Origin of the sequence: Paenibacillus hubeiensis (genome assembly GCF_032334105.1) — a bacterium.
GTDB classification, from domain to species: Bacteria; Bacillota; Bacilli; order Paenibacillales; family Paenibacillaceae; genus Paenibacillus; species Paenibacillus hubeiensis.
The window spans coordinates 1-92434 of record NZ_JAVYAE020000019.1; the positions used below are offsets into that span (position 1 = coordinate 1).

The 92434-nt window shown below is 43.4% G+C and carries 94 protein-coding genes; 87 read left to right on the top strand and 7 right to left on the bottom strand.

Annotation, left to right across the window (positions count from 1 at the left end; all coding sequences use genetic code 11):
- Window positions 1-150 precede the first annotated feature (150 nt).
- The 7 genes from RSX24_RS28795 to RSX24_RS28825 all read left to right on the top strand — a co-directional run bounded on the left by RSX24_RS28795 (window position 151) and on the right by RSX24_RS28825 (window position 3805).
- Window positions 151-843 carry an LPD29 domain-containing protein gene (locus tag RSX24_RS28795; RefSeq protein WP_343262507.1) on the top strand — a complete coding sequence of 231 codons (693 nt, stop codon included), beginning with the start codon at window positions 151-153 and terminating at the stop codon, window positions 841-843.
- 39 nt (window positions 844-882) lie between these two features.
- Entirely contained in the window at window positions 883-1095 is a 213-nt protein-coding gene (locus tag RSX24_RS28800; protein ID WP_343262508.1) for an aspartyl-phosphate phosphatase Spo0E family protein, read from the top strand.
- A gap of 73 nt (window positions 1096-1168) precedes the next feature.
- Window positions 1169-1363 (top strand): hypothetical protein, encoded by a 195-nt coding sequence (locus tag RSX24_RS28805; RefSeq protein ID WP_343262509.1) that lies wholly within the window; start codon window positions 1169-1171, stop codon window positions 1361-1363.
- Window positions 1364-1498: 135 nt separating this feature from the next.
- A complete protein-coding gene (locus RSX24_RS28810) occupies window positions 1499-1714 on the top strand; it encodes a hypothetical protein (protein ID WP_343262510.1) in 216 nt (71 codons plus the stop codon).
- A 93-nt stretch (window positions 1715-1807) separates the two neighbouring features.
- Window positions 1808-1939: a hypothetical protein gene (locus RSX24_RS28815; RefSeq protein ID WP_343262511.1), complete on the top strand. Its 132-nt coding sequence runs from the start codon at window positions 1808-1810 to the stop codon at window positions 1937-1939.
- Between the two features lie 324 nt (window positions 1940-2263).
- Window positions 2264-3118, top strand: coding sequence for an ATP-dependent DNA ligase (locus tag RSX24_RS28820; RefSeq protein WP_343262512.1), 855 nt, complete (start codon window positions 2264-2266; stop codon window positions 3116-3118).
- A gap of 15 nt (window positions 3119-3133) precedes the next feature.
- Window positions 3134-3805, top strand: coding sequence for an SOS response-associated peptidase (locus tag RSX24_RS28825; RefSeq protein WP_343262513.1), 672 nt, complete (start codon window positions 3134-3136; stop codon window positions 3803-3805).
- Window positions 3806-3918: 113 nt separating this feature from the next.
- On the opposite strand, the gene RSX24_RS28830 is transcribed toward RSX24_RS28825, so the two are convergent.
- Both RSX24_RS28830 and RSX24_RS28835 read right to left on the bottom strand, forming a co-directional pair.
- Window positions 3919-4458 (bottom strand): hypothetical protein, encoded by a 540-nt coding sequence (locus RSX24_RS28830; RefSeq protein ID WP_343262514.1) that lies wholly within the window; start codon window positions 4456-4458, stop codon window positions 3919-3921.
- Window positions 4459-4911: 453 nt separating this feature from the next.
- Window positions 4912-5118, bottom strand: coding sequence for a helix-turn-helix domain-containing protein (locus RSX24_RS28835; RefSeq protein WP_343262515.1), 207 nt, complete (start codon window positions 5116-5118; stop codon window positions 4912-4914).
- 163 nt (window positions 5119-5281) lie between these two features.
- On the opposite strand from RSX24_RS28835, the gene RSX24_RS28840 reads away from it, so the two are divergent.
- The 7 genes from RSX24_RS28840 (at window position 5282) to RSX24_RS28870 (ending at window position 12245) form a co-directional block, all read left to right on the top strand.
- The gene (locus tag RSX24_RS28840; protein ID WP_343262516.1) at window positions 5282-5662 is read left to right on the top strand and encodes a hypothetical protein; all 381 of its coding nucleotides are present in this window, start codon (window positions 5282-5284) and stop codon (window positions 5660-5662) included.
- Between the two features lie 144 nt (window positions 5663-5806).
- Window positions 5807-6172 (top strand): hypothetical protein, encoded by a 366-nt coding sequence (locus RSX24_RS28845; RefSeq protein ID WP_343262517.1) that lies wholly within the window; start codon window positions 5807-5809, stop codon window positions 6170-6172.
- A gap of 68 nt (window positions 6173-6240) precedes the next feature.
- Window positions 6241-6789 (top strand): hypothetical protein, encoded by a 549-nt coding sequence (locus RSX24_RS28850; protein ID WP_343262518.1) that lies wholly within the window; start codon window positions 6241-6243, stop codon window positions 6787-6789.
- Between the two features lie 62 nt (window positions 6790-6851).
- Window positions 6852-7316 carry a hypothetical protein gene (locus RSX24_RS28855; RefSeq protein ID WP_343262519.1) on the top strand — a complete coding sequence of 155 codons (465 nt, stop codon included), beginning with the start codon at window positions 6852-6854 and terminating at the stop codon, window positions 7314-7316.
- Window positions 7317-7443: 127 nt separating this feature from the next.
- Window positions 7444-7698, top strand: a complete 255-nt coding sequence (locus tag RSX24_RS28860; RefSeq protein ID WP_343262520.1) for a hypothetical protein — start codon at window positions 7444-7446, stop codon at window positions 7696-7698.
- Between the two features lie 626 nt (window positions 7699-8324).
- Window positions 8325-8615 (top strand): hypothetical protein, encoded by a 291-nt coding sequence (locus RSX24_RS28865; protein ID WP_343262521.1) that lies wholly within the window; start codon window positions 8325-8327, stop codon window positions 8613-8615.
- A 2253-nt stretch (window positions 8616-10868) separates the two neighbouring features.
- On the top strand, window positions 10869-12245 hold the full coding sequence (locus RSX24_RS28870) for a transcriptional regulator (RefSeq protein WP_343262522.1): 1377 nt from the start codon (window positions 10869-10871) through the stop codon (window positions 12243-12245).
- A gap of 271 nt (window positions 12246-12516) precedes the next feature.
- Here RSX24_RS28870 and RSX24_RS28875 read toward each other — a convergent pair whose 3' ends face one another.
- Together RSX24_RS28875 and RSX24_RS28880 are read right to left on the bottom strand one after the other, a co-directional pair.
- The gene (locus RSX24_RS28875) at window positions 12517-13389 is read right to left on the bottom strand and encodes a hypothetical protein (protein ID WP_343262523.1); all 873 of its coding nucleotides are present in this window, start codon (window positions 13387-13389) and stop codon (window positions 12517-12519) included.
- Between the two features lie 155 nt (window positions 13390-13544).
- Window positions 13545-14219, bottom strand: a complete 675-nt coding sequence (locus tag RSX24_RS28880) for a hypothetical protein (protein ID WP_343262524.1) — start codon at window positions 14217-14219, stop codon at window positions 13545-13547.
- 377 nt (window positions 14220-14596) lie between these two features.
- On the opposite strand from RSX24_RS28880, the gene RSX24_RS28885 reads away from it, so the two are divergent.
- The 48 genes from RSX24_RS28885 to RSX24_RS29120 all read left to right on the top strand — a co-directional run bounded on the left by RSX24_RS28885 (window position 14597) and on the right by RSX24_RS29120 (window position 66777).
- On the top strand, window positions 14597-15025 hold the full coding sequence (locus RSX24_RS28885) for a hypothetical protein (RefSeq protein ID WP_343262525.1): 429 nt from the start codon (window positions 14597-14599) through the stop codon (window positions 15023-15025).
- A gap of 31 nt (window positions 15026-15056) precedes the next feature.
- On the top strand, window positions 15057-16406 hold the full coding sequence (locus tag RSX24_RS28890) for a tubulin-like doman-containing protein (protein WP_343262526.1): 1350 nt from the start codon (window positions 15057-15059) through the stop codon (window positions 16404-16406).
- Between the two features lie 2074 nt (window positions 16407-18480).
- Complete coding sequence (locus tag RSX24_RS28895; protein ID WP_343262527.1) at window positions 18481-18888, top strand: hypothetical protein; 408 nt, start codon at window positions 18481-18483, stop codon at window positions 18886-18888.
- A 1-nt stretch (window position 18889) separates the two neighbouring features.
- Entirely contained in the window at window positions 18890-21568 is a 2679-nt protein-coding gene (gene mobP3, locus RSX24_RS28900; RefSeq protein WP_343262528.1) for a MobP3 family relaxase, read from the top strand.
- Between the two features lie 492 nt (window positions 21569-22060).
- Complete coding sequence (locus tag RSX24_RS28905) at window positions 22061-23998, top strand: VirD4-like conjugal transfer protein, CD1115 family (protein WP_343262529.1); 1938 nt, start codon at window positions 22061-22063, stop codon at window positions 23996-23998.
- 38 nt (window positions 23999-24036) lie between these two features.
- Window positions 24037-24429 (top strand): hypothetical protein, encoded by a 393-nt coding sequence (locus tag RSX24_RS28910; RefSeq protein ID WP_343262530.1) that lies wholly within the window; start codon window positions 24037-24039, stop codon window positions 24427-24429.
- Window positions 24430-24525: 96 nt separating this feature from the next.
- Window positions 24526-24861 carry a hypothetical protein gene (locus tag RSX24_RS28915; protein WP_343262531.1) on the top strand — a complete coding sequence of 112 codons (336 nt, stop codon included), beginning with the start codon at window positions 24526-24528 and terminating at the stop codon, window positions 24859-24861.
- Window positions 24862-24871: 10 nt separating this feature from the next.
- Window positions 24872-25765, top strand: coding sequence for a conjugal transfer protein TrbL family protein (locus RSX24_RS28920; RefSeq protein ID WP_343262532.1), 894 nt, complete (start codon window positions 24872-24874; stop codon window positions 25763-25765).
- 2 nt (window positions 25766-25767) lie between these two features.
- Complete coding sequence (locus RSX24_RS28925) at window positions 25768-26073, top strand: PrgI family protein (RefSeq protein ID WP_343262533.1); 306 nt, start codon at window positions 25768-25770, stop codon at window positions 26071-26073.
- A gap of 23 nt (window positions 26074-26096) precedes the next feature.
- Window positions 26097-26795 (top strand): TraC-like domain-containing protein, encoded by a 699-nt coding sequence (locus RSX24_RS28930; RefSeq protein ID WP_343262534.1) that lies wholly within the window; start codon window positions 26097-26099, stop codon window positions 26793-26795.
- Complete coding sequence (locus RSX24_RS28935; protein ID WP_343262535.1) at window positions 26788-28644, top strand: VirB4 family type IV secretion system protein; 1857 nt, start codon at window positions 26788-26790, stop codon at window positions 28642-28644. Before RSX24_RS28930 ends, RSX24_RS28935 begins: the two co-directional genes overlap by 8 nt.
- Entirely contained in the window at window positions 28644-29639 is a 996-nt protein-coding gene (locus RSX24_RS28940; RefSeq protein ID WP_343262536.1) for a M23 family metallopeptidase, read from the top strand. Before RSX24_RS28935 ends, RSX24_RS28940 begins: the two co-directional genes overlap by 1 nt.
- A 106-nt stretch (window positions 29640-29745) precedes the next feature.
- Complete coding sequence (locus RSX24_RS28945; protein ID WP_343262537.1) at window positions 29746-31113, top strand: hypothetical protein; 1368 nt, start codon at window positions 29746-29748, stop codon at window positions 31111-31113.
- Between the two features lie 29 nt (window positions 31114-31142).
- Window positions 31143-32129: an SAF domain-containing protein gene (locus RSX24_RS28950; RefSeq protein WP_343262538.1), complete on the top strand. Its 987-nt coding sequence runs from the start codon at window positions 31143-31145 to the stop codon at window positions 32127-32129.
- Complete coding sequence (locus RSX24_RS28955) at window positions 32126-32800, top strand: hypothetical protein (RefSeq protein WP_343262539.1); 675 nt, start codon at window positions 32126-32128, stop codon at window positions 32798-32800. Before RSX24_RS28950 ends, RSX24_RS28955 begins: the two co-directional genes overlap by 4 nt.
- Before the next feature lie 3 nt (window positions 32801-32803).
- Complete coding sequence (locus tag RSX24_RS28960; protein ID WP_343262540.1) at window positions 32804-33643, top strand: CpaE/TadZ family protein; 840 nt, start codon at window positions 32804-32806, stop codon at window positions 33641-33643.
- Between the two features lie 4 nt (window positions 33644-33647).
- Window positions 33648-35504 (top strand): ATPase, T2SS/T4P/T4SS family, encoded by a 1857-nt coding sequence (locus tag RSX24_RS28965; RefSeq protein WP_343262541.1) that lies wholly within the window; start codon window positions 33648-33650, stop codon window positions 35502-35504.
- Between the two features lie 3 nt (window positions 35505-35507).
- Entirely contained in the window at window positions 35508-37580 is a 2073-nt protein-coding gene (locus tag RSX24_RS28970) for a hypothetical protein (protein ID WP_343262542.1), read from the top strand.
- Window positions 37581-37599: 19 nt separating this feature from the next.
- Window positions 37600-38061, top strand: coding sequence for an ABC transporter permease (locus RSX24_RS28975; RefSeq protein ID WP_343262543.1), 462 nt, complete (start codon window positions 37600-37602; stop codon window positions 38059-38061).
- Between the two features lie 65 nt (window positions 38062-38126).
- Window positions 38127-38504, top strand: a complete 378-nt coding sequence (locus tag RSX24_RS28980) for a hypothetical protein (protein ID WP_343262544.1) — start codon at window positions 38127-38129, stop codon at window positions 38502-38504.
- Between the two features lie 14 nt (window positions 38505-38518).
- Window positions 38519-39076, top strand: coding sequence for a hypothetical protein (locus tag RSX24_RS28985; protein WP_343262545.1), 558 nt, complete (start codon window positions 38519-38521; stop codon window positions 39074-39076).
- Complete coding sequence (locus tag RSX24_RS28990) at window positions 39063-40049, top strand: hypothetical protein (protein ID WP_343262546.1); 987 nt, start codon at window positions 39063-39065, stop codon at window positions 40047-40049. The genes RSX24_RS28985 and RSX24_RS28990 overlap by 14 nt, the downstream gene beginning before the upstream one ends.
- A gap of 47 nt (window positions 40050-40096) precedes the next feature.
- On the top strand, window positions 40097-40243 hold the full coding sequence (locus RSX24_RS28995) for a hypothetical protein (RefSeq protein ID WP_343262547.1): 147 nt from the start codon (window positions 40097-40099) through the stop codon (window positions 40241-40243).
- Window positions 40244-40577: 334 nt separating this feature from the next.
- The gene (locus RSX24_RS29000) at window positions 40578-40814 is read left to right on the top strand and encodes a hypothetical protein (RefSeq protein ID WP_343262548.1); all 237 of its coding nucleotides are present in this window, start codon (window positions 40578-40580) and stop codon (window positions 40812-40814) included.
- Between the two features lie 63 nt (window positions 40815-40877).
- The gene (locus RSX24_RS29005; protein WP_343262549.1) at window positions 40878-41828 is read left to right on the top strand and encodes a copper amine oxidase N-terminal domain-containing protein; all 951 of its coding nucleotides are present in this window, start codon (window positions 40878-40880) and stop codon (window positions 41826-41828) included.
- 15 nt (window positions 41829-41843) lie between these two features.
- Window positions 41844-45164: a DUF5704 domain-containing protein gene (locus tag RSX24_RS29010; RefSeq protein ID WP_343262550.1), complete on the top strand. Its 3321-nt coding sequence runs from the start codon at window positions 41844-41846 to the stop codon at window positions 45162-45164.
- A gap of 50 nt (window positions 45165-45214) precedes the next feature.
- The gene (locus tag RSX24_RS29015) at window positions 45215-46345 is read left to right on the top strand and encodes a WxL protein peptidoglycan domain-containing protein (RefSeq protein ID WP_343262551.1); all 1131 of its coding nucleotides are present in this window, start codon (window positions 45215-45217) and stop codon (window positions 46343-46345) included.
- An 87-nt stretch (window positions 46346-46432) separates the two neighbouring features.
- Entirely contained in the window at window positions 46433-47005 is a 573-nt protein-coding gene (locus RSX24_RS29020) for a WxL domain-containing protein (RefSeq protein WP_343262552.1), read from the top strand.
- Between the two features lie 12 nt (window positions 47006-47017).
- Window positions 47018-50185, top strand: coding sequence for an OmpL47-type beta-barrel domain-containing protein (locus RSX24_RS29025; RefSeq protein ID WP_343262553.1), 3168 nt, complete (start codon window positions 47018-47020; stop codon window positions 50183-50185).
- Between the two features lie 147 nt (window positions 50186-50332).
- Entirely contained in the window at window positions 50333-50629 is a 297-nt protein-coding gene (locus RSX24_RS29030; RefSeq protein ID WP_343262554.1) for a helix-turn-helix domain-containing protein, read from the top strand.
- A gap of 6 nt (window positions 50630-50635) precedes the next feature.
- Complete coding sequence (locus RSX24_RS29035; RefSeq protein WP_343262555.1) at window positions 50636-51757, top strand: toprim domain-containing protein; 1122 nt, start codon at window positions 50636-50638, stop codon at window positions 51755-51757.
- Window positions 51758-51834: 77 nt separating this feature from the next.
- Complete coding sequence (locus tag RSX24_RS29040; protein WP_343262556.1) at window positions 51835-52047, top strand: hypothetical protein; 213 nt, start codon at window positions 51835-51837, stop codon at window positions 52045-52047.
- 30 nt (window positions 52048-52077) lie between these two features.
- Entirely contained in the window at window positions 52078-52389 is a 312-nt protein-coding gene (locus RSX24_RS29045) for a hypothetical protein (protein ID WP_343262557.1), read from the top strand.
- A gap of 4 nt (window positions 52390-52393) precedes the next feature.
- The gene (locus tag RSX24_RS29050) at window positions 52394-52765 is read left to right on the top strand and encodes a YhjD family protein (protein WP_343262558.1); all 372 of its coding nucleotides are present in this window, start codon (window positions 52394-52396) and stop codon (window positions 52763-52765) included.
- A 34-nt stretch (window positions 52766-52799) separates the two neighbouring features.
- A complete protein-coding gene (locus RSX24_RS29055) occupies window positions 52800-53354 on the top strand; it encodes a hypothetical protein (protein ID WP_343262559.1) in 555 nt (184 codons plus the stop codon).
- Between the two features lie 85 nt (window positions 53355-53439).
- On the top strand, window positions 53440-53961 hold the full coding sequence (locus tag RSX24_RS29060) for a hypothetical protein (RefSeq protein ID WP_343262560.1): 522 nt from the start codon (window positions 53440-53442) through the stop codon (window positions 53959-53961).
- A gap of 16 nt (window positions 53962-53977) precedes the next feature.
- Window positions 53978-55426: a GGDEF domain-containing protein gene (locus RSX24_RS29065; RefSeq protein WP_343262561.1), complete on the top strand. Its 1449-nt coding sequence runs from the start codon at window positions 53978-53980 to the stop codon at window positions 55424-55426.
- Window positions 55427-55465: 39 nt separating this feature from the next.
- Window positions 55466-55969: a hypothetical protein gene (locus tag RSX24_RS29070; protein ID WP_343262562.1), complete on the top strand. Its 504-nt coding sequence runs from the start codon at window positions 55466-55468 to the stop codon at window positions 55967-55969.
- Between the two features lie 128 nt (window positions 55970-56097).
- A complete protein-coding gene (locus RSX24_RS29075; RefSeq protein WP_343262563.1) occupies window positions 56098-56385 on the top strand; it encodes a hypothetical protein in 288 nt (95 codons plus the stop codon).
- 44 nt (window positions 56386-56429) lie between these two features.
- A complete protein-coding gene (locus RSX24_RS29080) occupies window positions 56430-56831 on the top strand; it encodes a hypothetical protein (protein WP_343262564.1) in 402 nt (133 codons plus the stop codon).
- Window positions 56831-59476 carry a type IA DNA topoisomerase gene (locus tag RSX24_RS29085; protein WP_343262565.1) on the top strand — a complete coding sequence of 882 codons (2646 nt, stop codon included), beginning with the start codon at window positions 56831-56833 and terminating at the stop codon, window positions 59474-59476. Before RSX24_RS29080 ends, RSX24_RS29085 begins: the two co-directional genes overlap by 1 nt.
- Before the next feature lie 27 nt (window positions 59477-59503).
- The gene (locus tag RSX24_RS29090; RefSeq protein WP_343262566.1) at window positions 59504-61834 is read left to right on the top strand and encodes an ATP-binding protein; all 2331 of its coding nucleotides are present in this window, start codon (window positions 59504-59506) and stop codon (window positions 61832-61834) included.
- A 96-nt stretch (window positions 61835-61930) separates the two neighbouring features.
- Window positions 61931-62644 carry a hypothetical protein gene (locus RSX24_RS29095; protein ID WP_343262567.1) on the top strand — a complete coding sequence of 238 codons (714 nt, stop codon included), beginning with the start codon at window positions 61931-61933 and terminating at the stop codon, window positions 62642-62644.
- A 268-nt stretch (window positions 62645-62912) separates the two neighbouring features.
- A complete protein-coding gene (locus tag RSX24_RS29100; RefSeq protein ID WP_343262568.1) occupies window positions 62913-63365 on the top strand; it encodes a hypothetical protein in 453 nt (150 codons plus the stop codon).
- Window positions 63366-63378: 13 nt separating this feature from the next.
- Entirely contained in the window at window positions 63379-64275 is an 897-nt protein-coding gene (locus RSX24_RS29105; RefSeq protein ID WP_343262569.1) for a sigma-70 RNA polymerase sigma factor region 4 domain-containing protein, read from the top strand.
- 547 nt (window positions 64276-64822) lie between these two features.
- Window positions 64823-65083, top strand: a complete 261-nt coding sequence (locus RSX24_RS29110; protein WP_343262570.1) for a colicin E3/pyocin S6 family cytotoxin — start codon at window positions 64823-64825, stop codon at window positions 65081-65083.
- A gap of 442 nt (window positions 65084-65525) precedes the next feature.
- Window positions 65526-65789, top strand: a complete 264-nt coding sequence (locus RSX24_RS29115; RefSeq protein ID WP_343262571.1) for a colicin E3/pyocin S6 family cytotoxin — start codon at window positions 65526-65528, stop codon at window positions 65787-65789.
- 376 nt (window positions 65790-66165) lie between these two features.
- Window positions 66166-66777 (top strand): hypothetical protein, encoded by a 612-nt coding sequence (locus RSX24_RS29120; RefSeq protein WP_343262572.1) that lies wholly within the window; start codon window positions 66166-66168, stop codon window positions 66775-66777.
- A gap of 31 nt (window positions 66778-66808) precedes the next feature.
- Here RSX24_RS29120 and RSX24_RS29125 read toward each other — a convergent pair whose 3' ends face one another.
- Window positions 66809-66994 (bottom strand): ABC transporter permease subunit, encoded by a 186-nt coding sequence (locus RSX24_RS29125; protein ID WP_343262573.1) that lies wholly within the window; start codon window positions 66992-66994, stop codon window positions 66809-66811.
- Between RSX24_RS29125 and RSX24_RS29130 the strand changes: the two genes are divergently transcribed.
- The 3 genes from RSX24_RS29130 to RSX24_RS29140 all read left to right on the top strand — a co-directional run bounded on the left by RSX24_RS29130 (window position 66989) and on the right by RSX24_RS29140 (window position 69311).
- Entirely contained in the window at window positions 66989-67621 is a 633-nt protein-coding gene (locus RSX24_RS29130) for a nucleoside deaminase (protein ID WP_343262574.1), read from the top strand. The two genes, RSX24_RS29125 and RSX24_RS29130, sit on opposite strands and share 6 nt — an antisense overlap.
- A 258-nt stretch (window positions 67622-67879) precedes the next feature.
- Entirely contained in the window at window positions 67880-68758 is an 879-nt protein-coding gene (locus RSX24_RS29135; RefSeq protein WP_343262575.1) for an SMODS domain-containing nucleotidyltransferase, read from the top strand.
- On the top strand, window positions 68736-69311 hold the full coding sequence (locus RSX24_RS29140) for an SLATT domain-containing protein (RefSeq protein WP_343262576.1): 576 nt from the start codon (window positions 68736-68738) through the stop codon (window positions 69309-69311). Before RSX24_RS29135 ends, RSX24_RS29140 begins: the two co-directional genes overlap by 23 nt.
- Window positions 69312-69426: 115 nt before the next feature.
- On the opposite strand, the gene RSX24_RS29145 is transcribed toward RSX24_RS29140, so the two are convergent.
- Window positions 69427-69594 (bottom strand): hypothetical protein, encoded by a 168-nt coding sequence (locus RSX24_RS29145; protein ID WP_343262577.1) that lies wholly within the window; start codon window positions 69592-69594, stop codon window positions 69427-69429.
- 577 nt (window positions 69595-70171) lie between these two features.
- On the opposite strand from RSX24_RS29145, the gene RSX24_RS29150 reads away from it, so the two are divergent.
- The 21 genes from RSX24_RS29150 (at window position 70172) to RSX24_RS29250 (ending at window position 89016) form a co-directional block, all read left to right on the top strand.
- Window positions 70172-71791, top strand: a complete 1620-nt coding sequence (locus tag RSX24_RS29150) for an S-layer homology domain-containing protein (RefSeq protein WP_343262578.1) — start codon at window positions 70172-70174, stop codon at window positions 71789-71791.
- 255 nt (window positions 71792-72046) lie between these two features.
- Window positions 72047-72946 carry a tyrosine-type recombinase/integrase gene (locus tag RSX24_RS29155; RefSeq protein WP_343262579.1) on the top strand — a complete coding sequence of 300 codons (900 nt, stop codon included), beginning with the start codon at window positions 72047-72049 and terminating at the stop codon, window positions 72944-72946.
- 22 nt (window positions 72947-72968) lie between these two features.
- Window positions 72969-73316: a hypothetical protein gene (locus tag RSX24_RS29160; protein ID WP_343262580.1), complete on the top strand. Its 348-nt coding sequence runs from the start codon at window positions 72969-72971 to the stop codon at window positions 73314-73316.
- A 136-nt stretch (window positions 73317-73452) separates the two neighbouring features.
- Window positions 73453-73800 (top strand): hypothetical protein, encoded by a 348-nt coding sequence (locus RSX24_RS29165; protein WP_343262581.1) that lies wholly within the window; start codon window positions 73453-73455, stop codon window positions 73798-73800.
- Between the two features lie 43 nt (window positions 73801-73843).
- The gene (locus tag RSX24_RS29170; RefSeq protein ID WP_343262582.1) at window positions 73844-74095 is read left to right on the top strand and encodes a hypothetical protein; all 252 of its coding nucleotides are present in this window, start codon (window positions 73844-73846) and stop codon (window positions 74093-74095) included.
- 108 nt (window positions 74096-74203) lie between these two features.
- Complete coding sequence (locus RSX24_RS29175; protein WP_343262583.1) at window positions 74204-74695, top strand: hypothetical protein; 492 nt, start codon at window positions 74204-74206, stop codon at window positions 74693-74695.
- Window positions 74696-74781: 86 nt separating this feature from the next.
- A complete protein-coding gene (locus tag RSX24_RS29180) occupies window positions 74782-76050 on the top strand; it encodes a competence protein CoiA family protein (RefSeq protein ID WP_343262584.1) in 1269 nt (422 codons plus the stop codon).
- 268 nt (window positions 76051-76318) lie between these two features.
- Window positions 76319-76870, top strand: coding sequence for a hypothetical protein (locus RSX24_RS29185; RefSeq protein WP_343262585.1), 552 nt, complete (start codon window positions 76319-76321; stop codon window positions 76868-76870).
- Between the two features lie 13 nt (window positions 76871-76883).
- Window positions 76884-77381 carry a helix-turn-helix domain-containing protein gene (locus RSX24_RS29190; protein ID WP_343262586.1) on the top strand — a complete coding sequence of 166 codons (498 nt, stop codon included), beginning with the start codon at window positions 76884-76886 and terminating at the stop codon, window positions 77379-77381.
- 12 nt (window positions 77382-77393) lie between these two features.
- On the top strand, window positions 77394-77528 hold the full coding sequence (locus RSX24_RS29195; RefSeq protein WP_343262587.1) for a hypothetical protein: 135 nt from the start codon (window positions 77394-77396) through the stop codon (window positions 77526-77528).
- A gap of 36 nt (window positions 77529-77564) precedes the next feature.
- Window positions 77565-77909, top strand: coding sequence for a hypothetical protein (locus tag RSX24_RS29200; protein WP_343262588.1), 345 nt, complete (start codon window positions 77565-77567; stop codon window positions 77907-77909).
- Between the two features lie 291 nt (window positions 77910-78200).
- Window positions 78201-78920, top strand: coding sequence for a hypothetical protein (locus RSX24_RS29205; protein ID WP_343262589.1), 720 nt, complete (start codon window positions 78201-78203; stop codon window positions 78918-78920).
- 1267 nt (window positions 78921-80187) lie between these two features.
- Window positions 80188-81021 carry an ArdC-like ssDNA-binding domain-containing protein gene (locus RSX24_RS29210; RefSeq protein WP_343262590.1) on the top strand — a complete coding sequence of 278 codons (834 nt, stop codon included), beginning with the start codon at window positions 80188-80190 and terminating at the stop codon, window positions 81019-81021.
- Between the two features lie 57 nt (window positions 81022-81078).
- On the top strand, window positions 81079-81465 hold the full coding sequence (locus RSX24_RS29215) for a hypothetical protein (RefSeq protein ID WP_343262591.1): 387 nt from the start codon (window positions 81079-81081) through the stop codon (window positions 81463-81465).
- A gap of 59 nt (window positions 81466-81524) precedes the next feature.
- On the top strand, window positions 81525-81707 hold the full coding sequence (locus RSX24_RS29220) for a hypothetical protein (protein WP_343262592.1): 183 nt from the start codon (window positions 81525-81527) through the stop codon (window positions 81705-81707).
- Window positions 81707-83305 carry a DNA cytosine methyltransferase gene (locus tag RSX24_RS29225; RefSeq protein WP_343262593.1) on the top strand — a complete coding sequence of 533 codons (1599 nt, stop codon included), beginning with the start codon at window positions 81707-81709 and terminating at the stop codon, window positions 83303-83305. The genes RSX24_RS29220 and RSX24_RS29225 overlap by 1 nt, the downstream gene beginning before the upstream one ends.
- Before the next feature lie 101 nt (window positions 83306-83406).
- Window positions 83407-84876 (top strand): hypothetical protein, encoded by a 1470-nt coding sequence (locus RSX24_RS29230; protein WP_343262594.1) that lies wholly within the window; start codon window positions 83407-83409, stop codon window positions 84874-84876.
- Between the two features lie 187 nt (window positions 84877-85063).
- Window positions 85064-85777: an NPCBM/NEW2 domain-containing protein gene (locus RSX24_RS29235; protein ID WP_343262595.1), complete on the top strand. Its 714-nt coding sequence runs from the start codon at window positions 85064-85066 to the stop codon at window positions 85775-85777.
- 1001 nt (window positions 85778-86778) lie between these two features.
- The gene (locus tag RSX24_RS29240; protein ID WP_343262596.1) at window positions 86779-87702 is read left to right on the top strand and encodes a hypothetical protein; all 924 of its coding nucleotides are present in this window, start codon (window positions 86779-86781) and stop codon (window positions 87700-87702) included.
- 64 nt (window positions 87703-87766) lie between these two features.
- Window positions 87767-88291, top strand: coding sequence for a DUF5983 family protein (locus RSX24_RS29245; RefSeq protein WP_343262597.1), 525 nt, complete (start codon window positions 87767-87769; stop codon window positions 88289-88291).
- Window positions 88292-88338: 47 nt separating this feature from the next.
- Entirely contained in the window at window positions 88339-89016 is a 678-nt protein-coding gene (locus RSX24_RS29250; RefSeq protein ID WP_343262598.1) for a hypothetical protein, read from the top strand.
- Between the two features lie 613 nt (window positions 89017-89629).
- On the opposite strand, the gene RSX24_RS29255 is transcribed toward RSX24_RS29250, so the two are convergent.
- Window positions 89630-90949: a PIN-like domain-containing protein gene (locus tag RSX24_RS29255; protein ID WP_343262599.1), complete on the bottom strand. Its 1320-nt coding sequence runs from the start codon at window positions 90947-90949 to the stop codon at window positions 89630-89632.
- A 701-nt stretch (window positions 90950-91650) separates the two neighbouring features.
- Here RSX24_RS29255 and RSX24_RS29260 point away from each other — a divergent pair.
- Entirely contained in the window at window positions 91651-92262 is a 612-nt protein-coding gene (locus RSX24_RS29260; protein WP_343262600.1) for a nucleoside/nucleotide kinase family protein, read from the top strand.
- The last annotated feature ends 172 nt before the right edge of the window (window positions 92263-92434 follow it).

Here is a 92434-nt window from a genome sequence, read left to right on the forward strand (position 1 = left end):
AACCGCCTATGCCCCTGTTTCCAAGCTCCGCGTCAAAAGGCGAAAAAACGCCCTTCCGGGACCCGATCCCATGCGGCCGTCAAAAGGGTTAGCGCGGAATCATCCCAGCTGCTTCCACCACACTTTTTTAAACCAAAGGAGACGATCCATATGAAAAACATTCCTGGCAAAGAAACGAAAAAACATATCCAAGAAGCACTGAAACTGGTGTTTCCCGGCTTCAAATTTTCGATGCGATCCGATTATGACAGTGTGCATGTGAGCTGGGTAGATGGTCCGGTCGTTCAGGATGTGGAATTGGTACTGAATCGCTTCGAGAGCTACACACGCGTGCTCTGGAAGACGGATTACGAAGAATGCACCGGTTATGAATGGCGTGGAGACGTTTTTGCAGGACCGCGCTATCTGAACGCTTCACGGCAATTATCTGAAGAGCGGCGGGCCGCTTTGGTGGAAGCGGCTGGATCGGAAAAAGCTTGGCTGGATATGAACAAACCTGAGCGCCTTGAACTCGAGCGGGATCTAATCCGGACGGGTGCCCTGGCTGGATTGGAGCCACGGCCATGCAAAGACTTACTGGTAGCTGAAAAGCCCGTTATCGATAAACGTGAAAAGCCAAAGCTCGCACCGCTCCTTCCGGACAACGTGGTGCCATTCCCGGTAAAACAGGAATCACCTGAAGCCGCCGTGCAGGATGCCCTGTTAAATTCCCTTAGTCCCGAACAACGGTTGAAGGCGGACGCTCTCTATATGCTGGCAGGTGAGGCGCTTACGAATCACATGTTAGACAGCCTGAATGTTGATGATGCATTCGCCCTAATGGCCCACGAAATGTACTCCTAAATTTGTGGCGGCTCTCAGCCGCCAGAAAGGATAATCCATATGGAAGATACGGAAGAGCTGTATGGCCAACTGAAGGCAGTAGAGGTAGAGATGGAGCAGCTGCGGACCAAGATGGAGGAAATCGGACTCAAGATGGGGCTGCTTCATACAGAAGTCATTGAGATGTCACAGCAGCTAGATAAAAAGATCGTGGCGTTTATGATCATAAAAAAACAGATTGAAGAACAACTAAAAAACCGACTACAAAAGTAATCGGCTTTGTCGAGGCGTAACACTTCGCAGGTCCTACGCCTCTCCATTCTAACAAAAACGGAGGGAATCAACAATGAGTATGGTAACTTGGTATTGGATTGGATTTATTCTATTGACGATCGTAGCGGGTGCGCAGCTGTATGCGCACTATGGAGCAAAGCGCGTTATCCATAAAAAGAAGCAGGCAGCGCGTCCTGATCGCCGTCAGGCTGTTCAAGTCAAGCAAGCAGCTTTCATTTATCCAAATGTAAATAAATCTGAAGCATAAGAATCTATCCGCAAAGGTGTTCAATGAAAGTGTCGGATTATGAAATATTTATAAATGCGGGCCCGCCCTTCAGCGGGCCTTTTCTAATTCAATAAGGTATAATTTGGTAGTAGAATCATCCACAGGAGGGATCATATGTATTTGAATGAAGTGCAGTTGGATCAAACCATTTTGAAGGTAGCTAAACGGTATGACACGGGAAATCTCAGTGACCAAAGCACTTTAATGCTTGCTCGCACGAATTCTATCAATACAGATGTAATGAAAGCCCTGGGACATGAAGAACAAGAGAATGTGGAGGGCTGGATTCATCAATTTTTCTTGGGGCGTTTCCCCCTGAAAAAACTTTAATCTAGTAAAACAATCATGGTATAATCTGTTAAGGATTAAGAGATGTGGTGGGGATGATCACGGCGTAGCCTTCTTTGTAAGGAGGTGATAGCCATGATCACGCTCTTGTCTTTTTTGGATGTACTCAAGGGTCTGGCTGCGTTACTGAGCATTCTGCTCAGCGCACATAAGCTGTACCGTTGGTTCAGACGAAAATTTAGACAAAAGAAAAAACCCACCGCGTAAGGTTGGCAGACCACCGGTGAGTTTTTCTTAAACTATGCAATATTTTTTGCACGCCGTGGGGTAACCCGCCAGCTTTTGATCCAAAGCTTTGCCGTTCCAGCGGCAAGGCTTTTTTAATGTTGCTACACTAATTATACTCATTATATCACCGTAAAATACGGTTGTTCAATCCAAAAGATCCAAAAACTTCGATATGATATACGTGAGTAAGATACATACATTTTACGGCCATACCTCAGATGCTATTTTTTGATCACGATGCTCCATAACTTACCGGATTATTCTATCGTGGCCAAGAGCTATAATGGGGTTGAGGTGTTATTTATGTTGAGCCCAATGTTACTAGAAACAGCAGCGGGGCCATTCAGCCATTCGGGTTATATCTTCGAGCCTAAAGTCGATGGCCACCGTCTTATATATTCGCAACAATCCGGAAGTATCCGGCTTTACACGCGTCATAACAACGATTGTACTCGCCAATATCCGGAGCTGCAGCTTCCTTTTCGTGAAGATGTTATCCTGGATGGAGAGGTTGCCTGTGTAGACCCGGATACGGGTGTTTCGGACTTCGAAGCAGTCATGAGCAGGTTTTCTGCCAAACGATCCGATAAGATCAGACGTTTGGCAGCCAGCACGCCGGTCACCTTTGTCATTTTCGATATTCTTCAGTACAAAAGGCAGGATCTTCGATCATTGCCACTCCTGGAGCGCAAAGCAATTCTGGCCAGTTTAGATCTATCATCCAGTCATGTTGGTATCATGCCTTACGTGGAAGGAGCGGGCGAGGAGCTGTATGCTCAGATAGAGTCCTGGGGCATGGAAGGGATGGTCTGTAAGCGGAAAGACAGTAAATACGAAAACAGAAGATCCTCGGCATGGTTAAAGGTAATTAACTGGTCCTATGTGGACGTGTACATTATTGGATATCGCCGGGATAAGTTCGGTTGGCTGGCAGCTGTCCCGGATCCATCCGGAAGACTCCGGCCTGCTGGGATCATTGAACATGGTCCAGGCCCTAAGCAGAAGCAGGCATTTCGTGGCGTCTGCAGCCAGCTTGTTACGGGAGAGGACAAGGATAATATATATCTTGAGCCGCGGATACAAGCCCGTGTAAAGATCCGGAATTGGACCAAATCGGGCATGCTGCGCAGCCCGGTATTTGATCGATTTATCGTATGAATGGAGGCGTTATGGATGTGTGGAAGGTTTACCATCACGGATCCGCTCGATGCAATTATGGATCGATACTATGCATCGATTGGAGAAGGGTTTGCGTACAAACCAAACTATAATGCAGCGCCTATGCAATATATCCCGACGATAATAGGAAGCAGTAGCGGCAACCGGTTAGGATCGCTTCGATGGGGACTCGTGCCATCCTGGGCGAGTGATGACAAGATCGGGAACAAAATGATCAATGCGAGGGCGGAAACCCTGGCTGAAAAGCCAGCTTTCAAACGATTGGTTGGCTCTAAACGTTGTATCGTACCATGTTCGGGTTTTCTAGAGTGGAAAAAGCTCAGCTCAGGGAAGCAGCCGATGCGGATCCTCATGAAAGATGACTCCATTTTTTCGCTTGCTGGCTTATATGACACCTGGATTGATCCGGACGGAAACAAGTTGTCAACGTGCACGATCATTACGACCGAGCCAAATAGCCTCATGGCAGAAATTCATAACCGCATGCCGGTTATCTTGCGGCCAGAGAACGAAGAAGAATGGCTTGCGAAGGATTCGGACAAAGACTCCGTGTTGGGGCTACTGCAGCCATATCCGTCTGAAGCAATGAGAGCCTATAAGGTTAGTTCAGATATCGGCAATGTGAGAAACAACAATCCGGAGCTGATCCAGGAAGTCTGTTCCTAAAGCTTAGAGATTACATTACAAAAAACGAGCAGAACGAAAAACGTTCTGTTCGTTTTTTTGTGTTAGCTATTCGACGAAAGTAAAAATAGTAGACTGATAGTGATGAAACAAATTCAAAATTTCATGCCATGTTTCATCACTATTTGCGGTATCAGAGCATCCTGCTTTTCCTTTAATATTTTTGGAGTTTCGTAATCATTAATTAACTCAGTTTTGCTAACATAATGTGCACTTTCTGATTTGCAAAGTCGCACATACTCATGAACTATTGGACAGTTTATCAATGCATGATACTTTTCTCCAATTCTATACTTTCCAAGCTTAACTGAATCGTCTGATACAAAAACTATTCTATTCGCAGAAGCAGGTTGTGGTGTAATATCTATTTTCTCACCAGTCTCCGAAATCCATATAGCATGATGGACTGCTTCTATCATGAATTTAGGGAAAGGGTCAGGCATAACCTGAATCCTCCATCCCAACTGTCTCTTGCCACCGCATTCCTTAACCTTCTGCTCCACATTATTATAGCATTCGTTTTCTTTACACCACGATTCAGGGCGTAAGTCTACATATTCAGGTACTGATTTTCGTGTAATTGATTTACAGAAGTCCAATACGGATTTGTCTATTTCTTTGGGTGTATTAGTCATTTTATATCCCTCCATCTTTAAACCTTTTAAGAAACTCTAAATTCTACAAATTTAACTTGGCCAGTTTTGTTTGGCCTTTAACTATCTGACAACAATTAGGTTAATGAAATATTGACACTCTAAAATTTTTTGTCCTGAAGACGCTTTTTCGATATGTAAAATGAAAGATTCATACATCTCCCTTCTGATCTCCGTTCTGCGTGTAGCTATCTTTATATCGGTAATCCCGCCACAGACGATGATAACAATCTGGCTCGTTTTAATGCCGACAATGAGTGGAGGAATCCGTTTATAAATAAACTGTTGTTCTAAGCTGCGCGGGCCTGTCCACTAACCGTGGCAGTGCCCGCGCCAGACATGGATGCTCTTTGCTCCGCTTGATCGTTTGGTACTGGCAGGACTGGCCAGGCGATGAGTACGAAGTTTTCCCCAAGTCTTGCGGTGTCGTGGTGATCATTCCTTATCTTTTCTACGAATGATTTCATGAAGCTCCACATCTAAGGCAATACAAACCTTTTCTAAAACATCCAAGTTCACTGGGTGATCCTTCATTAATTTTGAAAGCGTAGGCGGTGAAATGCCAGCTGCAGCAGCAAACTCTAATTTCTGCATGTTTCGCTTTACGATTAATATGCGCAATGGTTCATATGTAAATATCATTTAATATCAACTCCTCTCATTTAGTATATACGAATGCTGAATAAACAACAACAATCGCTAAATAATTTCAGTGTTTATTATTGACAAATATTTAGCGATCGCTTATATTATATATATAAACGCTTAATAAATTTAACTTTTAATTACTTCGAAGAGGTGGTTAATGATGGAGATCAATATCATGGCCAAGGCATGGAACGCCGCAAAAAGAGCGCAACAAAGATTCGGTGGATCCTCCAGAGATTATTTTGCTTTAGCTCTTCGTGAAGCTTGGGCAGAAACTCGCCGGCCAAAGCCTGCGATATTACGGACGCTTACGGGAAGCCGTAAACATAAAACTTGGGTTGCTAGAATCACTTCTGTCGGGGGGAAATACAAATATCAACGTGAATTTATCAAAGACTACCGGCATTTGGGCAATGCGTTAGAATTCAGATTGATTGATGGGATCTATGATGTGTGTGACGGAGGCCAACGGCAGTATATCCAGGTTATCTCCGGAGAAATAGCTGAGATAGAAGAATCGGAAATAGCGGTAGGGTAGAGGTGGAACCCGTATTCATGAAAAAAGTAGTAGTGGGCTTTGTATTGAAAGCCGCCTGGATAAGAGCATATCCGGGCGGCTCTGGCGGGGAAACTTTGGTCGGTCCTCCCCGCCTCCATTATACCAAAATTGGAGGGATGAACAATGATCATAGTAATGATAAATGGTGCAAAGACAATGCGCACATTGAGTTTAATCGACCCAAGCACTGGTGTTGATTGGGTGAAAGACTTTATCGGTAATTACGATGGATTCAATGACGGTCAGTTTGTATGGGAAGAGACTCAAGGTGTATATCTGGCAACGCAAGATACATATGATTGGTGGGCTAAGGTGATCGGGGATCAAGCCGTCCTCGCCGAACGCATTCAAAATATCAAGACTCAGATTTTGGATGTTGATGAAGTTGACCGGATCGTTTCGGAATCTTCCGATTGTGATCTGGAAGACATGGCGCTGCGGGTGAATGCCGCCCTGGACGAAGCGTATGGGGTTTCCGAAGGGAATTAATTATAGGGGCCACGGCCCCTTATCATACAGCCGCAGATGCAACAAGGCATCGGGCATTGGAGGGAACAATGCACGAGAATATGAAAAAATTAGATATACCGTCAATAGTAGATGGATTCTTGCTCTATCTGTTCCATGCGTTGGAATCAGGTGCAATACCTTCAGATAAAATACTAACACTAGGAAATCGACAACGAGAATTCCGAGGATTCTCAGGAGATTTTGACCCTGAGAACTACGTGAAAGTCATGCATTTAGATGATCGTATTTTCAATGGTTACGATCACCGAGTAACCATAACCGTGGCAGCAGACCTAATGTATCGCGAAAAGTATACGCGGGAGAACGTATACGTTGAGTCTAAGAAGATGCTACTAGATGCTATTTATGCTGCGCTAGAGCTAGGTTTACCCAATTTTCACCTCACATTTGAGCCTGATAATAGCTGGCTTGGATTTGAGGCGGCGGCAAAAAGAAGGAAGAGAAAGGAAATGAAAGAACAAACAGATGTGTTGGCTTATCACGAATATGCCAGAAAACACCTGTCTTCGCCTCATTTTAATTATGTACTTAGTCGCTACAAGTACAGAAACACGGAAGGCAGTGTTCTTGGGTGAACATACAAGCTGTATATACAGTCGCAGGCTCAATAAGGAGCCGGGCATAAGGAGAATTGGCAATGGAATACACAGTATTGTCCAAAAAAGTTGATACACTCAAAGACGCGTTGCTTCTGATTTGTAATATTTCCTCTTCGGCGGAGGATAGTCTGACATTTAATATTCGGGATGCGTGGTGTTCTAATCCCGAATGCGAATGCGAATGTCCTTACAAGGGCAGTGTAGACACACTACTTGAGCAGTATCCGGGAGCAGTGCATGAAATGGTTCGAACCGTTGTCTCTCACGAGTATAACAGGAGAGATGAAGACCCTCGCTACACCAAGCAGTTTCTTCGGGATGTCTGCCACGCTTACAAAAAGATGATCTATATCACTGGAGGAAGCGCGTATCACCCCCTCGAAGGCGATCCACAGGGAGTACTTTACGGGTGGGAACAGGTAGATGAAGGCTATCTCGCCTACATAGGTTACTGGCGAGATGGTAGCGTACTTTCCGCTGCAAGGGCAGCAGGGATGGTGTAAACTAAACCAAGTTAATCCATAGGCCGGATTCTTGCCGCGAGTCTGCATAGGGCTGGCGGCTTTTTTGGGGTATACCCATCTGATATAATGAGAGACGCATCAAACAAATTAATTAGGAGGTACTTTGATGGGCAGATTGTCGATTAGTCAAAAACTGAGAAAAGCCAGCTCAGACGAACGCCGAGCGGAATTGGCAAAAATTTGGGCGGACGAATGGAAGGCGGAATATGAAAAAAATGTTCGTTTGCTGGAACAAGCAATCATAAATAAGGATTATGACCTTCTCGCGCGCACGACCGGATGGATCAAAGCGGACGGAAATAAGCGGTTTGAAGCTTTGCCCAAAATAATGTCAACACTGGCACAAAGGGAAAACCAGTGATTGGGCGCTACATAAGAACCTGTCCATATTGTAAGGAAGAATTTAAGACGGACGAATTCAATCAAAAATACTGCCGTCCAGCGCATAAGTATTATGCCTACCGGCAGCGTAGACAGGATCGATCCCCAGTGACACTATGCAACTATTGCGGGCAAGAATGGAAACCCGGAAGGGCGATTTTCAAAGGCTCACCGCCAAAGTATTGCGCAAAATGCCAAGAGTATTTTGCGAACCATTACAAAGAAAAAAGCCAGTGAGTGTGCACCTCACTGACTTCGGTTTGTTAAGTTTATTTCAATCCACATCCTCCATGAAGAGGACGACTTATGTAGATCATAATACAACAAGAGATACCACCTTGTAAAGGCTCTGTCTGATCGATCCTGACAGGGCCTTTACAGCTTACCTTTATAATAAGAGGTGTACATATGAAACTTTGCCCTATATGCAAAACAAACCCTCTAGGCCGGAATAAAAACTGTTGTTCCCGCGCCTGCTACTCCATATACAGATCGCATACAAAAACCTGCGTGGTATGCGGTAAAGAGTTTCCGTCACCGCCCAGCTCAGACACTGTTACGTGCGGATCGGTCTGCTCATCAGAAAACAGACGGCGAAAAGGTGATGTGCTGCTGTCATCGCTGGAAAAGGCGCACATTGCTGCCGCTACAAACCCCCTCACTGGTCGCTTTGAAACTCATGTCAACGCCAAAGAGTGGGTTATACAATCTCCTGATGGGCAAGTGTTCCGTTGCCGTAACCTTATGCTGTGGTTGCGGGATCATGAGGATATGCTGGATGGAACCGTTCGCCAAGCTTGGGATGGGATTACCAAAATAAAATACTCCATGCAGGGCAAACGCAAGCATATTGTGAATCAGTGGAAAGGTTGGCGACTGCTTGAATGGGGGGAGTAAGAAAGAGAGACCCGATCGGGCAATGGGGGGGAAATCAACGATTCCGTCATCTGCGCTCAGCAGGCTACCTGTAAAATAGGGACAAGCTCAAGCACACCATGTGTGCTTTTTTGTGTTCCAGGCGTTCTTACTGTTCGTCTGTATTGTAGATATATTGTTTCTATTATTCGAAAGATAAAGATACGTCCAAAAGGAATTTAGTAGCTTCTTATCTGTAAGCAAGTCAGAATTCTTTTGAAATAGACATTTTCTCAAATCAAATTCTGTTGTTTATACGTTGTTACCTGACTTATCCACAAATACGGTGTTGGAAACAGAGTTATCCACTGGCATATTTCGACTTCCATTCATTTCATCAGTATGATATAGTATTTTTCATAAGCAGCAAATAGAAAAGCCATCAGTTCAGGCGGAACCAAGAAGCTACCAACTTCTTGATCTGCTCATCCGATTCGTAGATCGGGAACAGGCCGTTACCAATGACTTTTCCAAAACGTTATATGCGTTTATTGTACCAAATGGATCTGATTGAATCAATATAAATCAATCAAATTTTCAATGGTACTGATGGAAAATCATGCGTATAAAAGACGATTCGTAAAGTGGATCTTCAAGCCCTGTTTCTTTCCCCGATCTGGAGGAGGAGACAGGGCTTTTATAGTTAGCTTTGAACCTTTCCTACCAAGAAAGGAACAAATAAAAAAACTCAGCCTACCAAGCCGAGTTGAGATTTAACCGAAAACCTAATTTTGACCGACAACTTGGATCACCACAATCCATGATGTCATTAGGAGAAGTAAGTTACCAGCTTACCATCCAAAAAATATTTCAAAAGCTTTTATTTACAGGCTCTCAACCCATTTTTCAAAAAATGGAGATATGAGGGTCCGGCTTTGTATTGTCAAAATCAAGTTATGGTCTGATTATAACAGCCGTTCATAAACAGTTCAAGGGTTCGATTGGCTTATATGGCTAAAAACCACCTGTTTTTAGCTTGATTTCGACAAAATCGCATTAAATCAGTGCTTAATGATTAGGTCTTTAGACTCATAGCCTTTATTAAAACGGGGCTATTGAATCATATACAAGCAAGATCAAAAATTACATACGCATGCGCTTGTTTCCATTTTTTGAAAATGGATTAACAAGGGCTTGATTTCCTATTGTCTTTTTTAGGAATTGGCCGGATGAGCTGCGCAGCTTTGTGGAACAGGAGACCACATTAAAAGACCTGCTCGGTCCATGAGGCATGCCCGGAGCTAGTGGATCGGTGTAACGAGGGTTGCCACGATTAGACGTGGCCATTCGCACCTTAACCAGGTGCGCGTGAAGCTTCACTCTCGACGTCTGTCCATTGACAGACCCGGGCAGAAAACGAAGCGCAATCCGATACCATGTGACTCCATGGTGGATCGCGACCGTTCCGAATAGTACGAGGTCAATCGCCGGCAGAACCTTGCTGGAAACCGTTCAAGGGAGGCGAGACCCCGGTTTGAGAAGTGATTACAAAAGCCGTGGTGGCGGAGAGGTCCATAGGAACCGTAACCGATCCGGGCGAAAGCCCATAAGTAATCAGCGTCCTTCAGGGGCGCGTGGTAGAAACAACTCCGGCTGCCAGCCGCCGAAATAGTGCTGGCCCCGTTGTTTTGACGCACCTTATCCCGCCTGATGGCCACCGATGTCATCAAAAGCCCAGGTTTGATACCCTGGCCGGGATAAGGTGAATTGTGTCCACTTACCCCAAAACCATTCACGAAAAAGATGTTCTCTCTTATCGACCTCCAATTCACCGTTAATGTAGGGGCGGGCGTGGGGAGGATGATTTCAATCTTTAGAAAACGCATTAGCGTTTTAACCTTTTATTGGGCCTGTGGATAGTTTGGAGCTTAGATTGACTTATGCACAGTGCTATAGAAGATTGTTTTTCTTAGAGCCGATTGGATGAATGAACCGTATATATATGCAGATGATGAAGGTTTTTACGGTGGTTGATGTAGCCCAAGCGAAGGCGCGGGAGCCCCCTTTTTTCATGAGTATGATGAATAACCAGCCGAAAGGATCGCGGAATAGTCTACTCTATTTCGAATTTATCACCCTATGAAAAATTCACAATAGGAGTGCTTAAATAACTGTGAAAAAGGATTGAAGCTAAAACTTATAATGGTATTGACCACTGCTTAATTTTTAAATATGATTATTTCTGCATACCAAAATAATTCCAGAAATGAAAATTGGTTGAAAGGCGGTGTTCTCATGGGGTCGGTGCTCACGATACGGGAACATTTGGAGAAGTATTTGCAGAGTGAACAGATCACGCTTAACAGTTTTGCTGCTGTGAGTGGGATCAATTCCGGGACTTTGAGTAACATTTTGAATAAGCATAAACCGATTTCTGTAGGGCAATTAGATCGCATTACGGGTGGTATGGCACTGCCTGAAGGTCATTTCTACGAATTGTACATAGACGAGTGTTTTAGTCTTGCGGATCCGGATTGGAGACGTTTGGGGCCATTCCTGCAGCGTTGTGCGGATCTGAATAAGATTGAGATTATCGAAGAAGTTATTCAGCTGATGATGGACAATTTGGGGTATATCCCATTGCTCTTCACACTGGCTGAAGAATTTTTCGCAGCAGGAAAAAGTAAGGCAGCCGAACTGATCTATGAGTGCGTTGCGGAAAGTGAGAAACTGCAGCATTCGGAGCGCCTGGCACTTTGCCAGTACCGGTTGTTTACGCTTCGATTGTGCAATAACCAGCGGGACAATTTACTGCTGGCGGCGCAGTTTGAATATTTTGTAGACCGGTTAGAGGAATGCTACCAATTGGATGCCTTAAAGGAGCTCATTAATGCCTTCGGGGCGCTGAAGAAATGGGATAAGGTCTTAGTTCTTGCAGACAAGCTGAAGGTAAAATCAACGATTCATTATGAACTTTATCGATCGAAGAAGGATCCGAGCACGAAGAAAGAAATCGTGTATTACATACAGTACGCATATCTCTCTTTGGGTACTGCACACTTCTATCTCGGGAACTATGATAAAGCGTTGGAATTTGTGGCCATGTATAATGACGATAGTTGGGTTATCAATCCCAATGAGTCCGAAATCGAGATCCTGCAGCAGTTCCAGGAATGGGCTGAAGGGAATCGATACATGTACAAGCTTAGAGCCGGTCAAATTGATGTTCTTCCGGAATACCTCAAGTATATCGATACCCGGGAGCGGGAAGTTTTCGCCGCGCTTTGCGAAATCGTGGATGTGGCCAACCTCTACAGTATCAATATTGACCACATTTTAGAGAAATATACGCACCATGTAGAATTAAAACCGATATACAGCAAGTTTGGCCAAGTGAACAAACAATTTGTGAACGATCGTTACGTGCATTTGTTATCGAGCTTGGCAATCTATCATTTTAATGATCGTCCGGACGAAGCCTTTCAATATCTGTTGCACAGCTTAAAGCTGGCTATTGATATTGGGGATGGAAAAGGTATGCTTAAATGTATCAGACTGTTTGAGAATCACCGCGATTTAGCGTCTGATGAAGCAGTTGAACGATACAAAATACTTTTGAATGAGGTGTCCGATGATGAAGAAACGATTAGCTTTGCTCGTAGCAGCGTGTAGTATTGCTTTGGTGATGGTATCCCCTGATGCCAGGATCGATGCGACTCCAATATCCAATTCCAACATGTATACCACCAATAGCCACGGTTTTGGTAACTAAATAAACGATTCAGCGCCCTTTTGACCGGGGCGCTTTTATTTTGGTTTCCATAGATGACGGATTGACATAGGGACCAAGCTGAAATAGCGTCAGCCGAGAACAAGAATATAAAGTCCCTGACTGTCGCTATTTTTTAGTTATGTCTTCCGTTTTGAGCAAAATGGCCGTAGTTTACCATGCTGTTTTATTAAACTCAGAGTACAATTCAGCCGTAAAGATTTGAATGATGTTTTGTGGCGGCACAAAAGCGTCTCCATTTAAATATGTAATATTCTCACTCACCATACCCTGTGCCATGCACTTGTGTAATGTTCGAAGCGCGGTCGTCAGCAAGCCATGCAGTTTCATCTCTTCGATCTCTTCAGGAGATTTTTCTGCCAAAAGTTCTCGTTGAATCGAAAACGTGTCTGCATTGTAGTCCGATAACGGAGCGATAAATTTCAGTACATACGATCGCCGCTCCTGATCTCTCTCCCAATCCGTTTCAAGTCTTTGATCCTTAAATAGCTGCCCCACATTCATTAAAAACTCGGGCCGCCGGTCCACATATCCACCATATCTAAGCACATCGTCCGAGCAAAGGAATCCATTGATTTGGTGATCTTCGTAAAGTTTAAACGCAACATGGTCCTTGGCTCTGTCTGGTGAATCTCGTACCCCAACATAGTTTTTTCTTAGATCAAAGACGGTGCCGTGACGGCTGACGGTTATGTTTTCTAAATCAAAAATAACGCCATGCTCTTGTATGTATTTTGCAAGCGGCGTATCTTGCGTTAGGGCTTCCCTTAAATTTAATAAACCAAGCTTTTGTATGGAGGCGCATTGATCCATATTGGTCGTACTGTGATAGGAAGCTATGTAAAGATCCGTCCTTTTCAACTGTTCTTCCATAATGTCATTGGTTTCGCAAAACAATTCCAAGGAAACATCGTCGTTTATGAGAACAAGATCCTTGATTTGTTCTTCTGAGAGTCCAAAATAGTTACACAAGGACTGCATCAAAGCATCTCTGTTGGTCATATCAAAAATAAAGGGCGAACTCATTGTGTCATCATCTCCTATTGTTCTCAGTATACGGTATTAAGTGCCAGTTGTAAGTGGGTTCAGGAGCTGCCGGCCCCAGCCATACATAGTGAAAACACCAAAAGAGAGAAATCCTTAAAATCGGGTTTCTCTCTTTTGGTGGCATGAAGTAAAAATTAATCCTCATTTTCATTATTGAGTTCAAGTTCTGTCCGCAATTTTTCATCGATCTTCTCAGCTACGAATTTCTTCACGAACAAATCTCGCTTTGAAATATCTTCAACTTTGCGGAACAAGCCAGCTTTAATCATTCGCTCGCTTGGATCCAGTTTGGACCATTCCTCCAAAGCCTCTATTTCAAGAGCCAATCGGACTCGATTTGCTGTGATCCGATCGGTGATGTCTTGTTGCCGGGCTGCAGCCCGATCTGCAGATGAACGTTCTTCGAGCAACAAGCGTTCCTGGTCACGTTCTTTCCGAATCAATTCAGCCTGCTGTTCAAGCAAGACTTCAATCTCCTTTTTAAAACTTGTCTTCAACTCTGCCAGGATAATTTCATTGCTTACTTCTTCGGTTGAGCTAAAATCCTCTGGAAAGGGTCTCATCTCAAATGGCGGATTATCTTTAAACAAAGCATAAATACCTTTTATCTTCCAATTCTGCTCTTTGAGTTCAAGGATCTTCAATCCAACTTGGAGATCCAGGTTGTCATAAATCTTATGCCCGCTCTCAGAACGGTTCACGTAATGAGCACCGATCTTTTCGAGATTCTTAAAATATGTGTTTGCAGTTGTAAAATGAATGCCCAACTTATCAGCAAAGTCAGATAATTGCCAAAAGTCTTCAGCCACGCAGATCCCCGCCCTTCTCTACAAGCCTATTAATAGCGTAAAGGCTAGTCATAGTCAAGTACGATAGTCTATCACTAGTGAATAGCTTATCAGTAGAAAACTAGTAATCAAGTATCTATTAAATCCATACATAGCAACTATTTTATAAAGATGATTGAAAGAAGGGCTTTATTATGTGGAATAATAGTCTATGACTAGTGAATAGTCTAGTGATAGTTGATAATTTATTGATTATCTATCTAGTTGTATTGATAAAAAAGCTAGTAGGTGGTATAATTTGAGAAAAAGTTGTGAGACATAACAACACGTAATTATACTTAATGACTGATAATGACACGTTGCGTGTTTTAATGACACAAAAGGAGGTAGGATTATACGTGACCGATCATGATTATGAATTCGAGTTAATCGAGTTAAATGAAGATCCGCACTATGTAGAACCCAAGAAGAAAAACGTAGATGCAATCCCCGTTATTGAGATTGCTGAAGCCATTCTGTTTGGTCCAACATTGGATATTCTGTATTTGTTCGCAGAAAACGATGAGCATCAGTTGTATAAGGCAGCCATTGTACAAGCTTTCGTAGATGCGGATCAAAGAGAAGGGACAAAATCGACTACATATCGTGCCACAGTTGACATTGCTGTTGCAAAATTAGAAGGGGCGCGCTTTTTGTCGAGCTATAAAGCAGGACAAAAAGAAATGTACTTTCTTACAGACTATGGGAAAAAGGCATGTAGCCTTTTGGAATCAATCTTTATAAAAAATCCGGATATAAAACGCGGAACTATGCTAATCAACTTTTGATTAATATGAACTCATAAGGAGGTTGAAGAATTTGAAAATCGATAACAAGTGGCTTTTGGAAGGGTTTCTCGAACAGAAAGGAGCTTCTGCAGGTCTGTACGCCGGCTTTGTTGGTGTGGGACAAGGTGGTGGCAAAATGGTTGATGCACTTGCTTCAATTAAAAATCTGAATGGTACCCAAGCTTACCCATGCATCGTTGCGAATAGCAACCTGGGAGATATGCAGAACCTTAAAAATATCCCTAGCCAATATAAGTTTGGGATGAAAGGTTACGAAAACGGAGTTGGTAAAGATCCGGAACTTGGCAGAACTGCTTTTCTTGAGAATGGCGAAAAGATATTCGATGCCATTGGTAGTCTTATGTCAAAATGTCAAGTGATTGTTGTTGTTGTTTCGTTAGGAGGCGGTACAGGCACAGGCGCAGTTAATGACCTAGTCGCAGCTATTCGTGAATATCTGGGTATCCCTGTCATTGTAATCGCCAGCTTACCTCGTCCTAACGAAGTTGAGAGCCGCAATGCATATAATGCTCTAGCGGAGCTGACTGAAAAATTCACGGTAAATCAGTACGAAGATGGAGAGTATCGGCTGTTAGAATCTCTCATTATCCTGGATAACGAGAAAATCTTCAACGAACACATCCAGGATCCAGAGATGCCTAAATTGGGGCTGACTTGGGATTATTACAGTAACTACAAACTTGCCTCCATCTGGCATGAATGGAGCGTCTTAACGACCCTTGGAAGTGACTACACTGTAGACGTAGCGGATCTTCTTAATCATATTCTCCTGGGTGGAGGAGTGATCACGTTCGCCAAAAAGAAAATCAACTTGGACGAAGTGACCACAACGGAAGATCGAATTAAGGAAATCGTTAGTACATATCGTGGCCGAAACGTTCTTGCCAATGGCTTTGACTACGAAAATGATATGAGAAGTCTGGCTCTTGTAGTCGTCATGCCGAAGGCTAGAGAAAACGAACTCAATCAGGATACACTTGAGATGATCCGGTCCGAAGTAAAAGCTCAACTACCTAATGTCAACTTCTATCCAGGATCGGTCACCAATAACAGCGACCGTCATGCTATCGTGTATACCATGGCCAACATGGGTGGTTTGCCTGAGCGGGCAAGGAATCTCAGACATGAAGCCGAAGAGTTACTGCAGCAAAGATTGGCCAGCGAACGAGCTGCTTCTGGATTCCAAATGGGTGATAAACTCGATGCAGGCGCCAAGAAAAATCCATTTGCCGGTGGTGGCGTGAAAAAGGGGAACCCGTTTGCAGCTAAGAAGGAAGCTTCAGCTGGGCAAGAAGATGCAACTGTACCGAAAACTCAGACCAAGAATCCTTTCAATAAGTTCTCCAACAAATTCAATTAATAGTTTTATAACAAAAGGAGCAATCGTTAATCGATTGCTCCTTTTGTTATTTCAAGATCAGGTTGAGCCAGTACATTCAGTACAAGAGCTATAAGAGGGACATTGTTAGATAAAGTGGCCAAAAACATGTCGCAAAGCTTGAGATACAAAACCCTAAATTCGTATTTACAGAATTTATTTGCTTATGGAGCTGTAACAGCTGGTTACAGGACCGTTTGAACACTAGGTCAGACAGACATGTGTTATGAATGCGGCTCCTGGTGCTTATGATGAATGATCCAGACGCAAAGGCGAGGGACTTACAAGGAACATGTTAAAAAACCTTCAGGCTACTCTTATGCTTCCAACAGGGACGTGTTAGAGGATACGGATCTCGATGAAGCTTGTAACGGTTCGTCACAGGTGATCCTGGGAACTCAGATCGTTCCCATTAGGATCAAAGAACGGTCATCATTTTCGTGAAGCAAAGGTGGTTAATGTGACTTAACGCCTCGTTAGAATGCTTAATGTCTCGTAATGTGACGATACAGTCAAATCCTTGATATACAAGGGATTTCACCTATCGCGCCTCATAACGTCACATAATGTCTCGTTTGAATATCCGACTATTCATGTGACATTATGCCTCTTATTGACTCCTATTGTCTGGTTTGATTTCTCCATGCTTAGGTTGGTGCCCGTGTATTCCACCGACCGATCCGTTTGAGTAAAGAATGCAATTATCGGTTCACTTTTGGGTCGGTTTGCTTGGAAAACAAAACCCTGAATTTGAGGTGGAGATCGTTATGAATCTTTGGACAAGGAGAAGAGCCCTCTAACAGAAGCAGTCTGGGAAGTGAATCAGCTTTTCACTGGTTTGTTAGAAACCCGTAGGTGCTCTCCTATAATGTCTGCAGAACAAAATTGAAAGGGGTGATGCAAAATGAAGGTAGCGCTGAAAAAGCTGTGGTCTGCGGCGAAGTGGGTCGGTGTGAAGTTATGGAACTTCATTACCTCAAAGCGATGTGCTCAGTTGCTCATTAACATCGGCGTGTTTATCAAGTTCATACTTCCTCTATTCGGCTTAGGCTTATAAGCAGAGCGAGAAGGTGAACGGTGACGGCGGACAAGCCTGGTGTAAACCAGGCCCCCAATGTCGCCTATTTTTTTCATGAAAGTGGCGGTATATTTGGCCGTGTGCTGCATTATGCATCCTAGTGAGTTGTTATGTCTCTTAATTGCGGAACCCCTTGCTATCGCTGGGGTTTTCTTTTGTGTCTCATATTACCTCGTAATGTCTTTTTATGTCTTGTATTGTGACATATAAGTGTAGTACAGCTTAAATGAGCTAATTCTTTTTCGTAAACCATGACTCAAGTGTGTACCTTCGTGAGACTTTTGCCTATGGCCCCGGAATTGCCTTTTGGTCCTGTCCTAAAGCACTGACCGATCACTTCCAGGTTTAATCCTAATCGTCGCTTGTTGAGCAGCCGGTGCTTCTGTTACTTATGTCTTGTTATGTCTCATTAACCGGGTTCACAGCTTTAGGTCTAAGATTCAATATTCTGATGGAGAAGTTATAGCCTATCACAAGTCAATAAGTCATCGACGCAGCTCTAGCACTAATCAAGTTTATATAACAACAGGCTTAATGATCGATATCCTATCCCTAGCAGCTTGGATCTGTGTGAAGAGTTGATTCCCCTAATCTCAATTGCTGAAGCAGCTCATGGCCAGGCTGATGCAGTGCTTGATAGCCGGTGATTTGAGTGAGCCTGGTTTAAAGCTTGCGAGTATGAACAGGCTGCATAATAGATCGCTTGTGTGAGAAACGGTCCGAAGGCCGGCAAGTGCCAAAGGCGCTTGATCGAGGTAGAGGCATTGCGGCACACCGGGCGGAGTGAGGGAAGTCAGTAATGCAGGATAAGGCGCGTGTCCGCGCGAGACCACATATATCCGGCAAAGCCGGTTAATTTTCATTTTATTTAGACCACAAGTTAGACCACAGATACTATGAATCTTTCTTTTTTTGGACACAAATGCTAGAATTCGTTGATATATAAGGATTTTTGAGGACCACGGAGGAGGATTATTCATGATAAACGAGTCAATTCCAAACTTAGGAGAGCCGTACAAGCTTCGAATGGAACTTGATGTAGAAGCCAAGTTGAATGCTGTAATGGCTTTAACAGGTGAGAAAAAACCTGATGCATTGAGGAGACTACTTCGTGATGCAGTGGAAAGAGAACTTGCTGAACAAACTCTTGGATACGTGCTCCCGCAGATTCGCAGGGCTGTATCGGAATCTATTAGACCTACAGAAGACAGAATGGCGAAAATTGCTTCCAAAGCCGCGATAGCATCTGGAACGGCTATGTATACCAATCTCGAACTATTGGGTCAGATGGGCAAAAAGGACATCAGGGAAATACATAAAACTGCTCGGGTAAAAGCGGTATCTTTTTTGAGAAACAAAGAAGACGCGGTAGATACGGAGAATTGATATGGCTGATAAGTTTTCCTTTGCAGAAGAACACGCAAGGTTCTCGGCTCCTTTTATTTGCAAAGTATCTTTTTATGCTCCTCAGAAGGGAAGCAATGTTAACCAATCAAAGAATGCGAAGCATATTGAATATATAGGGACACGCCCAGGTGTTGATGTTGGAGAAGAAGAGAAGCCGTTTGATCCAGAGGAAGTCACGTTAAAAGATCGAGTAGCTGCGTGGGCCAAAGGAGAGAGTGTTGTTCCGGATACAGCTGCCTGGCATGTAAAGTATGCAGATGAAAGACCTGGATCTCATGGATTGTTCTCGTCTTCTGATCAGCATCCGAATCTAAAGGATGTTCAGAATGAACTTTTGGAGCATAAAGGAATTGTTTGGCGAGCAGTGCTCAGTTTGAAGGAAGAAGATGCGCTGAGGCTTGGATATACCGATCGGGCAAAATGGGAAGATGCTTTGCGTGCTACTGTACCAGATGCAGCAGCGAAGATGGGGATACCTGAAACAAATTTGAAGTGGGTAGCTGCATTCCACCAAGAACAAGGACATCCTCATGTCCATTTGGTTCTATGGGAAAAGAATCCGATCAAACGGAAAGGCCAGCTTAATGCGAAGCAGATGGAAAATATCAAACAAACCTTTGCTAAAGAAATTTACGCTGATGAACGAATGCTTCTAAATCAGGAAAAAACTGCGGCTCGTGAGATGATCCGAACCATGAGTAAGGATGAGTTGACGAATGTGGTTCAGTTCATGAGGGAGATCAAAGATGTTGGCGATGAGATCGATCTTGAGTTGAAGAGCATGGGTAACAGTAAAACCGGCATCGCGCCGAGATTGTATTCTGAAGACCAGAAAGCAATTATGAATCGAATCAAATCGATTGGCGAGATCCTTCCGGACAAGGGTCGCATTGCTTATCAGTATATGCCAGATTCAGTAAAGGCTGAGGTAGATGACACTACAAAATGGTTCCTTCAGCAACCCGCATTTCATGGAACGCTAACCCGTTACTATGGTGCTGTTGAAAATATGACCAGACAGTATTCGTTCAAAGATAGTGATATCCAGAGGGCTAAGGACAAAGCGGCTGCAGACTTGGAAAAACGTGTTTCTCAGCTGATTTTACGAGCTGCCGCTGAATCTAAGAAAGAAGTGTACCTTCGGGTAGATCCAGCAAAGGCACAGGCTGTCATTCAGGAGTTTTCTCAAGCCATGGGCCGGCCGGAAGATCATTTCGCTGAGAATGTAATGAGTAGTGTAGTGGATGCCCTCCGACAAGTTGGAATTGGCCAATCTGAACAATTATCACTTGTCCAGGATTGGTTAAAGAAAGCAGACTTGGGGCTGAGCTCCGAGCAAGCACAGCAGCTGGTTCGGTCGGTTAATCGTTCGGAACCGGCGGAAATTCAAAACAGAGAACAGGTGGCTGTTACAGTTCTCCGTCTTAGTGGCGCCAGTGAAGAGAAAATTAAGGAATTACTTCAGGATCGGGAAATGGATATCCCGGACATCGATAAGCTCATTAAACAGACCGAGAAGGTAGTCAAGGAATCGTCTAACTCGATGTCTGAAGCAGAGTGGGCTAAATTCAAAACGTTACTGCAGATTGATGCTGAATATCCTTGGCAAATGGAAAGAGTCCAGAGCTTAGAGGGAAGTAAGGACGAGATCACGAGTGCATTCAAATCAGGAGTGCTTTCTGCAGAAGCAACTGATAACGGGGGATACATTGCCTTTTGTATGACTGTAGCACTGAAGCAAATGGGTGTGGATGATGCCGAGCGCCGTACTATTATGAGAGAGTTTGCCGCTGAAAATGAAGTTGCAGATATTAGCCAAATCTTAAAATCAGTTGCCGAGAAGGATACAAGCTATCTGAGGGAAACGACCTGGGAGAAAATCAAGGATGGACTCAAGATCGATATCGATTATCCCTGGCGATCTTCAGAAGTCCTTCAGCTGGATGATAGCAAAGTGGCCAAGGCACTGTCCGATATTCAAAAATCCAGTATATCCCTTTCGCCAGAAGATGCCAAATGGGTAGCTCAAAAATATGCATCTCTTCTGCAGAATACCGATTCTGACGAAGGAATTATTCTTAGGAAGATACGTGAGTGGTCAGAACGGTCAGGGAATCTGTCTCCAGAACAGATCCGGCCCGCGGAGATTTTCGAAAAAAGAACCAATGACACTGCTCTATTAGGCCGGCAGCTTGGAATCCGGGATGAGGTCAACCATACCGTTACCAATTTTGCGAAAGTCATGGTAGCTGCAGGAGTTCCGTTTGATCAAGTCAAACAAATGGTACATGACTGGAATACCCGTAGTGGATTAAATTTGCCGAAGGAACGTCTTGATCCGATCCTTGAACGTGTTAAAAAATCAGCAGACGAAACGATTCCTTGGGGTAGGCCACCGGTCGTAAGCCGCAAGGATTTTGAACAACTCAAAAAAGTGTTAAAGATCGAAAATGCTCCATATCCTTGGCAGAGTAAAAATCAATCTAGGGGTCGAAGCGGTCCTGGTAACAATCCTGGGATGAACCTTGCTAAATCCCTTTGGAAAAGCGTTTGGAACTCGATGGAGCAGGAGCGTATACGCACTCAATCTCAAGGTGAAATCATGAAACGACAAAATGAAAGACGCCTTCAGCGAGAGGCTGAACGTGAACGGGATTGATTGTCTGACAAATTGTTGGCAAAATCAATAAAAACCCTTTTCTGCACAAGGTTTATCCTGTCTTCAAAAATGTTCGACAAATCCCTTAAAATAACTAGTTCATATGAACTAGTTATTTTGTTTTTTTAGTCATATATGACTATTGAGTGTAAGGGTCGAAAGTCCTTTAATATGTAAAGGGAGGTGATTCCATGGGAGTGCGATTTTCCCATTCTCAAGGAAGTATGAATGCCGGAAATGAGGTGATGAAGTGGCGGCGTCTGTACGAGTCAGTGGACGACTGAACCTGTCTAAAAAGGCGCAAGAGCACTACTTCAGAGCCTGTAAGATTAGAGGTGGACAAACCCGTCTTCTTGAAAATGCATTAGAATATTACACGGATCAAGGAGCGTTGGACATCAAACAAGAGCTAAGTGAAATGCGTTTTATGCTTTTTCAATTGGCAGTAAAGCAAGGTGTTGACCTAGGTCTTTTGAACCAAGAAATGTTTGCTTGTCAACCAAGTCTCTCGAGGGAGGGAATAACCTGAAATTTCTCTCACCGAGATGGATTTTACTCTATGTTTTGTTACTCATTGATATTCTTGTATTGCCCAGTATTGCTCAAATACCCATGTACGTATTGGGTAAGGACGCGATTGGATTTTCAGTCTGGGTCGATCAGCTCAACCCTTTGAAGGCCATTGCTGAACTGTTTAATACAGAAAAATTATTGCTTACATGGTTGGTACTTCAGTTATTAGTACTCTTGTTGATCATCAAAATCTTCTGGCGGGATGCTCCAAGAAAAAACAAAGTCAGTGATGGGATCGGTGGACCAGAGGCTGCGGGATCCGGGCAGTTCGGAACAAGTCGCTGGATGACTGAGAAAGAAGTGGCGAAAGCATCATTGAAATGGTTTCTGAAGCAATCTGTACTCGCTGGCGGCATCGTTCTTGGTGCATATTTGAACGGCTCACGACCTTATGCTTATGTAGACACTGAAGATGGAAACACGATTATCATCGGTGCAACGCGCTCAGGGAAAACGAGAAGACTCGTGTTTCCAACAATATGGATGCTGGCTCACGCTGGAGAGTCCATGATTGTCACGGACCCCAAAGGAGAGTTGTACGATCGTTCTTCAGGATTCTTGGAAAGTATGGGGTACAAGGTCCATTACCTGGATTATCGAAAACCTGGCCGTGGGAGTAGAGATAACTATTTGGAGCCAGTAATTCAAGCTCTGAAGGCTGGAGACGTGGCCATGGCTACAAAGCATGCATGGACCATTGCACACATGTTCGTATATCAAAAGCCAGGTAACGATAAAGGCGAATCCATATGGAAAGACGGTCCTGAGTCTGTGATCGCTGCGTTGATCTTAGCCGTGGCCATTGAAGCTCCGCGAGACGATCAAAAACATATGTACTCGGTTTACAAAATTCTTATCGAGCTTGGTAAAGTGAAAAAAGTCAGAATGGGCAATCAAATCATTGATTTCGTTCCGCTATCAGATTACTTTGATAGGCTTCCATTGGATCATCCAGCAAGAGAAGCTTATGGTATTGCAAGCTTGGCACCAGAACGAACCAGAGCAAGTTTTTTCAGTTCGGCAGCTGCATTACTTCGATTGTTTGCAGATCCTTCTATCGCGTATCTCACTTCGAAAAAGGAGTTTGATGTTACACGGGCAGGAAATGAGAAGACCGCGATCTTCCTAATCATTCCAGATGAAGATACAACCCGGCATGCATATGCAGCATTGAACGTTGCACAATCATATGATGCTTTGGTTGATGAGGCTAATAATCATGTTGGGGGACGGTTACCGATCCGTGTGAATGTTCTGCTAGAGGAATTCGGAAATATGCCGCCATTCCCGGACATGGATACCAAACTCACGGTATCACTGGGACGGGGAGTTAGATGGTTTATGATCATCCAGGCATACTCACAGCTGGATAGTAAATACGGACCTCAGGTGGCTAAAACGCTAAAAGGAAATGTTCAGAGCACAATCTATCTCCGGACTACGGATATTTCTACGATGGAGGAGCTCAGTAAGCGAACTGGAACATACACTGTGGAAACATCAGGTAATAGCTACAATGTCAATCAAACAAACGTAAGTCATGGGGCTTCTGTCAGTCATACTGGACGAGCTTTGCTCACACCAGATGAGATCGGACGTTGGCCGCGTGACATGTCACTGGTGCTTCGCGGAGGAATGAATCCAGCCAAATTACCTTTACCAGATCTAAGCCTTTGGCCTGCAGATCAAGAGTTGAAAGGCAAGGAGGTTCAGGAAGAGCGTAAAGTGGAAAAGGTTCCATTCTTCATCCCAGCCGGATATATGGATGACGGATCTTATATTCCTGAAGATGAAAACGAACAACCAGATACAGAAGAAGTGGAAGATGAGGCTCCCACTTTCATGGATGTAGACTAAAAATATAATTAGTCTAAATATTGAAAGGAGGTGATAGCGTGAATATGTCCTTTATTATATCCCTTGCGGTTATAGCGACCTTGATATTTGTTTCCGTTATTTTCGGAGGGCTTACATACAAAAGAACAAATCAACTGCTCAAATATAAACAAAGACAAACTACGATGCTGCTCTCAGACGTTCAAGGACTTTTGGACATATATCCCCATGACCTATCTTTGAACCAGCGAGATCGGATCGCTACGGCTTTGTTTGTTTTGCAGGAGGAAACGTTCCAACACGGTAAAGGACATCATCAGACTATGAGTTTGTGGGACCTGGCGCTAAAGCTCGTTAATAACCAAATTAATGAGATAACGGAACATGATTTTCAAGAACTAGAGGCACATATTCACTTTCAACTGACTTACTTGTCTCACCGCTTATTGTGAGCATGTTGTTCGGAAATATCGTTAACAAGTTGAAGATTTCAAACTTTTGGGCGGCTTGATTAGCGGGATTTCCTCAATGAAGGAGGAAGAGGATTCGTGTCAAAAAAATGGTTTAACTCTCGCGTGTTTTATACATCACTTTGGGCGCTATTTATCATGATGATGTGTGCATTCCCAGCTTTTGCAGATGATCCTAAAATTGTATCGGGGTCAAAAAAACTTGGTGAAGACGGGCTGAAATGGGTTCTCGTATTAATCCCTGTAGGAGCAGCAGCGTTTATGGGTTACCACGCATTAGCAAAATTGGCTGCTGAAAACGATAGTGCTGAAATTGCTTCACGAAACAAAAGTATGAAACGCATTCTGATCGCAGCAATAATTGGTGAGTCTGTTTCTGGTATTGTCACACTGGTACTAGGTTACTACAAATGAGGAGGCTCCTATGAGAACTTTCCTCCCTGCGTGGAATCCAATATCGAATCTGATTGAGGAAGCCATTGAAAATTGGCTCACAAACTTGGCTAACTCAGCCATCAATTTTTATCTTGAGTTATTGCAACAAATCAATAGCGCATCACTTGGCGTATTGGATATGCCCGTTGTAGTACAGGGAATTTTACTTGCTCAAGCGATTGCGGGATCACTCCTCGCGGCGAAGTGGGCATTTGAAATTTGGTATAACAACATTCTCCGTAATTCAGGGGACTCAGAAGCTGATCTGCAGAACGTTCTCATTAACGGAGCTCAAGCCGCTGCCATCATTATGTCCGTCCCCTGGATTGTCAGGCAAGTATATGCCTGGGGCACGTATGTAGCATCGGACGTGGTGGCCTTACCAGGGGTTGACTTATCCAATATGAGTAGCCCAGTAAGTACCCTGTTAACCGGATCGATGCTCCAGAACGGTTTTCCAATGGCTACAGCCATTGCCGTATTGTTCGCCCTCGTCATGTTAGTCGTTGTATTGATTCAAACATTTATCCGAGCCGGCGAACTAGCCGTAGCTGCAGTTGTTGGATCTTTCCTGGCTCTGGGCCTTACCAACTCAAACAGTCAGGCATTCCAAGGCTGGTGGCGAGAGCTTCTGAACATATCCCTAGCACAGGCTATTCAGATGTTTTTGATCAAATGTAGTTTCTTTGCACTTTTGAATTTTGCAGCGCCTGCATGGGTTAACGTTTTTCTCTTCTGTGGATTTGTATGGGTTACGTACAAGAGCCCTGCGATCCTTAAACAATACGTATACTCGACAGGTGCAGGAAAAGCACTTGGCGGAGCTGCACAACAGGCAGGTTCCATGGTCATGATGCGTAAGCTGATGACGAAAGGGGTGTAGGTATGAATTATTACATTCCTAAAAACGTGAAGACGAGATTTCAAATCATGCCAGGGATCGGTTGGGCGGAATTACTCCTTGTGCTAATTGGTGCAGGTATCGGTTTTGGAATCGGATATGGACTTTTTTTATTAACCGCGTCTGTATTCTCATATGTAATTACCGCTTTCTTTGCGGCTTTAGGATTTATGATCGCTAAACCGCATCCGGTAACCGGGAAAAATGCAGTTGCACTGATTAAAGACTTTCAAAATTTTAAAAGCAAGCAGAAGCGTTACTACTATCGATACGGAAGTGGAAGACGCTAATTATTTTCAATGGGGGAATTCAATTGGGCCTTGGCAAAAAAGAACGGTCCAAAGGGAAGCAGCAGGCAACATCTGCTTCCCCAACCCAGACCGCAGCTGCTGGTGAGCCTAAAAAAGGCCAAATGACGGCGCAAGAATGGCTACCAGTGAAGGACATCCATAGCAATTTGCTGTGGAGAAAAGACAATGTTGTTGTATGTGTAATCCGAGTACAACCTGTAAATATCGCACTCCTTAGTAAAAATGAAAAGAATCGTAAGATCAACAAACTAGCTGAAGCACTCAATGGTATCGACTACCCTTACCAGATCCTTTCCATCGCAAAGCCCGTAGATCTCGATGCCTTCATCATGACTTTGGAACGTGCAAAAAAAGATACCGAAGATGTTATACGCAAACGGCTCTTGAATGGGTATGCCCAGCAAGCAGCGGGAAAAGCAATGAGTGGTGAAGCGCTTGAACGGCACTTTTACATCCTGATTCCCAAAGAGTTAGGTAAAAAAGAAAAGGTGGATGAAGCAGTCGTTTCGGATCGGGCTTTACAATTTGCAGGATCCCTTACACATGCAGAATTGACAGCAGATATTTGTAACGACCAAGCAAATCGGGACTTACAATTTATCTTCAATCATCCAAATCAAGCAGCATATGAACGATCGCCTGTTTCCATCGTGAATTTGCCTCCGATGGTGTTTGCAGAGGAGGTATACGAAAATGAGTAATGCCGTTGCAAAAAAATTAAGGCGGAAAAAATCTGAAAATCAAATGCAGCCAAAGATAACCGGTTTATTGGATATCATTAGCCCCACGGCAATTGAATTCCAAAACAAAAACATTATTTCTGGAGAACTACATCAACGAACGTTGGTTATTGTGGATTACCCTGAAAAGGTCACGCAGGCATGGATTTCGCGAATGGCCACGATGCCTGGGGTCGTGCTGAGTATTCACTGTGAACCTACCGATCCAAATGAGCTCCTAAGAGAAATTAAGATTTCAATGGGTGAGCTTGAGGCTAAGATCATAGCCGGCGGTAACCCGATTCTGATCCAACGTGCCAGAAGCCAGCTCAAAGGTGCGCATCAATTGATCAAAAAGATCGATACGGAATCCCAAAAGGTCTTTTTCATTACAGTTGTAATGCTAGTGCATGCGAATGATCCGGATACGCTAAACGATCGTGTCAAACGTGTGGAATCGGCACTGGCCGCAACAGGTATGCGTGGACGTACGCCGATGTTCCGCCAAGAGGAAGGGTACAAATCGGTCGGGCCATATGGGATGCTGGCTCCCGAGATTCGTCAACTCGGAGCTCGTAATATGCCAACGGAAACCGTGGCTGCAATGTATCCCTTCGTTTATTCCGGCATCAATGATGGTGACGGAATTCTCCTTGGTTCGGACAAGTCCGGCGGTATTGTATTGTTCGATCTATGGAAGAGGGAAGGAAGTCGAACCAACTCCAACATCACTGTACTGGGACGTCCAGGGGTTGGTAAATCAACAGTCATCAAGAAGATTCTGATGTACGAGTGGGCGCGTGGAACCAAAATTATCGTGCTAGATCCAGAGAGCGAGTACAAGGATCTGTGCCACAATTTAAATGGGGACTGGATTAACTGTGCTGGTGATCCAAGAGGGCGTATCAATCCACTGCAAGCTAGATCTGTTCCTATGGATGATGAAGATGATAAAGATCCACTTTTCACTGAAGCAGATAAGAGCCGCGGAGAACTTGGACTACACTTCCAATTCCTGCGCACATTCTACCGACTAAACTTAAGGGCAGCCACAGAAAAGCAACTGGTATTGCTGGAGATTGCTCTTGAAGAAGTCTACAAGCAGTTCGGCATCGATTGGAGCACGAAAATCGAGACCGTTCCCAATGACAAATGGCCTCATCAAGTTCATCTTTTTGAATACTGCGAGCAGCGTGGCCAAACGGCTGGAGAACAGTTCCAACAGGAGTGGGCAGAGCTTGCGCTTTACCTTCGATCTTTAGCCATCGGAGCAGACCAAGCTTTATGGGCGGGTCATACTACGTTACAGCCAGAGTCCAATTTCATTTGTTTGGATATCAACGGTCTTTTGGAGGCCGATGAAAATATCCTGAAGGCGCAGACCTTTAATATTTTGTCTTGGGCATGGAACTACATTTCTCGGGATCGGACGGAACGTGTCATCTTTGCTTCAGATGAAACATATCTGATTGTCGATCCAGAATACCCGCAGCCCCTGAAGTTCATTCGGAATACATCCAAACGGATCCGGAAGTATGAGGGCGGTCTGATGGTTATCACCCATAACATGGTCGATTTCATGGATCCGGCGGTCCGGCGTTACGGACAAGCTTTGCTTGATAATCCGGTCTATAAAATCATCATGGGACAAGGTGAAAATGATATCCAAGCCCTGCAGAAACTGATGCAGTTATCGGAGATGGAAGTCGAAACACTTCTTGCGGGGAACCGTGGTGAAGGGCTATTCGTAGCCGGGAACCGAAGGATACACGCCTCTATAGAGGTTGCGCCTTTCGAACTTGAAATGTTCGGACGAGGCGGGGGCCGATAATGTGGGGATGGCTTGCGCGAATAGCACTTGCTGATCCGGAAAAGACCATCAAAATAGCGCTTGGCCTTGTAGGAGGAGCCCTTTTGATCATCATGCTCCTCTTTGCAGCTCCGATCGCGTTCATGACACATCTTCCCCTGGGTAACTCAGAGGAGGAATATGACTACTACGTCCAAGGTGCAGCACAGATCCAAGCGGAGACGGGTGTACAGGTATCCTGGCAGTACATTATGGCCGTGGATGCAGTTGTCCTTAACCAAAACTTCAAGAACTCCAGCGCACAAAGAGCCTATGGGTACAAGCCTTATTTCGTTCGTGAAGAACAGGTTCGAGTGGAAAAAACCTGTACCAATGATAAAGGTAAATCCTATGACTGCTCGTATTACGAAACGCATTACTATCCAAGGGATTTTGACGAGACGCTTCAGATGTTGGTCAGAGATGGGCTAATCGATTCAGATCAGATCCAGGATGTGATGGATAAAGTGGAATACGTCTTTGAGGTGGTAGATGGCAAAATTGTATTTGAAGGCACGGAAGGCGGGAACGCTGGCGACTGGGACGATACTGGTGGAACACCAATCATTAAACCGGTAGAAGGCGGTATGGGTTGGCCGCTGGACGACAACCTGACCCGTATCACATCGCCCTTTGGTTGGAGGACTCACCCGATTACCGGTAAGAAGAAGCTTCATAAAGGCACCGATATTGGCGTGCCGATCGGGACCAACGTATATGCAGCTAGAGCGGGAAAAGTTATTCGAGCAGGTTGGGATAGCGGCGGTGGAGGAAATATCATCGGCATTGATCATGGGGACGGTATGGTAACCATGTACATGCATCTTGACAGCTTCGTTGCTCGGTTAGGGCAGCAAGTGGAAGCGGGGGAGCTAATCGCAAAATCAGGTAACACAGGAGGAAGTACAGGTCCTCACCTTCACTTCCAAGTCAATCTGAATGGAGAACCGGTTAATCCGATGCAGTATTATCGATGATTAGACGAAGCCTTGAGAAGAGTTGAGAGAGCGGAAAGGCAGCATCTTGATGATTTTCAAGGCAGCTAATCAGCGAAACAATCCCATTTAAAGGAGGTGAAAAATTGTGTACGGGATCATATCCAGTCCAGAACATATGGACGAAATCAAACGGGCTTTAGTAGATGAGCAAATATGGTTTGAGGTTGCTGGCGAGTTCGGAACAGAAGCTTTCTTGCAGCAATGTCAGAGTGTATCAGGAACTGCTATACATACGCTCATCATTGACATGGAGGCGGCGGAAGACATCGCCCTAGTCAAAGGGGTAAGGCAATATCGATTGAATCGTGACAGCCGGATCGTAATGGTCGCAGTCGGACGGGTACCTGGCGATCAGACCATCAATGAGCTGCTAAAATACAACGTTTATGATTTTGTCGCACCAAGTTATGCGAGCCTGGAAGGATATGAGGACGATTACGATGACGATCAGGAGGAAGAGGAGCAACAACAGGAAGTTATAAGCCCAATACGAAAGCCTCTCTCGTCGTACATTCGGGAACAGCTCGATGCGAAATCCTCATACTCCGCGGCCGCGCGTTGGGATATTGGCAGTGAAGAAATGGTTATACAGCAACAGCTGCAGAATGGCGGGTCTTCGAAAGATTCACCAACAAAGGGAACCAAGGGAGACACCAAGCAAATCAAGCACGTTCCCATTGGAATTGAGAGTATCGAGCAGATCGAGGAACTGGAGATTCAACCCCAGGTAGTGCGTGAGCAGCAAACTCTTGTGGAAACAATCATCGGGACGCTAATTATTGCGGTTATTGGTGTAGAGCCGGGGAGCGGGGCAACTCACACGGCTATCCTAATCACGGAGTTTTTGGCGCGTAAGGGAAGAAAAGTTGCCTTGATTGAGGGAAATGACTCTCAAGACTTCTATCGGATTGCCAATGCCTATGATGGTTTGGCAAACGTGCCCAATAACGAGCAAATGTTTACTATCGATGGCGTGGACTATTACAAATCAAATTATCGATATGATGTCCCAGAGCTGCTGGAAATGGAATATGACTACATCGTGCTTGATCTCGGTGCCTATCATGAAACGAGGTATATCGAGGAGTTCTATCGGGCTCATGTCCAAGTTGTCACCGGACATGGCATTGAATGGCGGCAACAGAAAATCTATGACTTTTCCAGGGAGCATGCCCATCGCGACCAATCCAAATGGATTTATTGTGTACCACATGCCAATAAATTGATTACTTCCGATGTTGAGAAGGGTTTGGGAACAGGAGTGGTTCGCATGATTCCACTGCACGCGGATCCGTATAAAGCACAAAAGGATACGGATGCGGTCCTGGAAGCGGTGTTGAAAGAATACATGGGCCAAAAGCGTAAAAAGGGCGGTACCGCCATTTACTTGATTGCTATCATCTTGCTGAGTGTCATCGTCGTAATGCTTATCATTGGACTTTATTTAAAGTAGATACTTCATGAAGAAGGGAACAAGAACTCATGTCAAAAATTAGGCTTCGTCAGAAGCAGCTGCTTATCGCCGGAGGGATCGGTGGGCTTTCCGTATTGCTGATCTGCATTCTTGCCGGAATCTTGTACGTTAACCACTTAACGGGGAAGTTGAACGGTCAACGGCAGGCTGTAGAGCTTGAATTAGAGCAGACCCAACAAGTAATGAAAGATGAATATATAGCGGTTGAAGTTGTGACCCGCGATATCGAGTCTGGGGAAACGATTCGGGCTAACGACTTAGAAACAAAAATGATCCAAAAAAGTGTTATTGCCGATGATGAAGTTCTCAGTAAGGAACTCATCAGCGGGAAAGTAGCGAAGATAAAACTTCCCCACAAGTCACCTGTCACCGCTTCAGTAATCTATGAAGATGAGGTGACAACCCGAGACATCCGGAACCAAGAGTTCAGCCTAATTGAACTACCAATCAAGCTGAAAAAAAACGATTATGTCGATGTTCGTATCAAACTTCCGTCTGGCCAAGACTACATCGTTCTCAGTAAAAAGCGGGTTGAAGACCTGCAGAACGGAACGGTTTGGTATCAGATGTCTGAAAAAGAAATTTTGAATATGTCGTCAGCCATCGTAGACGCGTACATTAACGACGCAAGCATCTATGCCTTGACGTATGTTGAGCCAGGCATACAGGAGAAAGCATACACAACCTATCCGGCTAACAAGTCAGTGTTGGATCTAATCGATTCCGATCCAAATATTATTCAGAAAGCAACCACTGAACTCGAGCGCAGGAATCGTGTGAAGCTGGAAGAAGCTCTCAATGCAATGACTCCACAGCAGCGGCAGGATTACAAAAGCAACCGTAACACGCAGCAGACAGCTGAAGAGCAAGCTGCTAAAGAGCAAACAACATACCAGCAGCAGTCCAATGATCTGATGAATGAAACGAGTACAACACAACCTGAAAATACAGAAACGATTTTTAACGATCAAAACAGTGTAGGTGGTACACCATGAAGCAGATCCTATTCATTGGCGCTTATGAAAAGTCGGATGTTCTCTTTTATGTAGCCAAGCTTCTATCCGTGGATTATAACGTGTTGATCCTGGATGTCACGGCCAATGCGGATTACGAATACGCTTATCCGAAAGTCGAAGGGCAAGACGGGGTACGGCAGCATGATCGCTTCGATGTGATTGAAAATGCCACACTGGAGACGTATCAGGAGCTGCAAAACGAGAGCAAATATGATTTCGTCCTAATTGATATCAGTCGTAAGGATGAGCTGCAGCGGTGGCCATCTGCCGATCAATATTTTCTTGTTACATCTCATGACAACGCAGTAATGCAACGCAATGGTGTCCTGATGAATGCATTCTTCCAAGATAAGAGCCATTCCGATCTGATCCCGGTTCACAAGTTGATTCAGGAATCAGCTGTTTTTCCGGAAGAAGTTATTGAGGAAACGTTTATCAAGCACCCGATTGACTGGAAGGAGTCTTTTATCTTTTATCCAGACGAAAGGGACCTGGGAAGCAAGTACATGAATCAGCATCTTTCTATGCTGCATACCAAAAAGCTCTCAGGGGACCTCAAATCAGCTTTACAGGGCGTTACAGCGCAAATATTAGGAATGACAACGAAAGAAGCAAAAAGGCTCTGGAAGCAAGCAGAAAGGGGAAAATAACGCATGGCAATCATATCTTTTTGGGGTCCACAACATGGCTTGGGGATAACAAGCAGCACAGCTGCTACCGCTGCACTCATCGGCATGGAATACCAGGTACGCACTTTGGTTTCACAACCGCAGTGGTCCGATACTACACTTCAGCGTATTTTCCAAAAAACAATCCAAAATCAAAACCCACAGGGATTCCAAACGAGTGGAGGGTTGGATGCCCTGGAAAGAGCTGTTCGGTCAGGGAGGTTTGAACGTGAATCCGTGAAAAACAATTCGCTGATTCTGGTTCCAGATCGGCTGGATATTCTCAAAGGAACAACAAAGGCCGACCGCGACCAGTTCGACGATGCCAGTGAAGTCATCAACCTCATCTATCAGAAAGCAACTGAATATTACGACTTGGTTCTGCTCGACTTACACAGTGGCCCAAACAGCCCGGTAGTCCTGGATGCATTAAGTCAATCGGATCTAATTGTCGTGTGCCTATCCCAAAATATCAACGTCCTGGAACGATTCTTTTTACAGCGGGAACAGCAACCGGAAGCCTTTCAGAAAAAGCCCTTTGTGATCCTGCTCAGTCAGTATGATGAGGATTCCAAATTCAAAGTCAAAAATATCTGTAACAAATTTCGTTATAAAGGACCAGTGTTCACCATGCCGTACAACACCAGCTTTAAAGATCACAGCAATGACGGCGATATCCAGTCCTTTTTCCGGAGAAACCAGCAGCTGACCAAGTTCCATCCGAATCGATTCTTTATTGAAGAATCCCGCAAGCTTGCGGTTCATATCTTGAACGAATCGGGGATCAACACCCAGGTTAAGCAAATCTCAGGAAAAGGAGCATGAGCAGATGGCAGCATCAATGATTTTCAATATTCTGTTCATTGCTCTTATCCTATCCGGATTAATTGGGTTGCTCCTGTACTTTCTTTTGAAAAAGCCGAAAAGCCCCAAGGCCGATTCGGCCCAGGCACAAGCAGAAAAATACTCCATTCCGATACTCGTTGAGTATGTCAAAGTCATGATTAACGAGTTCGTGAACACAAACTTAATGGATATGGGGTTGTCCGGAGAGGAATATGATCGCCGGCAAGCTGTGGTCAATGAGCTCAGGAACGCAATGCGAAACGCAGTATCCGGTGAAATTCGGGACAAGCTTTATCTGAAGGAGCACATTGAGGCTATTTTGGAACATGATTATGGACTTGATGAGAAAAATATCGACTGGGTAATTCCGTTTTCTCAGCCAGACCGGTTAACTTCTCAGGATCGTTTCGACATCCTCATGAATCATTTTAAAAAGAAGCATGGCTATAAGGCCCTTTCCTTCATGATTGAGAAGTATAATCTGGCCCGGCCCAAACATGTAATCGAGGGCGGAAAATCGGAGTCCTACGTGATTACTGAAGAGGAGATCCAAGCGATTTATCGTAAAGAGATCCGCGGACTCGACTTTAAGGATAAGCTCAATGTCATCGTTCAACGGGTGTACCAGTTGTACAAAGGTTTCGGTGTTGCAGATGAGATCCGGGACATGAACATCGATGGTTTGTCTGGTGGGGTCTCAGGGGCCCCAAGCAAGATGACCACGGTGGAACATGTCGCTGAGTTGGTGGGGCAAATGCGCAGCAGTAAGCGTGGAAACAACTCACTTTGGATTTTCTATAAAGGGAAGACGATCCACCTTTCATTTTTGGAATTTGAAACAGACCTTGAGCTCAAACGCGTAGCTCAAAATATTTACAAGCACAACAGTCCCGGACCGTTAACCGAGACATCCGGTTTTGTGGTAAACGATATGGCAGACGGATCCCGGGTCGTGGTTGTCCGGCCACCATTTGCTGAAAGCTGGGCTTTCTGGGTTCGGAAGTTCGATATTCCCAATCTATCGATTGAAAACCTGATTCCGGATACTCATAGTAATGCTGATTTAGCAAGAGACATGATCAAAAATCTGATGAAAGGTGCCCAAACCACTGCATACACCGGGAAAACGGGTGCCGGTAAAACATCTCTCATGATGACGAGTATCGGCTTCATGTACGCCTTTCTCAATTTGAGAACCGTGGAATTGATCTTTGAGCTTAACTTGCGGCAGCTGTACCCAGAACGAAATTCGATCGCGTTTCGAGAGCTTCCGACCATCCCTGGTCAAGAAGCGCTCAACTTGAATAAGAAGACGGATACGGATGTCAGTATCTTGGGTGAGGTAGCCAGCCAATCGGTAGCTACCTGGATGATCCAGATGACACAAGTAGGTAGTTTGTTCACGATCTTCTCGCATCACGCGGTGACCACACGGCAGCTGATCAAATGGTTCCGAGATGCACTTCTGGCCATGCAAATCATGCAAGATGAGCGCTTGGCTGAAGAGCAAGTGGCTGAAGCCATCAAGTGGGATATCCATGTGACACGGGATCCACAAGGGAATCGGTATATTGAGCGTATCACGGAAATCACCCTGGTCCAATACGATGATTCTTTCTTCGAGAACACCAATGATTATGAACAATTGATGAAAGAAAGCATCCGCAGAAAACACGGACCACTTTGGAAAGAGAGAAACATTCTGGAGTACAGGGACGGTGGCTACGTAGCGGTCAATCCAATCTCTCCGGAGCGAATTCAAGAAATGAGAGAAAACATGTTGCCGGAAGACCAAATCGCCTTTGATGCATTCATCAGTGAGCATTGGGGAGGGAACTAATTCATGAAAATTCTTTTTATCATTCTCCTCTCCATCTTGGTAGTTTCGGCAATTCCATTGATCTTCTATTTCGTGAAGTCCAGGAAAGACCAGAAAAAAACTGTTGATCTGTTTCACGCAAACCGTGTGCGAAAACGAACCAACGCTAAAATGATGGTATTTTATCAAAAATCGTATGACCGATTTTCAAATATACCCATTCTCCGAAATCAACTTGCCAGCATTCGGAAAAGGCTGTCGTTGATCAATACGTATGACGAATTCACTATTCGTAAAGAAACCATGCGGATTACATTTTGGATTCTCGGTTCCATCTTTGTCGGAATCACCGTCATCGCCATTGTGAGCTGGAACCTGATTGCCATCATGATTGCGATCGCTGTAGCTATTGTGGCGAACGGCATGCTGATTACGGTATTTGTGAACAAGGTGGAGGATCGATTACTCAAACAGTTTGCGGACTTCTTGGAAGAAAATCGTCATGAGTATCAGGAGTCACGGCGGGTAGATGACGCCATGTATGACGCAGCTCAAATTGCGCCTCATACCATCAAGCTGCAGGCAGAAAAGATTCATGAGGTCATTTCCTCGGAGGATCCACAACGCAAACTGAGTGAATATTATGCGGTTGCGCCAAATCGATATTTGAAAATTTTTGCGGGCGTTGCCCACATGGTCATGGAGTATGGTGACAAACCCTTGGCCAAGGGATCAATGTACCTGGCGACCATCACTAAATTCGTACAACAAATTAGATATGATCTGCTTCGCAGAAGGCTATTGAGTTACAAATTGCAAGGACTGACCATGATTGCTTTATCACCGATCTTGTTATCCTTTCCGGTACGAAAATGGTCGGAAACCTATTTTCCGATAACCGCAGATTTTTACAGTAGTCGAATCGGATACATCATCTTAATTCTCATTTTTGCCTCATCCATTATCAGTTACATGTTCATCCGAAAAGTCGGTGAGCTGGATGAGGACAAAATGAAAGGTTCTTCTCCGGAAAAACAATGGGAAAAGAAAGTATATTCCTGGCCGTGGGCCAAGGCGATCATTGATCGGGTCGTTCCCGAACGCCACACCAGAGCCCATTACAGACTGACCAGGCTTCTGAAAGAATCAAACTCGCCACTAACAAAAGAGTGGTTTTATATACAACGATTGACGGTGGGTTTGGCCAGTTTTATCACCGTTGTCATCCTGTGCGTTTTCTTACACTACAATGCCATACATCAAATTATGACGAGCCCCACGGCAGGACAACAAAACGTGATGGGGACGTTATCAGGCGATGAACTTCAAGAAGCGAATCAACGAACAGCAGCTGACAACGAAATAATGAACTATTTTAAGGAGGTGAACGTAAATTTCAGGGATCTGAAGGATCGTTCCAGGGAGGACTTGATTCAGATTATTCAGTCCAGGACCGGCATTAACATGAACGCAGCTGAGCTTGAACAGGCAGCAGAGCGAATCCTTACGAAAATGGAATCGATTCAAAGCGAGTATTTCAAATGGTGGGAATTATTGATAGCTATTGGAGTCGCGATTATCGCCTATTACATACCGCTATGGATTCTCCTATTCAAGCGGCGCATGCGGGCGATGGAGATGCAAAATGAGGTTGATCAGTTCCACACGTTAATTTCAATCCTCATGCAGTTCGATCGGATGTCGGTAGATACCGTCCTGGAATGGATGGAACGCTTTAGCGTCATCTTTAAGACACCTTTACGTCGAGCTGTTCTGAACTATGAAAGTGGCGCTGAGCAAGCATTGCAGGCTTTACGGGAAGAAGCACCTTTTGAATCCTTTGATCGTATTGTCAAACGCTTAATCCGTGCTAGTGAAAAAGTTTCGGTCGCGGAATCATTTGCTGACTTGGAAATGGAGCAGGAATACTACGCGAAGGATAAAGAGGATAAGCTTACCCGATTGATTTCGCAAAAAGCCATCTTGGGACAAGCCATCGGCTTTGTTCCAACGACATTACTGATCTTTTTGTACTTAGTTTTCCCAATGCTCTACATGACATTACAGAGTATGTCATCCGTTAACCAACTTTTTTAGAAAAAGGAGAATCTTATCGATGCTTGAGAACGTACCAACGTGGCTAAAGGTCACCGGGGGAATCTTTTTAACTGTACTGTTAATCACCTTTGTTGTCGGTTTTGTCATGTTCGCTATGGACAAGAGTCAAGAGGGGAGAGAAGAAGTTACAGGTGTCTTCAATAACCTGACAGATGCAAAATACACCATGTATTCCGGAGGATACAACTCCGGCAGCGAAGTGATTAATGCGATTCGTCAATATTCAAATAAACCTCAATTCGGAATCAAAGTCATCACAGGTAAAGGTGACACTTCCTTCTACGGGAACACATTCCAAGAGGACGGAACCGTATCATCGACGGACAAAATTACGGATTATAGCAAAGCGGAAGATCCATCTTCTCCCGCATACATTAACCTTTCTGGAAACTTCGAACCGAAAATCGTTCGAGATGCTAACTCAGTAGTCAGAGGAATCATCTTCACACAACGGAAGTAAGGAACTTCAGGAGTTTCCCTTCTCAGCAGAATGAGAAGGGAAACTCAAGAAAGGAGCGATACCCTTTGAATGAAAGTACAAGTGATTATTTCTATTACGCTGCCTGGATCATGCTTTTCTTAATTGCCCTGGGAACAGCATCAACGGATATCAGCATCCAGCAGCGAGCTCAACAGTCCATGCAAGAAGCGGCCGCCGTCGATCACCGGTTATTTACCACATTCGGATCGGTCGAAGAAGAGACTTACAGCGGTGCAGAGGTACTGCAAAGCATCCAGCGTATACAGGACATTGGGGCGAACATCCAGGTCGAGGGAGTCACTTTTCCGAAATACCTGGATATCGATGATGCAGATGTCTCGATGATTAATCTACGAAAGTCGTATAAGGTGCAGTATGTGCGAGACGCGAAAGGAACAGTTACTACTATCATTTTTACATAAGGAGGAGGGCATGATTGAATGGTTCCGCATTGTCAAAGATCTTTGCATCAATTCTAGCCATCATACTTTTGTTTATTTATCCCCTGTATCAGAGCATGGAACGGCAGGATGATCGATCGCAAATGGTTGTCCAAAAGTCAGTCACCCGGTTTGTGGATGCGGTCCGTACCAAAGGATACGTGACACCGACCATGTACAAGCAATTTAATGAAGAGATAGCGGCTACCGGCAATGTGTTTGATATTGAAATGGTTCACGAACACAAACTTTACATCCCTGTATATCGGGATCCAGCAGATCCAAGTACGTTCGAAGGTAAATATGTCACAGATTATAGTAATTTCTACACAAACGACATCATGAAGGTCATGTTTCCAGATTCGACGGAGCCCGATCAAAGTGAAACTAGACGATATCACTTGGAAGTTGGCGATTTCTTTACGGTAACCATTAAAAACAAAAATCGAACCCCGGCAACCCATCTGCAAGATATGTTGCTGGCCGGAAGCACGGGCGATAACACCAAAATTTTTGTTCCGTACGGTGGGATGGTAATTAATGAAGACGACTAACCTGGCAATCATATTTCTTCTCATTGTCGTTCCGTTTTATATCATTTTGGATATGCGAACTTCAGATCAGAAACTGGTTAACCGGCTAGAGGCACAGTATTCCGCAGCGTTACATACGGCTGTCCAAGATGCAGCCTTTGCCTTGAATCAAAATGAGTATCAGGAGAATGAAGCTTCCTATCAATCCAGCAAGTATTTCGCTGCAAATAAGGAAGCAGCCATTGAAACGTTTTGGAAAACCATGAACCTTAATTTCGGGGCAGGGGAGGATCCTGTAGCCCAGGGAGCTCTGGCCGCATACGTTCCGGTTGTAGCCGTTACAGACTATAACGGATTCCATATCTACGCATTTACGGAGTACACGGACGCGGTAGGGAACAAAGTCTATAAACACGAATGGAAGCCAGAGAAGCCTTATGCCTATAGCGATCAGGCCGGGAATAGCATTAATTTTACCCTGGACAGCTATGTAACCGTGTATGAGGCAAGCACAGGCACCTGGCTGAAGGGTTACCGTCAGGAGCTGGAAGGACTTACGGATATCGCATTACTGAATGATGCGGAGCAGTTTGATGAGATGCGGCGCAGAACCATTGTGAATGCCGTTCAGAAAGATGTGGCCTATTTCATCAATCAACATAACAAGTTCGCGCTGCGGCTTGGCAGTTACTATGACTTTAAAATCCCGCTGATTCCCAATGAGGAGTGGACAAACAGTGTAGATGACATTGGAATTATGGCTTTCATCCAAGGCTTGCCGGTGGGGCACCAGTTCTATAATAACTACGCATTTGGTAGTGGCCGAATCGTAAAAAAGAATGTCATTTATGGAGCAGTCGAAGAACGTACGGGCTTGAAATACTATTATCGCAGTAATTATCCGCTGAACATGCGCGTTGAGGAGACGTTCGCTTCAGAAAAGGACGCTGCAGCTGCAGGATACATGCCCGCAAAAGGACTCAACGCCAGATAGCTGCTAGTGGGATCTGTGCCGATTAAGCAAAAGGAGCTGATGATTTAATGAAATATGAATCTAATCCAGCCAATCAAACCAGAGCAGGAAAAACAAAAAGCATACTACGAATGCAGGATCTTCTAAAGGTCAGGGCGCAAGATTCAAAAATCATTAAGGCTGCCTGGCAACTACAGTTGAAAGAAAAACCATAAAAAATCGGCACAGATCCGAAAAGCAACGAATCAAAGCAATGTTGCCTTCCGACCCTGCCGGAAGCCTGCGACCTTCTATGTCACTTGCCGCGACTTGGACCAGCGTATCATGGCCCTTGAAATCGTCAAGGATTTGCCGCTGTGCGTTCCTCCTTGACGATTAAGTTCAACTACTCCGGCAGCGTCTTCGCCGCTTGGCGGAGCCTCCAGTTGAACTACGGGCGAAGCCTGTTATGAATGGTTATTCGGCATGATAAGCTTGTGCCAAGCGGCAAGCATAACGGTCGCCACCGATCATATTTGATACCACACACCGAAGAAAGGACGAAAACCAATGGAAGCAGAAATTATTGTTCGTATTACTAAAGAAGGTTGGACCGAAACACTGAAAGTGGACGGCAAGGAGTTTAACAAATCCTACGTCAAAACGAGTACCGGATCGGAAGGGGAACAGATCTGTTGGGAGGATGATCCCCAAGTTCCGGAGATGGCCTATCCAGCGTTTGATGAGTTAACGATAGGCTGTCAGGAAGCGATGCACGTCCTCCGATCGTTCGATGAAGATTGTTAACTGCAGGTATTGGAATTACCGATAAATATAGGGACTATTAATTTTTGAGGGGAGACATTTCTAATGAAGATGAAACAAGTATTGTTGACAGTTGTAGCAGGGGCGATGATGTTCACGGCGGTAGGGTTTGGTGGATCTGCGGCAAATGCTGCAGCGACACCAAAGCAAGTCGAAGTTTTGCTGAACACGGTGAAAATGAAGTTTCCGGATGCGAAACCATTCCAGGATGGCCAAGGCAGTGTTATGGTCCCGATCCGTTTTGTTTCAGAAGCCCTGGGAGCGAAGGTGACGTATTCCAAGACCGGCAAAGTGTCCAAGGTAGGCATCAAGTCGAAGGATCATACCGTGGATATGACGATCGGCCAGACGACAGCGATCGTTGATGGTCAGAAGAAGGACTATGGCACGCAAATTATCTTGAAACAGAACAGGACATTCGTTCCGCTGCGACTGGTCAGTGAAGGACTCGGCCAGAAAGTAGAATGGGACAAAATCGATCGTTGGGTTTGGATCGGAAACAAGGATTTCCGAAGCACAGATGACAAGGCATTCAAGCTTACAAAGCTGAGTGATTTTAAAGCATATACACAAACAGTAACGCAATTTAATAACCCTACAGGAGAAAAATTTTCGGCAGTAAAAATTATCAAACAAAGTGATTTGCCGTTGCAATTAGGGGATGGGCAAATTCTGTATAGCTTAAATGTAGGTGAAAGCAAAGGGCAAGCTGTTTTAGAGATTCGTAGTAGTGAAAGAGGAAATCCAATTGCTTTCCTTGTGAAAAATAGCTTTGCAAGAGGTCGTCAAGCTTCGGATATTTTGTTTGAAAATAACGGTGATAAAACAGGAATGAATCGTTACCCTGTTCAAAGTGGAGTTGATGTTTTCCAAAATGGAGATTTTGTTGATAACTACGACTACACAAAATTTCAAATCAAACAAGCAGACTATATTCTGCTGAAAGATGACAAGTTAAGAGAATATGCAGTAGCCATTGAAAATCCATTTAAGTAAGGTAAATGACCTCATATGAAAAAGAAAAAAGGGATCAGCGCTATTCTCAGCGCAATAATCATATTGTCGTCGGTATTAACTATTTTCACATTTCGAACGGGACAGGCAGAAGCGATCGGTTTCAATCGACTCTTCCAAGATCCAGATAAACCCAATGTCTATTATTTTGTGGGCATGGTCTACTACGAAGTCTGGCGGAATGCATCAGGAACTTGGACTGGAGATGGATTTAAGCCGAAACAAACAGTTCCCAGGGTTGACGGAGGACCTTATGAATTTGAGTTTGGCAGTAGTCGGAAAATAAAAAGCATTGATGTATCGGTGTACAAATTTGATTGGAAATATGCAGATGAGACCTTCGACACTTCAAGAACAGGAGAGCTGGCATCCAACAGAAAACCTTATTATCAAGAAGCAACCTCGCTTAGGAGTTATTCTTTAGATAAAAGTAATGTTACTGGGATAGGCACTAACAAAGGTAGTTTGAATGTCTACGTTGTGAACGGTTATCTTGATGCTTCGAATCCGGTAGACAGGAAATTTGAAGAAGAACAAAAGGGGCAAGTATTTGCTCCTGGAGTTCTTGGTTTTCGCTACTTCTTTCCAACCTTGTTTACCATTGAACTTGAACCCGACGAAGGTAAAGCCATCATTCAGCACTGGACAACAACAGGCCAAAGGTTAAATGGAGTCGAACATTTCGTTGATTGGGAAGAAAAACTGGAAAAGGACAACGATTATAACTTCATTCATACTGATCCAGGAAACAACTACACGTATGCAGGATATAAAAAAAGCACGGTGGCGCCGCCTTCGGGCGGTAGACCAAGTGGGGGAGACCCAGGTAATTTCAAATACAACGGGACTTATCCTGTATATTACTTGAATTTCTATTATGAACCGAAAGGCGGTACAACCATCCCAGAAACACCGAGGCCGGGTCTGGTATGTACCAAACCAGAACCTGGTCGTACTTTGGAAGGCAAGTACATGGATCCGGCTGCAACGGGAGTCATCAAGGCTGACGCACGAGGAAATGAACCCTTTGATGTGTTGAAGGGCATACCAACTTCAGAAAGCTTATATGGCAATGTCTTCAGTAAAGATTATTTGGTGCAGAACAAGTTCGTGGAGATGTCGGGCACATGCACCTACACCGTTGTTGTCGAACAGAACTGGACATTGACTTGGATGGATGGCAGATCGGTTCCTTTGCCAAATGGTGGTTCGACTACCGTCTATGATATACCACGATCCGAGCCGGACGTGAGACGGCCATCATACCAAGTGGTTCGGCCTTACTCATACTGGACGATCGACGAATTGAGTGTCTACAACATCAAGAAAGCAACGTTGATGCAGTATGCCTTTTCCGGAAATCAGATCACCATTGAACCTACCGGATATGAACCACCAGAGTTTCAAGCTGAAACGACCGGAAATTTCTACCCAGCCGACAACCCGAGTCCAGTTCCTGGTCCTTCACGGACCAAAGATGGAGGTACAAGTCGACCATCCATGGATGAAGAGAATTTACAAAGCGTGGCTGAAGCAGCTATTCCAGATGTACAGGTTGAAAATGACTCGTTGATCTTTAAAGGGCAGACGATCATGAATAAACAGCGTGTGGCCAAACGTGGACCGCAGCCTGGGAACATCCCGGCACCAGGAGAGATCGGAAAAGATGTGTTATACAGCCCGTATAATTACATTCCATCTAACAAGGTCAACAAGAAAGATGAGGTCAGCACGGGTAAAATCGAATTTATTATGGCTCCAGGCAGCATTAATACTGAAGAAGAGGAGCTAGAGTATGATATCAATGGTCTTAACACCGTAACCGTTCATACACCGGTGGTTAACTATTCGTCGGTGTCAGACGATCAGCCGCACAATCAGAAGACCAAGCCCAATATGAGTCGGTCAGCGCTGATCTTGAATAGACCATTCATCGTCCGGATCCCAACGTCCGGTCAGCACTTAGATGTGGCGCAGTATCCAGGGTATGGTAACAGGGATTATGCGAAGTATTTCCGGACCAAACAAGTGAGGTTCCCGTTCGACGTATACAATGAGTCAAAAAGCCAACTGATCCCCAAAGATACCTGGATTGATATTCCGGTGAACCAATTGGATACGACATTCCAGTTGCCAGTTTGGGTCGATGAAGGTGACTACCAGGTATATTTCCGGAACATTGCTGAAAATGCACCAGAAGGATACAGCTATGAACAAGATGCTAACCTGGATCTGGCGAACCATGCTGCAGTCGATCAGGTGAGTGTTGAAGTTATTGGAAGGTTGTATGATTTCCACATCACGGACATTGCTGATTACAACTGGGAACGAGTCTTCCGGACATACAGCGGAAGCAAGGACTCTACGGGCCTAAGCTACTGGGTTGGACAAAACGGCATCGATGGAGATCCGCGGGGAAATACCGAACCATATACGCTGCCAATTCGGGCAGGAAGTAACCCATTGACAGGAATGAAAAATGTAGCTGTTAAGCAAGGCTATCATTTTAAATTTGACTTCAAGACCATGGGGAACATGTTTGGTACCAAAGATGGAATTCGTATAACACCGACATTCACATACGTTAGCAAAAATGGTGGGACTCCTATTCCGGTGGATCTGTACTACAAAACCAATGATCAGCCATTCGTAAAAATCGGATCTACGGAAGATAAGGTTAAGCGTTATGTCATCTTGAATGAGCGCTTACGTAACGTACCGCAAGGAGATATCAAAAACGCGGGATACTGGCGGTATGATCAATACCTAACCGCAAACCAGCAAGCTGGTACCGATCGAGATCTCTATATGCGAGATTACGTGCTCAAGTACACGAAGAAACCAACTCCGGTTGGTGGATACTCTCAGCTGCTGCTTCCGGAACAGCTCAAGACACTGATCGGACCGAAGGAGATCCCTTCCAACGCAACGGTCACTCCGGAGCGAGCGAATGCATCCATACAGCAGTGGTATGGGGAGTACAGCATTCCTGCAGACAGCTATGTGGTAGCAAAGGGAACGGACTTGGCCGAGTATGGTCGGCTCCATGGAGGCTTGACGGACAAATCACCGATCTTCCTGAAAGACGGGTATATCGTGGTCAACTTCGATATTGAGTCGATCCAGAACGGAAACCTGCAGGAGCCGCACCTTCAGTACATCAACGCACCTTTGATGAATCAATGGAGACTGGAAGGCTACCGGCCGAACATCCTGGATTCGTTCATGCATGTGTTCAATCTTCGTGATGGGGACATCGTGTTCTATAATGCAGACCAGTCCAGCCGCGATGATTTCAGCGCACAAGCTCCACACTAAAAATTCGGGGCAGGATGTCTGCCCCGCCCCTTTACAGGAAGGAGAACGGAATGAATTTTTTCGGAAAATATAGCTTACTCTTATTTTTTTTCGCTCTTTTTTCGATTTTCACGCTGCAGACGCAGGCAAATGCAGAATCCAATGTGGATTTTCTGCTCTCGCCAGTCAAAGAAGTGGAGCAATCCAGTGGATATTATCGGGACCAGGTTAACGGTGGGGAAACGAAACAATACACGTTCTACGTTGAAAATCTCATCAAGAAACCGATTGACCTATGGATTTATCCTGCTGATGCAGCGCCTATGGTCAACGGCGGAAAGAGCTACACGCTGAAGGGCGAGAAAAACACTTCGGTAGGATCTTGGATATCGCCTTCCAAAGAACAGAAGATCCATCTCAAGCCCAACGAAAAGAAGAAATACGTGTATTCAGTAAAGGTGCCCAAGGACCTGAAGCCTGGCGAATATGTCGGAGGGATTGTAGCTGAACAAATTCCGGATGAAGAGGCAAGTCCATCGCAAGCTCAAAATAAAGCCGTTCTGTTAATTGAACGGATCCCGCGCATCGGGGTTCAGATCGTGATGGAAAAGCAGAAAGAACTTGCCGTTCAGGACATGAGCATCGATGACTTCAAACACAGTTACATCAGTAACGGGTATTCACAGCTAACGATCAAACTAACCAACACAGGAACGGTTTTGCAACGGCCAAGCGGACTGATTATGATCCGCGATGCTAACGGTAAAGGGATATTTAGCGAATCGTATGACGCTGCAGCGAACGAAAAGTCGATCTATGCCGGCAAGACCGCTGATATGGTCTATTACGTCAAGGACCAGATCCTTTGGCCAGGCGAGTATTCGGCCTACTTCGAGGCCAACTTTAACGGCAAAAAGGTGTCCAGGACGTTCAATTTCACCGTCACCGAAGCGGATGTGAAAAAAGCCCAGGAAAGCTTGAGTAACGCCGGACTATTGCAGGTAAGGGGTCGACTTCTCGATTGGCTCAAGGAACATCCATGGGCCATTGTAATCGGCGCTGTAATGGTGATCCTCATCTTGGCAACATTGTTCTTATTCCTAATCTTGTTGCTCAAACGAAAAAAGAAAGAGGATGAGGAAGAACAGGCACGTCAGCGCGCAGCACGCCAAGTCGTTCACACAACACCTCAAGACTCATGATCCTTTTTCATGAAGGGGGTGGTTCCCATGTGATCTTTATCAGCAGCTTATTCGTTCAAGTCAAAATCATAAAAGGGATGTGAACACATGAAACGCTTATGGGTTTCTGCAGTGCTGGCTCTTGCCCTGGCACTGCCGGCCGCGGCCTCCGCAGAGGACATGGAAAAAGAGGTTCAGGTTAACGGAGGGAACCTGATCGTCACGCAGTCAAAACTGGATTTTTCGGACATTACGCTTTCTGTCCGGCAGCAGCAAAAATCCCAGGCTGTGGCGACTACCCGGGTCATTGATGATCGCGGGAATGGCAATGGGTGGACCATCAGCCAGTCGGCGACTGATTTCGTGACAACTCTGGATGGACAAGAATTCTATATTCCAATTGACGCGGTGAGGGTAACCGCTACCTTGAAGAATACGATCTCGGGAATTCCGCTTGATTTTAGTCAGGGTGGCCATATTGCTCAAGATCAAGTGTTGTCCCATCAACCAACACCACTTTTTTCAGCAGATGTGAGCACAGGGCAGGGGGCATACGATTTTGATCTCCAATACACCTTGTCATTGCCCCAGATCATTAAGACCAAAGATGGTAAAGAAATTGGTGTTGTTGCCGGCACGTACCGATCTACATTTACAACTACTGCGACATCAGGAATTTAAGGGGTGAGAATTTTGGAAAACCAGAAAAAAGAGAAGAAGAAATACTCTATTCGAATAGGGTGGAAAAGAAGTTTGATTGTCACACTGGTGATCGCGCTCATCGCGGGAGGATATTCCTTTACGAGATTTGGCCCCAAAGCTCAAGCCGCAGAGTTTGTTAATTTAACCAAGTGGAACACCTATTATTCTCCAGCGGCCAAAGAGGTTACAATAACCGCGGAACTTTCTGATGGGACTTCTGTATATATCCCTCCTAGTTATTACGTGATGGGTTATTTTCCTCCCTACTCCGTATCTCCGGTAGGGGCAAAAAAATATAGACAATATTCTGGAACTTATGGAGGAAAATATACTCCCGAAGGAGCTTCCTATATAACGGATTCAGGAGATCTTTATATGGGTGACACTGTATTTGCTTCGGGGGTCAAAGACTATGTTTCTGTGATGGATAGGCATTTTATTTTATACACCAATGGTACAGTTAAAGCGTTCGGTAAAGGTTCTTCTGGAGAACTTGGAGTAGGTTCTGCACAAGATAGAACTGCACCTACGTATGTGGTTGATCCTATTACGGGGGAACCATTGCAAGGGATTAAGAAAATTTTCATATGGAACCAAAATGAAAATACCCCAGGGGTTTTGCTGGTAGGAGACGGAAAAGTGTATGCTATCGGTTATATCTTTAAACAGAATAGTTTCACCAATGCTAAACCGATAGATGTTACTTCAAGTTTTCCATCTTTTAGTTCGGCGGAGGACTTCGAGTTAAAGTATCTCGAAGGTGTCGATTATACACGAGATGGGGTCTATCTTAATTCATCCACGTTAACTACGGTTTCTCAGGCCAGAAGAATTTTCATTATAAACGGAAGTAAATATTCATTGACGAATTTCTTCGCTGCGGATCAAACAAATATTGAAGAACAGAATGCTGCGACTTCGTTAATTAAACTTCCTGACTCTTTTAATCCTGAGAATGTCAAAAGACTGGCTACAACGTATAAGTATTTGAACACATCAACAGGAGCGTACACTTATTACAAGGACTCTCGCAGTACACTGTACTATAGTTTAGATAATGGGGTGCTTACTTACTGGGGTACTCCGTTTAACTCATATGGGAAAATGCCTACAACCTTCGATGCAAAAGTCCAAACGGCATCTACAGGCGTCAGTGCTGTTACGGGGCATAATAGTGGGACTCTTTGGTTCATTAAAAACAAGTATCTCTATGCATTGGGGTCCAACCAAAATGACATTTCCGGAGTCGCGGGAGGGACGCTCTCAACGCCGACATTGATTACAGGACCCGCTAATGAGATTGATGGTAATGTAGTGGCTTTCGAAACATCAGCATCGGGAAGATGGGTCCTTACTGAAAACGGAGAATTAATTGGTTTCCAATCGGGAAATCAAGGTTGGAAAAAGATGGACAAGAAATATCTTTCTATTTTCTCACATAGCACTTCGGCCTATGGGGAACAAAAAGTATTTGGAATAACAGAAGATTTTGAGCTTTACAATCTAACGGACATTTCATCTCCACCTAACCTGGTAGGCCCTATACCAAAGATTGCTCCAGCTGAGTATGTGGCACCGATTACTGCTCCGAATAAACCTGTTATAAGTGTTACTGGACAAGATAAGTTTAATCAGAACATTGTGTCTGTAGACTTTGGTACAGCTGGAAACATCGCCACTAAGCAATACCAAATCAATGGCGGCAGATGGATCGATTACACCGGAGATATTGTGGTAACGCAGAGTGGTTCGGTTACTGTTCAGGCACGATCTGCAGACCATAAAGGTAACATCAGTGAAGTTGGCGAACTGGCCTTTACCAGTGATCCGATTGTGATAACAAGCGGACATCCAACGATCGACAAAGTTACGGCTGATGAGTTTAAAATCAGCGCGGAAGCTACCGGGAACATTAAAGTCCAAGTCAAAGTGGACGGTGATTCGTGGCAAGACTTTAACGTGGCAAATCACCTGCTTCTGACACCTGGTGATCATAAAATCGAAGTGAGATTGCTCAATGATCGGGATCAAGAGCTGATCAACAAAACGTTTAATGTGACAGCAGATAATCCGGCACCAGTAGTGGTCGGAAAACCGATCGTCACGCAGAAAGGACTCAATAACCAATACGGCCTGGATATTGAGATTTCCTACGATGCTTCTCAAGGGGAAGCGCTATATTCTATTGATGGTGGCGAATGGATTACAACCACAGGATCGTTCAGCGTGTCCAACGCAGCTCATACTATTCGAGCAAAAGTGGTCACAACTGACGGTAAAGAGAGCGAAGTTACCGAGTTTGTAACTACACCATCTCAACCTAAAATTACAGTCAATGCAGACCAGGTTTCCATTGATCTGGGCATCAACACGAGTGAGGTCACTGTGCATTACAAAGACAGCAATAATCAATGGGTAGAGTATACTGGACCGGTTAGCTACGGGCCTGGTACCTATAATATCGAGATCGAGGTAAGAGATCGCAATACTGGCACGCCAGTCTTTACGGGAGGTCCATACACAGTAACCGTAATGGATCCAAACGCCGGCAATCCAGGTAATGGGGGTACAACACCTACTCCGGATCCGGGAACTGGTACGCCTATTGGCCAAGAGGATGTTGATTTTACTGTATTCAGTGGAGGACTCAGCTCACGCTTTGAGGGAGCGGATCTCTCGACAATCATCATCGACAACACAAACCCTTACCAATCCATTAATTCGGTCAGCCGCGCTTTGATCGAGGACAGCCGAGGGAACGGGAAAGGATATCAATACAGCTTGGATGTGACCGATTTCGTATCCGACCCAATGCAGGACAACTCCACCAATTCGCAAAGCCTGGTTGTCAGCATTCCGGCAAATTCCTTGTCAGTGGATGTACTCAGCACAAAGACAATCACCGGCCCAGCAGCAGAGCTTTCAAACGTGGGTAAGCATGTCTTCACGGGAACAGGTCCTGAAATGCTGGCAACTGCTAAAGCGTTCGAAGGTATGGGGTACGTCGAAATTCCGCTCAACTTTACGCTCAGTATTCCGGATCGAGTCAAAATTATCTCTTCCGGATCTGGAAGTAAATTTGTACCCGGTGAATCTACAGGTCTGATGGCTGGTATTTACAAGTCTAAGTTCACATTTACACTCTCTTCAGGTATTTAATCATCTTCATCTTGGAGGGGCTGATATAGCCCTTCCAAGAATATAAACCAAGATGATAACTTGAATAATTACTCAAGTATAACTTGAATGATTATTCAAGTTTCGATACAATAAGTACATTAGGATACATAGGTAGGAGGAGAAAAAGTGATTGGTGATTTTGTAAAAAAGAAGAGGGTTGAAATGAAATTCACCCAGGAAGAGCTGGCTGAAAAGGCCAAGATGAATCCCACATATTTAAGTAAATTGGAGCGTGGCCAACTGATCACGCCGCCATCCGAGGAAGTCATGTTCGCATTAGCGGAAGCGTTAGAAGAAGATCCGTATGAACTGATGGTGAAGGCCGGTAGGGTGCCGTCCGAGTTCATTTACCTGATTCTAAATGATGAAAATGTGTATCGCTATCTGAAGCGTAAACTTGAGGAGCAGAAAAAGAAGGGATGAATTTCAATGCGTTTTGAAACAGAGTACATCGATGAGTTGCTGGCCAAAGCAGATCTGACTGAAATTATGAGGCTTCACGGCGTCCAAGTACGCTTGGGAGCCGGTCAAAACAATTTTTATGTTGCAGACTTTTGTTGTGGGAAAAAGGACTTTGACAATGGCCGTATTAAAAAGGAGACACAAACGTTTTTATGTGAAGCTTGTAAGACCGGCGGTAACGCTATTCATTTCTTACGTAACGTTGAAGGCTATTCCTTTTACAAGGCTGTTGAGTACATTGCAGAGTTCACGAATACTCCGCTGCCTGAACCCAAAAAGGAATCTGCAGAAAGCAAACGCAAGCAAGAAGCTCTTAAATTGGCCGTATCCTTTTTCCAAGAACAAAACAATTTCGATTATTTTTTGTCCAGGGGCATCTCTAAAGAGGTGCTAGAGAAGCATAAAGCGGGGTACGCGCCTGGCGGGAGAGAGTTACGCAGTTATCTGATGGGGAAGGGATTTTCCAAAGAAGAGCTCATTCAGTTTAAACTCATTCACCCAAAGAACGGTTTAGATACGATGTACTACCGTGCAATCGTTCCGATCATCCAGGATGGAAAAATCATCGATATTTACGGCCGTGCAACAAGAGACGATAAGGCTGGCGTTAAACACTTCTATTTGTATGGAAATGTCCCGTTTCTTGGTGGGTATGATCACCTGGAGCCTAACAAGATGGTGACGGTTTTTGAATCGTACATCGATCAGCTGGTAGCGGAAACCCATGGATATACAAACGGGACCAATGCTGGAGGAGCATCAAAATTCGCTTCCGAACATGTCCGGTTGTTGAAGAGAAAGAATCCAGAACGGACGGTATTCGTGTATGACGGCGATAAGGCAGGCAGGGAAGGAGCTCTAGCTGCAGCGGATCTATTATCAAAAGAGAAGGTTGAAACCTTTATCGGTTATCTTCCTGAAGGCGAGGATCCGGCGGAAATTTTGTCCCAGGAAGGTCAGATGGCATTCAAAGAAAAAGTGGATATTTGGACATATGAAAAAGCGAAAATGTATGCTCTCTTGGACCAATACTCGATCGCTGATATTGAGGCATACCTGAACGATGTGCGGTCAGGACGCGGAATGTAAATAATTGATGGTCCAAAATTCCTCTTAAATGGACCATATATTTGACCGGAGGGACCACAAGGGAGGAGGGGATTGTTTTGAAGAGGCACCGGATCGAGGTATCGCAGCCCGTGAAATCAAAATTCACTCAAATAAAAAAGATCCATCGGTTTACCACGGAAACGGAAGCTGCTGCCTTTTTGCTGGCCTTGTATGAAAAGGTACTGGAGAAAGGTGATATTCCAATGAAGGAGTACAGCAAATTGAAAGAGCGTGCTCAAGAAATTGATCGTCAACAAATCTTACTGTAGCGTTCATCATTAATACTGGAGGTGGTCTAATTGCAGACAGAAATAACAATTCAAGATTGCCCGCTGGCGCTTCAAAACGAAGTGGATCTTCGTATAAATATGAACCCCAATGCTAAAGTTCTCACGGTTCAAAAATGGGGCGGTGGCATCACAGATGATTGGGAACATAAATACGCCGTATGGATTGAATCCGGAAGCACTTTTGAAATCTGTAGGCTATATCAAGGGCGGCAAGGAAATGATGACTTCTCGATGAAACATGATAGTGTCAATGCGGGCGAAATCATCGAGTTTGCAAGCTATAGTGAATTCTTGCAACGATTCTTGAAGATCCGGAGGTAAGGTGATGATGATTAGTGATGATGACCATCAACTGGTCAAAAAATATTTGGAGTTGCCAGTAATCCTGGATGTCCTTGAGTTGAATATCAAAAAAATGAAAGCTGCTAATTTGACGCTTGCACCTGTTTTCCTTTTATACTTCACGAGTCTTCAGGAGTCCCTGTTTCATGAAATGAATGATTGCAAGCATCAAATGCGGAAACGGGGTATCAAAATCCTATCAAACATTAGAAATGAAGATCGTGTAACAGCAACATACCTATGTAGAGGTTACCAGCAAGATATTATGTTGCTTGGGGGGAAGATCAAGGCAGATGCCGAGGAGAAATTGGCTGAAATGATGGGGCTAGACATTAAGAATATTGTTCGTGAATGAAAAGTTCATATTGAGAACAAGGGGAGGAAGTATCGTGTTTAATTGGTTATCATCGATCGTATCGACATTCACCACCAGAAGGAAATATTACCTGTTCGTATTTATCGCAAATTGGGTTGTGTTTGGTCTGATCAACATCATCAGTACAGCCAGTTCGTTTCCTGAGCTTGCTCAAAGTTACCCGTTAGGTACTGTATTCATATGGTCCATGTTAGTGACCACGTTTCTGGTCTATCGGGGGAAGCAGCTATTCCTTTGGAATATGATCCCGATTGTTCTGTATACCGGGTATGCTCTACTTGATGCCGGATACGAAACGGAGGAATCAGAGACCCATATGGTTGAGGGTGGTTGGGACCTGTCTTTAAATATGGTGATTGCCGGCATCGTAGGATTTTTCGTCTTTAGTATAGTAATGCAATTGATTTCTTTCTTGAAAAACAGAAATGAACGGGTAGCTGAAGAAGTAACGGTTCCCCAAATCGAAAGTGATGATGACGTTGATGAAGAGGAGGATGTCGATACAGAAGACTATTCATCTAATAATCCATATACACCTGTGAGCTCCGACGATCCACGCTGGAGATAATGCAGAAGCTTTAAGAAAAGACATTTATATAAATTGATATATTTCGTATAACAACCTTAGAACAAGCATGTAATGGGGGGGTAATATGTGGCAACCAGTCGTTCAAGGCATCTTGCTGTTAATTGTTGTACTTGGAGCTGCAGCAGCGGTTTTTGATGCATTGAGGTTTAAAAAAAGGATTACGAATACTTTTCCTATTCATCCGAAAGATTCATTGTCTCCTGAACAGCAAGATCATCTGAAAACATTAATCCGGGACGACGAAAAGCAACAGCAGCGGAGGTTGAGTAGGTACATGGCTAAAGCAGATGCTTTGGTCAGAACGGACCAGTACGGATCATTACACCCGCTAAGCTTGGTGTCATTAGAAGATATGATTGAAGGTCAGTTACGGAAAATTTCACTGCTGAAATATCTTCAGCGTTCCGTAGAGTTGAACCAGGTCGGTTACAAAGAGAGCACTATTCTTGAATACTATTTCGTTCATAATTCGAAGATCATCATTTATGGTGAAGAGCCAGCTGAAGAACGGATCCGCGGTGAAGTCATTCAAATTCCGGAAGAAGGCTGGGTGGAAATTCGGTCAGGCATCAGATTTTTTACATAAAGGAGTTGGAATCAATTTGAATCACTCTATCAGCATAATTTCATTTTCAATACTGCTTGTCATCAGCTTATTGACCATAATTCTGTATCAACGTTGGCGGAGCAAATCGTATTTCATCTTGGCCATGGCCTTTGGGGTAACATCAATCATTCCATTAACGTATTTCCTGGCTGCCTACTGTGAGCTTCAAATTGCACCAGGGATCCTGCAACTGTTACTCGTCAGTAGTACAGTTCAAATGACAGCACTCTTCCTATATCTGCAGGGGAAACGTAAGAAAGAACAGCAATGGAGTTTTATTGCGGTAGGAGTCGCATTTCTCCTTCAGATCACTGCTTGGGTTACCGGGATTGATCTCCTGGCCACGGTAGCCGGTCTCGGGTTTATCGGTTTCTTCACCTATATGCTGGTTCCATTGTTACCGCGAAAACAATATTTCTATGTTGTGGCCGGTATGGCTGGAGCAGCATTCGTGGCCAACACGCTTTCGACATTGATGGATCAACATTGGCTCTTGCAAGTTTCTTTGCTAGGAATCCTTTTATCTCAAGTCGGGATGCTGCTTATTTTCTTCCACCGCATTGCGGATCTGATTCAGGCAGCTTCACACCAATCGGTTACTGATGGACTTACTGGACTATTCAATAAGACCTATTTCATTGCCAAGGTTCAAGAAGCGATGGCCAGTCCAAACCCGCCTGCTGTGATTTTTGCTGATATTGATGATTTTAAAAGACTCAATGATACCGAAGGGCATCTCGTAGGAGATAAGATCCTGAAAAAGATTGGACAGATCTGGAACGAGCTCACAGCCGATCTTGGACTAGCAGCTCGATATGGGGGAGAAGAGACTACGGCTTTAATTACAGATCACAGAGCAGATCCGCAACGTATAGCTGAACGATTCAGGGCCAGAGTCGAAGAGGAAACCAGGTTCATACATCCCGTTACTGTAAGCGTGGGGGTGGCCACGTATCAGGGAGATGTGGAGAGTGCTGAGAAGTTCATCAAGCAAGCAGACAATGCTATGTACGTTTCGAAGTATTCAGGCAAGAACCAAGTCACCTTGTACAGCGAACACATGGAAAGTCTTCCGGATAAAACTGAAGAGATCACACAAGAGGAAGTCAGCATAACCGCAGAAGTCATCCCTATTGATATTGCAATGGAAGAGCTTCATGAAAATGATGAAAGTACAGAAACATTCGTACTAGTAGAACAAGAGCAACCGGACCCGATCGAAATTCCCGTTGATCCCGGCCCGCAGGAACCGGCTAAAGAAGATACTGTTGAATCCGATGAGCAGAAAGAGTTGAATGTTCAAAACAATGAATCCTTTGGCCCTGCTGTACAGAGTCCTGAAGACATCAAACAAGTAGAAGAAATCATTGAGCCGACAATTGCTGGCGCCGACAAAGCGGCTACGGGTAATCCGTTTTCATTATTCAAAAACAAATTCAATTGATGCAAGGGAAAACTATACCTGCGAGTACAGGAAGGGAAAATGACCATGCGTAAATGGGAGTATATGAACAATGATGGGAAACACATTATTAACGACGATCATGGTGTGTTGGTAGCACTAGTATGTGATGAGGATACTGCTATTGACATTGTATACCACCATCAAGATAACGATCAGCTTCGTAAGAAGCTTTTAGAGGCACAAAAGGAAATCAAACAGCTGCAAGACTTTTTAAACGGCAAGGATTACACCATAACCCGAATGAGATCACAAAATGAGGAACTAGCAGGGTTGGGGTTGCAACAGGCTGAGGAAATCACCAGGTTACAACTAATGATAGACAAGCAAATTTTGAAACAATTATTTATTGTAGAAATGTGGGATACCATCCCCCTAGTATCTATCCGTGCGGGTGAATACGAAAAAATTTTAGAAGAATCGGAAAAGTGCGCTATTGAAACAGAGAAGCATTCTGTTAAAGTTACTCCCATCGAAGAGGTAGATGGATATAAGATCGTACTTACTAAAGCTGAGGAAAAATAAATACGAATATGTTTAGATTTAATTGGAAATTTAAACTGTCGATTCCAGCATAAAATCCGAATACCCCTAAAGTAAAACAGCAATTAAAGATCCACTTTCCAAGTACTAAGTAAGAGGAGGTCCTGCCTATGAAAATAAGTGCGAGTATTCGCAAGCTAACCACGGCTAGCTACGATTTTACTGATACTGTTGTCCTTTACACAGAAGGATGGGAAGATAAAATTTTTACTTATATCATTATTTCGGCCCGTAACAAGGGTGTACACATTGTAGAATCCCGACATATCAGAATTTTTAAAAAGCCTCGAAAGATGATGCTAGTGATAGCTCGGTGGTTGATTAATAGGGAAATGAAGAAGTTAAAACCCCAGCTTAAAGCATGGGGCGTTCACGACCCAAAATATCCATGGAAATAAAAATGACTCTTTATGGTTCTTCAAACAATGGAGGAGGAAGAAAAATGAATAAGCTTGCATATGCAATCGGAGAACAGTTTGCTTCTATATTTACGGAACATTTAAGCGAATCTGAGTTGACTCCGAACGATTGGGAATTCGGTGAAGTGGAGTACATCGTAATCATCTCTAATGAATTTACCGACACATCATTTCAGGTTCGATTGATTCCGGATGACGAAAATACCGATGAACAAATGATCCCATGTAGTTTAACCGCAGATTTCTCAAACTCAATGATTAACAAGTCTGCCCTAGAGATTATCGATCGTATAACGGTTTCCAGAGACATTCTTAATAAATCCGAATATGCAAAGGAACTGTTCACTCCAAACGTGTTGGATGGCTACATCAAGAAGCTTTGGTCAGCTGAGAGCCGGGCTAAATTCCAGAAAGGAGCTAAATAATGTATAACCGAGTGATCATTGCTGAGAAACCAGACATGGGAGCAAATATTGCCGCAGCTCTTGGCATTTCCGCTAAAAAGCGCGGATACATCGAGTTGACTTCAGGGGATGTTGTTACCTGGGGGATAGGACATCTCATTCAAGAAAAGATGCCAGATCAGTATCCGGAATTTAAAGAGTGGACATGGGAATCGCTACCCATCATTCCTGAGCAGATGGAAACGGTGGTGGATCCGAAGAAGAAGGACCAGTTCGATGTGGTCAAACGTCTACTCTTTGCAAGTAAAGAATGCATTTTGGCCACGGATCCGGATCGGGAAGGAGAATATATCGGACGCTTAATATTGCATCAGTGCGGATATCAACGTAAATTCAAGCGTTTATGGATAGATGACCTTACGGAATCAACCATCCAGAAGGGCATGCAAAATCTTGGAGATTCCGATGATTACGTTTTGTTGGGACAAGCAGCACAAACACGTTCATATGCCGATTACTGGCTGGGATTTACGGCTTCCCGATTTTTCAGTCTCGTCGGGAACGCGAAATTATCTGCGGGCCGGGTTCAAACGCCGACACTACGCCTTGTATATGATCGTGAAATGGATATGGAGAATTTTGTGCCCAAGCCGTTTTACACGTTACAAGCGCGAATTCATACTGCTGCAGGTGATTTTGAAGGAGCCTGGTTTAAACAAACTGAGGGCCAAAAAATTAACCGGCTAAACGATCATAACCAGGCTGAAGAGCTGCAGAAGAAGGTTCAGGGGCAATCCGGATCCATCCGAAGCTATCAATCCAAATCGGTGAAACGAAACGCACCGCAGCTACTGAATTCATCAGCCCTGAAGAGTGAGGCCCGTAAGCAACTGGGATACAGTACCGTCCAGACCACGAAATATCTTCAATCACTGTATGATCAGTCATTTGTTTCATATCCCCGGGGGAACAGCCGTCATTTATCTACAAACAAAGCGGATGAATTGGCCAAACACCTGGTGGAGATCCAAAGTGAATATTCATCTTGGTACCCTGCAGAGATCCAAAGCCTAAAGGGGAATCCTAGGTTCGTGGACGACAAGAAGGCTGCAACGCATCATGCCATTGTGCCCACAGCTAAAAAGGTTGGGAATGAAAATCTGTCTCCAGAAGAACTCAAGTTATATGAATTGATTCTCAAACACACCTTGGCTGCTTTCCATCCTGCAGGTGAGGATCTGGAAACAGAAATCATCACTGAAATTGCTGGGGAAACGTTCATATCGAAAGCAATTGAGATCCGTGTTCCAGGTTGGCGGGCACTCTTGAAGCCAAATGAAGAGTCTTCAGAAGACGAGGAAGGACCTAAAGTGCTCTCTCGTTTACCGGTAGTTGAGAATGGCCAGGCTGCCAGCGCGCAGTCCGCTCAGATCGGCACGGGTAAAACCAGCAAACCCAAACGGCTAAATGACGATGAACTTGAGAAATTGATGGAGAATGCTGGTCAATATGTAGATGATTCTGCAGATGAGGGTGTTCTGGAACAGCTGAGGCTGCGGGGAATCGGTACGCCGGCTACGAGAACCAACATCGTTCAGAAGCTGGTGCAGCAAGAGTATATCGAGATCAAAAAGAACTTGGTATATCTGACGCCAAAGGGCCGATCTTTCATGCAATTGATTCATGATCACCCGATCGCATCCGTTGAGCTCACCGGTGAGTTTGAGATGAAGCTGGCGCTTGTGGAAGAGGGAGAAGTGGCTGCTGAAGTTCTGCAGGAGGAATTTAAGGAGTATACCCGCGGAATATTGGCCAGCAAAGAAATGCTAATGCAGCGAGTAAAGGAATCCTCTTCTTTTAATTTCGAGAATGTTGAAGAAGTCGGGCGTTGCCCGCGTTGTCAGAATGCGCTGGTCGAACGTCAGAAGGCATACTCATGCAGCGCAGGCAAAGAGTGTGGTTTTGTGATCTGGAAAGAATTTAGAGGCATCAAGATCAAGAAGAAGCAGGTTCAGGAGTTAATCCAAGGACATGAAGTTCTGCTGAAGGATCTCCCAGGAAAAGAAGAAGGGAAATCGTATGATCTATATGTCAAACTTCTTCCGGATGGAAAACTCGATACCAGGTATCCAACCGCAGAGGATCAAAGTCTAGGAACTTGTCCAAAGTGTGGTAAGCCAGTCACAGAGGGAAACAAAACATACGGCTGTAGTGGTTGGAAAGAAGGTTGCGATTTTAAGATATGGAAGACGTTTCGTAAAGTCGATCTTCCACCACCGTCTATTAAATCCTTGCTTGCAGGGAAGAAGGTGCTCGTCAAAAATTTCCAAAGTGAAAAGGGAACTTACGACTTGATCCTTTACATGGAGGGCCATGAACTGAAGAACCGATTCCCACTGCCAGAAGAGCTCTCTTTAGGTAAATGCCCACTTTGTTCGAGTCATGTTGTTGAGAAGAAAGGTACGTATCAATGTAGTGGAACAGCATGTCGGTTTAGACTGATGAAAGAATTTCTCGGCCAAACGATTAAACCCGCTCAGATGAAGAAACTTTTGAAGTCCGGTTCAACCGATCTGATTGAAGGATTGAAGGGCGGCAAGACAGGCAGCTTCGATACCAAGCTGGGTTACGATCAAACGAACAATCGTTACTCTTTTGTCAAATAAAATCATTCCGGAGGGAGCAATAAAATTATGATACTACCATTCGAATTGGATCCCCAGATCATTCATCATATTATTCATCATCAAGCAGGTTCGATCGGAAAAGCCATCATTGAATTAATTATGAACTCAGTAGATGCAGAGGCTAAATCCATCAAAATAACAATGACCAAAGAAGGATTTACTTGTCAGGATGATGGTAAGGGGTTTGCCAGTAAAGATGATGTCATCAATTACTTTGGACGGTTCGGTACTCCACATCAAGAAGGAGACGCTACTTACGGAAGGTTTAGGCTAGGTAGGGGGCAGATCATGGCGCATGCATATACGACATGGATCTCCAACACGTTCAATATGAGTGTGGATACAAAGAAAATGGGTTATAACTACGATCTATCTGAATTGGAAGACGGACAACCAGGATGCCATATCAATGGAACCTGGTACGATAAGCTTTCTGAAACGGAATTAATGAGCACCTTGCAAGAAATACGCGACTTGGTGAGATATACGCCGGCAAGCGTTGAACTCAATGGCAAAACAATTACGCGAGATCCTTCAGCTGAAAAATGGGACTTTGAGGACGAATATGCATACTATCGAGTTCGTTTGGAAGGAGCTGTTTCAATCTATAACCAAGGCGTTCTAGTTCGACATGACTCTTCCCATTTATGGGGCGCCGGAGGGCTAATCGTTTCTAAAAAGGCTATCTCTCTCAATGTTTCGAGAACAGAAATCCTACGGAAAACCTGCGAGGTCTGGAAAGTCATTGCTAAAGAATTCCAAACGTTGGTTGATAGCATTACAGAAAACTTAATTTCTAAACGTAAAACTGAAGCTAGACGTGAAAAGTCAGTTCGTAGCTTGCTAAGCGCAGAAGGAAACCTTCGTGAGATATTTAGACATGAAGAAGTTATAACTCTTGTTTCAAACCGTCACGTTACCTTAGAGTATTTCTTCCATAGGCTCAAATACGAGTACAAACGTAAATGCTGTGTAGTTGAAAATGATTACGACGTTCCTAAAGCAGAAACAATGGCTCGTGCCAAATTAGCCATGTTTGTTCATCCCAAAACAATGGCCCGATTCGGAGCATATACGCCAGGACAATTTTTAGAATCCTTGGAGACAGTGCTGGAGAATGTGAATGAATATTACGAATCGATAAACTACGGAGTCACTTTGAATGAAGAAGTTACCTTAATTGATTTCCAGCGATTGAGTGAATCTTTTATTGAAAGGCTCGAAATACTCAAAGAAAAAGATGTGCTGGACCGGGAGACCATCAGGGTGTGGACGGCATTAAGGTGGTGTCTCCAACAATATGCTGGTGCTTGTCTTGGGAAGAGAATGCATAGGGATGGAAGTTTGGTATACGGTGAAGATAAATTCGAAATTTTTGTTGGTTATTCGAATACTGCAGAGGCATGGACAGATGGTTCATCCTATATTGCATTCAATGTTGATCTTGTAAAGAAGCTGAAGGGTGACCCAATTAAAACGGCTTCCTATATTTTTAATGTGTTGGAGCACGAGATTGCCCATGAAGGAGACAGCTTAGGAGCTGGCCATGATGAAGCATTTTATCAACGTTATCATGATATTTCTCTTCGTATGAGTTCAGAGAGACAGCGATACATGCATAAGTGGCTCATGAAATACACATATAGTCTCGAATATGAAGGAAAAAAGAGCAAGGGGCTAGCTTGGTCCGAGCGCCTGCTGATTGACCGCGTAGGGAACGGGCGTGAAAAGAAAGGATTAGGCAGGCCGATTGAAGATGTTAGCAATGATCCAATTGTACAAGCGCATGTTCCAAGCGAAAATAGCGAGATGATCGATCTAATCAATGCTGGTTTCAACCAACGTGGCCTACAGCCTGATCATTCTCAGTGGGAGAGAATTCTCGAAGAATCTGTATACACACCAAAGCCGGCTGCTGATAATCAAGATGAAGAAGATGATGATGATGCGGATTATTTCGAAATTTTAAATCGAATGGATCAAGAATGGGAAGAGGAAAAGGCCAGGGTTGCTGCCCTCATCGGAATTGAGAACAATGCATCTAATCAGGAAATTTTATATAATTTAGCCCACCTTGAGGATGAAGAGCTCTTGCAAATTTGGAATACATGCTATGTAGAGATAAATGGCAGGTATAAATTTATCATGGATGTTGAAGATTCGAATGAGTCAAGTCTGGAGGAGCAGGAGAGAGAGCCAGATTTGTTTAGTGTGATCGACGAGAAATATCATCATCTTATTCAAGAAGGGGAAACGCTTTGGTCTATTGAAAGAAACGCGGCAGCAGCGGGATTCTTTCGTCTTCCAGATTATCTGAAGTGGAGATCTGGCCAATAGTTAATAAACTGCCTCTCATTCAAGGAGGTGGGGCCTATAATCTTCCCTGTTAAGTAGATAATTTTCTTGAAATGACTTGCAAAGGAGCTAGTCCCTATGTCCAAAATGCATGATATTCATACCGTGGTGTACGATCCAAAGGAGCTTGAAGGTATGATGAAGGAACGTCTTGATCAAATGCTTTCTGGAGAAACGTTAGAATTTAAAGTTGGATATAATGAAAGGTCGCTTCAAATTAGCCGCCATGATGAAGATAGTTTTTCAGCTAAATTTGAAGATACCCCGGCGAATATGGTGGAGAGATCCGAAACCGTAGAAGTTGTCAGGCTTGATGAGGTATCCCGGTTTCTAAAGAGCCATGAAGAAGGGATCTTTTTAGATACGAATATGTTGGCTACAGAAACCATTAGCAATACGTTTACGAGTTCGAACGGCGATAATCTGATGCAAAATATAGATAGCAAAACGCTGGCTGACATCATTGTTGAGCAATCATATGGAGAGACCTTATCGTATCCATTGTATGATTGGAAGGAACCGGCCAAAGAGGTTACGCTGAAGGACCTGCTCAAACGAATAGATGGCTTTCCAAAATTAAATATCAGCCGTAAAGAATTATTGTCCAAGGTGAAGTTGTATCGCCATGATTCATCTAACAAGCTACAATATACGTTGAAAAATGTATCTGGGATCCGTACTGTGGAAATGGAAAACCACCCTGTCTTAACGCAACAAAGAAAAGAGATGATCCTTGATCAAGCTGCAATGAAACCTCCACCTGCTCAGCAACAAATGGGGATTCAAATGTAAATTAATCATACACACACCCATAATCCAATGGGTGTTTTTTTATGACCAACAGGTACTGAAATCTGGAATGAAATAACTCGTACTTAAAAAGGAAACCCGGTAAAATATGAAAAGAGGATAACATCTCGCCCTTATTTATAGAGAATTAGAAGCAAATTACAGTCTATTATGGTAATCTAGTTTCATTAGTATGGGTAAATAGTTTTTCAGAAGAACTAATAAGTTTTAGTATGAAAAATGATTAGAAAAAAATAAAAGGGGATTTTACATGGAACTCGATCTTTATGAACTACAATATTTACTGTCGAGGTTTCCGGATCAAATCGATGACTTGAAAGTACGCTATTTAAAAGAAAAGATTGAGTATCAGATCCAAAAAAAGATCATGAATGAAAAATCGAATGAACTCTCCTGGTTTACAGATCCTAATAATCAACAACTTATGCTCCGTGAATTTCTGAATGTACCACCCAAGATAAGAGATATGATGATAAAAGACTTTTTTTTCAGCTATGAAAAGTCATCTTACATAAGGCTTGGAAATATTTTAAGCCGCAGGGGATTAGAGAAGATAGATCATTTATTGGACCTTACCATCTATAAATTAACTACCCTTCGAGGAATAGGTGAGAACGGACAGAAGTCCATTTTGACAGCACTCATCGAACATTCTGTCCCTGAAGAACCGACTGGATCAAAGTGTTTTAAGATAGATGTTTGAAGGAGAAAAGAAATTGGCCATCTATAACATTCAAGGGAACACCGTAGAAGGAAGTAAAGTCAATGAGGATGTAGAGGCCGATAATGCGGCTCTTGCATTAAGTCAGATTCATAGCAGGTATGGGATGTTACGGCGGCCATACCAAATTGTAAAACGAGATGTTCTTAAAGGACCGTATGGTTCGGCTCAAAAGCCAAAGCGCTCTTATCCCATTTTGAAACATAGTGATGAAGAAATACTTCAAATGATTGATCGGATTAAAACGAATCAAAGTAGTTCTGATGAGCTGCATGCAGTTAAGGAACATTTTGAACCTATAATCAATGCGGCAGTAAACAGCCCATCATTACTTCTCTCAGAAGATGAGAGGCAGGAGATAGCAGATCAAATTTCGCAGGACATCCTGATGGAATTTAGTATTTCATTTTCACCGTATCGCGGGCGATTGTTATCATATATCAAAATGAAGGTTCGAAGTCGTGTTGACGTCTACTACAAGCGGTTGAAGTATGTGAATGCTAACGATAAGAAAAAGAGACGTTTCCGATCGACTGTATTAAAGGAGCATTACGATGAAATAAGCCGGCAGCCAGATCATCTGGATGATGAAACAGCCAGGCTCGGCTTGATCTCGACGATTCAATCTATATCTGAAGAAACGTTCAATGAAGTTGCCCGAAAGGCCAAGGAGGATGTATATGAGCGAATTGCAGAGTTGGGTTTCCACGATCTACTCCGAAGTAAAAGGCAGAAATTGATCTTTAATCTTACTTATGGACCTGAGCGGTTAAAGCAGATCGAAATCGCGACAAAACTCCGAATAACGCAAGGGACTGTCAGCGTGAATTTAAAGCGTGCCAAGGAGAATGTACTGAAGAAGATTAGGGAAATTAATTTAGATGAAGGTTGAAAACGTCAATATTTTTAGAGCAAGCCTGTGAGATTTTGTCCATGATATATATAACTATATATAGTTGTATAATTGTTATTGTTGATGTATAAGCTTGTTCGGTGCAAGGGTGGCTTATGCCACCGTATTCTTTGTGATAATTATTCGAGCATTGCTCCGCTGACGCGGATTGTATGGATTATCTTTTATAATTGAATATATAGAGAATTCTTAGCTCTTCAGTCGATTACGACGAGGAGCTATTTTTATGCCCATTTTTTAAGGCCCAGGTGGCTGCTATTAAGCAGCTACTTGGGCCTTTTTTTGTTTCTACTGAATTTCACGTTGTAAAAGAGCGGTTCAGCTACTTTATAGAAGGGAGGTGATTACAGAATATTTGGGTCAATTTTATCTTTAATGATAGAGAGGCCATTTTTCCAGCAAGCCCAAAGAAGCCACGTACCGTGGTGATCTTTGGGCTTTTTTTGTGTCCAAAAATAACCGAAACGATGAAGCGCTGGGGGATTCCCCGGCGCTTTTTTTCGTTTAACAAGGAGCTAAGACAATAATGAGCGAAAAAACGATAAACTGGGCTGAAAAGCCGGCAAGTCAATATCCTTTCTTAATGGATAAAGAACCAACTAATCATCGATGGAAACAAGAACGGATTTATCGGGACCGGAAAACGGGGAACTACTACCACAAAGACGGCTTACACGGTGAAATTGAAGCTTACAATCGAAGAGGTAAGCACATTGGGGTCTTGACCCCTGAAGGGAACAAGCATCCTCTTAAAGGAGCTGTCCCTGGGAGAAAGATATCCATATAGGACGCAGAAAATGAGGATCAAGGAGCTGCAGAAATAGCTTGCTTGATTCTCATTTTTGATTGGCATGCGATTTTTGAACGTAAAACTGTGATTTTGATTGAACAATACATTAAGGGACATTGATGCACGATCAGTGTTCTAACCCCAATAAGCCAGTCATGACTGGCCTGCGGGAATTGATATTGTTATGTACTTTTACATTGTTTCGCGTGTAGAAATGAAATTCCGAATCAACAACCTATTACACGGCGGGGAGGTGGTCGAAATGCGAAATTAATGTTCAAGCAATGATTTATAAGATTGAGGTCAAGTAAATGCCTGAAGGTCCGTCCGCAGCTGCGGCTTACCTTTGGGCTTTTTTTGTATCCAAAAAAAATATCAGAACGGAAAGGCGCCTGGAGGTAACTCCGGCGCTTTTTGCGTTCAAAAGGAGAAAAAGTTAATGAGCAATATAGACTGGAGTAAAATACCGGCAAGCCAATATCCGTTCCTAAAGGATAAGATACCAACCGGTCGGACAAAAAATCATCAGATGATCTACAAAGACAAGAAGGGGAAGTTCTACTACCATAAAGATGAGAAGCACGGGGAGATTGAAAAGTATAATTCGAGGTATAAGCATGTCGGGGTAATCACTCCTGAAGGTGATCCCCATCCAAAGAAGAAGAGAAAAAAAGACCGGGATATCAAAGATCAAATGCGATGAAAAGAAAGGCACTGCCATCCCTAACAGGGTAGCAGTGCCTGGTCAAACACAATTTCATCTAGGCTTCAATATGTACATCATTAAGAGCATTGATCCCACTAACTAGATTTTGCATTGCTGTTTTTAGAAGTCGATGTACTTCCTTTTTTTCGTATCTTCATGTTGTGGGACTTAGCGAATTGAATAATTTCTTGAGCTAACCGAGCAGCACGATCGTTTTTGTCCGCTTTCATAGTTATCACCTCTACTATCATCATTGCCAAGGTTTTCGAACTGCATACCTTCTTGTCATAGATCTGTCCTGTGAACATAAAATTAGAATAACCCAGCAACACGTAATCAATGTTGCAGGCATAACCTGGCGGGAGGGGTCAGAATGATTGTTGAGGGAAGGAAGATCAGAAGCGATAAGAAGAGAGCTATTGGGGCTCCATTGACACAAGCGCAATATGAACGAATTTTCGTTCTGAGTTATTTGTGTGAGCTGCCCATGAAAACGATCGGTGAAACGTTAACACTGAAGGGGTTTGAAGAGGAGGAAGTCATTCACACTTTTCAAGGGCACCTTCGTCGTAATTTAACATACAAAAGCAATCGATTTATGATTGGGGGTCTGGATAACGAACCATATGCCTTGTCTGGTGATCGAGGTCACCGGTTATCGATGCGTTTCAGGTCGGATGATCATGAGAAGATATCTGAACTTGCTTATGCCATGGATGTTTCTGTGCAGGGAGCTACAGCAGCGATCATCACAGAAGTTCTAAGGCAAGAAAAGGTGTTGTATGACATTATGGCTCTGCTGATAAAGAATAACCTGGATGAGACAACAGAAGGGCAGATCCGAAGATTGGCCAGCCAGATCGATGCGAAGAGTCCGCACGAATATATCACTTTAAGTATGGTCCTGGGATACGCGCTAGAAAAGGCGATTGAAGAACAGAAAAAGGTACGACTGATACTAGACGATTGGATAAAAACCCTGTAGATAGCCGGCTAACTAGTCGGCTGCCTTTTCTTTAAGCTAACGGGCAGGTAGAACTATTGATGGTTAGTGCCACAACCCCAGACATAAATGCCGGCAAGTTGATGCCGATCACCGTCAGACCATAGTGAATGATAAGAATTTGCACCAGCATCGGTGTGCCCCGAATGAGTTCAATATAGGCTGATGCCAAAAATTTGATTGAGCTTAGCAGATGCAAGAAAAAATTAGCATTATGGGAGAAGGAGTAGCAGTATATTTCTGGAATATATTATTAGTAATTACTGAGATGGGATGTGTGTATAAGATGGACAAGCATTACGAAAACCTTCTGTTAGCTTTTGAAGAAGCGGAAAAGGCTAGAGATGAAGGTACTTTTCCTATCGGTGCTATTATCGTTGATGCAGATGGTTCAGTAGTAAGCCGAGGCAGGAATAGAGTTTTTTCAAGTTGTGATTCTACAGCTCACGCCGAAGTGGACGCTATAAGAAAAGCCGGAAATGTAATACTTCATCTTGAAAGCAAGAAATTTATTCCTAAAAACGAACTTACCTTATATACTACCTGTGAGCCTTGTCCTATGTGTACAGGTACAATCGTGTTGTCTTTAATTAAAAAAGTGGTTTGGGCTGCAAATGATAGGGATATAGGTGCATTTAAAAAATTCAAGGAATTAAATAGTGAATTACCTATTTATAATGATCTGTTCCGCGACATTGAGTTTGTTGCAGCCCCTTACAGAGATTTAGAATTGAGACAAAGAAAAATGTTAGCAGAGTGGAATAACAGCCGCGGGTATACCGATAATCATTGGAATGATGAATTAGTAAATGAAAATGTTCAATAATGATGAAACTGTTCAAGCACCTGATGTATTAAACTATCGGGAAACGTTAGCCCAATACCGAGGAGGCAGCCTACCATAGTGATCGGTTGTTTTAGTTCAGCAAGCGGGCAGAATAAATGGCTCTGAATGATTTGAATGCGGATGAAGGTATAACATTTGTACATCAAGCTTTGAGAATCTGGAAGGAATAGATGGAGATAAGTACTTTAGTAAGTGATATAATGATTTAATATCTTAAATAGGAAAGAAGGCATGTATATGTCGGTGAGTGAGAATTTTTCTACTTTCTGCTCTAACCTTAGAATGGATACAGATACTGTAGAAAAGATCAGATACAGGTATAAACAAATAACAAAACGGGTCAACTGGGAGTATAGGGGTAGTAACTCTGAAACTTCTTATAGCTTGTATGTAGGATCTTATGGTCGAGGAACTGAAATTTGGACAAGTGATATCGATATGATTGTCCAGTTACCCTATGCAACATATAAAAGATTCAATGATTATTCTGGTAATGGTCAATCAGCACTCTTACAAGAAGTGAAGAGTGTTCTCCAAAAAACCTATAGCACGTCGCATATAAAAGGTGATGGGCAAGTTATAGGTATTAACTTCACAGACGGAATTAATTTTGAGATAGTACCTGCTTTTATAAATGATGATGATAGTTATACATACCCAGATACAAATAACGGTGGATCATGGAAAGTTACTGACCCTAAGAAAGAAATCAATGCGATGAATGCTCGTAATTCTGATACAAACAAGAATTTAAAAAGACTCTGTAGAATGGCTCGTGCGTGGAAGGGACAATGTGACGTACCGATGAGTGGAATCTTGATTGACACCTTAGCTTATCAGTTCATCGGTAACTGGGCACATAAAGACAAGTCTTATTTATATTACGACTATATGAGTAGGGATTTCTTTGAATACCTAAAAAATCTCGATAAAGAAAAGAGCTATTGGAAAGCCCCAGGGAGTGGTCGCTATGTTTGGAAGAAGGGGAATTTTCAGAATAAAGCAAATAATGCTTATAATCTTTCCTTAGAGGCGATTGATAAGGAAACTAACGGTTACCCTTATTCATCTAAACAAAAATGGAGGGAAATCTATGGATCGAAATTCCCCAGCTAGCCCAGGCTATAAAATAGAATCACAGTTGCGAGAAGCTTATGGTCGTATAGTTTATACACTCACTTGCCATAATAAAATTGTCCAACGCTTACTTTTAAAAAATAATAACATCAAGATTTGGCAAATTATCTTGTCCGCTTTAACTACAGGTAGCTTTTTGGCTACTATTTTGACTGATAAAGTTATTTCAGGAATAGTAGGTGCATCGATCTCTATAATTTTGTTAATATTGAACGCATACACAAAAAATTTTGATCTCGTTGAAACGGCACAATCTCATCAAAAGGCTGCGGATGCCCTTTGGAAGATACGAGAGGAATATGTTTCTGTACTTATAGATTTTGAATTGTTAGAAGCCGATGAATTAAGGAAGCTAAGAGATGATCTTCAGAATAGAACTGCCGAAATTTATGCTCAGTCACCAAAAACAGATGCTAAGAGTTATAAGCAAGCGCAGAAATCCTTGAAAACAGAAGAAGAGCAGACATTTTCTGAAAAGGAAATCGATCTGATGCTTCCTAATTCTATAAGAAGAGAGAATAGAATGAGTTAATTTTTTTAAGATAGGGCCGGCTCGTCTTTTTTAGAGGAGCTAAGGCCCTATTATCATTTATAATTAGTCCGTTAAAAAATTTTTCTTACATATTATATACTCTTAATATGCAGACTTACTTTTGCTTCTTGCGGTTCTTATGTTTAGAATTCGACTTTTCCTTTTTGTCAGATTTATCTGATCGTGTTGGGAAAGCATTTCTAAGCAGCTCTTTAGCAAACTCCTGCATAAAATGATCTCCGAATCGATCAAGTAATTCCTTCAGCAATTCTAACCAATCCATACGTAAAACTCCTTTCTCATAAATGTAGATTTTTAGAATTTCGAACAGCAGGCGTGATTGCCCAAACCGTAATTACATAGTTTGTTGAAGGACGCAACTGCAGCTTCCCGGTAACAAGTCAGTTTGAGAAATGCCAACTCACGCATGTACATAGTTCATCTCACTATTCATGTGCCCAAGATGGTTCAAACACCGCACTATGGGTTCAACTCCTCCGAAAGTTCCTCCAAGTCACTCCTTCAGCGATGTGCAAAACACCATAAGTTGCGTAAATATGTTTTTAGGGTTTTGCTTTCTAAGCAAACATGGCCATATTCGCGGTTTTCACAGCTCTAATATCGAGATGAGACTTCATTTGTGACCGGACAACAAAAAAAGGGCACTTCAAAATTGAAGTGCCCTTTCTCATAAAGTTTCAAAATAAAGAATTATTGTCCTTATAAAATTTATTGGTTTTGATGGTCATTAAAAGTTGGATTAAGGGTAAATGATTCTACTTTGGCTAAGAAATAATTCTTTATATACCGATAAAGTATAAGTAATTTAGTCATAAAACACGGAAGGGGAAATTTAAATAATGATTATTTTTGGAGGAAAAACAAAAAAAATAATAGTAACAATGTTATTACTTGTACTGTGTTACCTTCAAGCGCCAGAAATAACAGCAACAGCATCAGCAGCAGCAAGTGATAATTCTTGGGTTAAACAAATAGGGATAATGAAGGAACAAAATTTAATCTTAAAGTCTAACGGTGATTTAATGAAAGAAGAGAATGGAAAACTCACTAAAGTGGCAGGAAATATAAAAAACTTCTCATTAGGGCAAGGTTACTATAATACTGAAACTTTGATTGCTGTACGAGAAAATGGAACCTTATATAGTGAGGGTAGTGTCGAAATTTATAAGAGTAACAAAATTGATCTTTCGTCCTTAAAGAATGTACATATGGTTTCACAGGACCACGGAGAACTAATGTATATTAATAATAATAGAGAGCTCTACGAATATAAAAGTGATGAAACACCAAAAAAAGTAATGGATAATGTTGTGGATATTAAACAAGGATATGGTTACTATTTGGCATTAACAGCTGATGGTGAATTATGGAGCGGGGGAGATAGTCATAACCAAGGGCAGTTAGGAACTGAAACCTTCGACCCAAATGGATTTCCTCAAAAGGTAATGGAGAACGTTCGAGAAATTGCAGCTTACGAAAGTACTTCTTTAGCAATTACGGAGGATGGGACATTATGGGGATGGGGGATCAATAGATTATTGAGAAGCAACTACGCACTTCTTCTGAATGAGGATGAGTACAATTTTAATAAGCCAGAGCTAATAATGAAAGGTGCGAAACATGTATCTCTTGCCGAATATGGTGTCATGGTTATTAAAGAAAATAACGAACTTTGGGGATGGGGGAAAAATGTATCAGGAGAAATAGGGAACGATACTAAGAATGCTACGATGAAACCAGTTTTAGTACTGGATAAAGTGAAGCAAGCTTCCATACGCAGCGAATATGTTTTTAATTATCCTAGAACAATTGTCGTCAGAGAGAACGGAGAAATATGGGGATGGGGCGACTTAACTAATGGATCTAGCTTGGTTCCAAAAAAAATAATGGGAGCTCAATCTTCTTCCACTGCTACTCCTACTGGTCAGTTTAAAAATGCAAGTGCTTGGGCTATTCCCGAATTATCCAAAGCTGACAGCAAGGGGCTCTTGTCACCCGTTCTAAATTATGATTTTAATAAACCGATTACACGTGAGAAGTTCTCTGAAATGGTTTTGGGATACTATGAAGCTTTAACCGGAACAACAGTGGAATCTTCAGCGCTTAATCCGTTTACAGACACAGTAAACAAAAAAGTCCTGAAAGCTTATAGTTTGGGAATTGTCCTCGGCAAGTCTGAAGATAAATTTAAACCCAATGATTTAATAACTAGAGAAGAAATTTCCGTGATGCTTAAGCGCGCACTGGACAAAGGAAAGCCTCAATTTGACTACAACTATCAATACAAACGATTTGAAGATGAAAACAAATTTTCTGATTGGTCTACGACTGCTATCAAGTATTTGCGTTCTCTTGATGTCATTCAAGGCGATTCTAACAATAATTTTAACCCTAAAGCCAACACAACAATTCAAGAAGCTAGTATTATGACCTATAGATTGCTGGAAAAAACAGAATAAAAGTTAATTAGCTCCGCTTCAAAACTTTGCGTATCTTTAAAACCGCTTCATGTTATCGTTTATGATATAGCGGAATAAAAATACCCTCCTGGATCTGAAAATGATACGGGAGGGTATTTCCTTTCGTTCGTCGTCTTCTCTATATATAACACGACGAAAGTGTGATATAATGGAAGAAACGGAGCCGCATTGGACCGTTTCGTAAGAGCTGTTTTTTTCGTCGTGTTATCTATTGGGATTTGAAAGGGGCCTCACATGTTCGAAGAATTTATACAACACCTTAGAGATGAAGCCTTATCACACAAAACAATAACGAGCTATGAAGTTACTTGGAAAAGATTCGATACTTGGCTTCAATCTTCAAATGGATCAGGTAAAGAAGTGAACGCCGTTTATGCAACTCAAAAAGATGTAGCTGATTTTAAGCGTCACCTGGATAACGCTGGAGGGAAGGGCGGGAAACCGGCAGCACCATCGACGAAGAATCTGACGTTTGTTCATCTGAACAGAATTTTCAGGTTTTTCGTAAATAGGGGGTACATTCTGGATAATCCGGTGGGTCCTATAAAAAAACCACCGCGCGCACGCCGGCAGCCAAAGTGGTTGGCCAGAAATGAGCAAAATGCATTGCACCGGGAAGTTCGCTTACGAGGAGACGTAAGAGAGAATGCAATTGTGTTAACTTTTCTCCGTATGGGGCTACGTGTGCATGAGCTTTGCGATCTGGAGCTTACTGATCTAACGATGAGCGATCGCAAAGGGACCGCATATATTCGCGGTAAAGGCGACAAAGACAGAGTACTACCTATAAGTTCAGAACTCCGGACTGCGCTTCAGGCTTACCTGGATACCAGAAACGACAATAGCCCATATGTATTTGTCTCAAGGCGTTCTCCGAAGTGTACAGAGCGCGGTATTCAGCACATGATCGAGAAGTATCGCAATTTTACAGGAATTAAGCATTTGAGCTGTCATAGCCTGCGGCATACCTTCGGGCATGACTTGCTGGAAGCCACGAAGGATCTGCAGAAGGTTGCTAACCTGATGGGACATTTTAAAGAAAATGGCGAGCCCAATATTGCAATGACGATGATCTACACGACTCCAGGATTTGAGGATCTGGAGGCTGCTGTGGAGTCGATCAGCTGGACGTAATCAAAAGTGAGGAGGAATGTTCATGCATGTAAGGCAAAAGGAAATTACTTTACAAATGTTATCCCGTTACAGTCATGGCGAAAAAATTCCTCATGAATCCATGAGAATAGTTGCATCAGACATTCTTGAGATGTATACACAACTAGCTGAAGAATTAAAGGAATTAGAAACGGAGTATCATGAATTATTCTTTAAAAAGAAAAAGGAAGAAATAAGAGAGAAGTTCTTAGCGGATCCGAATAATTCTTTTGCGGTGGCATTTCGCTTAGTACAAGAAGCGGCGGCAAACGAGAACCCGGGAGATACTATCCAGCTCATTGGTGAAGTGGCCAAAGAGTTTGACGTTGATATAAGTGACTGCAGCTATTGAATCTTCAGCCTTTCAGATGGTTTGTGCTTTTGATTGTTTTGATGATCTGGTGGATGTGGTGGAGTCGATCCGTTTTGTTACGTTAAAATTTTTAACCAAACCGATAATTTGGACATAAAGAGAGGTGAATGATGAAATGTCAGAACAGCCAGTATCAGACCAATCAGCACTGTATAAAAAGTTACGAATTCCTATCGGGAAAATAAACATTGAATTAGGCCAGCATGTTGATGGGATGAGAGGGCCTTTCCCGTTCTTCTTAATGAAAATGAATTCTAGGGAAGTTGTGTCAATTACTTTCCATGAGTACCCGGTGGCACAAAAAGTGGTTAGAGATCATTTTTCATGTACCAGTTCCGATGAATACGTTGTAGATGATGTCATCATAGATCGATGGCTTGATGTAGAAGGGTTCCACTGGTTTCATGTCAATGATTTTGATGTATTGCCTACACCTGCTAATCCATTCTCTCAAGATGAGTGAAGATGCGGTGGAGTCGACCAGATAAAATGGGGAGGATTGTACAGTGGAACTGAAACGTATCCGAATAGTTGATGGTATCGAAGTTGCTTCTCGGGAATATTTTAATGCTTTACAAGCAGTAAATTTTATTGATCAACATAACATGGAGTGGTTTATTAAACCCGGGGAGGATCGAGATTATGACTTAGAGCAGATGATTGAGCACGCAAAGATCATTGCTGCAGATAAAGGAATGGAATTAACTGTGAATACTTGTCACATCACTGGTTATTTAAAACTCGGGTTAGCTATGTAATCAATCCGTAGGATATAGTCCAACGCCTGCAGAGTGAATAACCTGGAACAAAATGTGTAGACCAGCTGGACTCGAAGTGATCTATATCAATAAATAGGTGGTGTATTAATGAAAATCACTAGAAATGAGAAGGGGAAATATCCTGAACTAGCTGTTTTGCACTCTTTCGATCTAACGGGGGTTGATTCAGAAACGTATGGTGATCTGGTCAATGCGTTGCGTCACGCGATAGAATTGTACGAGATTAGGGAGTGGAACAAGGAAAGCGATAGTCCGTATTCAGCGGACAATCTTAAAGATTACAATCGATTAAAAAGGTTGTCTGAAAAAATGAATGATTATAGAAACCATGAACGCACCTTAAATGGAAAGAAGATTCCACCCTATTCGCAAGTAGTAAAAAGTAAAGAAGCATCCGCTCCTTTAAGCAAACAGCAAATAAGAAATGAATTTTCGAAAAATCCGGATCAAGCCTTTGCTGTAGCTTTCAATTTAATTCAAAAGGCTACGGGATACGAGAATCCAGAAGAATATATCCAGATCATCGGTGAAGTGGCCAATGAGTTTGGCATTGATATAAATGATTGCAGCTGGACTTAGCATCATTGGATAACAGGTCCTGGTAAATGGATAATTCGATCTGAAACTTTCTGGTTTTGCAAAACCTAATTGAAAGGTTGATCGCCATGCGAATTGCTAATTATGAGAAAAACCTAATTTCGCTCTATGATGAGTTTAGCAAATATCCAAGTAGAGAGGTGGCTATCACCGAGGTAAGGAAGAAGGGCCGAAAAGATGGATATAGATGCCCATTTTGTGATGAGTATCTCATCTTGCGCGCAGGGAGCACGAACGAACCTCATTTTGCACATAAACAGGGTAAGTCTTGTATTATGGCACAATCATATGAGCAATACGAACAGCAAGTAAAGAGAGAATCTGCACAGCATTCGGTCATACGTGATGTAATAATTGACGATTTGAGGACCCAGGAGAAATACAAACCGGATCTAAAAGTCGAACCAGGTTTTAAGGCAAAAGCGGAAGCAGGCTGGAAAGTTGTCCCTGATATAGTTGTGAAAAAGGGATCCGAAGAGTTTGGGATATCTATTCTAACCAATGTGCATCAAAAAGGTGATGGCTCACTCGTTAAGATGATCCAGAAGAGAAATCAGTATTTCGAGAACAAAGGAATAAATAATATCTGGTTCATTGAGTATCACGAAATGAGTATTGATTTACAATATCGAGTATTGTTCCTGTGGGAATCAGAAACCTTGTTAAGCAGCAAAACTTCCTGGGACTTTAAATGGGATGATATGCTTTATGACCTAACAGCAGACAATAACTATCCCATTTCTGAAGTGTTCAATTATAACGAAAAACGTATGCTCGATAATGACGTTCGCAGTCTGTATTATGTAAATTCGACTTCGGAAGGGATATCGTTCTCCGTTCATCGAATCATTTTCGATGAGCTTGAATCACCATATCGGGCGTTTGCGGTAACTACCGGATATAAGATGCAGCTTACTGAGGCATTGGTAGTCCAAGATTACCTGCGATTGTCTAATGATGACTTTGAGATCCGGCAAATGGAGCTTTTCAAATCAGACTTTATCCAAGGTGTAGATCGTCTCAGACAATCAGATGGAGATACGCAGGAACTAACGAGTCATCCGATTATTACTGAAGGAGTACCATTACCTCAACCGGATCTTCCGATAATTCATTGGGATGATGGAACCGTTTCATACCTTATTGAAAGATTAAAACGAAAATACATAACAGCAGAGGATGCAGCACTGCTGGAGCAGTATTTGAGGCATAACCGAGAGCTGGTTGTATTCAAAGGATGGGAACTTCGAGATATTCAAAAAATGGCTACTGAAGCATTGGGAAAAATTTCAGATCCCAATGTGAGGGTACACCTTATGGAGATTGTACATTTATAGTGAGGGCCGGCATATCATAACAGAAAATTGCTTAGCATGAAGTTATGAAAATAGCCGAACTCAAAAGAGAATCGGCATTTTCGAAAAGCAGCTTATGAAAGGCTTAGTGAATGTTTACTAGTATTCTATGTGCTTTTCAAAATTTTATACGGCAGATATCGAAAAAAGTTTATTGTAGCTGAGAAAAAACAGATAGGCCAACAGGTTTTCGCTGCAGCTCACAGGATTCGAACAGATACAATTTCTTGAATGGGAAGGATGGTTGAAGATGAAAGGTAAATTAGAGGAAGGCCGTACATACGATTGTGTTGTTAGCGGGCAAATTTGGTCATTTACCGTAGTTGAGGTAGATGAGGATAACGAGGCGAATGTTTGGATTACTTGGAATACTGATGATGAAGAACAGGAAGAATGCCACTCCGTAGACTCATTGCTTAAAAAAATTGAGGAACATAAAAATAATATTATTGCTGGAGTTATTTATCCCCGAGGTGATAGTGAAGAGGCTCAAGCAAATGCACTTTCTGAATTACTGGCACGGCCAAGATATAGTTTTGCACAAATGGAGCTCCCAAGAGCATTTGTGCTCACAGATTACTTTTCTCCTGAAGGTTATAGACCAGACAGGGAGTACCTGGATTTTGTATTTGATCCCGACACGTCCATCTTGAAAATATCGAGTACGGATCCTGCAGCTACTATCCCTGGATGGGTGCTTGACCGCTTCAATGTAGTTGCTGTTACTAAAGTTAATCCAGAGAAACGTCAGGACAAGGTGGTCTATCTTCTAAAAATGGACCAAGCTGAAGATAAGCAATAAGGAGATTTACTTAATGTCGAATACAACCAAGAACAATGAGTCTATTTCCATGAAGCAGCTGAGACAAGATCGACGGAAAAAGGGACTGTGTGCCCAATGCGGGAAAACGAAGTCTGTTACATATGTATGTGCCAGCTGTTCTCACATCAGAAAAACGCAAAAAAAACGGAGGACTGAAAAAAGATTGGCTCAGGGGATATGTGTTCAATGCGCAAAAGCCTCTATCGTTAATACTGATAAAGGGTTATGCGATGATTGCAACAACATCTATCCACACTTACCGATTCGGAAGCGGAGATCCTGGGAGGTAAAGAACCACGCGCTATTTCAGGTGATGATGGAGAAGTCATGCAGCACTAAGGAACTGGCTGAAGTTGTAGGTGTGAGCCAAAATCAGGTCAGCAGATGGATTTTTAAAAATGCAATCCCTAAAACGAATAATGCTCATAAAGCAGCAAGGTATCTGAATGAGGAAGCAGAGCACATATTCCATGGACTTAAATCAACATAAGGAGGCTCACACATGTTTAAGTTTGATTACCAGGTGGAAGTGGATCCAAGGGAAAATAAAGCCATAAAAATCACCTGTAATTTGGGCTATGAAGAGCCTGAATTTGAGGCAGGATTAAAACGATCGTCTTCAGAATCCGGCATTTGAGAACATTGAAACTTAATGAATAAGGAGCGTGTATTTATGGAAGATCGAAAATTCAGGGTAGAGGAAGACCATATACAGTTAATTAAAAACATGCAGGTCACATGGAATGATTTATGTTTTGGCTCTCCTACAGTTGATCCCAAAAGACCATATGGAAGCACTACAGTTATTGAAGATATGGCGAAGATGCTAAACATTGGGAAAGTTGATGAAGATGGAGAAATTCAAGTAAGCGATGAACAAGAAAAAAAACTTCTGAAATTCCACAAAGAAATGGAAACAGTTTTAGAAATATTACTGTACAATTGTTCAATTAAGCCTGGCATATATGTAAATAAAGGATATTCTAATGAGTGGCTTTTATCGGAGGAGCTAACATAAGCGCACAAAAAAACCAGTAATGAGTGTTTCAAATCAAGGTGAAGACGATCTCTCTACCTTCAAACTGTCCTCATTGTGGATGCGTAGAGCAATCCGTTATAAACATGATAATAAGAAACAGCAGCTGCTTGGCGTTGATATTTCAACCTTTATTAAAAAATTGGAAAAGGGCGTAAGCCTTTTTCCACTGTAAAGTCCGAATACCCGATTTTTTGAATTTATTGGATTCTTATTTTCTTAATGGGAGATATCCAACACATCAAATGAGCTATGTCAAAGAAAGGGGACATCATGAGCATGCAAACAGCAGGTTTTGAAGAGCAACAACAAAGAATTCTTGAATATATGAAATTGGGCATGAATCAACATGGTAAACAACGATGGCCAGTTATGATGGATTATTCAGACAAACCGTGCATCATATATCCGCAAGACACTTTTTCCGCCATTCAAGTTGAACACCAATTGTACCTGGCCAAAGATACAATAAAGCTAAATCGAGTCAAGCTGCTTAAAAATCTCTTGGATATGCTCGCTAACAAGGCAATTCACATTCATTATTTCCATTTAGGCCTACATATCCTATACGATTATCCAGATAGCTATAAAGAACGTGAAGATCGGGAAAAGATCGGCTCGAAAAGACAAGAGTTCTTTGAAACACTGCCATCATACCGGTTGGAGAAAAATGATGATTTTATTAACGACGTTATAGCCAATCAAGATGCCCAAAACATGTTTGAAGGCTTTATCAATTTAGGGCACCAGGGAGGCACACTGATCAGGCATTATGTTGGCCACATTCCATTGCATGTTGGGAACTACATTGAAGTGAAGAAAGATGAGCAGTGGATCCCAGGGCGATATGAATGGAGTTTTAAAGAAGGAGATCCGATCAAAATCAGTGCGTTCAAACCGCACAGGAATTTTGAAATTCTTGAAGGATTTTTAGTGCGAGTTTTTGACCCAAAAACAGCGCAGTTACGGGCTACTGTTTCATCAACAAAATAATGTGTTATTTATACATTATAAAAGCTACATAAATCAGGTCTTTCATTTGAATTTATGTAGTGCTATACTTGCATTAACGTTATGCGTAACGTTACGCATAGAAAAAAGCTACGGTTTTGGAGAACCGTAGCAGCAGCCGTGACACCTTTTTTTCTACTAGGAAATCTTTAGGCGGAGCTCCTAGCAGTAAAACAGAAAACCACTAAAAAGGAGCATTTACAGTTGGAGCTGTTAATGCTTCTTTTTTTTGTGTTTCTTTCTTTTGCGTCGAGATCTCAATTGCATTAATTGTGCTTCTAAGCGTTCCCAAGAGTCTAGGAAAGCTGATAAGCGATTCAGCAAATCCGTAGCAATTTTAGCAGTATTTAAAATAATGATAACCAAGAAGAAAAGCTTTTCTATGTCTATCCCCCCTTTCATAGGGGGCACGGCTGCCTGCTACATTTTGGTTCTCTATCTAAATGTAACCCAACATATAGTGTTTGTAAACAGGCCGATAAGATAAGACTTAATTTCGGTATGTCATAAAGAGCCTCAATACCGCAAATAAAAAGGATTGGAAGATTTGCAGATTGTCCAAAAAAAATTTTCGCCAAGAGAGGGTGACGTATAAACGTCAGTTTAATAGCACGAAGATAAGTTATACTTCGGAACGGCGTACCAACCTTCCTAAAGGGCTCACGCTACCGGCTCTAAAGCGGAAAACAACACCGCCAAAGAGCCGGTACGCGCCGCTGCCAGGTTACTCCACGCGATAACGAGTGCGGCTAAAGCGGGAGGATCATCCCGCTCAAACCGCACTACGTTCCTGCCTGTCGCTTCACACCTGGCACGGAGCGCAAAACCTTCAGAACCTTCACGAAAAAAATACCACGAACCCGTTAATAGAATAGAAGCATGGACAGAACCGGCCGCGGCCGGTTCTTTTTTGTTTAACACTCTTTTTCGCTTTTGACATCCGCATGGTAACAGGGAGAGTTCGGCTAATCTTCCGGCGGACCGAGCCTCCGGCTGCGCCTCTCACTCCACCGGAAGCCAAGTCTCACAGTCGGCCAGTCAAGGGGCCCAAAACTTTTTTCCCAGAGCGGCCGATGGCCGAAAAAAGTTTCGTGCTGAAACCCTTGACCAACCGCCTATACCCCTGTTTCCAAGCTCCGCGTCAAAAGGCGAAAAAACGCCCTTCCGGGACCCGATCCCATGCGGCTCTCAAAAGGGCCAGCTCGGGTAATTTCGTTTCGGCGTCCACCATACAAAAGGAGTGCTATTCATGAAAAAACAACCAAAAGTTAAGGCATTGTTTGAACAATTAAAAGAAGGGATTCAGGCGATTACTTCATCGGAGGACTGGAAACAAATCCTTCTTACTCAAGCCAAGTTCCATACATATTCGTTCAATAATGTAATGCTCATTTTGTCCCAACGTCCGACAGCTTCCCGGGTAGCGTCCTATGGCACATGGAAGGCGCTGGGACGACAAGTAGTAAAGGGAGCGCAAAGCATCAAAATCATCGCACCGCATACCGTGGAAGTCGAAGATCCTGAAACTGGCGAGAAGAAGAAAAAGCTCGGTTATCACCAAACTTCTGTATTCGATATTTCAGACACCAAGGGAGAGCCTTTACCAAGTCCAAGCATCGAGGAGCTGACTCAAAACACCAAAGAGCTGAAGAACTTTTATGAATTGCTGAAAGGGATTAGCCCGGTTCCTGTACGCGAGGAAACGATAAAGGGAGGAGCCAAAGGATACTATCGTTTGGTTGAAGATGACATTGCCATAAAAAAAGGGATGGCTGCTCATCAAAAATGCAAAACATTGGTTCATGAAATAGCCCATGCCATGCTCCATCGGTTGGAGGACAAAGAAGCACGCGCCAAGTCAAGTAATGAACGGGAAGTAGAGGCTGAAGGAACGGCATTCGTAGTATTAACCTACTTTGGCTTTGACACAAGTCAGTACAGTTTCCCGTATGTAGCCAGCTGGAATGGGGATGACATCGAACGTATCGAAAAAGCGGGGGGCGTTATTCAGAAAGCAGCTGCCCAACTCATTAGCAACATAGAAGCAGCCATGGCTATAGAGGCAAAATCAAAAATCGCTTAAAGAATCTGCATAAAAATGCCCGGCAGCTCGCCAGCTGCCGGAATTGGAGGAAATGACATGTTCGGAAAAGATCAATTGACAACAGAACAACGTGAAGCGCTGCTTCACCAGAATATAGCTGAAATCGGCCAGACGGTCGGGGTTTTGATTAGCATTGGGGTGCTGCCCAAATGCGAATTGGATCTTCCAACCGAAGTCATTAGCGAAAATATCGTGTTATGGGCCAAAGAATTTGAAGATCGGTTTTCTGGTCCAAAGTTTGATTACGAGATTCATGGCGCTGATATTGGTTGGCCGCTGGGATATATCGATGCTATCGATAATTTCACGGATCTAAAGCTTCGGGAGGCTAATTGGCTCACGGCCGATTATACAAACGATGAGAGCCGTTTCTGGAATCAGGAACGCTGGAAAAAACATTTTGGAGATAAGTTGAACGGATAGCAAAAAAAATGCGGCCCGTCCCCCTTGGGGGCCGGGCAACACAGAAGGGGGAACCACACATGCAAATGCAAAACCTTACCATCAACATTTTGGGAGCGTCTGAAGCGGATCTGCTTCTAGCATTGGACCAAGTATATCAAAGGCTGGAGAACGGGTTTACATCCGGATCAGACGCTAACAGCACAGGAAGATACATATTTGAACGGTACAAAACAGATCCGATGAACAAAGGTGAAGAGTAATGTTAACCCAAGAAATCATTGTTGATAATTTCGCGGGTGGCGGCGGAGCATCTACGGGCATTGAGTTGGCCACTGGCCGCAGTCCGGAAATTGCCATTAATCATGACTTGGAAGCCATCGCCATGCATGAAGCCAACCATCCAGAATCGGAGCATTACTGTGAATCCGTTTGGGATGTTAATCCGATCGAAGCGGTCAGGGGACGGCCCGTTGGGTTGGCATGGTTCAGTCCGGATTGCAAACACTTCAGTAAAGCCAAGGGAGGGACGCCCGTTAAGAAGGAAATCCGCGGGCTGGCATGGGTAGCCATGCGTTGGGCAGATACGGTGCGGCCCCGGGTTATTATGATCGAGAACGTGGAGGAGTTTCAAACCTGGGGACCTGTAATTCCACAACGAGACTCACTGGGGCGGATGTTGAAGCGGATTCCTTCGGATAAAAAGAAAGGAAAGGATCTAATTGTTTCTGCAGCTGAAGGAGAAATCGTTCCGATTGAGCAACGGGTCTATATGCCGGACCCTAAGCGGAAGGGACAAACCTTCAGGCATTTTGTTCATTCATTTCGTGAAAAAGGGTATGACGTTGAGTGGCGCGAGCTAAAAGCCTGCGACTATGGGGCACCAACGACCCGCAAGCGACTATTTTTAATAGCCCGCTGTGATGGTAAACCGATTGTTTGGCCAGAACCAACACATGGCGCGCCGGATTCTTTAGAGGTGAGAGCGGGGAAACGTCTGCCATGGCGCACAGCTGCTGAAATTATTGATTGGTCTATCCCTTGTCGATCCATCTTTGGCCGGGAGAAGCCACTTGCGGAAAACACGATGAAACGTATTTTCCGTGGGTTACAGAAATTCGTCATTGATAATCCGGATCCGTATGTTATTGATCCATTCGTCATACGGGTCAATTTTGCAGGAAGTAACCATCATTACTGTGATTCGATCCAAGAGCCACTGAAGACGATCACAGCTAAAAACGGTTGGGGGCTGGTGACACCATACATTGCACGCATTGGACAAACGGGGTTCGGTGGAGATCGATTACAGTACAAGACCACAGATCCGCTCACCACGGTTACGACGAAGGCAGAGCACCTGCTGGTTACGAGTCATCTCGTAAAAATGCGTGGTACCAATATGGGGCAGTCCATGGACAAACCAATTCAAACCATTACGGCAGGTGGAACCCATTTTGGCGAAGTACGAGCGTTTCTCCTAAAGTATTACGGAGATGCGGAGAATGGCCAAGCCATCGATCAGCCGTTGCATACGGTGACGACCAAGGATCGTTTTGGATTGATCACCATCCATGGTGAGGATTACCAGATTGTTGATATCCGGATGCGAATGTTGGAACCGCGTGAGCTGTTTGGTGGACAAGGGTTTCCGAAAAATTACATTATCGATGTCGATGCCAACGGAAAAAAATATTCGAAGCGGGCACAGGTAGCCAGATGTGGAAATGCAGTTCCGCCGCCATTTGCGGAGGTGCTTGTCCGAGCCAATACACCTGAACTTTGCACGGGATCCGGCAATCATTTGTCGTTGGAACGATACACAGAACAAGAAGAGGGGCAGCTGGCCTTTAGTATGTAATGGCTCTTATAGAAATTTAAAACGCGGCTGCAGGTGCCGGCTCCAGCCGGCACCTGCAGCAACCCACCTTCACTAAAAAAATGGAAAAGGAGTATCCATACATGATGAGCGCCAACGCATACGAACATAGGTACAAAGAGCTTGAAACCACGGTATATTACGATCGGAAAGGGACTTGGCGTCCTGGCCATTTAACCCGTACCATACATACTCCCGGTGCCGAACCGAAGTATATCCTGTCCCTTTGGTTTACGCCGAATCTGAAGGTGTTGCCAAAGGTTAAATACTCTGGAGAAATGGTATATAACGTACATTATGTTGAAGGGATCGGTTTAAGCCGGTTAAAAAGCTGGATCAAAACAGCGGTGGGGTATGTACCTGAACAGACAACCGTAATTGGCTTGTTGCGATATATCGAAGGACTGATCAATGCGTACCGTGATGAGGATTCGTTTTATGCAAACCAGGATCAGGCTGCGGCAGCTGAAGTGCTTAACAAGCTTACCCAGGTTGCTGTTCAACGACTTAAAGTAAACGAGATTATTCACGAAAATAAACACAATCGATCTCAACCGATGTACATTACTTATTTAACGGATGAGGAGATTAACTGGGCAACGGAAGCCCAAAAGGTGATGAATGGCCATTCTTACGTCGAACCATTCACTTCGATTGGCCAGCAAGGGCACCTATATGAGTTTAACAATCGTTTGGAGACGATCGGCCGCCGATGGGAAGAGGAACAGCGTGCCATCCAGGATGAACAACTGAATGAGAAGCTCTTAAATTTACTGGAAGTTGATGTTGTTCTTCGACGATTGGTTGCATCGGCCCTGGAAGTAAAGAAAGAAAAGTACAATACAGATTATGAAGTGGAGCTCGTACACCGTTTATACGGGTATACGCATCGATTCGAACACTATCGCTCTAAATTAGAGCCCTTTTACAACCTGCTGGAGAGCTACGGAATTCAGCGACATGACAGTAGGAAGTTACTTGTGGTCGGTGAAAGGTATGTTGCTGCAGAAGGCATGTTGCCGCCTGCAGGTAAAACTTTTGAGCGAGAAGAGGGAACGATCTATTATGGTGATCGGGTGCATGATGGCACATCCTTCTTTCAGGTCGAATCGGTTGGCCATAAATATGTATACATGCGATATGGGGAAAAGAGGCTGCGGAGATCCGTTCGCCACGCCTTGAAGGTCATGCTCCTTCCGGATCCTAAAAGCCTGGAAGAATTCTTGTTTAATGAAAAAGCCCAGTTACACAATGGCTCCATTATCCCTGAAGCGCATTCTCTTGATCTTGGTACTCTCATATCAAAATTGAACCAAGTACCTAATATGTCCCTGTTAAATCTGCAAAAACGCTTGGCCAAAAGAAAAGATCAAGTCAGCGGTCATCACAAACAAGCCATTCTTGTGTTGTTGGAGGGCATCGAGTTGGTCCAGCTTAGAACCCGGGCTCAGTATGTCAGGGGCCTTGCCCAAGTCAGCCATCAAGATCCGGCAATCTTTGAACGCCTCGACGAGTTGGAATCCAAGTTCCGGATTTACTCGTCGGTTACGTGAACAACTGACATACAGGAGGAGGTATAGATCGTAAAGGATTTATGGACTTTATATTTAGTGAAAGACTTAGGGCAGAAGGCAATTCTCTTTCCTTATATAGTAAATATTATTTAGTTCGAATATACTAGAAAGGCACGTTAAAGTATTTCATAAAGACTATACTAAATTAAAGAAATGAGGAGTAAGTATGAGTTTAACGAAAAAGTTGAAGTATGGTGTGACCGGATTTACGCTTGGTGCAGTTTTCTTCGGTGGCATTGCCTTTGGAGCGACAACAAAGATCGAAGTAAGTTTAGATCCAATCAAGTTTATTGTAAATGGTGTAGATAAGACTCCGTTAAACGGAAAGTTCAACAATAATGGAACTGTCGTTCCAGCTTCGCTCTCGTACAGCGGAACGACTTATGTTCCTTTGAAGATGGTTGGGGACATGGTAAGTAAGGAAGTTGCTTGGGATGGTAAAACGAAATCGGTACTGATTGGAGATACAGATTCAGTTGGAGAACAAAAGTCTTTAACTGACTTGCCTCCTTTGAAAGTATCTTCTGAAGATGTTACTACAAACGAAAGTATTTCTATTAATAATGAGCGTTACACTAAAGGAATTAAATCCACCTTGTTTAGAAGCAGTCCTTTAGAATTTCAAAGCTATAACCTAAACGGACAATACAAGACGCTTAATTTTGGTTATGCAAATTTAGGTATCTATACAGGAAACATTGTTAAAATATCCGTATACGGAGACGGCAAAGAGCTGTGGAGCGGAAATGCCGTAACTGGCGTTCCAGTGAATACGGCTTCTGTTCCTGTCAAGGGAGTGCAGGAATTGGAAATCAGATTCGAGCATGAAACTTCTAGCATAGCATCCGCAGTTGTCGTAAATCCCGTATTGATCAAATAAGATTGCTTGATTTAACTGCAAGAGCTCTCGTTAGTGGTTTAAAGTATCTAAAAATCAATGTAGCTATGCTTAGAGATAACGTCGTAAGTCTTGTTTATTATAGCAATGAGAAGCCTAAGAAACTTTCATTAAAGTTCGTAGCTGTAAGTACTGCTATACATATAGGTCTTCTGATTTCTAAGCTCGTCTCACTTTATTCTTAGAACCGGTCACTAAAAATCCCCCCACACAAAAGAACGTTCCTGAATTCTCAGGGACGTTTTTTTTCTTTGGGCTCACGCTAGAGGCTCTAAGGTGGCTAAACACGCCGCCCAAGAGCCTCTACGCGCCGCTGCCAGGTTACTCCAGCCGATAACGAGAGCGCCTAAAGCGGGAAAAAACCACCCCGCTCAAGGCGCTCTACGTTCCTGTCAGTCGCTTTACACCTGGCACGGAGCGTAAAAAACACCCTAAAGAACTATGTGCATTCTATAAATAGTCTTATTTGACTGAGGAATATATAACTATTTTTTAATAAAAAATTTCGTCAAAGCGCAAAAAAATGAACTCAAAATATAAAATTTAGGACCTTTTTCGAAGATAAAAGAATATAGGGGCTTTCAGGAATAAATGGTAGAACCGGGTTGCACCGGTTCTTTTTATTTATTTATTTTTTCCACTTTTGCCTTCCGCATGGTAACAGGGGCAGTTCGGCTAGGGCCAGGGCGGACCGAGCCTCCGGCTGCGCCCCTCACTCCGCCCCGACCCAAGTCTCACAGTCGGCCAGTCAAGGGGCCGTTTTTTTTGTCTTCAAACATGCCAAAAAAACACGGCTGAGACCCTTGACCTCCCGCCTATGTCCCTGTTTCCAAGCTTCGCGTCAAAAGGGAAAAAAATACCCTTTCGGGGTTTCATCCCATGCGGATGGCAAAAGGGCTAGTCCGGATGCGAAAGTGCTGCTTCCACCGGACGTTCCCGATCTAAGGCGTGCCTTGCCGGCACACATCGAAGGAGTGAACTGCATGATTAAAGGCTTGAATGATGGATTCGGGAAGTTAACCACATTGATTTCGGTACCCGAGAGGGGGGCCTTTGGTGACGCCAAGTACCGAGGGAATTACGCGGGGGCCGTGCTTGGAAAACTGGTATCCCACTTGAAAAGGGCAGGTATTGCTGAGCCTTACATCTATGACCCCATGGAAGGAGGGAAAACGAGTCGCGATGTTTGCGCGCATTTGAAGCTGCCTTATGTGGGAGCAGATATTCACACCGGGTTTGATGTCGTCAATGATGACTTCCACGATACAGGATTCGACCTGACGATGCTGCATTATCCCTACTGGAACATGATCGACTACGCTGCGGATTTACCAAAGCATATGCAGTCCATGGACATGAGCCGGATGAATTGGAAGCAATTTATTGCTGCTGTCAGCCACGTCAACATCAAGGCAGCTGCACATAGCCGGTATGTGGCCGTCCTCGTGGGCGACATGGTGATTAAGGGCAAAGGATACATCCGGAGTATCCAACGGGAGATGGCTTGGGTGGGCGCGCCGGTTCGGCACTTCATCAAAGTTCAGCATAACGCGCAGAGTTTCCGGAAGCAGTACCAGGGGCATTTCATTCCTGTTGTCACAGAACACCTTTTACTATTCAAAACCGATTATCGGCCTGCCGGCAAGCTATGGGTGCTGGGAACCGGACAATATGAGCTGGTGGATGCGGACGCCTATGTGACTTGGAAGACGGCCGTGAAACATGTGGTCCGGAAACTGAATCAAATTACACCGGCAACTGTGCTGGCAGGGATAGAACAGTTTTTCCCGATTAAGCTCCAAAAAACGAATACGCCGGCGGCTACAGTACGGCGCACGCTTCAGGAATTGGAAGCTGAAGGATTTTTGATCCGGAAAGAACGCGGCGTGTACCAAGAAGCGGTTTGAAAAGCTGGGCATCTCCAGAGCAGGAGCTGCCCAATTCATCCAAACAACGAAGGGAAGATCACAAATGACAAAAGTTTTGCTGGTGGCCATGTTTGAGGAGATTTTGGACCATGTACAACTATTTGAAGGAAAAGACGCCATTCCCAAAGTGCTGAATGCTTTCCACGAATGGACAGGGGTCCAATATCACGATTATGCAAGAAGGCGTTGGACCACGAAGGAAAGCAGTTTCGATATTCTGGGCGAAGATTATGTCGGGTCCGAGATCATTTTTCTGAATGGGCCCAAGATGCTGCCGACTGGAGACCCGATGAGGGAATCCTTCATTACCGTCAGCACGGCCCATATTTCAGAAGATGTGAATCATCAACTTCAAAATGAGTGGATCAATAAAACTCACCAATTGATCTATTACGCATACGAATACGGATATTTTATCTGCATTTTAGATGAGCCTTTGCCCGAAGAGGAAACGTTGCCGGACAGTCTCCGGCAGGTTGTGTTGTTTGCCCGTTCGAAGGGGGCGCAATGGCTGAAGCTCGATCGGGATGGTGATATCTTTCCCGAACTGCCCACTTTTAACTGGTGATTTCGCCAAACAACCACAATCTCATTTGAAAGGAAGATAAGCACATTATGATGAATCAATTTGTTTCTATGGTAGGGTCACATTTTAAAGAATTGGAGGTAAAACTTTTGTGTGCGCAGATTGATCAGCGTACACAAAAGAATTTGCCCTCACTTGAATTGCGTTTGAAGCTCAGTGAAGAAATTATGCGCATTGGTAAGCTGCAAGGATACTTGTCTCCAAAACAGGAAAAAGCCCGGATTCGGGTGAGACGGGATATCAATGCATTTTTCGATCCGGATGAGGATGTGGTCGTTTCTTGCACACATAAATCCGGAAAAACGTTTCAGATTAACGTTACTGATAATCGAATGATTTGGGATAATGACGGTTTCCCGCAAAGTATCAACTTCCGCTATCGGAACCATATTGTACACTCGAAGCATTTGAAGAGTCTGGTACCCCGGGAATTGCATGTTGGACATGACAACTATGCGATCCAGGGGCCTGAATTTGAAGAAGTTTTCTTTAATGACATCGATGACTGCGATAACTGGCACTTACTTGAGGCCATCTTTGAAGTCAGTGAAGAAGAGAAGAAATTACTCGCAACTAAAATCTGTTCGGATTGTGGGGCTCGTGCTGCGATCCCGAGCCGAACCGAAGTGATCGTGAATGAATCCGAGAATTCACGGCCGGTCGTAAAATACGAATGCACGAACTGTCACGCCGTATTTTATAAATAATTGGCCATTCCGGACGGAACGAATAGCAATTTGAATAAGCTGTCTAATTGATCCATTCCTATGGTAACTTATAGGAGAATAGTAGGGGGAGATTTTGCATGAGATATTATAGACATTACACCGTAGATACGAACAGAAGAGTGATTTACATATTTTCAAAGCGGAGGACCACGAGGCATCAATATCTATTGCTGTTGAACGCGTCAAAGAATAGTCCACATTCAATTTGGTTCATGAGGGAACGCTGAGGTTTGAAGGAAAAGATATGCTCCGCAGCTTCTCATAAAATCAAATGCTCTACCCAATGCAATACCATATTCCCTGTAGGAATGTGCAGACTTAAGTGAAGATAAGAACCGAGTCCGGGCTATCCGTCCGGCCCTGGTTCTTATTATTTCATAGAGCATGGTGTTGCAGGCGCTCCTTGTCACGTTTGTCGCGTAAGTAAACAAAGGAGCGCTACAAATAAATTACATAGGATCAGTTTGTTCAAATTACCCGCACCCTATCTCCGTCCCAGGAAGGGCCCATCTTTTCCTGCTGTACTTCCTCAACAAAAAAAGCCATTCAATGAATGGCAGAGAACTCGGAATATTTGAAAGCTACTTTGTTATTATGCTAGGATCGATATTTTTAATAGATTTATTATATCTTCAACATAGTACATTCCCAGGTCATCACTAATGGTATCTTTCACTTCTTTTAGTTCTTGCAATGTATTTAATTTATAAGGAAGGCTGAACACCACCATAAGCATTTCTCCAGTATACTCAAGATCAACTACCTCTGATTCGTGAAATATATCTTTAAGAATCTTCCGTATCAAAATGGGAAATAGGGCTTCCTTCTCTTCGGATTTAATAAATTCATCACTCACGTCAAAAAAGAGTTTGTAGAAGATATACTGGCCCTTTTGGTTTTCGTTACTTTTAATCCTTTTTGCTCTCCCTTCAATTATTTCCAGCAGTCTATCTTGTTTTTTATTCCTGTTCAGGGCCTCATTCAAAAGCAGCGTATTCATCTGCTTATTCAAATCCTCTTTTCGGTAAACTGTTTCAATTTCCTTAATAATCTCACTTACAGTAGCACTACTCTTAAACCCTAAAAACTTCTCTGCCTGACCTATAAACTGTACTGAATTATACGAATTAAATAACTTTCCTCCACTCACATTATTAAATTCATTTATTAGATAGGGATGAATTCCCTTTTTCTCACCATTCACTACTAAAATCCAATCTTCTTTTCGATCATCACTGATTAAAACAATTGATTTCACATCTTGATTTGTAGCATAATTTAATATCTGTTTCCAAAAAATCAGATCGCCATAGGCTGCTTGATACTGTAAACCTTTATGAAAATAGAGTTTGTTTTTCTTACTATCCGCATATCCGGGTGGAACATTATTTTCGTACCTCTCATTACCTTCGGAAAAAATTTCATTAAGTTCATCTTGTGTAAATTCTGGTCCAATATTATCCCCTATCAGGTCATTAATTTTATCTTTTATAGTAAGTAGATCAGGTTGTTCTTCCCTTTGGGTAGATAACTCTTTTTTTATTAGATCACTACTTTGTTCCAATGACTCCACCATAATATTCGTGTTAATATTTGAGTGTTTTAAATTTTTTAACTTTGAAATAAGCTTTTGAAGTTCACTTACACATTCTTTTTCCAGTTTCTCGTATTGATCTTTTTGTTCATATAACACTGTTTCTAAGTTTACATGGTACTCTAATGCTACTTGATGTGGAATCCAAATCCTTTCCTTTATACTTTCAAGTATTTCTAACATTGCGTCCCTTGATTCTTTTGGATACCTAAAAAGATTAAGAAGGGCATTAGCATCAAGTACAAAGGCACAGTTCTCCCATAAATATGTTTGTTCATCTTCAGTTAGTTTGTAATATCCAGGAAATTGTTTTTTCACCGTGATTGTCCTCTCCTATGTATATTTACATTTCTTGTTTCGACGTAACTATCCTATTCCCTTCATCGCTATAATCATGGGTTTTTAAAATAAGGGATTCAATCAATAGCCCTCAATAATCGCAAACATTTGATAATGTTATAAAAAAGAAAGAGGCGATTGTACTCGTCACCTCAAGTAAGGTTTCGTGCAGTCGAGGCGGGCCGCTCCAGCCAGGTGTTTTATCAGCTCCTTGTTCGTTTATTTCTAAAAACAATCCTACCAACCCTATGGTACATTGATGATCTGAACGACCGTCTTGAGCCGCTTAATCTGAGTCCCGATGAACTATTCCAGCACCTTCAGGACATTGGCCTTTAAGATGACGCTGTTCGTTCTGAGCATGAGCTCATAAAGAGCACAAGCTTTGAAATATTCGATCAATGTACCAATTAAATTATAGGGGGACATCCTGGATGTCCCTATTTATTTCTATGATCTGGGAGGTTGGAATCAAGTGTTCATATCATACGTATACTATAATTGTAGAGGTAAATCCATTAATACGCTGAATCATTGCGGCAGTTTCTCAGCCTAAGAGCATTTTCTTCCGTCCGTGAATGATACATAGATTGGTTAATACGGTTGAATTTCTGATGAAGCAATCCTTCTTCAGAAACCTCTTTTATTCTGCTTTTTCATCTAACAAAGGGGGATATTTTATGCGTGGGAAAATTATTGCTTTAATCGGTGCGAAAGGGGCGGGAAGGAGAACGATACTGAAATCATTGACTGATCCTACAACTGGCATTGCCAGTTTGGTCAAGATTCCATCATTCACAACACGGCGGATGAGATCGGGAGAATCAGAGCGTAATCCGTTCCATTTTGTCTCACCTGAACGCTATGAACGTGATATCAAAGAAGGGCGCTTGTTTGCTGAAGGCATACTGAAACATGGCGAACGTGTAGCTGCCCCGATATATAATTATGAAGTAGCATTATCTCACGGAAGGTTTCCGATCATTGATCTGGATCTGGAGGGTGCAAAAAAATTCAAAGAACAGTTTCCTGATAATGTAATCGTGATTTACGTGAGAGTAACTGATCCACGCACACTTTGGAAACGAGTTCGCGCAACAGAAGACATTATCGGTAATCAATATGTGTTGCTGGAGCAACAAGATCAAGACATGGCAGCTTATGCGGACTTTACTGTGAATAATCCAGACGGTGAGCTCGAATCGGAGATGGCCATGGGGGAAGTCAGAAGTTATGTACTGGATATCGTTAATGAGAATTCGAAAGCAGGGTTTATAAGTGAGAAGGGTTGAGGATATCAGATTCATTCGGGCATGCTTTTTTCTTGAATAAAGCAAGGGCTCACGCTACCGGCTCTAAGGTGACCAAAAACGCCACCTAAGAGCCGGTACGCGCCGCTGCCAGGTTACTCCAGCCGATAACGAGAGCGCCTAAAGCGGGAAAGATCACCCCGCTCAAGGCGCT

Coding starts and splice junctions, on each gene's coding strand:
- RSX24_RS29200 (WP_343262588.1), top strand. CDS start 77,565: ATGGAAGATCGAAAATTCAGGGTAGAGGAAGACCATATACAGTTAATT.
- RSX24_RS28935 (WP_343262535.1), top strand. CDS start 26,788: ATGAGTAATGCCGTTGCAAAAAAATTAAGGCGGAAAAAATCTGAAAAT.
- RSX24_RS29005 (WP_343262549.1), top strand. CDS start 40,878: ATGAAGATGAAACAAGTATTGTTGACAGTTGTAGCAGGGGCGATGATG.
- RSX24_RS29245 (WP_343262597.1), top strand. CDS start 87,767: ATGACAAAAGTTTTGCTGGTGGCCATGTTTGAGGAGATTTTGGACCAT.
- RSX24_RS29015 (WP_343262551.1), top strand. CDS start 45,215: ATGAATTTTTTCGGAAAATATAGCTTACTCTTATTTTTTTTCGCTCTT.
- RSX24_RS28810 (WP_343262510.1), top strand. CDS start 1,499: ATGTATTTGAATGAAGTGCAGTTGGATCAAACCATTTTGAAGGTAGCT.
- RSX24_RS29095 (WP_343262567.1), top strand. CDS start 61,931: ATGTCCAAAATGCATGATATTCATACCGTGGTGTACGATCCAAAGGAG.
- RSX24_RS28870 (WP_343262522.1), top strand. CDS start 10,869: ATGGGGTCGGTGCTCACGATACGGGAACATTTGGAGAAGTATTTGCAG.
- RSX24_RS28850 (WP_343262518.1), top strand. CDS start 6,241: ATGCACGAGAATATGAAAAAATTAGATATACCGTCAATAGTAGATGGA.
- RSX24_RS28950 (WP_343262538.1), top strand. CDS start 31,143: ATGTCAAAAATTAGGCTTCGTCAGAAGCAGCTGCTTATCGCCGGAGGG.
- RSX24_RS29185 (WP_343262585.1), top strand. CDS start 76,319: ATGAAAGGTAAATTAGAGGAAGGCCGTACATACGATTGTGTTGTTAGC.
- RSX24_RS28835 (WP_343262515.1), bottom strand. CDS start 5,118: ATGATATTTACATATGAACCATTGCGCATATTAATCGTAAAGCGAAAC.
- RSX24_RS29140 (WP_343262576.1), top strand. CDS start 68,736: ATGGATCGAAATTCCCCAGCTAGCCCAGGCTATAAAATAGAATCACAG.
- RSX24_RS29050 (WP_343262558.1), top strand. CDS start 52,394: ATGATGATTAGTGATGATGACCATCAACTGGTCAAAAAATATTTGGAG.
- RSX24_RS29135 (WP_343262575.1), top strand. CDS start 67,880: ATGTCGGTGAGTGAGAATTTTTCTACTTTCTGCTCTAACCTTAGAATG.
- RSX24_RS28805 (WP_343262509.1), top strand. CDS start 1,169: ATGAGTATGGTAACTTGGTATTGGATTGGATTTATTCTATTGACGATC.
- RSX24_RS29205 (WP_343262589.1), top strand. CDS start 78,201: ATGAGCATGCAAACAGCAGGTTTTGAAGAGCAACAACAAAGAATTCTT.
- RSX24_RS28820 (WP_343262512.1), top strand. CDS start 2,264: ATGTTGAGCCCAATGTTACTAGAAACAGCAGCGGGGCCATTCAGCCAT.
- RSX24_RS28860 (WP_343262520.1), top strand. CDS start 7,444: ATGGGCAGATTGTCGATTAGTCAAAAACTGAGAAAAGCCAGCTCAGAC.
- RSX24_RS29070 (WP_343262562.1), top strand. CDS start 55,466: ATGACCATGCGTAAATGGGAGTATATGAACAATGATGGGAAACACATT.
- RSX24_RS28815 (WP_343262511.1), top strand. CDS start 1,808: ATGATCACGCTCTTGTCTTTTTTGGATGTACTCAAGGGTCTGGCTGCG.
- RSX24_RS29155 (WP_343262579.1), top strand. CDS start 72,047: ATGTTCGAAGAATTTATACAACACCTTAGAGATGAAGCCTTATCACAC.
- RSX24_RS29175 (WP_343262583.1), top strand. CDS start 74,204: ATGAAAATCACTAGAAATGAGAAGGGGAAATATCCTGAACTAGCTGTT.
- RSX24_RS29240 (WP_343262596.1), top strand. CDS start 86,779: ATGATTAAAGGCTTGAATGATGGATTCGGGAAGTTAACCACATTGATT.
- RSX24_RS28995 (WP_343262547.1), top strand. CDS start 40,097: ATGAAATATGAATCTAATCCAGCCAATCAAACCAGAGCAGGAAAAACA.
- RSX24_RS29035 (WP_343262555.1), top strand. CDS start 50,636: ATGCGTTTTGAAACAGAGTACATCGATGAGTTGCTGGCCAAAGCAGAT.
- RSX24_RS28845 (WP_343262517.1), top strand. CDS start 5,807: ATGATCATAGTAATGATAAATGGTGCAAAGACAATGCGCACATTGAGT.
- RSX24_RS29000 (WP_343262548.1), top strand. CDS start 40,578: ATGGAAGCAGAAATTATTGTTCGTATTACTAAAGAAGGTTGGACCGAA.
- RSX24_RS29100 (WP_343262568.1), top strand. CDS start 62,913: ATGGAACTCGATCTTTATGAACTACAATATTTACTGTCGAGGTTTCCG.
- RSX24_RS29060 (WP_343262560.1), top strand. CDS start 53,440: ATGTGGCAACCAGTCGTTCAAGGCATCTTGCTGTTAATTGTTGTACTT.
- RSX24_RS28825 (WP_343262513.1), top strand. CDS start 3,134: ATGTGTGGAAGGTTTACCATCACGGATCCGCTCGATGCAATTATGGAT.
- RSX24_RS28990 (WP_343262546.1), top strand. CDS start 39,063: ATGAAGACGACTAACCTGGCAATCATATTTCTTCTCATTGTCGTTCCG.
- RSX24_RS28855 (WP_343262519.1), top strand. CDS start 6,852: ATGGAATACACAGTATTGTCCAAAAAAGTTGATACACTCAAAGACGCG.
- RSX24_RS29180 (WP_343262584.1), top strand. CDS start 74,782: ATGCGAATTGCTAATTATGAGAAAAACCTAATTTCGCTCTATGATGAG.
- RSX24_RS28830 (WP_343262514.1), bottom strand. CDS start 4,458: ATGACTAATACACCCAAAGAAATAGACAAATCCGTATTGGACTTCTGT.
- RSX24_RS29110 (WP_343262570.1), top strand. CDS start 64,823: ATGAGCGAAAAAACGATAAACTGGGCTGAAAAGCCGGCAAGTCAATAT.
- RSX24_RS29260 (WP_343262600.1), top strand. CDS start 91,651: ATGCGTGGGAAAATTATTGCTTTAATCGGTGCGAAAGGGGCGGGAAGG.
- RSX24_RS29120 (WP_343262572.1), top strand. CDS start 66,166: ATGATTGTTGAGGGAAGGAAGATCAGAAGCGATAAGAAGAGAGCTATT.
- mobP3 (WP_343262528.1), top strand. CDS start 18,890: ATGGCTGATAAGTTTTCCTTTGCAGAAGAACACGCAAGGTTCTCGGCT.
- RSX24_RS28895 (WP_343262527.1), top strand. CDS start 18,481: ATGATAAACGAGTCAATTCCAAACTTAGGAGAGCCGTACAAGCTTCGA.
- RSX24_RS28795 (WP_343262507.1), top strand. CDS start 151: ATGAAAAACATTCCTGGCAAAGAAACGAAAAAACATATCCAAGAAGCA.
- RSX24_RS29010 (WP_343262550.1), top strand. CDS start 41,844: ATGAAAAAGAAAAAAGGGATCAGCGCTATTCTCAGCGCAATAATCATA.
- RSX24_RS29230 (WP_343262594.1), top strand. CDS start 83,407: ATGATGAGCGCCAACGCATACGAACATAGGTACAAAGAGCTTGAAACC.
- RSX24_RS29130 (WP_343262574.1), top strand. CDS start 66,989: ATGCAAGAAAAAATTAGCATTATGGGAGAAGGAGTAGCAGTATATTTC.
- RSX24_RS28960 (WP_343262540.1), top strand. CDS start 32,804: ATGGCAATCATATCTTTTTGGGGTCCACAACATGGCTTGGGGATAACA.
- RSX24_RS29145 (WP_343262577.1), bottom strand. CDS start 69,594: ATGGATTGGTTAGAATTGCTGAAGGAATTACTTGATCGATTCGGAGAT.
- RSX24_RS29250 (WP_343262598.1), top strand. CDS start 88,339: ATGATGAATCAATTTGTTTCTATGGTAGGGTCACATTTTAAAGAATTG.
- RSX24_RS29210 (WP_343262590.1), top strand. CDS start 80,188: ATGAAAAAACAACCAAAAGTTAAGGCATTGTTTGAACAATTAAAAGAA.
- RSX24_RS28875 (WP_343262523.1), bottom strand. CDS start 13,389: ATGAGTTCGCCCTTTATTTTTGATATGACCAACAGAGATGCTTTGATG.
- RSX24_RS29220 (WP_343262592.1), top strand. CDS start 81,525: ATGCAAATGCAAAACCTTACCATCAACATTTTGGGAGCGTCTGAAGCG.
- RSX24_RS29085 (WP_343262565.1), top strand. CDS start 56,831: ATGTATAACCGAGTGATCATTGCTGAGAAACCAGACATGGGAGCAAAT.
- RSX24_RS28965 (WP_343262541.1), top strand. CDS start 33,648: ATGGCAGCATCAATGATTTTCAATATTCTGTTCATTGCTCTTATCCTA.
- RSX24_RS29075 (WP_343262563.1), top strand. CDS start 56,098: ATGAAAATAAGTGCGAGTATTCGCAAGCTAACCACGGCTAGCTACGAT.
- RSX24_RS29150 (WP_343262578.1), top strand. CDS start 70,172: ATGATTATTTTTGGAGGAAAAACAAAAAAAATAATAGTAACAATGTTA.
- RSX24_RS29195 (WP_343262587.1), top strand. CDS start 77,394: ATGTTTAAGTTTGATTACCAGGTGGAAGTGGATCCAAGGGAAAATAAA.
- RSX24_RS29215 (WP_343262591.1), top strand. CDS start 81,079: ATGTTCGGAAAAGATCAATTGACAACAGAACAACGTGAAGCGCTGCTT.
- RSX24_RS29090 (WP_343262566.1), top strand. CDS start 59,504: ATGATACTACCATTCGAATTGGATCCCCAGATCATTCATCATATTATT.
- RSX24_RS28920 (WP_343262532.1), top strand. CDS start 24,872: ATGAGAACTTTCCTCCCTGCGTGGAATCCAATATCGAATCTGATTGAG.
- RSX24_RS28940 (WP_343262536.1), top strand. CDS start 28,644: ATGTGGGGATGGCTTGCGCGAATAGCACTTGCTGATCCGGAAAAGACC.
- RSX24_RS28970 (WP_343262542.1), top strand. CDS start 35,508: ATGAAAATTCTTTTTATCATTCTCCTCTCCATCTTGGTAGTTTCGGCA.
- RSX24_RS29165 (WP_343262581.1), top strand. CDS start 73,453: ATGTCAGAACAGCCAGTATCAGACCAATCAGCACTGTATAAAAAGTTA.
- RSX24_RS28955 (WP_343262539.1), top strand. CDS start 32,126: ATGAAGCAGATCCTATTCATTGGCGCTTATGAAAAGTCGGATGTTCTC.
- RSX24_RS29225 (WP_343262593.1), top strand. CDS start 81,707: ATGTTAACCCAAGAAATCATTGTTGATAATTTCGCGGGTGGCGGCGGA.
- RSX24_RS28800 (WP_343262508.1), top strand. CDS start 883: ATGGAAGATACGGAAGAGCTGTATGGCCAACTGAAGGCAGTAGAGGTA.
- RSX24_RS29160 (WP_343262580.1), top strand. CDS start 72,969: ATGCATGTAAGGCAAAAGGAAATTACTTTACAAATGTTATCCCGTTAC.
- RSX24_RS29020 (WP_343262552.1), top strand. CDS start 46,433: ATGAAACGCTTATGGGTTTCTGCAGTGCTGGCTCTTGCCCTGGCACTG.
- RSX24_RS28925 (WP_343262533.1), top strand. CDS start 25,768: ATGAATTATTACATTCCTAAAAACGTGAAGACGAGATTTCAAATCATG.
- RSX24_RS29080 (WP_343262564.1), top strand. CDS start 56,430: ATGAATAAGCTTGCATATGCAATCGGAGAACAGTTTGCTTCTATATTT.
- RSX24_RS29235 (WP_343262595.1), top strand. CDS start 85,064: ATGAGTTTAACGAAAAAGTTGAAGTATGGTGTGACCGGATTTACGCTT.
- RSX24_RS29190 (WP_343262586.1), top strand. CDS start 76,884: ATGTCGAATACAACCAAGAACAATGAGTCTATTTCCATGAAGCAGCTG.
- RSX24_RS28975 (WP_343262543.1), top strand. CDS start 37,600: ATGCTTGAGAACGTACCAACGTGGCTAAAGGTCACCGGGGGAATCTTT.
- RSX24_RS29115 (WP_343262571.1), top strand. CDS start 65,526: ATGAGCAATATAGACTGGAGTAAAATACCGGCAAGCCAATATCCGTTC.
- RSX24_RS28840 (WP_343262516.1), top strand. CDS start 5,282: ATGATGGAGATCAATATCATGGCCAAGGCATGGAACGCCGCAAAAAGA.